The sequence below is a fragment of the Kluyvera georgiana genome (assembly GCF_050990895.1).
In the GTDB taxonomy this organism is placed as follows: domain Bacteria; phylum Pseudomonadota; class Gammaproteobacteria; order Enterobacterales; family Enterobacteriaceae; genus Kluyvera; species Kluyvera georgiana.
In genome coordinates this window covers 4,594,613-4,709,955 of record NZ_CP158865.1, presented here as the reverse complement: position 1 = coordinate 4,709,955, position 115,343 = coordinate 4,594,613, and the positions used below count along the sequence as shown (strand labels likewise).

Below are 115,343 nucleotides of genomic sequence, written 5' to 3'. Positions count from 1 at the left end.
CGAGCTGGCCATATTTCCCGACAATAAATGATAACCCACCCCGGAAGATTTCACGCCGTGGGCGTTGCGCCGACCGCGTGAATGAGGATGGGGGAAAAGACCCGACAGAGGGAGCGCATGACAACCTTAAGCTGTAAAGTGACCTCGGTGGATGCCATTACCGATACGGTATATCGCGTTCGTTTAGTACCCGAAGCTGCCTTCTCATTTCGTGCCGGACAGTATCTGATGGTGGTGATGGACGAGCGCGATAAGCGTCCGTTCTCCATGGCCTCAACGCCGGATGAAAAGGCGTTTATCGAGCTACACATCGGTGCTTCCGAGCTGAATCTGTACGCAATGGCCGTGATGGACCGCATCCTGAAAGACCGTGAAGTGGTGGTAGATATCCCGCACGGCGAGGCCTGGTTACGTGAAGAAGACGATCGCCCGCTGGTGCTGATTGCCGGCGGTACAGGGTTCTCCTATGTGCGTTCCATTCTGCTGACCGCGCTGGCGCGTAACCCGAATCGCGACGTGGCGATCTACTGGGGCGGCCGTGAAGAGAAACACCTTTACGATCTCTCCGAACTGGAAGCGCTGTCGGTGAATCACCCGAACCTGCGTGTGGTACCGGTAGTGGAACAGCCGGAAGAAGAGTGGCGCGGGCGTTCGGGTACCGTGCTGACGGCGGTGCTGCAGGATTATGGTACGCTGGCGGAGCACGATATCTATATCGCGGGACGTTTTGAAATGGCGAAAATTGCTCGCGACCTGTTCTGCAATGAACGTCAGGCGCGTGAAGACCGCCTGTTCGGCGATGCGTTTGCCTTTATCTGATAGGCAATAAAAAACCCGCCCCTGACAGGCGGGAAGAACGGCAACTAAACTTTGTTGTGTTGTAGGCCGGATAAGACGTTTTGCGTCGCCATCCGGCGTTATTTGCCGGGGGCGCTGCGCTTGCCCGGCCTACAATAGCGATATACTGCGCGCCCCGGTCTCCGGGGCGCGTTTTTTATACGCGCTCGATAACCGTCGCAATACCCTGACCTAAGCCAATGCACATGGTCGCCAGACCGAACTGAGCGTCTTTGCGTTCCATCAGGTTAAGCAGGGTGGTGGTGATACGCGTACCGGAACAGCCTAACGGGTGGCCCAGGGCGATCGCGCCACCGTTGAGGTTGATCTTCTCGTCGATCTGCTCCATCAGCCCCAGATCCTTAATGCACGGCAGGATCTGCGCGGCAAAGGCTTCGTTCATCTCAAACAGATCGATATCACTTGTGCTCAGACCCGCTTTTTTCAGCGCCAGCTTCGAAGCCGGAACCGGACCGTAGCCCATGATCGACGGATCGCAGCCGACCACCGCCATTGAGCGGATGCGCGCGCGCGGGGTTAATCCCAGCTCGCGGGCGCGGCTTTCGCTCATCACCAGCATGGCAGAGGCGCCATCTGAGAGAGCGGAAGAGGTCCCTGCGGTCACCGTACCGGTAACTGGGTCAAATGCGGGACGAAGAGTGGATAACGCTTCAACGGTGGTTTCCGGACGGATCACTTCGTCGTAGTTAAACTGCTTGAGCACGCCATCCGCGTCGTGGCCACCGGTAGGAATGATTTCATTCTTAAAAGCCCCAGACTGCGTGGCGGCCCAGGCACGTGCGTGGGAACGCGCGGCGAAGGCATCCTGCATTTCACGGCTGATGCCATGCATACGGGAAAGCATTTCCGCCGTCAGGCCCATCATCCCCGCGGCTTTCGCCACGTTGCGGCTCATACCCGGGTGGAAATCAACGCCATGGCTCATCGGCACGTGGCCCATGTGTTCTACGCCGCCGACCATACAGACCTGCGCATCACCGGTCATGATCATCCGCGCCGCATCGTGCAGGGCCTGCATCGAGGAACCACACAGACGGTTAACGGTGACTGCCGGTACAGAATGCGGGATTTCCGCCAGCAGCGACGCGTTACGGGCGATGTTAAAACCCTGCTCCAGCGTCTGCTGTACGCAGCCCCAGTAGATGTCGTCGATGGCTGCCGCTTCCAACGCCGGGTTACGCGCCAGCAGGCTACGCATCAGGTGCGCGGAGAGATCTTCGGCGCGCACGTTGCGGAATGCGCCCCCTTTCGAGCGGCCCATTGGGGTACGAATTGCATCAACAATAACAACCTGTTCCATCGTGACTCCTTAAGCCGTTTTCAGCTCACCAGCCGGGCGGGCTGGCTCAACCGGGGGATAATACGCTTCGTTATGGCGCGCTTTGTCGCGCAGACCGGCCGGTACTTCGTACAGCGGGCCAAGGTGCTGATACTGCTGCGCCATATCGAGATACTTCGCGCTGCCGAGCGTATCCAGCCAGCGGAAAGCGCCGCCGTGGAACGGAGGGAAGCCCAGGCCGTAAACCAGCGCCATATCGGCTTCCGCCGGGCTGGCGATGATGCCTTCTTCCAGGCAACGCACCACTTCGTTGACCATCGGGATCATCATACGAGCAATAATCTCGTCGTCGCTGAAGTCGCGCTTCGGCTGGCTAACGTCGGCCAGCAGGCTGTCCACCGTGGCATCTTCTTCTTTCTTCGGCTTACCTTTGCTGTCCTCTTTATAGCGCCAGAAGCCCAGACCGTTTTTCTGACCGTAGCGGCTTGCTTCAAACAGCGCATCGATAGCGTCGCGATAATCTTTCTGCATACGCTGCGGGAAACCGGTCGCCATCACCGCCTGCGCATGGTGGGCGGTATCAATACCCACCACGTCGAGGAGGTAAGCCGGGCCCATCGGCCAACCGAACTGTTTCTCCATCACCTTATCAACCTTGCGGAAGTCCGCGCCGTCGCGCAGCAGCTGGCTAAAACCAGCAAAGTACGGGAACAGGACGCGGTTGACGAAGAAACCGGGGCAGTCGTTGACCACGATCGGCGTTTTGCCCATCTTGCTCGCCCAGGCGACGACTTTCGCGATGGTGCTTTCTGAAGTTTTCGGTCCACGGATGATCTCAACCAGCGGCATACGGTGCACCGGGTTAAAGAAGTGCATACCGCAGAAGTTTTCCGGGCGTTCCAGCGCATCGGCCAGCTCGCCGATGGGAATAGTCGAGGTATTAGAAGCCAGCACGGTATCCGGGCGCACTTTCTGCTCGGTTTCTGCCAGTACCGCCTTCTTGACCTTCGGGTTTTCCACGACGGCTTCAACAACCACGTCAACGCGATCAAAACCAGCGTAATTCAGCGTCGGCTGAATAGTGGAGATCACCCCAGCCAGCTTCAGACCGTCGATTTTGCCGCGCTCCAGCTGTTTGTTGAGCAGCTTGCTGGCTTCCGTCATTCCGAGAGTCAGCGATTTTTCATTGATATCCTTCATGATCACCGGCACGCCCTTCCAGGCGGACTGGTAAGCGATCCCGCCACCCATGATGCCCGCGCCAAGCACGGCAGCATGTTTCGGCGGTTCGGTGTTTTTGGTCAGTTTCTTTGCCTGACCTTTTACGTATTGGTCGTTGAGGAAAATGCCGACCAGCGCACGGGCTTCATTAGAATGGGCCAGTGGAACAAAACTTTTGTTTTCCAGGTTCAGCGCTTCTTCACGGCCAAAGCGGGCCGCCGCTTCGATGGTTTTCACCGCCGTGATAGGTGCCGGATAGTGTTTACCCGCGGTCTGCATCACCATGCCTTTTGCAATGGTGAAGCTCATGGTGGCTTCAATTTTGCTGAGCTTGAGCGGTTCCAGTTTCGGCTGGCGTTTGGCTTTCCAGTCGAGGTCGCCGTTAATTGCCTGGCGCAGGACCGCCAGCGCGCCGTCAAACAGTTTTTCCTGTTTGACGATGCCGTCGACCAGACCGATTTTCAGCGCTTGTTCGGCACCGACGTCTTTACCGGCGGCGATGATTTCCAGCGCGCTGTCGGCGCCCAACAGACGCGGCAGACGTACGGAGCCGCCAAAGCCCGGCATGATGCCCAGCTTGGTTTCCGGCAGGCCGATGCGCAGGTCCGGCGTGGCCAGACGATAGTCGGTCGCCAGTACGCATTCGCATCCGCCGCCCAGCGCATAGCCGTTCACCGCGGAAATCGTCGGGACCGGCAGATCTTCCAGACGGTTAAACACGCTGTTGGCGAAATGCAGCCACTGGCTGAACTGTTCTTCTGGCACCAGGAACAGCGAAAGGAATTCGGTGATATCCGCGCCGACAATAAAGGCCGCCTTTTCAGAGCGCAGCAGCAGCCCCTTCAGCTCTTTTTGTTTTTCGAGGACGTCGAGCGCCTGGCCGAGGCTGGCTACGGTTGCGGTATCTAACTTGTTAACTGAGCCAGGGGCATCGAACACCAGTTCGGCAATGCCATCTTCCAGCCAGTTGAGGTACAGGGTGTCGCCTTTGTAGAGCATGTCAGTCTCCTGAATCCAGCAATATGATCTGGTCATACCAGATAAACTCGAGTGTGTATTTTGTGTTAAATAAATGCAAATAAGTCTTTAAATATTTGCTGGTCGGATCACGTCCGGGGGAAATCACGCAGGATCAGTGAGGTGTGCTACTATGCGGGGACTAAAGGGCAATAAATTCAGAAGGGTAAATAATGGAATCACTGGCCGCACTTTATAAAAATCATATTGTTACCTTACAAGAGCGGGCGCGTAACGCACTCGAGCGTTTTAAGCTTGATGCGCTGCTTATCCACTCTGGCGAGCTGATGAATGTTTTTCTGGATGACCACGCGTACCCGTTCAAGGTTAACCCGCAGTTTAAAGCCTGGGTGCCGGTGACTCAGGTACCTAACTGTTGGCTGCTGGTGGATGGCGTCAATAAACCTAAGCTGTGGTTCTACCTGCCGGTAGATTACTGGCACAACGTTGAACCCCTGCCGACCTCATTCTGGACGGAGGATGTTGACGTTATCGCACTGCCGAAAGCAGACGGTATCGGCAGCCAGCTGCCCGCTGCCCGCGGCAATATCGGCTATATCGGTCCGGTTCCGGAGCGTGCGCTGGGTCTTGGCATTGCGGCGAACAACATCAACCCGAAAGGGGTTATTGATTACCTGCACTACTATCGCTCATATAAAACGGATTACGAACTGGCGTGCATGCGCGAAGCGCAGAAGATGGCGGTGAATGGCCACCGTGCCGCGGAGGAAGCGTTCCGTTCCGGCATGAGCGAGTTTGATATCAACCTGGCGTATCTGACCGCCACCGGACACCGCGATACCGATGTCCCGTACGGCAATATCGTGGCGCTGAACGAACACGCGGCCGTGCTGCATTACACCAAGCTGGATCACCGCGCACCTTCGGAAATGCGCAGTTTCCTGCTGGACGCCGGGGCGGAGTATAACGGCTACGCGGCTGACCTGACCCGTACCTGGGCTGCGCACAGCGATAACGACTACGCGCACCTGGTAAAAGACGTTAACGCCGAGCAACTGGCGCTGATCGCCACCATAAAAGCGGGGACGAGCTATGTGGATTACCACATTCAGTTCCATCAGCGCATTGCCAAACTGCTGCGTAAACATCAGATCGTTACCGACATGAGCGAAGAAGCCATGGTCGACAACGATCTGACCGGGCCGTTTATGCCACACGGCATTGGTCACCCGCTAGGCCTGCAGGTACATGATGTTGCGGGCTTTATGCAGGATGATAGCGGTACGCACCTGGCAGCGCCGTCCAAATATCCGTATCTGCGCTGCACCCGAGTGCTGGAGCCGCGTATGGTGCTGACCATTGAGCCGGGTATCTACTTCATTGAATCTCTGCTTGCGCCGTGGCGCGAAGGCCAGTTCAGCAAGCACTTCAATTGGCAGAAAATCGAAGCGCTGAAGCCGTTTGGCGGCATTCGTATTGAAGATAACGTGGTGATCCACGAGAACAATATCGAAAATATGACGCGTGACCTGAAGCTGGCGTAATGGAAAGCTGGCGAATACCGGCGGAGCCGGTCACCTTCGTTGAAGAGATCAAGAAGAGCCGTTTTATCACCCTGTTGGCGCATACCGACGGGGTGGAAGCGGCCAAAGCGTTCGTCGAGTCGGTTCGCGCTGAACACCCGGATGCCCGTCACCATTGCGTGGCGTGGGTAGCGGGTAGGCCGGACGACTCGCAGCAACTGGGTTTCTCTGATGACGGTGAACCGGCGGGTACGGCCGGTAAACCGATGCTCGCTCAGCTGATGGGCAGCGGCATTGGTGAAATTACCGCCGTAGTGGTGCGCTACTACGGCGGTATCTTATTGGGTACCGGTGGGTTGGTGAAAGCCTATGGCGGCGGGGTGCAGCAGGCGCTGAATCTGCTGGCGACAGAGATCAAGGTGCCGTTAACCGAATATACTCTGTTATGCGAATACGGACAGTTGGCGGGCGTTGAGGGGCTGGTGGAGCAATATGCGGGACAGATAGTCGACAGCGACTATCAGGCCTCGGTACAGCTTCGTGTGGCGCTTCCGCAGGCGAAAGTGGCGGATTTTTCCGCAAGACTGGCCGATTTTAGCCGTGGTTCATTGCATTTGTTAGCGATTGACGAATAATCCCCCTCCTGACTTTATTGATTATCAAAGGACGCGCCGGACATGCAGTTTCGTGCCATTACTCGAATTGTTGGACTTCTGGTCATCTTATTCTCGGGAACAATGATCCTGCCGGGATTAGTGGCTTTGATTTACCGCGATGGCGCCGGGCGCGCATTTACCCAGACCTTTTTCGTCGCGCTGGTGATTGGTTCCCTGCTGTGGTGGCCAAATCGTCGTGAAAAACGCGAGCTGAAATCACGCGAAGGCTTTCTGATTGTCGTTCTGTTCTGGACGGTGCTGGGCAGCGTGGGTGCGCTGCCGTTTATCTTCTCCGAGCAGCCGAACCTGACGGTCACCGACGCGTTCTTTGAATCGTTCTCGGGTTTAACCACGACCGGGGCGACCACGCTGGTGGGGCTGGATTCATTACCTCACGCGATACTCTTCTATCGGCAAATGCTGCAATGGTTCGGCGGGATGGGGATCATTGTGCTGGCGGTTGCGATTCTGCCTATCCTTGGCGTCGGGGGGATGCAGCTCTACAGAGCAGAAATGCCAGGGCCGCTAAAAGACAACAAGATGCGACCGCGTATCGCTGAAACGGCGAAAACCCTGTGGCTTATCTATGTTCTGTTGACCGTAGCCTGCGCGCTGGCGCTGTGGTTTGCCGGGATGCCGGCGTTTGATGCGATCGGCCACAGTTTTGCCACTATCGCGATCGGCGGCTTCTCGACGCATGATGCCAGCGTGGGTTTCTTTGATAGTCCAACTATCAACACCATTATTGCTATCTTCCTGCTGATCTCTGGCTGTAACTACGGCCTGCACTTCTCTTTATTAAGCGGGCGTAGCCTGAAGGTGTACTGGCGCGACCCGGAATTCCGTATGTTTATCGGCGTGCAGCTGACGTTGGTGGTGATCTGTACGCTGGTGCTGTGGTTCCATAATATCTATGCCTCGGCGGTGACAACGCTCAACCAGGCCTTCTTCCAGGTGGTCTCGATGGCGACCACCGCCGGCTTTACGACCGACAGTATCGCGCGCTGGCCGCTGTTCCTACCGGTTCTTCTTTTATGCTCTGCATTTATTGGCGGTTGTGCCGGTTCAACCGGTGGTGGTCTGAAGGTGATTCGTATTCTGCTGCTGTTCAAGCAGGGAAACCGAGAACTCAAGCGCCTTGTTCACCCGAACGCGGTCTACAGTATTAAACTGGGCAACCGTGCGCTGCCGGAACGTATTCTTGAGGCGGTATGGGGATTCTTCTCCGCCTATGCGTTGGTCTTCATTATTAGCATGCTGGCGATCATCGCCACCGGCGTCGACGACTTCTCGGCGTTTGCTTCCGTCGTGGCGACGCTGAACAACCTGGGGCCAGGGCTGGGCGTGGTAGCGGATAACTTTGCCAGCATGAACCCGGTGGCGAAGTGGATACTGATCGCGAACATGCTGTTTGGTCGTCTGGAAGTCTTTACGCTGCTGGTGCTGTTTACCCCAACATTCTGGCGCGAATAACAGGAGTCGGCGTTGAAAACATTAATGCTCTTTTCTACCCGTGATGGGCAGACGCGTGAAATCGCTGCTTATCTCTGTTCGCAGCTCAGCGAGCTGGACGTCGAGACGGCAATGGTGGATCTGAATCGGACGGAGGATGTGGATTGGACGCAGTACGATCGCGTGATTATCGGTGCGTCTATTCGCTATGGGCATTTCCATCCGGCTCTTGATCGTTTCGTGAAAAAACATGCGGCGGCGCTGCAGGCGATACCGAGCGCGTTCTTTGCGGTAAACCTGGTGGCGCGCAAGCCGGAGAAGCGTTCACCGCAGACGAACAGCTATACGCGCAAGTTCCTGCTGCGCTCGCCATGGCAACCGGATGCCTGTGCGGTCTTTGCCGGCGCGCTGCGTTATCCACGCTACGGCTGGTTCGATCGCTTCATGATTCGTTTAATTATGAAGATGACCGGTGGCGAGACGGATACCAGTAAAGAAGTGGTTTATACCGATTGGGGGCAGGTAGCCGATTTTGCCAAAGAAATCGCGCAACTTTCGCACAAATAGGGCGTGAATTCGGCATGTTGCCTGGAAAGTGAGCGAACGAAAGTTTTTTTTATATTTCTGCTTGCGGGTTCTCAATTTCTCCCTATAATGCGGCCCCACTGACACGGAACAACGGCAAACAAGCCGCCGGGTCAGCGAGGTTCCCCTGAGAATCTCGACGGAGAAAAGCGAAATTAAATGCTTGACTCTGAAAGAGGAAAGCGTAATATACGCCACCTCGCAACGGTGAGCGAAAGCCGCGTTGCACTGCTCTTTAACAATTTATCAGACAATCTGTGTGGGCACTCGAAGATACGGATTCTTAAACGTCGCAAGACGAAAAATGAATACCAAGTCTCTGAGTGAACACGTAATTCATTACGAAGTTTAATTCACGAGCATCAAACTTAAATTGAAGAGTTTGATCATGGCTCAGATTGAACGCTGGCGGCAGGCCTAACACATGCAAGTCGAACGGTAGCACAGAGAGCTTGCTCTCGGGTGACGAGTGGCGGACGGGTGAGTAATGTCTGGGAAACTGCCCGATGGAGGGGGATAACTACTGGAAACGGTAGCTAATACCGCATAACGTCGCAAGACCAAAGTGGGGGACCTTCGGGCCTCACACCATCGGATGTGCCCAGATGGGATTAGCTAGTAGGTGGGGTAACGGCTCACCTAGGCGACGATCCCTAGCTGGTCTGAGAGGATGACCAGCCACACTGGAACTGAGACACGGTCCAGACTCCTACGGGAGGCAGCAGTGGGGAATATTGCACAATGGGCGCAAGCCTGATGCAGCCATGCCGCGTGTATGAAGAAGGCCTTCGGGTTGTAAAGTACTTTCAGCGAGGAGGAAGGCGTTGTGGTTAATAACCACAGCGATTGACGTTACTCGCAGAAGAAGCACCGGCTAACTCCGTGCCAGCAGCCGCGGTAATACGGAGGGTGCAAGCGTTAATCGGAATTACTGGGCGTAAAGCGCACGCAGGCGGTTTGTTAAGTCAGATGTGAAATCCCCGGGCTCAACCTGGGAACTGCATTTGAAACTGGCAAGCTTGAGTCTCGTAGAGGGGGGTAGAATTCCAGGTGTAGCGGTGAAATGCGTAGAGATCTGGAGGAATACCGGTGGCGAAGGCGGCCCCCTGGACGAAGACTGACGCTCAGGTGCGAAAGCGTGGGGAGCAAACAGGATTAGATACCCTGGTAGTCCACGCCGTAAACGATGTCTATTTGGAGGTTGTTCCCTTGAGGAGTGGCTTCCGGAGCTAACGCGTTAAATAGACCGCCTGGGGAGTACGGCCGCAAGGTTAAAACTCAAATGAATTGACGGGGGCCCGCACAAGCGGTGGAGCATGTGGTTTAATTCGATGCAACGCGAAGAACCTTACCTACTCTTGACATCCAGAGAACTTAGCAGAGATGCTTTGGTGCCTTCGGGAACTCTGAGACAGGTGCTGCATGGCTGTCGTCAGCTCGTGTTGTGAAATGTTGGGTTAAGTCCCGCAACGAGCGCAACCCTTATCCTTTGTTGCCAGCGGTTCGGCCGGGAACTCAAAGGAGACTGCCAGTGATAAACTGGAGGAAGGTGGGGATGACGTCAAGTCATCATGGCCCTTACGAGTAGGGCTACACACGTGCTACAATGGCATATACAAAGAGAAGCGACCTCGCGAGAGCAAGCGGACCTCATAAAGTATGTCGTAGTCCGGATTGGAGTCTGCAACTCGACTCCATGAAGTCGGAATCGCTAGTAATCGTAGATCAGAATGCTACGGTGAATACGTTCCCGGGCCTTGTACACACCGCCCGTCACACCATGGGAGTGGGTTGCAAAAGAAGTAGGTAGCTTAACCTTCGGGAGGGCGCTTACCACTTTGTGATTCATGACTGGGGTGAAGTCGTAACAAGGTAACCGTAGGGGAACCTGCGGTTGGATCACCTCCTTACCTTAAAGAAACGTTCTTTGAAGTGCTCACACAGATTGTCTGATGAAAAGTAAATAGCAAGGCGTCTTGCGATTGAGACTTCAGTGTCCCCTTCGTCTAGAGGCCCAGGACACCGCCCTTTCACGGCGGTAACAGGGGTTCGAATCCCCTAGGGGACGCCACTTGCTGGTTTGTGTGAGTGAAAGTCGCCGACCTCAATATCTCAAAACTCATCTTCGGGTGACGTTTGAAATATTTGCTCTTTAAAAATCTGGATCAAGCTGAAAATTGAAACGACACACTGTGTCTGTTCTCCGTAATAAGAACAGATAAATGGTGTGTTCGAGTCTCTCAAATTTTCGCAATCAGAAGTGAAACATCTTCGGGTTGTGAGGTTAAGCGACTAAGCGTACACGGTGGATGCCCTGGCAGTCAGAGGCGATGAAGGACGTGCTAATCTGCGATAAGCGTCGGTAAGGTGATATGAACCGTTATAACCGGCGATTTCCGAATGGGGAAACCCAGTGTGTTTCGACACACTATCGTTAACTGAATACATAGGTTAACGAAGCGAACCGGGGGAACTGAAACATCTAAGTACCCCGAGGAAAAGAAATCAACCGAGATTCCCCCAGTAGCGGCGAGCGAACGGGGAGCAGCCCAGAGTCTGAATCAGCTTGTGTGTTAGTGGAACGGTCTGGAAAGTCCGACGGTACAGGGTGATAGTCCCGTACACCAAAATGCACAGGTTGTGAACTCGATGAGTAGGGCGGGACACGTGGTATCCTGTCTGAATATGGGGGGACCATCCTCCAAGGCTAAATACTCCTGACTGACCGATAGTGAACCAGTACCGTGAGGGAAAGGCGAAAAGAACCCCGGCGAGGGGAGTGAAAAAGAACCTGAAACCGTGTACGTACAAGCAGTGGGAGCACCCTTTGGGGTGTGACTGCGTACCTTTTGTATAATGGGTCAGCGACTTATATTCTGTAGCAAGGTTAACCGTATAGGGGAGCCGAAGGGAAACCGAGTCTTAACTGGGCGTTAAGTTGCAGGGTATAGACCCGAAACCCGGTGATCTAGCCATGGGCAGGTTGAAGGTTGGGTAACACTAACTGGAGGACCGAACCGACTAATGTTGAAAAATTAGCGGATGACTTGTGGCTGGGGGTGAAAGGCCAATCAAACCGGGAGATAGCTGGTTCTCCCCGAAAGCTATTTAGGTAGCGCCTCGTGAACTCATCTTCGGGGGTAGAGCACTGTTTCGGCTAGGGGGTCATCCCGACTTACCAACCCGATGCAAACTGCGAATACCGAAGAATGTTATCACGGGAGACACACGGCGGGTGCTAACGTCCGTCGTGAAGAGGGAAACAACCCAGACCGCCAGCTAAGGTCCCAAAGTCACAGTTAAGTGGGAAACGATGTGGGAAGGCTCAGACAGCCAGGATGTTGGCTTAGAAGCAGCCATCATTTAAAGAAAGCGTAATAGCTCACTGGTCGAGTCGGCCTGCGCGGAAGATGTAACGGGGCTAAACTGTGCACCGAAGCTGCGGCAGCGACACTATGTGTTGTTGGGTAGGGGAGCGTTCTGTAAGCCTGCGAAGGTGTCTCGTGAGGGATGCTGGAGGTATCAGAAGTGCGAATGCTGACATAAGTAACGATAATGCGGGTGAAAAACCCGCACGCCGGAAGACCAAGGGTTCCTGTCCAACGTTAATCGGGGCAGGGTGAGTCGACCCCTAAGGCGAGGCCGAAAGGCGTAGTCGATGGGAAACAGGTTAATATTCCTGTACTTGGTGTTACTGCGAAGGGGGGACGGAGAAGGCTATGTTAGCCGGGCGACGGTTGTCCCGGTTTAAGCATGTAGGCGGAGCGTTTAGGTAAATCCGGACGCTTACTAACGCTGAGGTGTGATGACGAGGCACTACGGTGCTGAAGTAACAAATGCCCTGCTTCCAGGAAAAGCCTCTAAGCATCAGGTAACATCAAATCGTACCCCAAACCGACACAGGTGGTCAGGTAGAGAATACCAAGGCGCTTGAGAGAACTCGGGTGAAGGAACTAGGCAAAATGGTGCCGTAACTTCGGGAGAAGGCACGCTGATATGTAGGTGAAGTGGTTTACCCATGGAGCTGAAATCAGTCGAAGATACCAGCTGGCTGCAACTGTTTATTAAAAACACAGCACTGTGCAAACACGAAAGTGGACGTATACGGTGTGACGCCTGCCCGGTGCCGGAAGGTTAATTGATGGGGTTAGCTGTAAGGCGAAGCTCTTGATCGAAGCCCCGGTAAACGGCGGCCGTAACTATAACGGTCCTAAGGTAGCGAAATTCCTTGTCGGGTAAGTTCCGACCTGCACGAATGGCGTAATGATGGCCAGGCTGTCTCCACCCGAGACTCAGTGAAATTGAACTCGCTGTGAAGATGCAGTGTACCCGCGGCAAGACGGAAAGACCCCGTGAACCTTTACTATAGCTTGACACTGAACACTGGTCCTTGATGTGTAGGATAGGTGGGAGGCTTTGAAGCGTGGACGCCAGTCTGCGTGGAGCCAACCTTGAAATACCACCCTTTAATGGCTGGTGTTCTAACGTAGACCCGTAATCCGGGTTGCGGACAGTGTCTGGTGGGTAGTTTGACTGGGGCGGTCTCCTCCTAAAGAGTAACGGAGGAGCACGAAGGTTAGCTAATCCTGGTCGGACATCAGGAGGTTAGTGCAAAGGCATAAGCTAGCTTGACTGCGAGAGTGACGGCTCGAGCAGGTGCGAAAGCAGGTCTTAGTGATCCGGTGGTTCTGAATGGAAGGGCCATCGCTCAACGGATAAAAGGTACTCCGGGGATAACAGGCTGATACCGCCCAAGAGTTCATATCGACGGCGGTGTTTGGCACCTCGATGTCGGCTCATCACATCCTGGGGCTGAAGTAGGTCCCAAGGGTATGGCTGTTCGCCATTTAAAGTGGTACGCGAGCTGGGTTTAGAACGTCGTGAGACAGTTCGGTCCCTATCTGCCGTGGGCGCTGGAGAATTGAGGGGGGCTGCTCCTAGTACGAGAGGACCGGAGTGGACGCATCACTGGTGTTCGGGTTGTCATGCCAATGGCATTGCCCGGTAGCTAAATGCGGAAAAGATAAGTGCTGAAAGCATCTAAGCACGAAACTTGCCCCGAGATGAGTTCTCCCTGACCCTTTAAGGGTCCTGAAGGAACGTTGAAGACGACGACGTTGATAGGCTGGGTGTGTAAGCGTAGCGATACGTTGAGCTAACCAGTACTAATGAACCGTGAGGCTTAACCTTACAACGCCGAAGATGTTTTGGCGAAGAGACGATATTCAGCTTGATTACAGATGACATTAACCGGCGAAAAGCGGGTTAATAAACAGAATTTGCCTGGCGGCTGTAGCGCGGTGGTCCCACCTGACCCCATGCCGAACTCAGAAGTGAAACGCCGTAGCGCCGATGGTAGTGTGGGGTCTCCCCATGCGAGAGTAGGGAACTGCCAGGCATCAATTTAGTGAAGAAGCCCATCCTGACGGATGGGCTTTTTTACGTCTGTGCGAAATGAAAATACGGTGAAATCTCAGGCGATTAATGTCCTCCGCAGGGCGGATAAGCGCAGCGTCATCAGGTTACCCCGGGGCACATTGCCGGATGGCGGCGTGAACGCCTTATCCGGCCTACAATACCTACGTTTCGCTTCTCAACCACGCCACAGTTACGTGCAAGTGATGCACAATACTCCACTTTTTTCCTCTCTATTCCTTCTGCGCCTAATTTACCTGAACCTGTTCCTACATATAACCGCAAGCCTTCCCCACGCAGATACGGTAAACTATCGCCGATTTAGCATCAGGAAAGCAGCTATGACTCACTCCCTAAAACCCTGGAATACCTTCGGCATTGACCACTGTGCAAAGCACATCGTATGCGCTGAAAATGAACAACAACTATTGAGCGCCTGGCAGAAAGCAACCCGTGAAGGGCAGCCGGTCATGATCCTGGGTGAAGGAAGCAATGTTCTGTTTCTGGAAGACTATTCCGGCACCGTGATCCTTAACCGCCTCAAAGGCATTGAGGTGAATGAAACCGCTGACGCCTGGCATCTACACGTCGGTGCAGGCGAAAACTGGCATCAGCTGGTGCGTTATGCGCTGGATAACAACATGCCCGGTCTGGAAAATCTCGCGCTGATCCCTGGCTGCGCGGGCTCATCCCCTATTCAGAATATCGGCGCCTACGGCGTCGAATTACAGCACGTCTGCGAATATGTCGACTGCATTGAGCTGGCAACCGGAGAGCGTAAACGTCTTACCGCAGCAGAGTGTCAATTTGGCTATCGTGATAGCATTTTTAAGCATGCCTACCAGGATCGCTTTGCGATTGTTGCCGTCGGTTTCCGCCTGACCAAAGCTTGGCAGCCGGTACTGACTTACGGTGACCTCACACGTCTGGATCCGCAAACCGTCACTCCACGTGATGTTTTCGATTCAGTCTGCCATATGCGCATGACTAAGCTGCCGGACCCGAAGATCAACGGCAACGCGGGCAGCTTCTTTAAAAACCCGGTAGTCAGTGCAGAATACGCACAGGCGCTGCTGGCAAACTTCCCGAAAGCACCGCATTACCCGCAGGCGGACGGTAGCGTTAAGTTAGCTGCTGGCTGGCTTATCGATCAGTGTCAGTTGAAAGGCCACGTTGAGGGCGGCGCAGCGGTACACCAACAGCAGGCGCTGGTACTGGTGAACGTCAATAACGCCCAGAGTGGCGATGTGGTGAAGCTGGCTCATTATGTGCGACAGCAGGTGGGCGACAAATTTAACGTTTGGCTGGAACCTGAAGTGCGCTTTATCGGTAACGTCGGCGAAGTGAACGCGGTAGAGGTGATTCAATGAAAGACAATACGGTGCCATTAACGCTTATCTCACTGCTTGCCGATGGCGATTTTCACTCCGGCGAGCACTTAGGTGAAACGTTGGGGATGAGTCGCGCGGCGATTAACAAGCATATCCAGACGCTGCGTGACTGGGGAGTGGATGTCTTTACCGTACCAGGTAAAGGCTATAGCTTACCGGAACCTATACAACTGTTGGATGCTGAACGTATTCGCAGCGCAGTTGATTATGGTGATGTCGCCGTTCTCCCGGTTATCGATTCGACAAATCAGTATCTGCTTGACCGTATCGGTGAGCTCAAGTCCGGTGATGCTTGCGTCGCCGAATACCAGCAGGCGGGCCGTGGTCGTCGCGGCCGTAAATGGTTCTCACCGTTTGGCGCTAACCTGTATCTTTCTATGTACTGGCGTTTAGAGCAGGGGCCCGCCGCCGCGATTGGCCTGAGCCTGGTGATCGGTATTGTGATGGCAGAAGTTCTTCAGGAGCTCGGTGCGGATAAAGTGCGGGTGAAATGGCCAAATGACCTGTATCTGAATGACCGTAAACTATCGGGTATTCTCGTGGAGCTGACCGGTAAGACCGGCGATGCCGCGCAAATCGTCATTGGCGCCGGTATTAACCTGGTGATGCGTCGTGTTGAAAACGATGTGATTAATCAGGGTTGGATCAACCTCCAGGAAGCAGGGATCACCATCGATCGTAACGTTCTGGCCGCACGCTTGATTAATGAGTTACATGAAGCATTGCATCTCTTCGAGCAGGAGGGCTTGGCGCCATATCTCTCACGCTGGGATAAATTGGATAACTTTATTAATCGGCCGGTAAAACTCATTATCGGTGATAAAGAAATCTTCGGTATTTCCCGCGGCATTGATACTCAAGGAGCATTATTACTTGAGCAAGATGGGGTAATTAAACCGTGGATGGGCGGTGAGATTTCGCTGCGCAGCGCCGAATAAAAAAGGGAGCTTCGGCTCCCTTTTCTTTTATCTCATTTATTTCCGCAAACGCACTTGTTCAACGGAGTGGTTAGCGCTTTTCGTCAGAATTAAACTTGCACGCTCACGCGTTGGCAGAATATTTTCGTTTAAATTCCGTAGGTTAATTTCATTCCAAAGTGATGTTGCGACGTTAATGGCTTCCTCTTTGGAAAGCTGCGCATAGTTATGGAAATAAGAATCCGGGTCAGTAAAAGCCCCTTCACGGAATTTCAGAAAACGATTGATATACCACGACTGTAATAATTTTTCTGGCGCATCAACATAAATAGAGAAATCAACGAAGTCAGACACAAATACATGATGCGGATCGTGCGGATAATCCATCCCGCTCTGCAGAACGTTTAATCCCTCAAGAATGAGAATGTCCGGATGAGTGACCGTTTTATCGCCGTCAGGAATAACGTCATAAATCAGATGAGAATAGACCGGCGCGGTAACGTTCGGTACGCCAGATTTCAGGTCAGAAACGAACTTCACCAGTCGGTGCATATCATACGACTGCGGGAAGCCTTTCTTCTTCATCAGACCGCGCTCTTTAAGCACCTCGTTAGGATGCAGGAAACCGTCGGTAGTGATTAGCTCGACGCGGCGGTGTTCCGGCCAACGACTAAGCAGCGCCTGTAACACGCGCGCGGTTGTACTTTTACCGACCGCCACGCTCCCCGCGATACTGATGATATAAGGAATGCGTTGGCCGTTAGTGCCGAGGAACTGCTCCAGCACCGCCTGGCGGCGCAGGTTAGAACTAATATAGAAGTTCAATAAACGTGACAAAGGCAAATAGATCTCCGCCACTTCCTCCAGCGACAGATCTTCGTTGATACCTTTTAAGCGCGTAATTTCGCCTTCAGTCAGGGTCATTGGCACGGAATCGCGCAGCGCTGCCCACTGGCTACGATTGAACTGTAGATAAGGTGTCATTAACGTTTGCTCTTGTTTTCTCATAAGCATGTTCTGGCTACCACGCTGACTGCACGCGACGCTTCACATTCAGTTAATCAGGACAATGGGCAGGAGGTTAACACCAGGTAGAAGAGAAAAAGAAGAAAAAATCCAAATTAGTGGTGCTTTCGTGAGAAAACGCCACAGTTTGTTCTCAACCAGGCGATTTGCCATTAATGAAGAAAGAGTACTAATAGAAGACAATGTGAAAATCTACGCTATCCAGCCTGAACTTTTGCTCTGGATATCGTTAAAGACGAGTAAAGCATCGCGAGACTATCGATTCACGGCGAGATTTTTGGACGTAAAAAAGACGTTTTGCTGAGTTTTTACGCGCAAATGCACAAAACGTGAGCGATAGAACATTTTATGCAATTTTTTAGTTGCATGTCACCGCATGTCTCCATAGAATGCGCGCTACTTGATGCCGACTTAGCTCAGTAGGTAGAGCAACTGACTTGTAATCAGTAGGTCACCAGTTCGATTCCGGTAGTCGGCACCATCAGGTGGGGTTCCCGAGCGGCCAAAGGGAGCAGACTGTAAATCTGCCGTCACAGACTTCGAAGGTTCGAATCCTTCCCCCACCACCACTTTCAGGCTAAGCATTGCGAAGCCAGAGTTGGTTGGTAAAATAACTAGCTCAAACAAAGGAAAGGGAGAAATCTCTTTCCTTTGGCACAGAAAGAACTGGGTAGCCGAGTTTTAGGATGCGGGCATCGTATAATGGCTATTACCTCAGCCTTCCAAGCTGATGATGCGGGTTCGATTCCCGCTGCCCGCTCCAGACGTGCTGATATGGCTCAGTTGGTAGAGCGCACCCTTGGTAAGGGTGAGGTCCCCAGTTCGACTCTGGGTATCAGCACCACTTCTCTTCTCCCTCCCATTTCTCTCTGTTCAAATTCAAGCATTCAACAATTCAGGCGTTTTGTCTGGTTGATGTGGTGATATCACCGATTTATCCGTGTATTAGAGGGACTATCGATGTCTAAAGAAAAATTTGAACGTACCAAACCGCACGTCAACGTCGGTACTATCGGCCACGTTGACCATGGTAAAACTACCCTGACCGCTGCAATCACTACCGTTCTGGCTAAAACCTACGGCGGTGCTGCTCGTGCTTTCGACCAGATCGATAACGCACCGGAAGAAAAAGCTCGTGGTATCACCATCAACACCTCCCACGTTGAATACGACACCCCGACTCGCCACTACGCGCACGTAGACTGCCCGGGGCACGCCGACTATGTTAAAAACATGATCACCGGTGCTGCGCAGATGGACGGCGCGATCCTGGTTGTTGCTGCGACTGACGGCCCGATGCCGCAGACTCGTGAGCACATCCTGCTGGGTCGTCAGGTTGGCGTTCCGTACATCATCGTGTTCCTGAATAAATGCGACATGGTTGATGACGAAGAGCTGCTGGAACTGGTTGAAATGGAAGTTCGTGAACTTCTGTCTCAGTACGACTTCCCGGGCGACGACACGCCGATCGTTCGTGGTTCTGCTCTGAAAGCGCTGGAAGGCGACGCTGAGTGGGAAGCGAAAATCATCGAACTGGCGGGCTTCCTGGATTCTTACATCCCGGAACCAGAGCGTGCGATTGACAAGCCGTTCCTGCTGCCGATCGAAGACGTATTCTCCATCTCCGGTCGTGGTACCGTTGTTACCGGTCGTGTAGAACGCGGTATTATCAAAGTTGGCGAAGAAGTTGAAATCGTTGGTATCAAAGACACCGCTAAGTCTACCTGTACCGGCGTTGAAATGTTCCGCAAACTGCTGGACGAAGGCCGTGCTGGTGAGAACGTTGGTGTTCTGCTGCGTGGTATCAAACGTGAAGAAATCGAACGTGGTCAGGTACTGGCTAAGCCGGGTTCTATCAAGCCGCACACCAAGTTCGAATCTGAAGTGTACATTCTGTCCAAAGACGAAGGCGGCCGTCATACTCCGTTCTTCAAAGGCTACCGTCCGCAGTTCTACTTCCGTACTACTGACGTGACTGGCACCATCGAACTGCCGGAAGGCGTTGAGATGGTAATGCCGGGCGACAACATCAAAATGGTTGTTACCCTGATCCACCCGATCGCGATGGACGATGGTCTGCGTTTCGCAATCCGTGAAGGCGGTCGTACCGTTGGCGCGGGCGTTGTTGCCAAAGTAATGAGCTAATTGCTGATAACATTTGACGCAATGCGCAATAAAAGGGCATCATTTGATGCCCTTTTTGTACGCTGTCGAACCAGAACCTGGCTCATCAGTGATTATTTTTGCCATAATCATTGCTGAGACAGGCTCTGTAGAGGGCGTTTAGTCCGAAACTTATTTCGGTTTGGATCGCCTCGCAATCGCGGGGTGGAAATGTTTGTAGAATACTTCTGACAGGTTGGTTTATGAGTGCGAATACCGAAGCTCAAGGGAGCGGGCGCGGCCTGGAAGCGATGAAGTGGGTCGTTGTTGCCGTATTGCTGATTGTCGCAATTGTGGGTAACTACCTTTATCGCGACATGATGCTGCCGCTGCGTGCGCTGGCCGTAGTAATTATTATTGCTGCAGCGGGTGGTGTCGCGCTGTTGACGACGAAAGGCAAAGCGACCGTTGCGTTTGCTCGTGAAGCGAGAACGGAAGTTCGTAAGGTGATTTGGCCGACTCGCCAGGAAACGCTGCACACTACGCTGATCGTTGCTGCGGTCACTGCGGTAATGTCACTGATCCTGTGGGGACTGGATGGTATTCTGGTTCGCCTGGTATCCTTTATCACTGGCCTGAGGTTCTAAGATGTCTGAAGCACCTAAAAAGCGTTGGTACGTCGTTCAGGCGTTTTCCGGTTTTGAAGGCCGTGTAGCGACTTCGCTGCGCGAGCATATCAAATTACACAACATGGAAGAGCTGTTCGGCGAAGTCATGGTTCCGACCGAAGAAGTGGTTGAAATCCGTGGCGGCCAGCGTCGTAAGAGCGAGCGCAAATTCTTCCCTGGCTACGTATTAGTTCAGATGGTGATGAACGATGCGAGCTGGCACCTGGTGCGCAGCGTTCCGCGCGTAATGGGCTTTATCGGCGGTACCTCTGACCGTCCGGCGCCAATCAGCGACAAAGAAGTTGATGCGATTATGAACCGCCTGCAGCAGGTTGGTGATAAGCCGCGTCCGAAAACGCTGTTTGAACCGGGTGAAATGGTTCGCGTTAGTGACGGTCCGTTCGCTGACTTCAACGGCGTGGTTGAAGAAGTGGATTACGAGAAGTCTCGCCTGAAAGTATCTGTATCTATCTTCGGTCGTGCGACCCCGGTAGAGCTGGACTTCGCCCAGGTTGAGAAAGCGTAAGGCTGCGATCAAAAAAGCATCGATCTAATCGTTGCATAGGGCGCGAAATTGACATACAATTTCGCGCCTTTTGTTTTTATGGGCCACGGCCTGTAAAACGATTTTTATTCACGGGGAGCCTCCTTGAGGCGCTATTACCCAATTAGAGGATTTTAGAATGGCTAAGAAAGTCCAAGCCTACGTTAAGCTGCAGGTTGCAGCTGGTATGGCAAACCCGAGTCCGCCGGTTGGTCCTGCTCTGGGTCAACAGGGTGTTAACATCATGGAATTCTGCAAAGCGTTCAACGCGAAGACTGATTCCATCGAAAAAGGTCTGCCGATTCCGGTTGTTATCACAGTTTACGCTGACCGTTCTTTCACCTTCATTACCAAAACGCCTCCGGCAGCAGTTCTGCTGAAGAAAGCGGCTGGTATTAAGTCTGGTTCCGGTAAGCCGAACAAAGACAAAGTAGGTAAAATTTCCCGCGCTCAGCTGCAGGAAATCGCGCAGACCAAAGCTGCCGACATGACCGGTGCCGACATTGAAGCGATGACTCGCTCCATCGAAGGTACTGCACGTTCCATGGGCCTGGTAGTGGAGGACTAAGAAATGGCTAAACTGACCAAGCGTATGCGCGTGATCCGTGAAAAAGTTGATGCAACTAAACAGTACGACATCAACGAAGCTATCTCTCTGCTGAAAGAGCTGGCCACTGCTAAATTCAACGAAAGCGTTGACGTTGCCGTTAACCTCGGCATCGACGCTCGTAAATCTGACCAGAACGTACGTGGTGCAACTGTACTGCCGCACGGTACTGGCCGTTCTGTTCGCGTTGCCGTATTTACCCAGGGCCCGAACGCTGAAGCAGCTAAAGCTGCTGGCGCTGAGCTGGTAGGTATGGAAGATCTGGCTGAACAGATCAAGAAAGGCGAAATGAACTTCGACGTTGTTATTGCTTCCCCGGATGCAATGCGCGTTGTTGGCCAGCTGGGTCAGGTTCTGGGCCCGCGCGGCCTGATGCCAAACCCGAAAGTTGGTACCGTAACTCCGAACGTTGCTGAAGCGGTTAAGAACGCTAAAGCGGGTCAGGTTCGTTACCGTAACGACAAAAACGGCATCATCCACACCACCATCGGTAAAGTGGACTTTGACGCTGACAAACTGAAAGAAAACCTGGAAGCTCTGCTGGTTGCGCTGAAAAAAGCAAAACCAACTCAGGCGAAAGGCGTGTACATCAAGAAAGTTAGCATCTCCACCACCATGGGTGCGGGTGTTGCAGTTGACCAGGCTGGCCTGAGCGCTGCTGCAAACTAATGCCTTTACGTGGGCGGTGATTTTGTCTACAATCTTACCCCCACGTTTGCTAACAAAAGTTAGCGGCTAAAAAGATTTGTTCGTTGGAGCCTGGCCTATCCAGGCCTCCGTCGAAGACCGCAGGTGTTTCGCAAGAAACTTAATCCCCTGCGTAGACGGTGACAGAACGCTAAGATTATTTTTTAAAGTACTCTTTGGCTTGTTTCTGCTCACCGTATTAAGACGCTCTTCTCGTTGAGATGAGTGAAGTGAGTTCCAGAGCATAAGCTCTGGCAAACATCCAGGAGCAAAGCTAATGGCTTTAAATCTTCAAGACAAACAAGCGATTGTTGCTGAAGTCAGCGAAGTAGCCAAAGGCGCGCTGTCTGCAGTAGTTGCGGATTCCCGTGGCGTAACTGTAGATAAAATGACTGAACTGCGTAAAGCAGGTCGTGAAGCTGGCGTATACATGCGTGTTGTTCGTAACACCCTGCTGCGTCGCGTCGTTGAAGGTACTCAGTTCGAGTGCCTGAAAGACACGTTTGTTGGTCCGACCCTGATTGCATACTCTATGGAACACCCGGGCGCTGCTGCTCGTCTGTTCAAAGAGTTCGCGAAAGCGAATGCAAAATTTGAGGTCAAAGCTGCAGCCTTTGAAGGTGAGCTGATCCCGGCGTCTCAGATCGACCGCCTGGCAACTCTGCCGACCTACGAAGAAGCAATTGCACGCCTGATGGCAACCATGAAAGAAGCTTCGGCTGGCAAACTGGTTCGCACTCTGGCTGCTGTACGCGATGCGAAAGAAGCTGCTTAATCGCAGTTATCTTTGTAAAGCATCTGCTTACGTATAAACTTATTCTGATATTCAGGAACAATTTAAATGTCTATCACTAAAGATCAAATCATTGAAGCAGTATCCGCTATGTCCGTAATGGACGTTGTTGAGCTGATCTCTGCAATGGAAGAAAAATTCGGTGTTTCCGCTGCTGCTGCTGTAGCTGTAGCTGCTGGCCCGGCTGAAGCTGCTGAAGAAAAAACTGAATTCGACGTAATTCTGAAAGCTGCTGGCGCTAACAAAGTTGCTGTAATCAAAGCAGTACGTGGCGCAACTGGCCTGGGTCTGAAAGAAGCTAAAGACCTGGTAGAATCTGCTCCGGCCGCTCTGAAAGAAGGCGTGAGCAAAGATGACGCTGAAGCACTGAAAAAATCTCTGGAAGAAGCTGGCGCTGAAGTTGAAGTTAAATAAGCCAACTTTTCTGGTTGAAGCCTGAGTAATCAGGCCGATGGCTGGTGACTTTTTAGTCACCAGCCATTTTGCGCTGTATGGCGCCAGTAGCATTTCACACTGTTTGACTACTGGTTGTCCTGACAATGCATGTTTCTATCGACGACTTAATATATTGCGACAGGGTGCTCGCTCTGTGTAAATCGCAATGAAATGGTTTAAGCGTGATAGCAACAGGTATTGCGGAAAGTGTTCCATTTTCCGGTCAACAAAATAGTGTTGCACAAACTGTCTGCCCATGGACAGATGCGTCGACTTGTCAGCGAGCTGAGGAACCCTATGGTTTACTCCTATACCGAGAAAAAACGTATTCGTAAGGATTTTGGTAAACGTCCACAAGTACTGGATGTCCCATATCTCCTTTCTATCCAGCTTGACTCGTTCCAGAAGTTTATCGAGCAAGATCCTGAAGGTCAGTATGGTCTGGAAGCGGCTTTCCGTTCCGTATTCCCGATTAAAAGCTACAGCGGTAACTCCGAGCTGCAATACGTCAGCTACCGTCTTGGCGAACCTGTCTTTGACGTTCAGGAATGTCAGATCCGTGGCGTGACCTATTCCGCACCGCTGCGCGTAAAACTGCGTCTGGTGATCTACGAGCGCGAAGCGCCGGAAGGCACCGTAAAAGACATTAAAGAACAAGAAGTCTACATGGGCGAAATTCCGCTCATGACCGACAACGGTACCTTTGTTATCAACGGTACTGAGCGTGTTATCGTTTCTCAGCTGCATCGTAGCCCAGGCGTCTTCTTTGACTCCGATAAAGGCAAAACCCACTCTTCGGGTAAAGTGCTGTATAACGCGCGCATCATTCCTTACCGTGGTTCCTGGCTGGACTTCGAATTCGATCCGAAGGACAACCTGTTCGTACGTATCGACCGTCGCCGTAAACTGCCTGCGACCATCATCCTGCGTGCGCTGAACTACACCACTGAGCAGATCCTTGACCTGTTCTTTGAGAAAGTTGTCTTCGAAATTCGCGACAACAAGCTGCAGATGGAGCTGATTCCAGAACGTCTGCGTGGCGAAACCGCCTCCTTCGACATCGAAGCGAACGGTAAAGTGTACGTTGAAAAAGGCCGCCGTATTACTGCGCGCCACATTCGCCAGCTGGAAAAAGACGATATCAAACATATCGAAGTTCCGGTTGAGTACATCGCTGGCAAAGTTGCTTCTAAAGACTACGTTGACGAATCTACCGGCGAGCTGATCTGCCCGGCCAACATGGAGCTGAGCCTGGATCTGCTGGCTAAGCTGAGCCAGTCTGGCCACAAGCGTATCGAAACGCTGTTCACTAACGATCTGGACCACGGCGCCTACATTTCTGAAACTGTACGCGTCGACCCAACCAACGATCGTCTGAGCGCGCTGGTAGAAATCTACCGCATGATGCGCCCTGGTGAGCCGCCGACTCGTGAAGCTGCTGAAAGCCTGTTCGAGAACCTGTTCTTCTCCGAAGACCGCTATGACCTGTCTGCGGTTGGTCGTATGAAGTTCAACCGTTCTCTGCTGCGCGACGAAATCGAAGGTTCCGGTATCCTGAGCAAAGACGACATCATTGAAGTGATGAAGAAGCTCATCGATATCCGTAACGGTAAAGGCGAAGTCGATGACATCGACCACCTCGGCAACCGTCGTATCCGTTCCGTAGGCGAAATGGCGGAAAACCAGTTCCGCGTTGGCCTGGTACGTGTAGAGCGTGCGGTGAAAGAGCGTCTGTCTCTGGGCGATCTGGATACCCTGATGCCTCAGGATATGATCAACGCCAAGCCGATTTCCGCAGCAGTGAAAGAGTTCTTTGGTTCCAGCCAGCTGTCTCAGTTTATGGACCAGAACAACCCGCTGTCTGAGATTACGCACAAACGTCGTATCTCCGCACTCGGCCCAGGCGGTTTGACCCGTGAACGCGCAGGCTTCGAAGTTCGAGACGTACACCCGACTCACTACGGTCGCGTATGTCCAATCGAAACGCCTGAAGGTCCGAACATCGGTCTGATCAACTCCCTGTCCGTGTATGCACAGACTAACGAATACGGCTTCCTTGAGACTCCGTACCGTAAAGTGACCGACGGTGTTGTAACCGACGAAATTCATTACCTGTCTGCTATCGAAGAAGGCAACTACGTTATCGCTCAGGCGAACTCCAACCTGGATGACGAAGGCCACTTTGTAGAAGATCTGGTTACCTGCCGTAGCAAAGGCGAATCCAGCTTGTTCAGCCGCGACCAGGTTGACTACATGGACGTATCCACCCAGCAGGTGGTATCCGTCGGTGCGTCCCTGATCCCGTTCCTGGAACACGATGACGCCAACCGTGCATTGATGGGTGCGAACATGCAACGTCAGGCGGTTCCGACTCTGCGCGCTGATAAGCCGCTGGTTGGTACCGGTATGGAACGTGCTGTAGCCGTCGACTCCGGTGTTACTGCAGTTGCTAAGCGTGGCGGTACCGTTCAGTACGTCGATGCTTCCCGTATCGTTATCAAAGTTAACGAAGACGAGATGTATCCGGGCGAAGCGGGTATCGACATCTACAACTTGACCAAATACACCCGTTCTAACCAGAACACCTGTATTAACCAGATGCCTTGCGTGTCTCTGGGTGAGCCAATCGAGCGCGGCGACGTGCTGGCAGATGGCCCGTCCACCGACCTGGGTGAACTGGCGCTGGGTCAGAACATGCGCGTGGCATTCATGCCATGGAACGGTTACAACTTCGAAGACTCCATCCTCGTATCCGAGCGTGTGGTTCAGGAAGACCGTTTCACCACCATCCACATTCAGGAACTGGCCTGTGTGTCCCGTGACACCAAGCTGGGGCCGGAAGAGATCACCGCTGACATCCCGAACGTGGGTGAAGCTGCTCTCTCCAAACTGGATGAATCCGGTATCGTTTACATTGGTGCAGAAGTGACCGGTGGCGACATTCTGGTTGGTAAGGTAACGCCGAAAGGTGAAACCCAGCTGACCCCAGAAGAGAAGCTGCTGCGTGCGATCTTCGGTGAGAAAGCGTCTGACGTTAAAGACTCTTCTCTGCGCGTACCAAACAGCGTTTCCGGTACCGTTATCGACGTTCAGGTCTTTACTCGCGATGGCGTAGAAAAAGACAAACGTGCGCTGGAAATTGAAGAGATGCAGCTGAAGCAGGCTAAGAAAGACCTGTCTGAAGAACTGCAGATCCTCGAAGCTGGCCTGTTCAGCCGTATCTACGCTGTGCTGGTTGCCGGTGGTGTTGAAGCTGAGAAGCTCGACAAACTGCCGCGTGACCGCTGGTTAGAACTCGGCCTGACCGACGAAGAGAAACAGAATCAGCTGGAACAGCTGGCTGAACAGTACGACGAACTGAAGCACGAGTTTGAGAAGAAACTCGAAGCGAAACGCCGCAAAATCACCCAAGGCGACGATCTGGCACCGGGCGTGCTGAAGATTGTTAAGGTATACCTGGCCGTTAAACGCCGTATCCAGCCTGGTGACAAAATGGCAGGTCGTCACGGTAACAAGGGTGTTATCTCCAAGATCAACCCGATCGAAGATATGCCGCACGATGCTAACGGTACGCCGGTAGATATCGTTCTGAACCCGCTGGGCGTACCATCGCGTATGAACATCGGTCAGATCCTTGAAACCCACCTGGGTATGGCTGCGAAAGGTATCGGCGATAAGATCAACGCCATGCTGAAACAGCAGCAGGAAGTCGCCAAACTGCGCGAGTTCATCCAGCGTGCTTACGATCTGGGCGCAGACGTTCGTCAGAAAGTCGACCTGAGCACCTTCAGCGATGATGAAGTTCTGCGTCTGGCTGAAAACCTGCGTAAAGGTATGCCGATCGCAACGCCGGTATTCGACGGTGCGAAAGAAGCGGAAATTAAAGAACTGCTGCAGCTGGGCGACCTGCCGACTTCCGGTCAGATCACCCTGTTCGACGGCCGTACCGGTGAACAGTTCGAGCGTCCGGTAACCGTAGGTTACATGTACATGCTGAAACTGAACCACCTGGTCGACGACAAGATGCACGCGCGTTCCACCGGTTCTTACAGCCTGGTTACTCAGCAGCCGCTGGGTGGTAAGGCGCAGTTCGGTGGTCAGCGCTTCGGGGAGATGGAAGTGTGGGCGCTGGAAGCTTACGGCGCCGCCTACACCCTGCAAGAAATGCTCACCGTTAAGTCTGATGACGTGAACGGCCGTACTAAGATGTATAAGAACATCGTAGATGGCAACCATCAGATGGAACCGGGCATGCCGGAATCCTTCAACGTACTGTTGAAAGAAATCCGCTCGCTGGGCATCAACATCGAACTGGAAGACGAGTAATCCTCGCTCAAACAGGTCACTGCTGCCGGGGTCATTCCCGGCAGTGGATTGTGCTAACTCCGACGGGAGCAAATCCGTGAAAGATTTATTAAAGTTTCTGAAAGCGCAGACTAAAACCGAAGAGTTTGATGCGATCAAAATTGCTCTGGCTTCGCCAGACATGATCCGTTCATGGTCTTTCGGTGAAGTTAAAAAGCCGGAAACCATCAACTACCGTACGTTCAAACCTGAGCGTGACGGCCTTTTCTGCGCCCGTATCTTCGGGCCGGTAAAAGACTACGAGTGCCTGTGCGGTAAGTACAAGCGCCTGAAACACCGCGGTGTGATCTGTGAGAAGTGCGGCGTTGAAGTGACCCAGACCAAAGTGCGTCGTGAGCGCATGGGCCACATCGAGCTGGCATGTCCGACTGCGCACATCTGGTTCCTGAAATCGCTGCCGTCCCGTATCGGTCTGCTGCTCGATATGCCGCTGCGCGATATCGAACGCGTACTGTACTTCGAATCTTATGTGGTTATCGAAGGCGGTATGACCAACCTGGAACGTCAACAGATCCTGACTGAAGAGCAGTATCTGGACGCGCTGGAAGAGTTCGGTGACGAATTCGACGCGAAGATGGGTGCGGAAGCTATCCAGGCCCTGCTGAAGAGCATGGATCTGGAGCAAGAGTGTGAAACTCTGCGCGAAGAGCTGAACGAAACCAACTCCGAAACCAAGCGTAAGAAGCTGACCAAGCGTATCAAGCTGCTGGAAGCGTTCGTACAGTCTGGCAACAAGCCAGAGTGGATGATCCTGACCGTTCTGCCGGTTCTGCCGCCAGATCTGCGTCCGCTGGTTCCGCTGGATGGTGGTCGTTTCGCGACTTCTGACCTGAACGATCTGTATCGTCGCGTCATTAACCGTAACAACCGTCTGAAACGTCTGCTGGATCTGGCTGCGCCGGACATCATCGTACGCAACGAAAAACGTATGCTGCAGGAAGCGGTCGACGCCCTGCTGGATAACGGTCGTCGCGGTCGTGCGATCACCGGTTCTAACAAGCGTCCTCTGAAATCTTTGGCCGACATGATCAAAGGTAAACAGGGTCGTTTCCGTCAGAACCTGCTCGGTAAGCGTGTTGACTACTCCGGTCGTTCTGTAATCACCGTAGGTCCATACCTGCGTCTGCATCAGTGCGGTCTGCCGAAGAAAATGGCGCTGGAGCTGTTCAAACCGTTCATCTACGGCAAGCTGGAACTGCGTGGCCTCGCCACCACCATCAAAGCCGCGAAGAAAATGGTTGAGCGCGAAGAAGCTGTCGTTTGGGATATCCTGGACGAAGTGATCCGCGAACACCCGGTTATGCTGAACCGTGCACCAACCCTGCACCGTCTGGGTATCCAGGCATTTGAGCCGGTACTGATCGAAGGTAAAGCTATCCAGCTGCACCCGCTGGTTTGTGCGGCGTACAACGCCGACTTTGATGGTGACCAGATGGCTGTTCACGTACCGCTGACGCTGGAAGCCCAGCTGGAAGCGCGTGCGCTGATGATGTCTACCAACAACATCCTGTCACCGGCGAACGGCGAGCCTATCATCGTTCCGTCTCAGGACGTGGTATTGGGTCTGTACTACATGACCCGTGACAAAATCAACGCCAAAGGCGAAGGCATGGTGCTGACTGGCCCGAAAGAAGCGGAACGTCTGTACCGCTCTGGCCAGGCTGAACTGCACGCTCGCGTTAAAGTTCGTATCACTGAATACGAAAAAGACGAGAACGGCGAGTTCGTAGCAAAAACTTCACTGAAAGACACTACCGTTGGTCGTGCCATTCTGTGGATGATCGTTCCTAAAGGTCTGCCGTTCACTATCGTGAACCAGCCGCTGGGTAAAAAAGCGATCTCCAAAATGCTGAACACCTGTTACCGCATTCTGGGCCTGAAACCGACCGTTATCTTTGCTGACCAGACCATGTACACCGGCTTTGCATACGCAGCCCGTTCAGGTGCGTCTGTTGGTATCGACGACATGGTGATTCCGGAGAAGAAATACGAAATCATCAGCGAAGCGGAAGCAGAAGTTGCTGAGATTCAGGAACAGTTCCAGTCTGGTCTGGTAACCGCCGGCGAACGCTATAACAAAGTTATCGATATCTGGGCTGCGGCGAACGATCGTGTATCCAAAGCGATGATGGACAACCTGCAAACTGAAACCGTTATTAACCGTAACGGCGAAGAAGAGCAGCAGGTTTCCTTCAACAGCATCTACATGATGGCCGACTCCGGTGCGCGTGGTTCTGCGGCACAGATTCGTCAGCTGGCAGGTATGCGTGGTCTGATGGCGAAGCCAGATGGCTCCATCATCGAAACGCCAATCACCGCGAACTTCCGTGAAGGTCTGAACGTACTCCAGTACTTCATCTCTACTCACGGTGCGCGTAAAGGTCTGGCGGATACCGCACTGAAAACAGCGAACTCCGGTTATCTGACGCGTCGTCTGGTTGACGTTGCACAGGATCTGGTTGTTACTGAAGACGACTGTGGCACCCTGGAAGGCATCACCATGACCCCGGTTATCGAGGGTGGTGACGTTAAAGAGCCGCTGCGCGATCGCGTACTGGGTCGTGTGACTGCTGAAGACGTTCTGAAGCCGGGTACCGCAGACATTCTGGTTCCGCGTAACACGCTGCTGAACGAACAGTGGTGTGACCTGCTGGAAGTTAACTCCGTTGACTCCGTCAAGGTTCGCTCCGTTGTATCCTGTGACACCGACTTTGGTGTCTGTGCGCACTGCTACGGTCGTGACCTGGCGCGTGGCCACATCATCAACAAAGGTGAGGCTATCGGCGTTATCGCTGCACAGTCCATCGGTGAGCCGGGTACACAGCTGACGATGCGTACGTTCCACATCGGTGGTGCGGCATCTCGTGCGGCTGCTGAATCCAGCATCCAGGTTAAGAACAAAGGTAGCATCAAGCTCAGCAACGCGAAGTCGGTTGTGAACTCCAGCGGTAAACTGGTTATCACTTCCCGTAACACCGAGCTGAAGCTGATCGACGAATTCGGCCGTACCAAAGAAAGCTATAAAGTGCCTTACGGCTCCGTTATGGCGAAAGGTGATGGCGAGCAGGTTGCCGGCGGTGAAACCGTTGCAAACTGGGATCCGCACACCATGCCGGTTATCACCGAAGTAAGCGGTTTTGTTCGCTTCACTGACATGATCGACGGCCAGACCATTACTCGTCAGACCGACGAGCTGACCGGTCTGTCTTCTCTGGTGGTTCTGGATTCTGCAGAGCGTACTGCGGGTGGTAAAGACCTGCGTCCGGCACTGAAAATTGTTGACGCTCAGGGCAACGACGTTCTGATCCCAGGCACCGATATGCCTGCTCAGTACTTCCTGCCGGGTAAAGCGATTGTTCAGCTGGATGATGGCGTTCAGATCAGTTCTGGTGACACCCTGGCCCGTGTTCCGCAGGAATCCGGCGGTACCAAGGACATCACCGGTGGTCTGCCGCGCGTTGCGGACCTGTTCGAAGCACGTCGTCCGAAAGAGCCGGCAATCCTGGCTGAAATCAGCGGCATCATTTCCTTCGGTAAAGAAACCAAAGGGAAACGTCGTCTGGTTATCACTCCGGTAGACGGTAGCGAACCTTACGAAGAGATGATTCCGAAATGGCGTCAGCTCAACGTGTTCGAAGGCGAACGTGTAGAACGTGGTGACGTGGTTTCCGACGGTCCGGAAGCGCCGCACGACATCCTGCGTCTGCGTGGCGTACATGCTGTAACTCGTTATATCGTTAACGAAGTTCAGGACGTATACCGTCTGCAGGGCGTTAAGATTAACGATAAACACATCGAAGTTATCGTTCGTCAGATGCTGCGTAAAGCCACCATCGAAAGCGCTGGTAGCTCCGACTTCCTGGAAGGCGAGCAGGTTGAATACTCCCGCGTCAAGATCGCTAACCGCGAGCTGGAAGCGAACGGCAAAGTGGGCGCAACCTTCTCCCGCGATCTGCTGGGTATCACCAAAGCGTCTCTGGCAACCGAGTCGTTCATCTCTGCAGCATCGTTCCAGGAGACCACGCGTGTCCTGACCGAAGCAGCCGTTGCGGGCAAACGCGACGAACTGCGCGGCCTGAAAGAGAACGTTATCGTGGGTCGTCTGATCCCGGCTGGTACCGGTTATGCGTATCACCAGGATCGCATCCGTCGCCGTGCGGCGGGTGAAGTTTCCGTTGCGCCGCAGGTTAGCGCAGAAGAAGCGACCGCGAGCCTGGCAGAACTGCTGAACGCAGGTCTGGGTGGTTCTGATAACGACTGATCGTTCACGCTAGTGCGATAAGTTGAAAAGGCCAGTCTTCGGACTGGCCTTTTTTATGGTTCCGGTAGGCCTGATTAGCGTAGTGCCATCAGGCAATCCATGGAGTACACATTGCCGGATGGCGGCGTAAACGCCTTATACGGCCTACAAAAGCAAAAGGCACCCCATAAGGGTGCCTTTTCTATTCCGTTGTTGTGCGCTTAGCTAACCAGTGGAATACGGCGATACAGCTCAATCATGTCGGTTGCCAGGTCCTGGATAACCATCGCGTTCATCAGGTGGTCCTGAGAGTGAACGGTAATCAGGTTAACCGGCAGTTTGCCCGTGCCTTCGTCGATGCCGATCAGCTGAGTCTGGATACCGTGAGCCAGTTTGACAAACTCGCGGGATTCTTCCATCGCTTTTTCTGCGCCTTCGAAGTCGCTTTTGCGTGCCAGCTGTAATGCGGTTAAGGCAGAACTACGTGCGGCACCGGCGTTGACCAGCAGTTCCATGATGATTGATTCTAAATCTTCCACGTCTTTCTCACTCCATTAACTTAAGGGCTTTCTCAAGCACTACGTCGCCTTTCATCATGCCGTAGTCCATCATGTCGATGACCGCGACTTTCTTGCCCAGAGGGTCCGCCAGAGCCTGTAGCTTAGCCTGCTCGTACTTCACCTGCGGACCGAGCAGAACGATATCTGCTTCGTTGATGTTCGCTTTGAATTCGGCCACTGGTACGGCTTTGATTGAGACTTCAACCCCTTTCTTCTGAGCTGCATCCTTCATACGTTGAACCAGCATGCTGGTGGACATACCTGCAGCGCAGCATAAAACGATATTCTTCATAATGCTCCCTCATGACCCGTGATGACTCATGTTTATCGCGAGCTGAAACGATCAACAACCGGTTTGCGACGATTGTGTGTAAGCCATCACAAAGATCGTCTCAAAAAACTGAAACCGGTTACATCTTCATGCGATGACGGTATAAAAAAACCCGCAAAGCGGGTTTTCTATAACAGGAGGAAAGCGTCAGGCTTCTGAGGTGCGCTCGATACGGTTTTTGCCCTGTCGTTTGGCACGATAGAGTGCTTCATCGACGCTGGAGACCAGATGATCCAGCGTTTCCATATGCCATTCGCCAAGCCCGGCGCTGAAGGTGACATGCAGGCCTTCTTCACGCCACGTACGGTTGGCGACGTTTATCCGCCACAATTCGAGTAATGCGGCAGACTCGGCGATATGCTCGGCAGTGAAAATCACCGCGAACTCCTCGCCGCCGTAGCGGTAAAGCGACAGACCATGTGCCTGTAAAATGGCAATCCCTTCACGAGCCACGCTGCGCAGCACGATATCACCGCTGAGGTGGCCCCAGGTATCGTTGATCGATTTAAAGTTATCGATATCAACCAGCGCTAGCGCAAATGACTGACGTTCGTTCATTAGCGCAGTGATGTCGGTATCAAAAGCCCAACGGTTCTTACAGCCGGTGAGTGAATCGACGGTCGCCTGGCGAACGTAGGCCTGCTCGCGTTCTTTGTTGGTTTCTATGGCTTTATGTAGCATCACTTCAAGACCCGGGGCGCGGTTGGTATCGCCCGTCTTAATCGCGTTGATGATATTCATCAGAATGCCGCGGGAAGCGTGACGTAAATACAGGCCGAAGGTGATGATAATCAGGCCTGCCAGCGCGAAGCCCCACATAATGATGATGCTCTCATGCTGGGCAAGTAGGCTGAGCGTATGGCCTGAAACCTTATAAATCACGAACCAGTCGGGGTTGGTGAACGAATAGTAGTAATACCAGGTCCGGTGAGCCTTATCGAACACTTCTCCTTCACCGGCCGTCATAGCGCTAAGCAGTTGCTCAGAAACGACCGCCTGGAAGAGCTTGCCGCTGTCCGGATGCAGCAACGCCTGGCCCTGGCGGTTGACCACGAAGAATTCGCCCTGTACCGGCGGCCTCATCTGGCGCAGGGTATGGCTCATGGCGGCTAAATCAAAGTGGAACGCCAGCGTGCCCTTCAATTTTCCGTCGGTAGAGATAACCGGTTTTGCCAGCGTCACGGTCTGCTGTTGGGTAAAGAAATCGACATAGGGCTGAGTGTAGCGACTAAAGACACCCGCATCCCCCTGGTGCACAAACCAGGGGCGGGAGGTAGCATTGAACGTGGGGGAGTCCTGGCGCGCGACCGCCTGCGGCGCTCGCAGATAGTGGCCCTCGGCATCGGCGACGGACAGCGACGAGACTGTCGGCATCATCGACAGCAGCTGCATCATGGATTGCAGCCCCTGTTCCGGGTCAATATTCACAATTCTGTTTAGCTCATCGTTGCGAGCCAAATAGGTTGCAGCACGTCCCAGAATATAATCATTTTCGTGCAGGATAGATTCGGTGTAATTGACCGCGAGGTTATGGGTGAAATTGCGGTTAATACTATGATAATCACGAATGATATCGTTACGTTGAATAATCGTAACCAGTGTGGCAATGATGACAAAGCACAGAATAATGCCGGCAAAGCTAATAAAGATTGGTGTGGTAAATGACAGCCTTCTGCTGTGAGAACTCATCATGGTTTCCATTCCTGGGGAAAATTGCAGAAAACCAGCGAAGACTGGTACGGCAATATCACACACATATTTATGACTCAATAATTATACGGTATTGAATTAAATATGAGTATTTAATCTACATCTATAGATTAAATTGCTAGTACCAGCCGGTTTTTATGAAATATTCTTTCGTCAAAATTAAGAGCAGGGCGACGTCAATTCGCGCCGCCGTGAATAAGTGTAGACGATTTTTAGCGCTGGGCGCCACGCCCCAACCAGCTATCCCAATCTTTCCATACCGGCTGAAGCCCGCGAGCGGCGAGCGCGCTGGCCACTTCCTCAGGCGTCCTGCCATCGTGCGGCGAAAACTGCTCAAGCTCAGGGTGATTATCGGCGTAGCCGCCGGGCTGCGTTTTGGAGAAGGCGCTGACGTTATTGATCGCCAGCGGAACCACGCGGTCGCGGAACCACGGCGACTCACGCGTCGACAGCGACAGCTCGGTATCCGGCGAGAACAGGCGGAAAGCACAGATGGTCTGCACCAACTGACGTTCATCCATCAACGATGCCGGTTCAATGCCGCCTGCACAGGGCCGCAGGCGAGGGAAGGAGATGGCGTAGCGGCTTTTCCAGTAACGCTGCTGGAGCCACAGCAGATGCTCAGCGACCATAAAACAGTCAACCCGCCAGCTATCGGATAAGCCAATCAGCGCGCCGAGACCGATTTTATCAATTCCGGCCTGGCCGAGCCTATCCGGGGTGTCAAGGCGCCAGAAGAAGTCCTGCTTTTTCCCCTTCAGATGATGCTGGGCATACATCCCTTCGTGATAGGTCTCCTGATAAACCATTACGCCATCCAGCCCCAGCGTTTTCAGTTCGGCATACTCCCCGGTCGCCAGCGGCTGCACTTCCATCTGTAACGAGGCGAACTGCTGGCGAATGGCCGGGAGATGGCGGCGAAAGTAGTCCATGCCCACTTTGCTCTGATGTTCGCCGGTGACGAGCAGCAGGTGTTCAAAACCCAACTCGCGGATGGCGGCGCACTCGCGGGCGATTTCTGCCTCGTCCAGCGTCTTACGTTTGATGCGGTTGCTCATAGAAAAACCGCAGTAGGTACAGTCATTAGCGCAGAGGTTTGAGAGATAAAGCGGCACGTAAAAACTGACGGTGTTGCCGAAGCGCTGGCGAGTCAGCTTTTGCGCCCGTTGCGCCAGCGGTTCAAGGTAATCGGCGGCGGCGGGGGAGAGCAGTGCCATCAGGTCGTCACGACTTAGCTGTGGAGCGTTAAGCGCGCGTTCCACGTCAGCGGCGGTTTTACCGTTGATGCGCAGGCGAATGTCGTCCCACTCCAGTTGCCGCCAGCGGTCGGTGAAGGTTTTCATGCTAACGCCTCCAGAAAGCCGGTGAGCGGGCTGGTGGCGCTGGCCTGCGAACTTTTGCTTCCTGGCACAGCCTGCCGCGCCAGTAATCCGGCTTCCACCGCCAGACGAAAGGCGGTTGCCATCATCACCGGATCGTCCGCCACGGCAATCGCCGTGTTGACCAGCACCGCATCAGCGCCCATTTCCAGCGCCTGCGCCGCGTGGCTGGGCACGCCGATCCCGGCGTCGACCACCACCGGCACGGTGGCCTGCTGGATAATGATCTCCAGCATGGCTTTGGTTTCCAGCCCCTGGTTAGAGCCGATAGGCGCGCCGAGCGGCATCACCGCCGCGCAGCCGACCTCTTCCAGCCGCTTGCACAAAACCGGATCCGCGCCGCAGTAGGGCAGCACGACAAACCCCTGCTTCACCAGCGCCTCGGCGGCTTTTAGCGTTTCGATTGGATCCGGCAGCAGCCAACGGGCGTCCGGGTGGATTTCTAATTTCAGCCAGTGGGTGCCCAGCGCTTCACGCGCCAGTTGGGCGGCGAAGATCGCCTCTTCGGCGGTTTTCGCCCCGGAGGTATTGGGTAGCAGCGTGACGCCCGCTTCAATTAGCGGTGCCAGAATCGCATCGTTGTGCTGGCGCAGGTCCACGCGCTTCATCGCCAGCGTCACCAACTGGCTGCCGGAAGCGCGAATCGCCTCGACCATCAGCTGCGAAGAGGCAAACTTCCCGGTACCGGTGAACAGATGTGAATCAAACGTTTTGTCGGCAATACGTAACATCTCAACCCCCTGCAATAACCTGAAAAAGCAGGATCTGGTCGCCTTCCTGCACGATTTGCTGTTCCCACTGCTCGCGCGGCAGGATCTGCTGATTGAGCGCCAACGCCGCGCCCGGTTTGAGCTGGTTGAGCTGGATAAGCAGCCCGCTGACGGTTTGCCCTGCGGCGCACTGCATCGGCTCATCATTGAATTGAATTTGCATGCTGCCCTCCGCATACCGGACAGCCGTTGGCGCGACGCAGCGCGAGGCTGCGCCACTGGCTGGTTTTGCCGTCAAACAGACGTAGCTCCCCGCCCGGCGTCTCAATACCGCTAAGTAATTTAATCGCCTCCAGCGCCTGCAAGGTACCCATCACGCCAACCACCGGGCCGAGCACGCCAGCGGTGCGGCAGTTGCGTTCCGGCTCTACATCATCCGGCCACAGGCAGCGGTAACAGCCTTGTTCCCACGGCGGCGTGAGCACCATCAACTGACCGCCAAAGCCGACAGCGCTGGCGGTGATGAGTGGGATATTGAGCGCTACGCAGGCGGCGTTGATTTCCTGGCGCGTGGCCATGTTATCGGTACAGTCGAGCACTACATCGGCCCGCGCGACCGTATGCCGGAGCGCATCGCCTTTAAGTCGCTGCTGGAGTGATACCAGTTCGATATCCGGGTTGAGCCGTGTCAGGCGCTGCCGGGCAACCTGAGATTTTGAACGTGCGATATCATCAGTGGTAAATAGAATCTGGCGCTGCAAATTGCTCAGATGAATGTCGTCGTCGTCTACCAGCGTCAGTTTGCCGATGCCTGCTCCCGCCAGATACAGCGCGGCAGGTGAACCTAACCCGCCTAAACCCACGATCAGCACATGACTCGCGAGCAGCTTTTGCTGGCCTTCAATGGCGATATCGCCGAGCAGGATTTGCCGGCTGTAGCGCATAAAATCGCGGTCATTCATCGCCAACTCCCGCAATATCCAGTAACTGCGCGGTAGCGGCGCGCCAGTCGGCGGCCTGAGTAATAGCGCTGACCACGGCAATACTGCCGACGCCAGTCGCCAGCACCGACGGGGCGCGTTCAAGGCTGATGCCGCCGATCGCGACGGTCGGGTAATCCGCCAGTCGTTCAATATGACTGGCCAACTGCGCCAGCCCCTGCGGGGCGGAAGGCATCTGCTTGGTTTGCGTCGGGAAGACGTGGCCGAGCGCGATATAAGAAGGCTTAGCGGCGAGTGCGACGTTAATCTCCATATCATCGTGAGTGGATACACCCAGGCGTAAGCCCGCCGCCTGAATGGCCTGCAGGTCGGTGGTTTCGAGGTCTTCCTGGCCCAGATGCACGCCGTAGGCGTTGTGCTTAATCGCCAGCCGCCAGTAGTCGTTAATAAACAGGCGGGCATCATAACGACGCCCCAGTGCGATGGCGGCGATAACGTCGGCTTCCACCTCTTCATCGCGTTTCTCTTTGATACGCAACTGAATGGTGCGCACGCCCGCCTCCAGCAGACGTTCAATCCATTCAACGCTGTCTACCACCGGGTAAAGACCGAGGCGGAACGGCACGGTTGGGAAATCAGGCTGATACATCAGGCTTCCTCCCGTTTGAGATAAATTTCGCCGCCTTTGGCGCGGAAGTTTTCCGACATATCCGCCATCCCCACTTCAATGGTTTGCGCGGCGGCGTAATCACGCACTTCCTGGCTGATTTTCATCGAGCAGAATTTCGGCCCGCACATGGAACAGAAGTGGGCGACCTTGCCGGATTCTTGTGGCAGGGTTTCATCGTGATAAGCGCGGGCGGTGAACGGGTCGAGCGCGAGGTTAAACTGATCTTCCCAGCGGAATTCAAAGCGCGCTTTCGACATGGCGTTATCGCGGATCTGCGCGCCCGGATGTCCTTTGGCTAAATCCGCGGCGTGGGCGGCGATTTTGTAGGTGATCAGCCCCTGCTTCACATCTTCTTTGTTCGGCAGGCCGAGGTGCTCTTTCGGCGTCACGTAACACAGCATCGCACAGCCGAACCAGCCGATCATTGCGGCGCCTATGCCGGAGGTGAAGTGGTCATAGCCCGGCGCGATATCGGTCGTCAACGGCCCTAAGGTGTAGAACGGCGCTTCGTGGCAGCTCTCCAGCTCTTCGGTCATGTTGCGCTGAATCATATGCATCGGCACGTGGCCCGGGCCTTCAATCATCACCTGCACGTCGTATTCCCAGGCGATTTTGGTCAGCTCGCCCAGCGTATGCAGCTCGGAGAACTGCGCTTCGTCGTTGGCGTCCTGGATGGAGCCGGGACGCAGGCCGTCGCCCAGCGACAGGGAAACGTCGTAGGCGGCGCAGATTTCGCAAATCTCGCGGAAATGTTCGAACAGGAAGTTCTCTTTGTGATGGGAGAGACACCATTTCGCCATAATTGAACCGCCGCGCGAGACAATACCGGTCAGGCGTTTGGCGGTCATTGGCACGTAGCGCAGCAATACGCCCGCATGGATGGTGAAGTAGTCGACGCCTTGTTCGGCTTGCTCCAGTAGCGTGTCGCGGAACGCTTCCCAGGTGAGATCTTCGGCGATCCCGTTGACCTTCTCCAGCGCCTGATAGATCGGTACGGTGCCGATCGGTACCGGGCTGTTACGCAGGATCCACTCGCGGGTTTCATGAATATAGCGGCCAGTGGAGAGGTCCATTACCGTGTCCGCGCCCCAGCGGGTCGACCAGACCAGTTTTTCCACCTCTTCTTCGATGGAGGAGGTGACCGCCGAGTTACCGATGTTGGCATTCACTTTGACCAGGAAGTTGCGGCCAATGATCATCGGCTCCGATTCCGGGTGGTTGATGTTGGCGGGGATAATCGCGCGGCCGGCAGCCACTTCATCACGCACGAATTCCGGGGTGATGTTTTCCGGCAGGCGTGCGCCGAAGCTCATCCCCGGATGCTGGTGGCGCAGCACTTCACTGCGAATGCGCTCGCGGCCCATATTTTCACGGATGGCGATAAACTCCATTTCGGGAGTGACGATCCCCTGGCGGGCGTAATGCAACTGGGTGACGCGCTTGCCTGCTTTGGCGCGTTTCGGCGTCAGCAGGCCGGTAAAACGCAGATCGTCCAGACCATCGTCGGCCAGACGTTCTTTGGTATAAGCCGAGCTACGGTCGTCTAATTCTTCGCTATCATTGCGTGCGTCAATCCACGGCTGGCGCAGTTTCGCCAGACCCTGCTGGACGTTAATCGCCACCTCAGGATCGCCATACGGGCCGGAGGTGTCGTACACCGGTACGGCTTCGTTCGCCTCAAACTGCGGGTTATCTTTACTGCCGCCAATCAGCGTTGGGCTGAGCTGAATTTCGCGCATCGGGATGCGGATATCCGGCTGCGAACCGGTGATATAGATGCGTCTGGACTCAGGAAAGGCGGTACCTTCCAGGGTATCGATAAAGTGTTGGGCCTGGGCGCGCTGTTCGCGGCGTGATGGTTTAGTAGTGGCAGACATAGCTCATTCCAAAAAAGTAAGGACGTGGCTTGTCAGACGACGGATGGAGTAATGGATGTGCGCCGCCCGTAAAGGCAGCAGCATAAAGCTGAATTACTCTTGTTCCCTTCGCAGGTCTTAACCTGATCAGGTTCCGCGGATCCCGAATTAACGGTCTCAGCCCGTGCTTGCGCACCAGGCACTCCGACAAGAAGTAACCTCTATCTTAGAGGTAATGAATGTAAACTACGCGTTAATGCGGCAAATCTCAAGCCGGACGTTTTATTTCATCCTGGCCGAGGGCCTCGAAGGTCAGCATGATGAGCTGATCCTCTAATAGAAAACGGGCTTCCAGCGCTTCACCGATATCGGACAGCGCCTGCTGAAACGCATACACGTTATCCTGGTCGATAGCGTTCTCTAGCGCAGAGTCGTAGTAGTCCATAATTTGTTGGGTATTGGCGTCCAGCAGCGGCCAGATTTTGCTGGCGTTTAAAAGCGGGCTGTTGCCTTCCATTTTATGGATAATACGTTCATAAATACTGAAATGACCGGCAGAAAGGTAGTCGACCAGCCGCTGACAAAAGTCATCAAGCGCCTTCTCGTTGAGACGCATAAACGATTCTTTGCCAGGCTTAAGGCCAACCAGATTGTAGTAAGCCACGAGCAGGTGCTTACGAATATTCAGCCAACGGTCGACCAGTCTGTGGTGTCCATGAATTCGCTCTTTTAGACTTTCTAACTGGTTTAACATAGGTTGACCCCGCATCGATAAGATTAAAATCTGCTCACGTCATTATGTAATAATAATGTTAACAACATGCCTGTGAAGCAAAGGTAGCGCAAGAGATATGGATCGTATTATTGAAAAATCGGATCGCGGCTGGTGGATCGTCAGCCACGAACAAAAATTATGGTTGCCTGCTGGCGAATTACCATATGGCGAAGCGCTAAATTTCGATCTTGTGGGGCAGCGCGCACTCCAGATAGGCGAGTGGGAAGGCTCTCCGGTGTGGCTGGTTCAGCAGCAGCGCCGTCATGACATGGGCTCAGTGCGGCAGGTTATCGACCAGGATGTGGGGTTGTTCCAACTGGCGGGGCGCGGCGTGCAGCTGGCCGAGTTTTATCGCTCGCATAAGTTCTGCGGCTACTGCGGGCACACCATGCACCCGAGCAAAACCGAATGGGCGATGCTGTGTAGCCATTGCCGTGAACGCTACTACCCGCAGATTGCACCGTGCATTATCGTGGCCATTCGCCGCGACGACTCCATTCTTCTTGCCCAACACGTTCGCCATCGCAACGGCGTGCATACCGTGTTGGCCGGTTTTGTCGAGGTGGGCGAAACCTTAGAGCAGGCGGTGGCGCGTGAAGTGATGGAAGAGAGCGGCATTAAGGTGAAGAACCTGCGCTACATTACCTCGCAGCCGTGGCCGTTCCCACAGTCGCTGATGACAGCGTTTATGGCGGAGTACGATAGCGGCGACATCGTTATCGATCCGAAAGAGCTGCTTAACGCTAACTGGTATCGCTATGACGATCTGCCGCTTCTGCCACCGCCGGGCACCGTCGCCCGTCGCCTGATCGAAGATACTGTGGCAATGTGTCGGGCTGATTACGACTGACATGTTACAATAGGCGCATCAACGCTAAAGGAATGTAAACATGAGCGAACTGAAGAACGATCGTTACCTGCGTGCTCTGCTGCGCCAGCCCGTAGACGTTACCCCGGTATGGATGATGCGCCAGGCGGGCCGTTATTTACCGGAGTACAAAGCGACCCGCGCCCAGGCGGGTGATTTTATGTCGCTGTGCAAAAACGCCGATCTGGCCTGTGAGGTGACGCTGCAGCCGCTGCGCCGCTATCCGCTCGATGCGGCGATCTTGTTCTCGGATATCCTGACTATTCCTGATGCGATGGGCCTGGGGCTGTACTTCGAAGCCGGGGAAGGCCCGCGTTTTACCTCGCCAATTAAGACCAAAGCCGACGTTGAAAAACTGCCGATTCCGGATCCGGAAGGTGAACTGGGCTACGTGATGAACGCGGTGCGCACCATCCGCCGTGAGCTGAAGGGAGAAGTGCCGCTGATCGGTTTCTCCGGCAGCCCGTGGACGCTGGCAACCTACATGGTCGAAGGGGGCAGCAGCAAAGCCTTCACCGTGATTAAAAAGATGATGTATGCCGACCCTAAAGCGCTGCATCTGCTGCTCGACAAGCTGGCACAGAGCGTCACGCTGTACCTGAACGCGCAGATTAAAGCGGGCGCGCAGTCGGTGATGATTTTCGACACCTGGGGCGGCGTGCTGACCGGGCGCGACTATCAGCAGTTCTCGTTGTACTACATGCATAAAATCGTCGATGGCCTGCTGCGTGAAAACGATGGCCGTCGCGTACCGGTAACGTTGTTCACCAAAGGCGGCGGGCAGTGGCTGGAAGCGATGGCGGAAACCGGCTGTGATGCGTTAGGTCTCGACTGGACGACAGATATCGCCGATGCGCGTCGTCGCGTTGGTCATAAGGTGGCGCTACAGGGCAATATGGATCCATCCATGCTGTATGCGCCGCCGGCACGGATCGAAGACGAGGTAGCGACTATACTTGCAGGTTTCGGCCAGGGTGAAGGCCACGTCTTCAACCTCGGTCACGGCATCCATCAGGATGTGCCGCCGGAACATGCCGGGGTATTTGTGGAGGCGGTGCATCGCCTGTCCGAACAATACCACCGCTAAGGAGTCATTATGGATCTCGCATCGCTACGCGCTCAGCAGCTTGAACTGGCCTCTTCAGTGATCCGCGAGGATCGCCTCGACAAGGATCCGCCGGATCTGATCGGGGGAGCGGACGTCGGGTTTGAGCAGGGTGGCGAAGTGACGCGGGCCGCGATGGTTCTGCTGAAGTATCCCTCTCTGGAACTGGTTGAATACACGGTGGCGCGGGTCGCCACCACCATGCCCTATATCCCGGGCTTCCTCTCCTTTCGTGAAACCCCGGCGCTGATGGCTGCCTGGCAGCAGCTTTCGCACAAGCCGGATCTGCTGTTTGTCGATGGCCATGGTATTTCCCACCCGCGCCGTCTTGGCGTCGCCAGTCATTTTGGTTTGCTTGTGGACGTCCCGACCATTGGCGTGGCGAAAAAACGGCTGTGCGGTAAGTTTGAACTGCCTTCTTCAGAGGTGGGCGCGCTGGCGCCGCTGATGGACAAAGACGAACAGCTGGCGTGGGTCTGGCGCAGTAAAGCGCGCTGTAACCCGCTGTTTATCTCCACGGGCCATCGCGTCAGTCTGGAGAGCGCTTTGAACTGGGTACAGCGCTGCACTCAGGGTTACCGTCTGCCGGAGCCGACGCGCTGGGCGGATGCGGTAGCATCCGAACGCCCGGCTTTTACGCGGCTTGCAGCAAAAATGCCCCATATCAGGTAAACTGCGGCTAATTTCCGTATTTGAGAACTCAACATGTTACAAAACCCGATTCATCTGCGTCTGGAGAAGCTCGAAAGCTGGCAGCACGTCACGTTTATGGCCTGTCTGTGCGAACGTATGTACCCAAACTACGCCATGTTCTGCAAAGAGGCGGAGTTTGGCGAGCCGCAGCTGTACCGACGCATTCTCGACCTCATCTGGGAAACGCTGACGGTCAAAGACGCGAAGGTGAACTTCGACAGCCAGCTGGAAAAGCTGGAAGAGGCGATTCCGGCGGCGGACGATTACGACATGTACGGCGTTTATCCGGCGATCGATGCCTGCGTTGCATTGAGCGAATTAATACATTCGCGTTTGAGCGGTGAAACCCTCGAACACGCGATTGAAGTCAGTAAGAGTTCTATTACCACCGTTGCGATGTTAGAAATGACCCAGGCTGATCGTGAAATGACCGACGAAGAGCTGCGTTTGAACCCCGCGGTAGAGCAAGAATGGGACATTCAGTGGGAGATTTTCCGCCTTTTAGCCGAGTGTGAAGAACGCGATATTGAACTGATTAAAGGGCTACGCGCAGACCTCCGCGAGGCCGCTGAAAGCAATATTGGTATAATTTTTCAGCAATGAGACAATAAAACGTGATTTACCGCCTGAATTGTCACGCCTGAAGGCTTCACATCTGCCCCCCGTCTGGTCTACATTTGGAGGGCGAAAAAAAGTGGCTATCGGTGCGTGTATGCAGGAGAGTGCTTTTCTGGCATTTTCGTCGCACTCGATGCTTAGCAAGCGATAAACACATTGTAAGGATAACTTATGAACAAGACTCAACTGATTGATGTAATTGCGGACAAGGCTGAACTGTCTAAAACCCAGGCTAAAGCAGCGCTGGAATCCACCCTGGCTGCTATTACTGAGTCTCTGAAAGAAGGCGATGCTGTACAGCTGGTTGGTTTCGGTACCTTCAAAGTGAACCACCGCGCTGAGCGTACTGGCCGCAACCCGCAGACCGGTAAAGAAATCAAAATCGCCGCAGCTAACGTGCCGGCATTTGTTTCTGGTAAAGCACTGAAAGACGCTGTTAAGTAAGACTGCGTGGCAGTGAACAGTTTTAAAGAAGGGGCGGTTTCGCCCCTTTCGTTCATCTGGCGTCGCTTTTCGGGGCTAGCGGGCATCTTATTGCTTACCGCCTGTAGCCATAACAGCGCGCTGCCTCCGTTTACCGCTAGCGGCTATGCTGACACCCAGGGCGCGGTGCGCATCTGGCGTAAAGATAGCGGCGGCGAGACACACCTGCTGGCCACCTTTAGCCCGTGGCATAGCGGTAGCACTTCAACCAGCGAATACCGCTGGCAGAACGATCAATTGCAGCTGATCGAACTGAATATCTACGGCAAACCCACCGAACACATCCGCGCCCGTTTCGATCGCAACGGCGAACTGAGTTTTATGCAGCGTGAGATGGATGGGCAAAAACAGCAGCTCTCCAGCGACCAGGTCGCGCTCTATCGCTATCGTGCTGAACAGATTCGTCAGACCAGCGATGCGCTGCGCCTGGGGAAAGTTGTGCTGCGACAGGGACGCTGGCACGCTGACCAGTCGGTAACGACCTGTGAAGGCGAAACGGTGAAACCGGATTTCGACGCCCGCGCGTTAGGGCATATCGCCAGCCGTCAGAGCCGTTCTTCTGCTGAAGTCAGCATTGCCTGGCTGGAAGCCCCGGAAGGCTCCCAGCTGCTGCTGGTGGCGAATGAAGACTACTGTACCTGGCAGCCGACGGAAAAAAACTTCTAAGCGTTACCAGCGGTGCATGCCGCCCATGTGTCCGTTCCCCCCCTGACAGCCGATTCCCATACCTCCGTGGCGAGGAATGCCGGCCTGTGCCAGGGCGACATCAAACTTCACCCGCTGCTGATCCAGCTTCTGCTGTAACGTCTCTATTTCCTGAGCGACCCCCTCAATTTTCGCGCTGTCTGGCTTATCGGCGGTGAGCAGCGCATTGTATTCATAGCGTTTAGAGGCGATCTGCTGGCGCAGCGCGCTGGTCTGGTTGTAGAAATCATAGTGCAGTTTCTGTGCGGTAGCCTGCTGTGCATCGGTCAACTGGCTGTAACCGCCAACGTTGCCGCTGTTATTCCCCCAATGATGCGCGCCAGCCAGCGCAGCGCCGCTGGTGAAGGCCAAAGCCGCAAAAGTCAGTAGTGCAAAAGCCAAATTGTTGTTCCGTTTCATGGTGGATTCTCCTGTAGTGTGGTCACCTTAGCTATTGCATCTTCTGTGCCAGCTTGCCGTGTCGCGAAAATTGCGGCGCTGGGCGATACGCGGCGCGAGAAGCGAGTAAAAATGACGCGCTCGTACTACCCAGGCGAGTCATTTTTACTCGTTTTGTCCGGGCATTTGTGCTCGCAGGCCGGGTTCCGGGCGGGTAAAGCTGGCATGATTTCTGCTGAAGGAATGCAAAGACCAAAAGAAGGAAACCCCCATGAGCGTCATACGATTACGAAAGGACTCGGTCGCGTCTTATTTGAGCTGGCTGCTGACTGGCGTGATTTTGCTGTTGGTGTGTTTGTTCTCTGCGCTGATCGTCCGCGACTATGGCCGCGAAAACGCCGCCGCACAGCAGGCGCTCCACGAGCAGGGGCGCGTGCTGGTTAGCGCGCTGGAGTCTGGAACGCGCGCCGGAATGGGGATGCGTATGCATCACGCTCAGCTTCAGTCGATGCTGGAGGAGATGGCCTGGCAGCCTGGCGTGTTGTGGTTTGCCGTCACCGATGAGCAGGGGAAGGTGATTGCGCATAGCGATCCGCAGCAGGTCGGGAAAACGCTGTATCAGCCGGACGAGATGCGTGCGCTTCAGGTCAGCGAGAAAGAGCGCTGGCGACGCATCGGGACGCCGGAACCCGCGCTGGAAATCTATCGCCAGTTTCGCCCTCTGGACGCCTCTCGCGGTCACCATATGCGCATGATGATGCGCCGTGACGTTGTCGATACGCCGCAGGTGATCTTTATCGCGTTTGATAGCCGGGAACTTGACGCTGAGCAGGCTCGTGCGCAGCGCAATATGGTGGTTATGCTGTGTGCCGCCGCGTTAGTAATGGTGGCTACGCTGCTTGCTCAATTCTGGTTCCGTCGCTATCAACGTTCGCGCAGACAACTGCAGGAAGCTACCCATCGTCGGGAGAAGCTGGTGGCGCTGGGCCATCTGGCGGCCGGCGTGGCGCATGAAATCCGTAATCCGCTCTCCTCGATTAAAGGCCTGGCGAAGTATTTTGCTGAGCGCACGCCGCCGGGAGGTGAAGCCTACGCGTTGGCACAGGTGATGGCGAAAGAGGCTGACCGCTTGAATCGTGTCGTCAGCGACCTGCTGGAGCTGGTACGTCCGGCGCATTTAAAATGGCAGTCGGTGGATCTCAACGAGGTTATTGCCCATTCGCTTCAGTTAGTGAGTCAGGACGCATCGGGTCGGGATATTCAGCTGCATTTTACCGCCCGGCCTGCGCTACAGCGGATTCAGGCGGACCCAGACCGCCTGAATCAGGTACTGCTGAATCTCTACCTTAACGCCATCCAGGCAATAGGACGTGATGGAGTCATTACGGTCACGATAAGCGAGGCGGCAGACGGAGGCGTGACGTTGAGCGTAACGGACAGCGGCAAGGGGATGACGCACGAACAAAAGCAGGCCATCTTCACCCCCTATTTCACCACCAAGGCTGACGGTACCGGGCTGGGGCTGGCGGTAGTGCAGAACATCGTTGAGCAGCACGGCGGGACGATTCAGGTTGAGAGCTCACCCGGCAAGGGGGCGACCTTTACCCTCTCTCTGCCGGTCAATGGGCAACAGAAGGATGAACAAGGATGATGGCGGAAAAGGTCACGATTCTGGTGGTGGATGACGATATCAGCCACTGCACTATTTTACAGGCGCTACTGCGGGGCTGGGGCTACGAGGTATCGGTGGCTTACAATGGCTTGCAGGCGCTTGAGCGGGTGCGCCAGCAGGTATTTGACCTGGTGCTTTGCGATATCCGCATGGCAGAGATGGACGGTATTGCCACGCTGAAAGAGATCAAGGCTTGTAATCCGTCGATTCCGGTACTGATTATGACCGCCTACTCCAGCGTAGGAACGGCGGTGGAGGCGCTAAAATCCGGCGCGCTGGATTACCTGGTGAAGCCGCTTGATTTTGATAGCTTACAGCAGACGTTGGCCGATGCGCTGGCGCATACCCGACAATCGGAAAGCGGTGTCACGGTGGCCCCGGCGGCGACGTTTGGCATGGTGGGTGACAGCCCGGCGATGCAGGAGTTACTCAATGATATTGCGCTGGTGGCGCCTTCGGATGCGACGGTGTTAATCCATGGTGAATCGGGTACCGGGAAAGAACTGGTTGCCCGCGCGCTACATGCCAGCAGCGCGCGCAGCGATAAGCCGTTGGTCACGCTGAACTGCGCGGCGCTCAATGAATCTCTGCTGGAGTCCGAGCTGTTCGGCCACGAAAAGGGCGCGTTTACCGGCGCGGATAAACGGCGGGAAGGGCGTTTTGTCGAGGCGGATGGCGGTACCTTATTCCTCGATGAAATTGGCGATATCTCACCGCTGATGCAGGTGCGCCTGCTGCGGGCGATTCAGGAACGTGAAGTGCAGCGTGTGGGAAGCAATCAGACTCTGGCGGTTGATGTACGGCTGATTGCCGCCACCCATCGCGATTTGGCCGAAGAAGTTAGCGCCGGACGCTTCCGTCAGGATCTCTACTATCGTCTGAACGTGGTCACTATCGAGATGCCGCCGCTGCGTCAGCGTCGTGCTGATATCCCGTCGCTAGCGCACTATTTTCTGCAGCGCTACGGCGAACGTAACCGCAAAACGGTACAGGGATTCACCCCACAGGCGATGGATCTGCTGATTCATTACGACTGGCCGGGCAATATTCGCGAGCTGGAAAATGCGGTGGAGCGGGCGGTGGTACTGTTAACGGGAGAATATATATCAGAGCGCGAGCTACCGTTGGCGATTACCGGTACGCCGGTGAATGCTTGCTCATCATCCGATGATGTGATTCAACCTCTGGTGGAAGTGGAGAAAGAAGTTATTCTGGCGGCGCTGGAAAAAACGGGCGGCAACAAAACGGAAGCCGCCCGTCAATTGGGCATTACGCGCAAAACGCTGCTGGCTAAACTCAGCCGTTAGTTTTGCTCACGCTCAATGGCGCGCCAGCCGATGTCGTTGCGGCTGAAGCTGCCGTCCCAGCGGATGTCGGTCATCAGGGCGTAAGCGCGTTTCTGCGCTTCGGCGACGGTGTGGCCCAGCGCGGTGGCGCACAGTACCCGGCCGCCGCTGGTTAGCACGCGGTCGTCGTCTGCGAGCTTAGTGCCAGCGTGGAAGACTTTGCCGTCCGTTGAGGATTCCAGCGGCAGGCCGTGGATCTCATCACCCGTGTTGTAGCTGCCCGGATAACCGCCCGCGGCGATCACCACGCCTAATGAAGCGCGTTCGTCCCACTCGGAGGTTTTCTCATCCAGCTTGCCGTCGCAGGCGGCCAGGCACAGATCCACCAGATCCGACTTCATGCGCAGCATGATCGGCTGGGTTTCCGGATCGCCAAAGCGACAGTTGAACTCGATTACCTTCGGGTTGCCCTGCTTGTCGATCATCAGGCCCGCATACAGGAAGCCGGTGTAGGTATTCCCTTCCGCCGCCATGCCTTTCACGGTTGGCCAGATGATGCGTTCCATGGTGCGCTGGTGCACTTCATCAGTGACTACCGGCGCCGGGGAGTAAGCCCCCATCCCGCCGGTGTTCGGGCCGGTATCGCCGTTGCCCACGCGTTTGTGGTCCTGGCTGGTGGCCATCGGCAGCACGTGTTCGCCGTCGACCATCACGATAAAGCTCGCTTCTTCACCGTCGAGGAACTCTTCAATCACGATGCGGTGGCCTGCATCGCCAAAGGCGTTACCCGCCAGCATGTCCTGCACGGCGGCTTCCGCTTCTTCGAGCGTCATCGCGACGATAACGCCTTTACCGGCGGCCAGACCGTCGGCTTTGATGACGATCGGAGCGCCTTTCTCGCGCAGGTAAGCCAGCGCAGGCTCAACCTCGGTAAAGTTCTGGTACTCCGCCGTCGGGATGTGATGACGGGCGAGGAAATCTTTGGTGAAGGCTTTGGAGCCTTCCAGCTGCGCGGCGCCTTCGGTTGGGCCGAAGATCTTCAGACCTGCGGCGCGAAACGCATCGACCACGCCAATCACCAGCGGTGCTTCCGGGCCAACGATGGTCAGGTCAATCTTCTCGTTCTGGGCAAAGCTCAGCAGCGCCGGGATATCGGTTACGCCGATAGCCACGTTTTGCAGCGCGGGTTCCAGCGCGGTGCCCGCGTTGCCCGGTGCGACAAAAACGGTATCAACCAGCGGCGACTGCGCCGCTTTCCACGCCAGCGCGTGCTCGCGCCCGCCGTTGCCAATCACTAATACTTTCATCGTCTGCTCCGTGGATTAATGGCGGAAGTGGCGCATGTCGGTAAAGATCATCGCGATACCGTGTTCATCGGCAGCGGCAATGACTTCATCATCACGGATAGAGCCGCCAGGCTGGATCACACAGCTCACGCCCACGGCGGCAGCGGCATCGATACCATCGCGAAACGGGAAGAAAGCGTCGGAGGCCATTGCGGAGCCTTTCACTTCCAGACCTTCATCAGCGGCTTTAATGCCCGCGATTTTGGCGGAGTAAACGCGGCTCATCTGGCCTGCGCCTATACCGATGGTCATGTTCTCTTTGGCATACACAATGGCGTTGGATTTCACGAATTTTGCCACTTTCCAGCAGAACAGCGCATCGCGCAGCTCTTGCTCGGTCGGCTGACGTTTGGAAACCACGCGCAGTTCGCCTTCGCCTACCATACCCAGGTCGCGGTCCTGAACCAGCAGGCCGCCGTTAACGCGTTTGAAGTCCAGACCCGGCACACGCTGTGCCCACTGGCCGCAGGTCAGGACGCGAACGTTCTGTTTAGCGGCAGTGATCTTCAGCGCTTCTTCGGTCGCGGATGGGGCGATAATCACTTCCACGAACTGGCGGGAGATAATCGCCTGCGCGGTTTCGGCATCCAGCTCGCGGTTGAAGGCTATGATGCCGCCGAACGCGGAGGTTGGGTCGGTTTTGTACGCACGGTCGTAAGCGTCGAGAATAGTGGAGCTCACCGCCACGCCGCACGGGTTGGCATGTTTAACGATCACGCAGGCTGGCTCGTTGAATTCTTTCACGCATTCCAGCGCCGCGTCGGTATCGGCGATGTTGTTGTAGGAGAGCGCTTTACCCTGCACCTGCTGCGCGGTGGCAACGGACGCTTCTTTGACGTTCTCTTCTATATAGAAGGCTGCCTGCTGGTGGCTGTTCTCGCCGTAGCGCATATCCTGCTTCTTAATGAAGTTCAGGTTCAGCGTACGCGGGAAGCGACCGGCGGCTTCTTTGCTTTCACCGTGGTAGGCCGGAACCATGCTGCCGAAGTAGTTGGCAATCATGCTGTCGTAGGCGGCGGTGTGTTCGAAAGCTTTAATCGCCAGATCGAAACGGGTGTCGAGGGTCAGAGAACCTTCGTTAGCATCCATCTCTTTAATAATGGCGTCGTAGTCGCTGCTCTTCACCACGATGGCCACGTCTTTATGGTTCTTGGCGGCGGAGCGAACCATCGTTGGGCCGCCGATATCGATGTTCTCTACTGCATCTTCCAGCGAGCAGCCTTCACGGGCAACGGTCTCGGCGAACGGATACAGGTTAACGACCACCATATCGATAGGGGCGATGTGATGCTGTTCCATGATCGCATCGTCCTGGCCGCGACGGCCGAGGATGCCGCCGTGTACTTTTGGATGCAGGGTCTTCACGCGTCCATCCATCATTTCCGGGAAACCGGTGTAATCGGAAACTTCGGTCACCGCCAGGCCTTTTTCTGCTAACAGGCGGGCGGTCCCCCCCGTAGACAGCAGCTCCACACCGCGTGCGGAAAGTGCCTGGGCGAATTCGATGATACCGGCCTTGTCAGAAACACTGAGCAGAGCGCGGCGGACTGGACGACGTTGTTGCATGGTAAATCCCCTGGATTTGACTATTACAGAGAGCGTTAGGTGAATTCTTGGCTAAAAACTCAGCTAACGCCCCTTACGGGGCATCCTTGTTTTGCGGGGGCATTGTAACGAAAACGTTTGCGCAACGCTCGCGAATTTTTCTCTTTCCCTTAATTCGATAATTTCAGCTTTATAGACGAGGGGTAAAACGAAGTGATGATCGCAAGAGATCCTTATTTTTGTGGATAACTCTGTGTGTAAATGGGTATAAAGCCGGGTTCTGCTGTGGAATGCAGCAGTCAGTCATTTTTCTGCAATTTAAGGGTTGCGGCCCCGGGGAAACTCCCTATAATGCGCCTCCATCGACACGGCGGATGTGAATCACTTCACACTAAGTAGCCGGGTTGGTTGAAGAGAAAAACCTGAAAATGAGGGTTGACTCTGAAAGAGGAAAGCGTAATATACGCCACCTCGCAACGGTGAGCGAAAGCCGCGTTGCACTGCTCTTTAACAATTTATCAGACAATCTGTGTGGGCACTCGAAGATACGGATTCTTAACGTCGCAAGACGAAAAATGAATACCAAGTCTCTGAGTGAACACGTAATTCATTACGAAGTTTAATTCACGAGCATCAAACTTAAATTGAAGAGTTTGATCATGGCTCAGATTGAACGCTGGCGGCAGGCCTAACACATGCAAGTCGAACGGTAGCACAGAGAGCTTGCTCTCGGGTGACGAGTGGCGGACGGGTGAGTAATGTCTGGGAAACTGCCCGATGGAGGGGGATAACTACTGGAAACGGTAGCTAATACCGCATAACGTCGCAAGACCAAAGTGGGGGACCTTCGGGCCTCACACCATCGGATGTGCCCAGATGGGATTAGCTAGTAGGTGGGGTAACGGCTCACCTAGGCGACGATCCCTAGCTGGTCTGAGAGGATGACCAGCCACACTGGAACTGAGACACGGTCCAGACTCCTACGGGAGGCAGCAGTGGGGAATATTGCACAATGGGCGCAAGCCTGATGCAGCCATGCCGCGTGTATGAAGAAGGCCTTCGGGTTGTAAAGTACTTTCAGCGAGGAGGAAGGCGTTGTGGTTAATAACCACAGCGATTGACGTTACTCGCAGAAGAAGCACCGGCTAACTCCGTGCCAGCAGCCGCGGTAATACGGAGGGTGCAAGCGTTAATCGGAATTACTGGGCGTAAAGCGCACGCAGGCGGTTTGTTAAGTCAGATGTGAAATCCCCGGGCTCAACCTGGGAACTGCATTTGAAACTGGCAAGCTTGAGTCTCGTAGAGGGGGGTAGAATTCCAGGTGTAGCGGTGAAATGCGTAGAGATCTGGAGGAATACCGGTGGCGAAGGCGGCCCCCTGGACGAAGACTGACGCTCAGGTGCGAAAGCGTGGGGAGCAAACAGGATTAGATACCCTGGTAGTCCACGCCGTAAACGATGTCTATTTGGAGGTTGTTCCCTTGAGGAGTGGCTTCCGGAGCTAACGCGTTAAATAGACCGCCTGGGGAGTACGGCCGCAAGGTTAAAACTCAAATGAATTGACGGGGGCCCGCACAAGCGGTGGAGCATGTGGTTTAATTCGATGCAACGCGAAGAACCTTACCTACTCTTGACATCCAGAGAACTTAGCAGAGATGCTTTGGTGCCTTCGGGAACTCTGAGACAGGTGCTGCATGGCTGTCGTCAGCTCGTGTTGTGAAATGTTGGGTTAAGTCCCGCAACGAGCGCAACCCTTATCCTTTGTTGCCAGCGGTTCGGCCGGGAACTCAAAGGAGACTGCCAGTGATAAACTGGAGGAAGGTGGGGATGACGTCAAGTCATCATGGCCCTTACGAGTAGGGCTACACACGTGCTACAATGGCATATACAAAGAGAAGCGACCTCGCGAGAGCAAGCGGACCTCATAAAGTATGTCGTAGTCCGGATTGGAGTCTGCAACTCGACTCCATGAAGTCGGAATCGCTAGTAATCGTAGATCAGAATGCTACGGTGAATACGTTCCCGGGCCTTGTACACACCGCCCGTCACACCATGGGAGTGGGTTGCAAAAGAAGTAGGTAGCTTAACCTTCGGGAGGGCGCTTACCACTTTGTGATTCATGACTGGGGTGAAGTCGTAACAAGGTAACCGTAGGGGAACCTGCGGTTGGATCACCTCCTTACCTTAAAGAAACGTTCTTTGAAGTGCTCACACAGATTGTCTGATGAAAAGTAAATAGCAAGGCGTCTTGCGATTGAGACTTCAGTGTCCCCTTCGTCTAGAGGCCCAGGACACCGCCCTTTCACGGCGGTAACAGGGGTTCGAATCCCCTAGGGGACGCCACTTGCTGGTTTGTGTGAGTGAAAGTCGCCGACCTCAATATCTCAAAACTCATCTTCGGGTGACGTTTGAGATATTTGCTCTTTAAAAATCTGGATCAAGCTGAAAATTGAAACGACACACTGTGTCTGTTCTCCGTAATAAGAACAGATAAGCGGTGTGTTCGAGTCTCTCAAATTTTCGCAATCAGAAGTGAAACATCTTCGGGTTGTGAGGTTAAGCGACTAAGCGTACACGGTGGATGCCCTGGCAGTCAGAGGCGATGAAGGACGTGCTAATCTGCGATAAGCGTCGGTAAGGTGATATGAACCGTTATAACCGGCGATTTCCGAATGGGGAAACCCAGTGTGTTTCGACACACTATCGTTAACTGAATACATAGGTTAACGAAGCGAACCGGGGGAACTGAAACATCTAAGTACCCCGAGGAAAAGAAATCAACCGAGATTCCCCCAGTAGCGGCGAGCGAACGGGGAGCAGCCCAGAGTCTGAATCAGCTTGTGTGTTAGTGGAACGGTCTGGAAAGTCCGACGGTACAGGGTGATAGTCCCGTACACCAAAATGCACAGGTTGTGAACTCGATGAGTAGGGCGGGACACGTGGTATCCTGTCTGAATATGGGGGGACCATCCTCCAAGGCTAAATACTCCTGACTGACCGATAGTGAACCAGTACCGTGAGGGAAAGGCGAAAAGAACCCCGGCGAGGGGAGTGAAAAAGAACCTGAAACCGTGTACGTACAAGCAGTGGGAGCACCCTTTGGGGTGTGACTGCGTACCTTTTGTATAATGGGTCAGCGACTTATATTCTGTAGCAAGGTTAACCGTATAGGGGAGCCGAAGGGAAACCGAGTCTTAACTGGGCGTTAAGTTGCAGGGTATAGACCCGAAACCCGGTGATCTAGCCATGGGCAGGTTGAAGGTTGGGTAACACTAACTGGAGGACCGAACCGACTAATGTTGAAAAATTAGCGGATGACTTGTGGCTGGGGGTGAAAGGCCAATCAAACCGGGAGATAGCTGGTTCTCCCCGAAAGCTATTTAGGTAGCGCCTCGTGAACTCATCTTCGGGGGTAGAGCACTGTTTCGGCTAGGGGGTCATCCCGACTTACCAACCCGATGCAAACTGCGAATACCGAAGAATGTTATCACGGGAGACACACGGCGGGTGCTAACGTCCGTCGTGAAGAGGGAAACAACCCAGACCGCCAGCTAAGGTCCCAAAGTCACAGTTAAGTGGGAAACGATGTGGGAAGGCTCAGACAGCCAGGATGTTGGCTTAGAAGCAGCCATCATTTAAAGAAAGCGTAATAGCTCACTGGTCGAGTCGGCCTGCGCGGAAGATGTAACGGGGCTAAACTGTGCACCGAAGCTGCGGCAGCGACACTATGTGTTGTTGGGTAGGGGAGCGTTCTGTAAGCCTGCGAAGGTGTCTCGTGAGGGATGCTGGAGGTATCAGAAGTGCGAATGCTGACATAAGTAACGATAATGCGGGTGAAAAACCCGCACGCCGGAAGACCAAGGGTTCCTGTCCAACGTTAATCGGGGCAGGGTGAGTCGACCCCTAAGGCGAGGCCGAAAGGCGTAGTCGATGGGAAACAGGTTAATATTCCTGTACTTGGTGTTACTGCGAAGGGGGGACGGAGAAGGCTATGTTAGCCGGGCGACGGTTGTCCCGGTTTAAGCATGTAGGCGGAGCGTTTAGGTAAATCCGGACGCTTACTAACGCTGAGGTGTGATGACGAGGCACTACGGTGCTGAAGTAACAAATGCCCTGCTTCCAGGAAAAGCCTCTAAGCATCAGGTAACATCAAATCGTACCCCAAACCGACACAGGTGGTCAGGTAGAGAATACCAAGGCGCTTGAGAGAACTCGGGTGAAGGAACTAGGCAAAATGGTGCCGTAACTTCGGGAGAAGGCACGCTGATATGTAGGTGAAGTGGTTTACCCATGGAGCTGAAATCAGTCGAAGATACCAGCTGGCTGCAACTGTTTATTAAAAACACAGCACTGTGCAAACACGAAAGTGGACGTATACGGTGTGACGCCTGCCCGGTGCCGGAAGGTTAATTGATGGGGTTAGCTGTAAGGCGAAGCTCTTGATCGAAGCCCCGGTAAACGGCGGCCGTAACTATAACGGTCCTAAGGTAGCGAAATTCCTTGTCGGGTAAGTTCCGACCTGCACGAATGGCGTAATGATGGCCAGGCTGTCTCCACCCGAGACTCAGTGAAATTGAACTCGCTGTGAAGATGCAGTGTACCCGCGGCAAGACGGAAAGACCCCGTGAACCTTTACTATAGCTTGACACTGAACACTGGTCCTTGATGTGTAGGATAGGTGGGAGGCTTTGAAGCGTGGACGCCAGTCTGCGTGGAGCCAACCTTGAAATACCACCCTTTAATGGCTGGTGTTCTAACGTAGACCCGTAATCCGGGTTGCGGACAGTGTCTGGTGGGTAGTTTGACTGGGGCGGTCTCCTCCTAAAGAGTAACGGAGGAGCACGAAGGTTAGCTAATCCTGGTCGGACATCAGGAGGTTAGTGCAAAGGCATAAGCTAGCTTGACTGCGAGAGTGACGGCTCGAGCAGGTGCGAAAGCAGGTCTTAGTGATCCGGTGGTTCTGAATGGAAGGGCCATCGCTCAACGGATAAAAGGTACTCCGGGGATAACAGGCTGATACCGCCCAAGAGTTCATATCGACGGCGGTGTTTGGCACCTCGATGTCGGCTCATCACATCCTGGGGCTGAAGTAGGTCCCAAGGGTATGGCTGTTCGCCATTTAAAGTGGTACGCGAGCTGGGTTTAGAACGTCGTGAGACAGTTCGGTCCCTATCTGCCGTGGGCGCTGGAGAATTGAGGGGGGCTGCTCCTAGTACGAGAGGACCGGAGTGGACGCATCACTGGTGTTCGGGTTGTCATGCCAATGGCATTGCCCGGTAGCTAAATGCGGAAAAGATAAGTGCTGAAAGCATCTAAGCACGAAACTTGCCCCGAGATGAGTTCTCCCTGACCCTTTAAGGGTCCTGAAGGAACGTTGAAGACGACGACGTTGATAGGCTGGGTGTGTAAGCGTAGCGATACGTTGAGCTAACCAGTACTAATGAACCGTGAGGCTTAACCTTACAACGCCGAAGATGTTTTGGCGAAGAGATGATATTCAGCTTGATTACAGATGACATTAACCGGCGAAAAGCGGGTTAATAAACAGAATTTGCCTGGCGGCTGTAGCGCGGTGGTCCCACCTGACCCCATGCCGAACTCAGAAGTGAAACGCCGTAGCGCCGATGGTAGTGTGGGGTCTCCCCATGCGAGAGTAGGGAACTGCCAGGCATCAATTAAGTGAAGAAGCCCATCCTGACGGATGGGCTTTTTTGCGTCTGTACGAAAGTAAAATACGGTGAAATCCCGGGCTCGCTGCGCTCACTCGGGAAGAGGCGTGTTACACCAGCTCCGCTGATGCACCACAATAACGTAAATGCAGTAGCGGATAAGGTCTCCCATGATCGTCCGTCTCCGACCGCCCGGTCACGGCAAACCCCATCTTCTGGTAGAACCCTACTGCCTGCCCATTCTGTTCGTTCACGTCGGTGGTCAGATCGGGGATCAGCGATAACGCATGTTCAACCAGCTTTCGTCCCACGCCGGTACCTCGAGCATCCGGATCGACAAACAGTGCTTCCAGATGGTGCTCTGACAGCAGCATAAATGCTAAAGGCACATTATTGTTATCTACCGCCACCCAAAGCGGCGCCTCAGGTAAAAATGTCCGTACCTGTACCTCAATTTCCGCTCTATCCTGCGCGGACAAGAAATTATGCGTCGCATCCACCGAACGACACCATATTTCCACTAACCGTTCGCCTTCATGGCGCTGTGAACGTCGAATAACCACTTCATTTACTCCCTTTCGAATCGTTTCCGCATTCTACCGCAATCGTAATTGAAACTTTCTCACCTTTAACATGCAGACTCGACATTTCACTGAATTCTGGGTATCGTTAGGTGTCTGGATGTCTAAACGTTTATACGTATGCTGTGAGGTAATAAGGTTATGCCGATTCGGGTGCAGGACGAGCTACCAGCCGTCAAGTTCTTGCGTGATGAGAACGTCTTTGTGATGACCACGTCACGTGCTACAGGTCAGGAAATTCGTCCTCTGAAGGTGCTGATCCTGAACCTTATGCCGAAGAAGATAGAGACAGAAAACCAGTTCTTGCGTTTGCTGTCAAACTCTCCGCTACAGCTGGATATCCAGCTACTGCGTATTGATGCGCGTGAATCGCGTAATACGCCAACTGAGCATTTGAATAATTTTTACTGTAATTTCGACGACATTCGCGACCAGAACTTCGATGGACTGATCGTTACCGGTGCGCCGCTTGGCCTGGTCGAATTTAATGATGTTGCCTACTGGCCGCAGATTCAGCAGGTGCTGGAGTGGGCTAAAGATCACGTCACATCGACGCTGTTTGTCTGTTGGGCGGTACAAGCCGCGCTTAATATTCTGTACGGGATTCCTAAGCAAACCCGCGACGACAAGCTTTCTGGCGTTTACGAGCACCACATTCTTCACCCTCATGCCCTGCTAACCCGTGGTTTTGACGATACTTTCCTGGCACCGCATTCCCGCTACGCCGACTTCCCTGCGAAGCTGATTCGTGACTTTACCGATCTGGAAATCCTCGCGGAAACCGCTGACGGCGACGCCTATCTGTTTGCCAGCAAAGACAAGCGCATCGCTTTCGTGACGGGTCATCCGGAATACGATGCGCACACCCTGGCGAGTGAATATTTCCGCGATGTGGATGCCGGCCTGAGTCCGGAAGTGCCCTATAACTATTTCCCTAAAGATGACCCGCAAAACAAACCGCGTGCTACCTGGCGTAGCCACGGTAACCTTCTGTTTGCGAACTGGCTCAACTACTACGTCTACCAGATCACACCGTACGATCTGCGGAATATGAATCCAACGTTGGATTGATCCGCTACTCATCACGATCCTAAAGCGTTTCAGCATACTCAATCAGGCACCTTCGGGTGCCTTTTTTGTTTCCGAAATACACCCCACTCAGTCATAAATTTTTAATTCTAATCTAATCAATATGTTGTGATTATTTTAATTTAAAAATGGAAATTGTTTTTGTTTTTTTGATTTTATTGATTAGGCTTAAAAACGTTGAGCGAAAACTACACAACGATCTTCCGCTCACCTGACGGGGAAACTATTCGGATCACGCACGAGGAGCTACACCATGACACAACAGGCCACAACAACCGATGAACTGGCTTTTCTGAAGCCTTCTGGCGAGCAGGAACAGCAGGTTTTGACTGCGGAAGCGGTGGAATTTCTGACCGAACTCGTGACCCGATTTACACCAAAACGTAATAAGCTGCTGGCTGCACGCATTCAACAACAACAGGATATCGACGACGGCAAGCTGCCAGATTTTATTTCGGAAACCGATTCCATTCGTAATGGAAATTGGCAGATACGCGGAATTCCTGCCGATCTGCAGGACCGTCGCGTTGAAATTACCGGTCCCGTTGAGCGCAAAATGGTGATTAACGCCCTGAACGCTAACGTCAAAGTGTTCATGGCCGATTTTGAAGACTCATTAGCGCCGGACTGGAACAAAGTGATCGAAGGGCAGATCAACCTGCGTGACGCGGTCAACGGCACCATCAGCTACACCAACGAAGCAGGGAAAATCTATCAGCTCAAACCGAACCCCGCGGTATTGGTTTGTCGCGTACGCGGCCTGCACCTGCCGGAAAAACACGTCACCTGGCGCGGCGAAGCCATTCCGGGCAGCCTGTTTGACTTTGCGCTGTACTTTTTCCACAACCACAAAGCGCTGTTAGCCAAAGGCAGCGGCCCCTATTTCTACCTGCCGAAAACCCAGGCGTGGCAGGAAGCGGCCTGGTGGAACGATGTGTTCTGCTATGCCGAGGATCGCTTCAATCTGCCGCGCGGTACCATCAAAGCCACGCTGCTGATTGAAACCTTGCCAGCCGTGTTCCAGATGGACGAAATTCTCCACGCCCTGCGCGACCATATTGTTGGCCTGAACTGTGGCCGTTGGGATTACATCTTCAGCTATATCAAAACGTTGAAGAACCACCCGGACCGCGTTTTGCCGGATCGTCAGGTCGTCACCATGGATAAGCCGTTCCTCAGCGCTTATTCACGGCTGTTGATTAAAACCTGTCACAAGCGCGGCGCGTTCGCGATGGGCGGCATGGCAGCGTTTATCCCGCACAAAGATGCCGAGCGCAACGCGCAGGTGCTGAACAAGGTGAAAGCGGATAAATCACTGGAAGCCAATAACGGCCATGACGGCACCTGGGTTGCCCATCCCGGTCTTGCTGATACCGCCATGGCGGTGTTTAACGAGGTGCTGGGCGATCGCCCGAACCAGCTCTCTGTTTCCCGCGCCACCGACGCGCCGATTACCGCAGAACAGCTGCTGGCACCGTGCGACGGTGAGCGTACCGAAGAGGGGATGCGCGCCAATATTCGCGTGGCGGTCCAGTACATCGAGGCGTGGATCTCCGGCAACGGCTGCGTACCGATTTATGGCCTGATGGAAGATGCGGCCACCGCCGAAATCTCCCGTACCTCTATCTGGCAGTGGATCCATCACCAGAAAACCCTCAGCAACGGCAAACCGGTGACCAAGCCGCTGTTCCGCCAGATGCTGGCGGAAGAACTGCAGGTGATTAAAGACGAGCTGGGCGAAGCCCGCTTCAACGGCGGTCGTTTTGACGATGCCGCGCGCCTGATGGAGCAAATCACCACCTCCGACGAACTGATCGACTTCCTGACCCTGCCGGGCTACCGCCTGCTGGCGTAATTCACCACATAACAATATGGAGCATCTGCACATGAAAACTCGTACTCAACAAATCGAAGCATTACAACAAGAATGGACGCAGCCACGTTGGGAAGGCATCAAGCGCCCGTACAGCGCGGAAGAAGTGGTGAAACTGCGCGGGTCGGTCAACCCAGAATGTACGCTGGCCCAGCTGGGCGCGGCCAGAATGTGGCGCCTGCTGCACGGTGAATCGAAAAAGGGCTACGTTAACAGCCTTGGCGCGCTGACCGGCGGCCAGGCGTTACAGCAGGCAAAAGCCGGTATTGAGGCCATTTATCTCTCGGGCTGGCAGGTGGCCGCGGACGCCAACCTGGCATCAAGTATGTACCCGGATCAATCGCTCTATCCTGCGAATTCAGTGCCTGCGGTGGTCGATCGGATCAACAACACTTTCCGTCGTGCGGATCAGATCCAGTGGGCGAACGGTATCGAGCCAAACGATCCGCGCTACGTTGATTATTTCTTGCCGATCGTTGCCGACGCGGAAGCGGGTTTCGGCGGCGTGCTGAATGCCTTTGAACTGATGAAATCGATGATTGCGGCCGGTGCAGCGGCGGTACACTTCGAAGATCAGCTGGCATCGGTGAAAAAATGCGGCCATATGGGCGGCAAAGTGCTGGTACCCACGCAGGAAGCGGTTCAGAAACTGGTGGCCGCACGCCTGGCGGCTGATGTCATGGGCGTACCGACCCTGCTGATTGCCCGTACCGATGCCGACGCGGCGGACCTTATCACCTCCGACTGCGACCCGTACGATAGCGACTTCATTACCGGCGAGCGCACCAGCGAAGGCTTCTACCGTACCCGTGCAGGCATTGAGCAGGCTATCAGCCGCGGCCTGGCGTACGCACCGTACGCCGACCTGGTGTGGTGTGAAACCTCCACGCCGGACCTGGAGCTGGCGAAGCGCTTTGCCGATGCGATTCACGCGAAATATCCAGGCAAACTGCTGGCCTACAACTGCTCGCCGTCGTTCAACTGGCAGAAAAAGCTGGACGACAAAACCATCGCCAGCTTCCAGCAGCAGCTGTCTGATATGGGCTACAAATACCAATTCATCACGCTGGCCGGCATCCACAGCATGTGGTTCAACATGTTCGACCTGGCGCACTCTTATGCGCAGGGTGAAGGGATGAAGCACTACGTTGAGAAGGTTCAGCAGGCAGAATTCGCGGCGGCGAAAGATGGCTACACCTTCGTTTCTCACCAGCAGGAGGTTGGCACCGGCTACTTCGATAATGTCACCACCATTATCCAGGGCGGAACCTCCTCGGTGACCGCGCTGACTGGTTCAACCGAAGAATCGCAGTTCTGATTTATGCCCGGTGGCGCTGCGCTAACCGGGCCTACAACGCAATGTAGGCCGGATAAGCGAAGGCGCCATCCGGCATGACTCGGTGCCGGATGGGGATAAATAATGACGCGAGGCCTGGAATTACTGATTGCGCAGACCATTTTGCAGGGATTTGACGCCCAGTACGGACGTTTTCTGGAAGTGACTTCCGGCGCACAGCAGCGGTTTGAACAGGCCGACTGGCATGCCGTGCAGCAGGCGATGAAAAGCCGTATCCATCTGTACGACCATCACGTGGGGTTGGTGGTCGAACAGCTGCGCTGCATTACCGACGGCAAAAGCACTGACGCCGATTTTTTGCTGCGCGTAAAGGCGCAGTACACCCGGTTGCTGCCGGATTACCCTCGCTTCGAGATTGCGGAGAGCTTTTTTAATTCCGTCTATTGTCGGTTATTTGACCACCGCTCGCTGAGTCCCGAGCGGTTATTTATTTTCAGCTCGCAGCCCGAGCGCCGCTTTCGCGCGATTCCCCGGCCACTCGCCAAGGATTTCTTCCCGGACGCTGGCTGGGAAGCGGTGATTTTCAAAATGCTCAGCGATTTACCCCTGCGTCTGCCCTGGCAGAATAAGTTTCGCGACGTGGGCTATATCATGGCGCATCTGAGCGAAACGCTGGACGTCGAGACGCTGCGCGAGTCGCACCTGCAAATTGCTAATGAGCTATTTTATCGCAACAAAGCTGCATGGCTTATTGGAAAGCTGATCACACCGAGCGGCACGCTACCGTTTCTCATTCCCATTCATCGTACCGATGAAGGCGAGTTGTTCGTCGATACCTGCCTGACCACCACGGTCGAGGCCAGCATCGTCTTCGGTTTTGCCCGCTCCTATTTTATGGTGTACGCGCCGCTGCCTGCGGCTCTGGTGGAATGGCTGCGCGAAATCCTGCCCGGCAAAACCACCGCCGAGCTCTATATGGCGATTGGTTGTCAGAAGCACGCCAAAACGGAAAGCTATCGTGAATACCTGAACTACATCGCCAACGCCAATGAACAATTTATTGAAGCGCCGGGCATTCGCGGCATGGTGATGCTGGTGTTTACCCTGCCGGGCTTCGACCGGGTGTTTAAAGTCATTAAAGACAAATTTGCCCCGCAGAAAGAGATGACCGCCGCGCACGTCCGGGCCTGCTACCAGCTGGTGAAAGAGCACGACCGCGTCGGGCGCATGGCCGATACCCAGGAGTTTGAGAATTTTGTCCTCGAAAAGCGACAAATTGACCCGGCGCTGATGGCGCTGTTATTGCAGGAAGCGCCAGAGAAAATCGTCGATATGGGCGATAAAATTGCCATTAGCCATCTGTATATTGAGCGGCGGATGGTGCCGCTCAATCTCTGGCTGGAGCAGGTGGAAGGGCAACCGCTACGCGACGCGATTGAAGAATACGGTAACGCTATCCGTCAGCTTGCAGCCGCCAATATTTTTCCCGGCGACATGCTGTTTAAAAATTTCGGCGTCACCCGGCACGGACGCGTGGTGTTCTACGATTATGACGAGATTTGCTATATGACGGAGGTGAACTTCCGCCATATTCCGCCGCCGCGCTATCCCGAGGACGAGCTGGCGAGCGAGCCCTGGTACAGCGTGTCGCCGGGCGATGTGTTCCCGGAGGAGTTTCGCCACTGGCTGTGCGCCGACCCGCGCATCGGGCCGCTGTTTGAAGAGATGCACGCCGACCTGTTCAGCGCCGACTACTGGCGCGGACTGCAAACGCGTATCAAGAATGGGCACGTGGAGGATGTTTACGCTTACCGCCGCCGTCAGCGGTTCAGCGTGCGTTATGAAACCGACCGTAAGCCGGATAAGGCGCTTGCGCCGCCATCCAGCGAGGTGCGCCGATCTGCCTGATGGCGCTACGCTTATCAGGCCTATCGAGAATGCCCCAACGGGGCATTTTGTTTATTTAATCCCGCCGTAGGCCAGCGTCACCTCTTTCGCCGCCTTAATCACCATCGCGCCAAACTCGGTCACGCGGTCATCGGTAATGCGGGAAATCGGCCCGGAAATGGAGATGGCGGCAAACGGCTCGCGGTGTTCGTCATAAATGCACGAGGCCACGCAGCGCAGCCCCAGCGCATGCTCTTCATCATCAAACGAATAGCCGCGCTTGCGCGTCTGGGCCAGGTCGTCCTTCAGATGTAACGGCGACACCAGCGTCGCATGCGTGTAAGCATGCAGACCCTTACGGTGCAGCAGGCCGGTTACCTGTTCCTCACTGAGTTGCGATAAAAAAGCTTTCCCGGCGCCAGAGGCGTGCATTGGCAGCTTGCCGCCGATCGGCGCGGACATGCGCATCAGCTGCGTACACTGCACCTGATCGATAATAATGGCCTGATGATCGCTCTTATCGAGCACCGCCAGATTGACCGTCTCACCGGAATCTTCCATCAGCTGGCGCAGAATGGGGTGCACAATCGCCAGCAGATTACGGCTTTGCAGGAAGCTGCTGCCCACGATAAACGCATGCGCGCCCACCGCCCAATGGCCGAGTTCGCCAACCTGACGCACGAAGCCCAACTGCTGCATGGTGGTGAGTAAACGGTGGGTGGTGGAGTTAGGAAGGCCAGCCTGCTGCGCCAGCTCGGTGAGCGCCACGCTGCTGTGTGATTCCGCGATCCACTCCAGCAGTTTGAGGCCGCGGGTGAGTGACTGCACCTGACCCGTTGCGGCGGCGGCAGTTGCCGGGGCGGGTTTTCTACCGCGTTTTGCAGGAACGTTGGCGACCATCGCAACTCCTTTCTGTATCGTGGAAATTATTTTCGTTTTTATTGATTATAATACAACCGTTCGTCTTACTGCTCCGATGAGTCATGTTGAACATGTCTCATGTAGACCGCTGTTCTCTTTTCCGCCACCCCGCTTTATGCCAGTATGGTCTATTGCCTATTTGGGTCTGGATTTCGTAGAGCGGTGTCGGGAGTGCCTGTGAGCAGCAAAGTGGAGCAACTGCGTGCGCAGTTAAATGAACGTATTCTGGTTCTGGATGGGGGCATGGGCACCATGATCCAGGGCTATCGTCTGAGCGAGCAGGACTTCCGCGGCGAACGCTTCGCCGACTGGCCTTGCGACCTGAAGGGGAACAACGACCTGCTGGTGCTCAGCAAGCCGGAGGTGATCGCGGCTATCCATCACGCCTATTTCGAGGCGGGTGCGGATATCATCGAAACCAACACCTTTAACTCCACGACCATCGCCATGGCCGATTACCAGATGGAATCGCTGTCGGCGGAAATCAACTTTGCGGCGGCGAAGCTGGCACGCGCGGCGGCCGACGAATGGACGGCGCGTACGCCGAACAAACCGCGCTACGTCGCGGGCGTGCTCGGCCCAACCAACCGTACGGCGTCTATCTCGCCGGATGTCAATGACCCGGCGTACCGCAACATTACTTTCGATCAGCTGGTGGCAGCCTACCGCGAATCCACCAAAGCGCTGGTGGAAGGGGGCAGCGACCTGATCCTGATTGAAACCGTCTTCGACACCCTCAACGCCAAAGCGGCGGTGTTTGCGGTGAAAGAAGAGTTTGAAGCGTTGGGCGTTGATCTGCCGATCATGATTTCCGGCACCATTACCGACGCTTCGGGCCGTACGCTCTCCGGTCAAACTACCGAAGCGTTCTATAACTCCCTGCGTCACGCCGATGCCCTGACCTTTGGTCTCAACTGCGCCCTCGGCCCGGACGAGCTGCGCCAGTACGTGCAGGAGCTGTCACGCATTGCTGAATGCTACGTCACCGCGCACCCGAACGCCGGGCTGCCGAACGCCTTCGGCGAGTACGACCTCGACGCCGACACCATGGCGACGCAAATCCGCGAATGGGCCGAAGCGGGCTTCCTCAACGTGGTTGGCGGCTGCTGTGGCACCACGCCGGAGCATATCGCTGCGATGAGCCGGGCGGTAGACGGTTTACCGCCGCGCAAGTTACCAGAAATCCCGGTCTCCTGCCGCCTGTCCGGTCTGGAGCCGCTGAACATTGGCGACGATAGCCTGTTTGTGAACGTCGGCGAACGTACCAACGTCACCGGTTCGGCGAAGTTTAAGCGCCTGATCAAAGAAGAGAAATACAGCGAAGCGCTGGATGTCGCCCGTCAGCAGGTAGAAAGTGGCGCGCAGATTATCGATATCAACATGGATGAGGGGATGCTCGACGCTGAAGCGGCGATGGTGCGTTTCCTCAACCTGATTGCCGGCGAGCCGGATATCGCCCGCGTGCCGATTATGATCGACTCCTCGAAATGGGAGGTTATCGAAAAAGGGCTTAAGTGCATTCAGGGTAAAGGCATCGTAAACTCCATCTCGATGAAAGAGGGTGTGGAGACCTTTATCCATCACGCGAAGCTGCTGCGTCGCTACGGCGCCGCGGTGGTGGTGATGGCTTTTGACGAGCAGGGACAAGCCGACACCCGCGAACGCAAAATTGAGATTTGCCGCCGAGCCTACAAAATTCTCACCGAAGAGGTGGGTTTCCCGCCGGAAGACATCATCTTCGACCCGAATATCTTCGCCGTCGCCACCGGTATTGAAGAACACAACAACTACGCGCAGGACTTTATCGGCGCCTGTGAGGACATCAAACGCGAGCTGCCGCACGCGCTGATTTCCGGCGGTGTGTCTAACGTTTCCTTCTCGTTCCGCGGCAATGACCCGGTACGTGAAGCTATCCACGCGGTCTTCCTCTATTACGCCATCCGCAACGGCATGGACATGGGCATCGTCAACGCCGGACAGCTGGCTATCTACGACGATCTCCCGGCAGAACTGCGCGACGCGGTTGAAGACGTGATCCTCAACCGCCGTGAAGATGGTACTGAACGTTTGCTGGAACTGGCCGAGAAATATCGCGGCAGTAAAACCGACGAGGCCGCCAACGCCCAGCAGGCGGAATGGCGCAGCTGGGACGTCAAAAAGCGTCTCGAATACTCGCTGGTAAAAGGCATTACCGAATTTATCGAACTCGACACCGAAGAGGCGCGCCAGCAGGCCGCACGCCCGATTGAGGTGATCGAAGGGCCGCTGATGGATGGCATGAACGTGGTCGGCGACCTGTTCGGCGAGGGCAAAATGTTCCTGCCGCAGGTGGTGAAATCCGCCCGCGTGATGAAGCAGGCTGTGGCCTACCTCGAACCGTACATTGAAGCCAGCAAAGAAAAAGGCTCCAGCAACGGCAAGATGGTCATCGCCACCGTGAAAGGCGACGTGCACGATATTGGTAAAAATATCGTCGGCGTGGTGCTGCAGTGTAATAACTACGAAATCATCGATCTCGGCGTGATGGTGCCAGCGGATAAAATCCTCAAAACGGCGAAAGAGGTGAACGCGGATCTGATCGGCCTTTCCGGCCTGATTACCCCGTCGCTGGATGAAATGGTCAACGTGGCAAAAGAGATGGAGCGCCAGGGCTTCACCATCCCACTGCTTATTGGCGGCGCGACAACGTCGAAAGCGCACACCGCGGTGAAAATTGAGCAGAACTACAGCGGCCCGACGGTTTACGTCCAGAACGCTTCGCGTACCGTAGGCGTGGTAGCGGCGCTGCTCTCCGACGCTCAGCGCGATGATTTTGTTGCTCGTACGCGCAAAGAGTACGAAACCGTACGTATTCAGCATGGCCGCAAAAAGCCGCGCACGCCGCCGGTGACGCTGGCCGCCGCGCGGGAAAACGACCTCGCATTCGACTGGGAAAGTTACACTCCGCCGGTCGCGCATCGCTTAGGCGTGCAGGAAGTCGAGGCCAGCATCGAAACGCTGCGCAATTACATCGACTGGACGCCGTTCTTTATGACCTGGTCGCTGGCCGGAAAATTCCCGCGCATCCTCGAAGATGAAGTGGTGGGGGAAGAGGCAAAGCGCCTGTTTAAAGACGCCAACGACATGCTGGACCAGCTGAGCGCCGAGAAATCCCTCAACCCACGCGGCGTCGTTGGCCTGTTCCCGGCTAACCGCGTCGGCGATGACGTGGAAATCTATCGCGATGAAACGCGTACGCACGTGCTGACCGTCAGCCGTCATCTGCGCCAGCAGACCGAGAAAGTGGGCTTTGCCAACTACTGTCTGTCGGACTTCGTCGCGCCGAAAACGTCCGGTAAAGCGGACTATATCGGTGCCTTTGCCGTCACCGGCGGGCTGGAAGAAGATGCGCTGGCCGATGCGTTTGAAGCGCAGCACGATGATTACAACAAGATCATGGTGAAGGCGATTGCCGACCGTCTGGCGGAAGCCTTTGCCGAGTACCTGCACGAGCGCGTGCGTAAGGTTTACTGGGGCTACGCGCCAAACGAAAACCTGAGCAACGACGAACTGATTCGTGAAAACTACCAGGGCATTCGCCCGGCGCCGGGCTACCCTGCGTGTCCTGAGCATACCGAAAAAGGCACTATCTGGCAGTTACTGGACGTTGAAAAACATACCGGCATGAAGCTGACCGAGTCCTTCGCCATGTGGCCTGGCGCGTCAGTCTCCGGCTGGTATTTCAGTCACCCGGACAGTAAGTACTACGCAGTCGCGCAGATTCAGCGCGATCAGGTTGAGGACTACGCGCAGCGTAAAGGGATGAGCGTAGCGGAAGTGGAGCGCTGGCTGGCGCCAAACCTGGGTTATGATGCCGACTGATTCACAGAATCGTCATCTTTCCTTACAACTAACAGGGCGCTCTATGAGCGCCCTGTCTCTTTATCGCGCGTAAACCCTTATACTGAAAGAAGGCCGTTGCCGGATGGCGTAAACGTCTTATCTGGCCTACAGAAGGATGATTTGTAGGTCTGATAAGCGCAGCGCCATCAGGCATACGAACCTCAGGAACCTATAACAATAAGGAGAAGCTGATTCCGTGTTAACTCTGCTACACCTGCTTTCCGCCGTCGCGCTGTTGGTGTGGGGTACCCATATCGTGCGCACCGGCGTGATGCGTGTATTTGGCGCGCGTCTGCGTACCGTGCTTAGCCGCAGCGTGGAGAAAAAGCCGCTCGCCTTCTGTGCGGGTATCGGCGTTACCGCGCTGGTACAAAGCAGCAATGCCACCACCATGCTGGTGACATCCTTTGTTGCCCAGGATCTCGTGGCCCTGACGCCCGCGCTGGTGATCGTGCTTGGCGCAGACGTGGGGACCGCGCTGATGGCGCGTATCCTGACCTTCGATCTCTCGTGGCTGTCGCCGCTGCTGATTTTTATCGGTGTGACCTTCTTCCTGGGCCGCAAGCAAACCCGCGAAGGGCAATTGGGCCGCGTGGGTATCGGCCTGGGGCTGATTCTGCTGGCGCTGGAGCTGATTGTGCAGGCGGTCACGCCCATCACTCAGGCCAACGGCGTGCAGGTGATTTTCGCGTCGCTGACCGGTGATATTCTGCTGGATGCGCTGATTGGCGCCGTGTTTGCCATTATCAGCTACTCGAGCCTGGCCGCCGTACTGCTGACCGCCACGCTGACCACCGCCGGGGTCATCTCCTTCCCGGTGGCGCTGTGTCTGGTGATTGGCGCTAACCTTGGTTCGGGCCTGTTGGCCATGCTCAATAACAGCGCCGCTAACGCCGCCGCCCGCCGTGTGGCGCTGGGTAGCCTGCTGTTTAAGCTGGTGGGTAGCCTGATTATTCTGCCGTTTGTCCACGTGCTGGCGACCACCATGCAGAAGCTGCCGCTGGCGGAATCCGAACTGGTTATCTACTTCCACGTCTTCTACAACCTGATCCGCTGCTTGGCGATGGTGCCGTTTGCCGAGCCGATGGCGCGCTTCTGTAAACGCCTGATCCGCGATGAGCCAGAGCTGGAAGCGCACCTGAAGCCCAAACATCTGGATGTGACTGCACTCGATACCCCCACGCTGGCCCTGGCCAACGCCGCACGTGAGACGCTGCGCATCGGTGATGCCACCGAGCAGATGCTGGACGGGCTGAAGAAGGTGATGCACGGCGAGCCGCGTGAAGAGAAAAACCTGCGCAAACAGGCGGATGATATCAACGTGCTCTACACCGCCATCAAGCTCTACCTGGCGCGAATGCCGAAAGACGAGCTGGCGGAAGAGGAGTCCCGCCGCTGGGCGGAGATTATCGAAATGTCGCTCAACCTTGAACAGGCTTCGGATATTATCGAGCGTATGGGCAGCGAGATTGCCGACAAATCGCTGGCCGCGCGCCGCGCCTTCTCGGTAGAAGGGCTGAAGGAGCTGGAGGCGCTGTATGAGCTGCTGTTAAGCAATTTGCAGTTGGCGATGTCGGTCTTCTTTGCCGGTGACGTTACCAGCGCCCGCCGCTTGCGCCGCAGCAAGCACCGGTTCCGCATTCTGAATCGCCGCTACGCGCACGCGCACGTCGATCGTCTGCATCAGCAGAACGTACAAAGTATTGAAACCAGTACCCTGCACCTGGCGCTGCTGGGGGATATGCAGCGTCTGAACTCGCTGTTCTGCTCGGTAGCCTACAGCGTGCTGGAGCAGCCAGACGAAGACGATGAGCGCGACGATTATTAGCGTAATAGCGTAAACCCGGCCTCGGCTGGGCTAGCTTGTAGGCCGGATAAGGCGTTCACGCCGCCATCCGGCAATGTCCGCCGAATGGCCTGAGGGCGCTGAGCTTATCAGGCCTACGGTTTGTAGCCCTACGCCGACCCCGGGGTTATGGCTCAGAAGCGATGCCCTTCCTCCAGCGCCACGGCTTCCTCACCCGCTTTAAATACATAGGTCGTACGCGGCCCGCCGAGCGTCGCCTCGCCGTTGGCCACCTCAATCCAGTTGCCTTCCGGCAGGCCAATCACCGTTAACTCAGGCGCAACAACCAACAGCTCGCGAATACGCTGCTCTCGGGTTTCGCCTTTATGGCCTTCCGGCAGGGCGTTAGTGAAGTGCGGGTTAATCTGCAGCGGGAACAGCCCCAGCGCATCAAAGCCCTTTGGATCGACAATCGGCATATCGTTGGTGGTACGGATGGTCTGGCAGGCGAGGTTCGCACCCGCGCTCCAGCCCACGTACAGCGCACCGCGCTTCACCACGTCGACAATCGGTGCCAGCAGCCCACGCTCGCGGCTCTCTTTCAGCAACTGGAAGGTATTGCCGCCGCCGACGATAATCAGCTCGGCATTTTCAATCGCGGAGATAGGGTCTGCCACGCTATGGATACCGGTGACCGTCACGCCCAGCGGCGCCATAACCGCGGCGGTTTTTGCCGTGTACTCGTCCCAGGTCTGCGTCACGCCAGCAAAAGGAATAAACACCGCGCGACGGCGGCCATTGAGTCGCGCCTCAATCAGCGGCAGCGCGTGTTCCAGCCAGGCTTTGCCCGGCAGCGTTGAGTTACTCAGCAGAAGTAAGTCCATCATTTCTCCTATCTATCAGAAATTATCAATCAGGGCGGCATGTTATCACCCTGCGTCAGACAGCTTACTGATATAGTTCACGATGTTGCCGCAGAGAGTCTGGTGTAGGCCGGATAAGCGAAGCGCCATCCGGCAATCTGCGCGGAGGTCTGCCGGATGGCGCTTCGCTTATCCGGCCTACCGTTGACGTTACGCTGTTTATTATCCCGCTCTGGCAAACGCCGCCGCTTCAGCAACCAGCGCATCGTCAGGCCGCACCCCGGTGTACATCACAAACTGTTCCACTGCCTGCAGGGCAATCACTTCGGCACCGCTAATGGTCTTTTTCCCCAGGCGCTGGGCGAGCTGAATGACCGGCGTTTCCGGCGGCAGGGCCACCACGTCAAACACCACGCTGGCGCGTGAGACCATCGCTTCACTAAAGGCAAGCTGCTCGTGCTCTTTGCCGCCCGCCATGCCGATAGGCGTCACGTTGACCAGAATATCGATACCGTCGGCTTGTGGCTGCGCCTGCCACTGGAATCCGTACTGTTTTGCCAGCGCGGTACCATTGGCTTCATTGCGGGCGGCGATAATCACGTTGCTAAAGCCTGCGTCGCGGAAGGCGGCAATCACCGCTTTACCCATCCCGCCGCTGCCCTGAATCATCACGTGGGCTGTGGTATCGAGCTGGTGGCTGACAATCAGGCTTTTTACCGCGATGTAGTCGGTGTTAAACCCGGTCAGATGGCCGTTGTCATTGACGATGGTGTTGACGGAATCGATGACCCTGGCCGACGGATCGATAGCATCCAGAAACGCCATGCAGCTTTCTTTAAACGGCATCGACACCGCGCAGCCGCGAATGCCCAGCGCACGAACGCCTTTCACCGCCGCCTCAATATCCTGCGTGGTAAAGGCTTTATAGATAAAATTCAGCCCCAGTTTTTCATACAGATAGTTATGAAAGCGCGTGCCAAAGTTGCCGGGGCGGCCGGCAAGCGACATGCACAGCTGGGTATCACGGTTAATCATGGTCATGTCCTCGTCAAAGTCTTACTGCACTAAATATTCTGCGGTGGCCCGGTCAGTGACCAGCGCGTTGATATGCTGCCCGCGCAGCGCGCCAAGGATGGCGGCGTGCTTCTCTTCGCCGCTCGCCAGGCCGATGACATAGCGGGCCTGCTTTAAGATGGTGAGCTCAATGGAGAGCGTTTTTTCCTGCATCGCGGTAGCAATAGGCGTGCCGTCAGCGGCAAAAAAGCGTGAACAGATATCCCCAGACACCTGAAGCGCCTCCAGTTCATCGCTCTGCGCATTGCCGTAAAACGCCTGCCAGTTGGTGGCATGACGAATGGCGGGCGAACCGATGCCCACCACGGCGATGTCCAGCCGCTGCCAGTAGTCGGCCAGCGTCTGAAAATGCTGAGATTGCATAATGCCCTGGCGAATCAGCGGGTTATCCAGCAGAGCCGGAAAATCAGCGAGATACGACTCGCCTTTGAGCCGCGTGGCGGCGCTGTAGGTCAGCGTGTTGACGTGATAGCGGCTCGGAAGCTTACCGGACGGCCCGCCAACGATAGGCACGCACACCAGCGGGCGAGGCTGGCTGGACTGCGGTAATGCCTCGACCAGCGCGCTGACCGCGCGTCCCCAGCCGAACCCAATGACGGCGTTCGGCGACAGTAGCCGTTCAAACAGCTGCGCGCCATAGGCTCCGGCCTCGCTCTCCAGCGGTGCGACAACGGCCTCTTTCAGGCCAAATTTCTGTTTTAGTCGCTCTTCCAGCCACAGGCTATCGTTGTAGTCATAGTTGATGGCGATGGTCACCACGCCCAGGTCGCGTCCGCGTTTGAGCAGGCGGCTGATGGTGGTGCGGTAAATCCCCAGTTCGTGGGCGATTTGCGCCTGCGTCATCTCCTGCTCGTAATAAAGCTGGGCAATTTTCACGATCAGGCGGATATCGTCGCTGTTTTCCATCGAAGTCGCTGGCTCCTGCACATATGTGCAAAACGTAAAAACGGGTTCTCGATCTGGTATAGCGCCGTCATGCAGGGAGTTCAAGCATATTTGCGGAAACGCTGTCAGCCGTAGGGATGCACTTATGTGCAAAATCGACGTGATGAAAAAAAGGATTTGTCGCGGACTATTTTTTCTCACCCGCAAGGTGAGGTATATTTCGCTGCCAAAGGAGAATTTATGCTGACAGACTCATCAACCCGATTAAATAAATACATCAGCGAAAGCGGCATCTGCTCGCGGCGTGAGGCGGATCGCTTTATTGAACAAGGCAACGTTTTTATCAACGGTAAGCGTGCCACGATAGGCGATCAGGTGAAGCCGGGCGACGTTGTGAAAGTCAACGGTCGGTTGATTGAGCCGCGCGAAGCGGATGATTTAGTGCTGATCGCGCTGAATAAGCCTGTCGGTATCGTCAGCACCACCGAAGACGGCGAACGTGACAACATCGTCGACTTCGTTAACCATAGTAAACGAATCTTCCCGATTGGCCGTCTGGATAAAGATTCTCAGGGGCTGATTTTCCTCACCAACCATGGCGATCTGGTCAATAAGATCCTGCGTGCGGGTAACGACCACGAAAAAGAGTATCTGGTCACGGTCGATAAGCCCGTTACCGATGAGTTTATTCGCGGCATGGGCGCGGGTGTGCCGATTCTCGGTACGGTAACCAAAAAATGTAAGGTTAAGAAAGAAGCGCCGTTTGTGTTTCGTATCACGTTGGTTCAGGGCTTGAACCGGCAGATTCGCCGCATGTGCGAACACTTTGGTTATGAAGTGACTAAGCTTGAGCGTACGCGCATTATGAACGTTAGCCTGACGGGCATCCCGCTGGGCGAGTGGCGCGACCTGACGGACGATGAGCTGATCGACCTCTTCAAGCTGATTGAAAACTCTTCTTCCGAAGCCAAACCAAAAGCGAAAGCCAAGCCGAAAACGGCGGGCATTAAGCGCCCGGTGGTGAAGATGGAGAAAACCAGCGATAAGCCAGCTCGCCCGGCGGGTAACGGTAAACGCTTCACCGCGCCGGGACGTAAAAAGAAAGGGCGTTAACGTCTGCCGCGCGTCGGCGTATTCGCCGACCAGGAAAACGAACTCTCGGAATCCGGTTTATAAGCCTGCTGTTTCTTCAACTGGCGGGCTTTTTTTGCGTCTGCTTCACGCTGTACCATCAGCTTATCAATGTACTCCTTTTTCACGCTGTTGGTCTCTGCGTTGGTCAGCGGACGGCCATGCGCAATGCGCGCGCGGTCGAGCAGCGTTTTCAGCTCGCGCTGTTCGCGCTCGGTCATCTCTTTTTGCGTAATGCGGGGGAGTGCCATAGGGGTGCCCTCAATCGGATGGTGCAACCAGTGTACGGCAAAGGTGAGAGGCTGTGTAGGCCGGATAAGGCGTTTACGCCGCCATCCGGCAATGTGCTTGCAGTGTGCCCGATGGCGCTACGCTTATCGGGCACACTGCTACAGCGGTTATTGTTGCTTTTTCTTCTCGATAGGTTTCCCGGACCAGTATCCCGCCAGCAGCGAACCTGACAGGTTATGCCACACCGAGAACAGCGCGCCCGGCAGTGCAGCCAGCGGCCCGAAGTAGATTTTACCCAGCGCCGCGGCGAGGCCAGAATTTTGCATCCCCACTTCAATCGCCAGTGTGCGGCAGGTCGATTCGTCAAAGCCAAACAGGCGTCCGCCCCAGTAGCCGCCGAGCAGACCAATGGTGTTGTGCAGAATCACCGCGATAATCACCACGAAGCCAACCGAGGCAATATGCGAGGCGGAACCGGCGACGACCGCGCTGATGATCGCCAGAATGCACAGCATTGAGAAGGCGGGGAGATAGGGCTCTACCGCTTTCACCACGCGCGGGAACAGGTGATGAATCACCAGACCGAGCGCAATCGGAATCACCACAATTTGCAGGATACTCAGCAGCATACCCATTACATCGACCTGAATATGGGCATCCACATACAACCGGGTCAGTAGCGGCGTGGCGACCACGCCAACCAGCGTGGAGACCGACGAGATGGTGACGGACAGCGCTACGTCACCTTTCGCCAGATAGATCATCACGTTAGACGCCGTTCCGCTGGCAACGCTACCCACCAGCACCATCCCGGCAGACAGCTCCGGCGGCATATGGAAAATCAGCGCCAGCAGCCATGCGGCGAGCGGCATCACCAGATAGTGCAGGAAAATCCCTGCCGCAACCGGCGCTGGTCGTGACAGTACACGCTTAAAATCGTCCACCTTAAGATGCACGCCCATGCCGAACATAATCAGCATCAGCAGTGACGGAACCAGCGGCCCGATAGGCGTAAAGGTGGTTGGCGTGAAGTAGGCAATAACGGAGAGCAGCAGCGCCCATAACGGGAACAGCCGGGTGATAGCGGTGAGCATATTGTATTCCTTGCGATTATACACTTCATCCTTCAAGTTGCCTCTGCGTTGGCTGCGCTCTCTCACCCCAGTCACGTACTTATGTACGCTCCCGGGGATTCGCTCGCTTGCCGCGTTACTCGGCTTACAGCCTCGCCCCTTCGGGGCCAGCGCAAGCGCTGTTCAACACGCTAAAGCGTGTTGTGATCCAACTCGAATGATTTTGTGTATATTGTTGTTGTGTTGTTATAAAAAAGCCGGGTTCGAGCCCGGCTATAGTTATTATTTATCGCGTGGTGGAATATTATTCAAACAGATTATGGTGAAGTTTCTGCACCACCTGCTCCGCTTCGGCGCCTGGCACCAGGAAACACAGGTTGTGGCTGGATGCGCCGTAGCAGATCATGCGAATGTTGAACGGCTCCAGCACGCCAAACACCTCTTTACCCACGCCGCAGGCTTTCGACAGGTCGTTACCAATCAGCGCGATCAGCGCCAGATTTTCTTCCACCTCGACGCGACACAGCGCCGACAGCTCCATCAGCAGTGACTGCGTCAGCAACGTATCGCCGGTTGATGTCGACCCCGTGGTATCGAGCGTCAGCGCGACGCTGACTTCTGAGGTGGTGATCAGATCCACCGAAATATTGTGGCGCGCCAGGATGCCGAATACCTCTGCGAGGAAACCGCGCGAGTGCAGCATGTTCAGGCTGTGCAGGGTCAGCAGCGTCTGCTTGCGGCGCAACGCCAGCGCGCGGAACAGCGGTGGATTAGCGGTTTCGTTGCACACCAATGTGCCGCCCGCTTTTGGATCTTTACTCGACCCCACAAATACCGGGATGTCGCTGCGTACGGCAGGCAGCAGCGTGGCCGGGTGCAGCACTTTCGCGCCGAAGGTCGCCAGCTCGGCGGCCTCTTCAAACGCGATTTCATCAATACGTTTGGCCGCCGGTACCACGCGCGGATCGGTGGTATAGATGCCAGGGACGTCGGTCCAGATATCCACGCGGGTCGCGTGCAGCGCTTCGCCGAGGAGTGCAGCGGTGTAGTCGCTGCCGCCGCGGCCAAGCGTAGTGGTGCGGCCTTTGCTCTCGCTGCCGATAAAGCCCTGGGTAATCACCAGGCCTTCGCTCAGACGCGGCGCCAGCTGCTGGGTCGCCAGCTCTGAAAGCGCGGCAACGTCCGGCTCGGCGCGGCCAAAGCGGTCGCTGGTACGCATGACTTTACGCACGTCAAACCACTGTGCGGCAACCTGACGTTCACGCAGAATTTCAACGAATAAAAGGGTCGACATCAACTCGCCGTGGCTGACCAGTTCGTCAGTTAGCGCGGTTGAGGTTTCTGCCGAGGCGGCTTCCGCCAATGCCGTGAGGTTTTCCAGCAGACGTTCGATTTCGTCGCGGATTACGGCCGGATTGGCCAGACGTTCCAGTACGGCGTTCTGAATGGCGCGGATAGCGTCCAGTTTCGCCCGACGTTCCGCGGGCTCCAGCCCTTCGGCCAGTGCAACCAGCAGATTGGTGACGCCGGCCGAAGCAGACAGCACAACGAGACGTACGTTAGCGTCGGAGAGCACCACGTCGGCGCTGCGATTCATAGCGTCAAAATCGGCTACGCTGGTTCCGCCAAATTTGGCGACTACTAATGCTGTCATAAATAACCTCGTGTCAGGGGAGGCCGGGTTTACGTAAACCGGACCAAATTATTCAGCCTTGGCACAAGGGAAGAGCGGAAGACGGGTGGGCGCAGAGCAATAAACAACTACGATATCACCCAGAAGTGCTCCACCACTTGTGAAACGCGCGACTGCGAACGTTTCTGGTGACAACCCAGGGGATTCAGCCCCTGTAGCCGATGATGAACGCAACCTGTTGTTCACACATCTCGGCGTTGCTCCCCCTCAGGTGTTTTCACAGGATGGGTTCCTCCAACACCGTTTACCTGGGCAACGCGCCTCTTCTGGCCTGCGCACGCGCAGGTAGTACATTTATAAATAAAGGGTTAGCGGGTCGCTTGTCAACGCTGGGGTTATGCGGATTTTTCATGCAGGCGAGCCCCACAGAAACGGGGCTTATAAAGGCTATACTTTTGTCTGTTTTGTGCACGATTTTGTCACCCAGAGGGGGGATAACATTAAAACCATCACAATTTTTTGTGACAGGCGCTACAATCGAGGACAGTTTCGATTCTTAAATCAGAAGGGTATTGCTAATGAAAAACATCAACCCAACGCAGACCGCTGCGTGGCAGGCACTACAGAAACACTTCGATGAAATGAAGGACGTTACCATTGCGGAACTGTTCGCCAAAGATGGCGACCGTTTTAGCAAGTTTTCCGCAACCTTCGACGATCAGATGCTGGTGGACTTCTCCAAAAACCGCATCACCGAGGAAACGCTGGCGAAGCTGCTGGATCTGGCAAAAGAGACCGATCTGAGCGGCGCGATTAAGTCCATGTTCTCCGGCGAAAAGATCAACCGCACCGAAGACCGTGCCGTGTTGCACGTAGCGCTGCGTAACCGCAGCAATACCCCGATTATCGTTGACGGCAAAGACGTGATGCCGGAAGTGAATGCGGTGCTGGAGAAAATGAAGACTTTCTCTGAAGCCATCATCTCGGGTCAGTGGAAAGGCTACACCGGTCAATCCATTACCGACGTGGTAAACATCGGTATCGGCGGCTCCGACCTTGGCCCGTTCATGGTGACCGAAGCGCTGCGCCCGTACAAAAATCACCTCAACATGCATTTCGTGTCCAACGTTGACGGTACCCACATCGCCGAAGTTTTGAAAACGCTGAACCCGGAAACCACCTTGTTCCTGGTGGCGTCCAAAACCTTCACGACTCAGGAAACCATGACCAACGCCCACAGCGCGCGCGACTGGTTCCTGGCGAGCGCGGGCGACCAGAAGCACGTGGCCAAACACTTTGCGGCGCTGTCCACCAATGGTAAAGCGGTGGGTGAGTTCGGTATCGATACCGCGAACATGTTTGAGTTCTGGGACTGGGTTGGCGGTCGTTACTCTCTGTGGTCGGCAATCGGTCTGTCGATTATCCTGTCCGTAGGCTTCGACAACTTCGTGCAGCTGCTGTCCGGCGCGCATGCGATGGACAAACACTTCTCCACCACCCCGGCGGAGAAAAACCTGCCGGTACTGCTGGCGCTGGTTGGCATCTGGTACAACAATTTCTTCGGCACCGAAACTGAAGCGATTCTGCCGTACGACCAGTACATGCACCGCTTTGCAGCCTACTTCCAGCAGGGCAACATGGAGTCCAACGGTAAGTACGTTGACCGTAACGGTAATAAAGTGGAACACCAGACTGGCCCAATCATCTGGGGCGAACCGGGCACCAACGGCCAGCACGCGTTCTACCAGCTGATTCACCAGGGCACCAAAATCGTACCGTGCGATTTCATCGCCCCGGCCATCAGCCACAACCCGCTGTCCGACCACCATCCGAAGCTGCTGTCGAACTTCTTCGCCCAGACCGAAGCGCTGGCGTTCGGTAAATCCCGCGAGGTGGTTGAGCAGGAATACCGCGATCAGGGTAAAGATCCGGCAACCCTGGACTACGTGGTGCCGTTCAAAGTGTTCGAAGGCAACCGTCCGACCAACTCCATCCTGCTGCGCGAAATTACCCCGTACAGCCTGGGGGCGCTGATCGCCATGTACGAACACAAAATCTTCACCCAGGGCGCTATCCTCAACATCTTCACCTTCGACCAGTGGGGCGTAGAGCTGGGCAAACAGCTGGCAAACCGTATCCTGCCGGAGCTGAACGATGATAGCGCAATCGACAGCCACGACAGCTCAACCAATGGCCTGATCAACCGCTATAAATCCTGGCGCGCGTAAGGTTATATATTCTCAATGCCGGCATCATGCCGGCATTTTTTTGTCAGATAATTCTGTATATCCTGAAATACCGCATTATATTTATATTGAGCATAATCCTAAATATCCCATTAACTCAGCCGCTCTTTCGGATTTTCCGTATATTGCAAATTATTTAAAGTTTCGCAATGTGTTGTTTTATATGGGTATTAATATTTATTAATTTGTATTTTCTTATTGTCTGAAAAATCTTCTCCCTATTTCCATCGTGCGAATTCCGTTCATTTGGTTGTGTATACTCGATGACGCCTGAATTATTTCAGGTATATCTCCATTCATCTAATGAAGGGAAAATGTATGAAGAAAATCCTCTATGGCCTTGTTGCCATATCGGCGTTTGCTGCGGCAAGCGTCAGCGCGGCACCGGTAGAAACCGGGGAAGCGGCTGGCGTAGCGGCAACGTCTGTGTCTGCCGGGAGTTCAACCGCCACCAGCGCCAGCACCGTCAGCTCTGCGGTCGGTATGGCGCTGGCAGCGGCTGGCGGTGATGGTTCCAATACCGGAACCACGACTACAACCAGCACGACCACCAGTACCCAGTAACACGCGGTACTTTAATGCTAACCACACTTCGGTGTGGTTATTTTGCCCCTGGAGAAGAAGCGCCGTGAAGCGACTTATGATTCCTCTTTTTTGCCTGCTGCTTCAGGCGTGTTCACCCAGCACCAAGGGGCTGGGGCAATCGTTATGGAGCAGCGTGTTTGGTGCGTCGGGCGTACAGCTGACCGATGACGACATTCAAAATATGCCCTACGCCAGTCAGTACATGCAATTGAACGGCGGCCCGCAGATTTTTGTCGTGCTGGCCTTCTCGGAAAACGGTCAGCAGAAATGGCTCACGCAGGACCAGGCGATGCTGGTGACTCAGCGTGGTCGTCTGGTGAAAACGCAGCTCGCGGGCGATAACCTGCTGACGGTGAATAACCTTGATAACGATCCGCTGGCGCATCCCAATCAAATAACCGATGGCACGCGCTGGACCCGCACGATGGGCTGGACGGAACACCAACAGGTACGCTACGCCACGGCGACCTCCACTTTCCGCTGGGACGGCAGCGATACGCTAACGATAGGCAGTGAGAGTACGGCGGTGCGCGTACTGGAAGAAGAGGTAACCACCTCCGAAGCCCATTGGCGTAACCGCTATTGGGTGGACAGCGACGGGCAGATTCGCCAGTCGGAGCAATACCTTGGCGCAGGCACTTTCCCGGTGAAAACCACGCTTATCAAGGCGGCAAAATCATGAAAAAAACGTTAATTGCCGCCGTGATGCTGAGCGTCATATCCGCTACCGCGCAGGCGGCAGGCACCATTGAAGTCCATCAGGAAGGGGTGGCGAAACCGCTGACATTGACCGACGCCGAGCGTCTGGTAGACCTTGTGGGCCAACCGCGACTGGCAGGAAGCTGGTGGCCCGGTGCGGTGATTGCCACGCCGCAGGCAACGGCCAAAGCGGAACGTGAACACCAGGCGCTGCTGGCGCAGCTTGCGGCGCTGGCGGCAGATGAAGGAGGAAGTACCGCCGGCGCGATCAACGCCCTGCGAAATCAACTCCAGGCCATGCCGGTCACAGGCCGCCTGCGGGTACCGCTCGATCCGGATACGGTGCGAGTACATGCCGAAAATAATCCCCCGCTACAGGGGAACTATACCCTGTGGTTAGGGCATGAGCCGTCGACCATTACGCTGGTCGGGCTGATTGATAAGCCCGGAACGGTGACCTTTACGCCGGGACGCGATGTTGCCAGCTACCTTGATGATATCAATCTGCTGAGCGGCGCGGACCGCAGTTACGCCTGGGTGATTTATCCGGATGGGCGTACGCAGAAAGCGCCGGTCGCGTACTGGAATAAACGTCATATTGAACCCATGCCCGGTAGCCTTCTTTTTGTCGGCTTTGCTGACTCGTTGTGGACGAATAAATATGAGGCGCTCAACGCCGACATTCTTCGCTCCCTGTCGCAGCGGAGACCTGAATAATGCCTAAAAAATGTCTATATAGCCTGCTGGCTCTGGCGGTCAGTGCGGCCTGTCATGCTGAAACCTATCCCGCGCCGATTGGCCCATCGCAGTCAGATTTCGGCGGCGTGGGCCTGTTGCAAACCCCCACCGCACGTATGGCGCGTGAAGGTGAGTTCAGCCTTAACTATCGCGATAACGACCAGTATCGCTACTACTCCGCTTCGGCACAGTTGTTCCCGTGGCTGGAGACGACCCTGCGCTACACCGACGTGCGCACCAAAAAATACAGCAGTGTTGAAGCGTTCTCCGGTTCGCAGACCTACAAAGACAAAGCCTTCGACGTGAAGCTGCGGCTGTGGGAAGAGAGCTACTGGCTGCCGCAGGTAGCGGTCGGCGCACGGGATATCGGCGGTACCGGACTGTTCGATTCGGAATATGTTGTGGCCAGTAAGGCCTGGGGACCGTTTGATTTCACCCTCGGTTTAGGCTGGGGCTACCTGGGCACCAGCGGTAACGCCACCAACCCGTTCTGCTCCTACAGCGATAAATACTGCTATCGCGACAACAGCTACCGTAAGGCTGGCTCTGTCGACGGCAGCCAGATGTTCCACGGCCCGGCGGCCTGGTTTGGCGGGATTGAATATCAGACGCCGTGGCAACCGCTGCGCTTAAAGCTGGAATATGAAGGCAACAACTACCAGCAGGATTTTGCTGGCAAGATTGAGCAAAAAAGCAAGGTTAACGTCGGCGCCATTTATCGCGTCACCGACTGGGCCGACGTCAACCTTAGCTATGAGCGCGGCAACACCGTGATGTTCGGCTTTACCCTGCGCACTAACTTCAACGATCTACGTCCCTCCTATAACGATAACGCGCGCCCGGCCTACCGACCACAGCCGCAGGATGCCATTCTTCAGCACTCGGTGGTGGCCAATCAGCTGACGCAGTTGAAGTACAACGCCGGCTTTGCCGCGCCGAATATGCAGGTGAAAGGCGATACTCTCTATGTGACCGGCGAGCAGGTGAAATATCGTGACTCCCGGGAGGGAATCGAACGCGCCAATCGGATCGTCATGAACGATCTTCCTGAAGGGATCCGTACGATCCGTATTACCGAAACGCGCCTTAACCTGCCTGAAGTGACGACGGAAACCGACGTCGCCAGCCTGAAGCGTCATCTGGAAGGTGAGCCGCTCGGGCAGGAGACGCCGCTGGCGCAAAAACGCGTGGCGCCGATCGTGCCGGAGAAAACGGAACAGGGCTGGTATATCGACAAATCACGCTTTGATTTCCATCTCGACCCGGTACTCAGCCAGTCCATCGGGGGGCCGGAAAGTTTCTACATGTATCAGGTTGGGGTAATGGGCACGGCGGACTGGTGGGTGACCGACCACCTGCTGACCAGCGGTAGCCTGTTTGCCAACATCGCCAACAACTATGACAAGTTTAACTACACCAATCCGCCGAATGATTCGACACTGCCGCGCGTGCGTACACATATTCGTGACTATGTAGAAAACGATGTCTACGTGAATAACCTGCAGGCTAACTACTTCCAGTATCTGGGCAACGATTTCTACGGCCAGGTGTACGGCGGCTATCTGGAAACCATGTACGGCGGCGCGGGGGCGGAAGTGCTGTATCGCCCGGTTGATAGCAACTGGGCATTCGGCCTGAACGCCAACTATGTGAAGCAGCGTGACTGGCGCAGCGCTCAGGATATGATGAAGTTTACTGACTATAGCGTGAAGACCGGCCACCTGACCGCCTACTGGACGCCGTCGTTCGCGCAGGATGTGCTGGTGAAAGCCAGCGTTGGGCAGTATCTGGCGGGCGACAAAGGCGGCACGTTGGATATCTCTAAACACTTCGACAGCGGCATTGTGGTTGGGGCTTATGCCACCATTACCAACGTGTCGGCGGATGAGTACGGTGAGGGAGAATTCACCAAAGGGGTCTATGTGAATATCCCGATGGATCTCTTCACCTCTGGCCCAACGCGCAGCCGCGCGTCTATCGGCTGGACGCCGCTGACCCGCGACGGCGGCCAAATGCTGGGACGTAAGTTCGAGCTGTATAACATGACTGGCGATAAGAGTCTGAACTTCCGCTAACGCTGCTGTAGCCCGGATGAGGCGTTTACGCCAACGCCGGGCTACGATTATAGCCGCCGCAGCAACCGTGCCGGGTTTCCGGCATATACCCCTTTCTCACTGATAGAGCGTGTTACCACGCTGCCTGCACCAATGACCACGCCATCGCAGATCGACACCGAGAGAATGGTTGCGCCACTGCCAATGGAGACATTGTCGCCGATAGCGATGCGTCCCCAACTTTCACGATCTGCGTTAGGCTTTCCCTCACGGAACATATCGTTGGCAAACATGACGCCGTGGCCGATAAAACAGCCGCGACCGATGGTGACGTATTCACAGATAAAGGTGTGTGACTGGATTTTAGTCTCGTCGCCGATCCAGCTGTTGCCCTGAATTTCGACAAACGGGCCAACGAACACGTTGTTACCAAGCGTGCAGTCATAAAGGTTGGCGGGTTCATAAATGACGACGTTGTCGCCGCGTACCACATTGCGGATAGCCACCTGGCGGAGTGAGTGCATAGTATCCCTCTGATAAAAAACGTTCTCCTTAAGTGTAGCGTGATGGAGCACAAGACAAACATGACGCCGATGCGTTCTTTATTTCGATGGCCGATGCCAGCGCAACGCTACGCTGGCATGCTTTCCTTTAATGTCCGGTAGAGCCATCCGGGATGCAGTTCACGCCCGGTTTACGATCCGGCGTGTAGAGCCGAAAGCACTCGGTTCTTCTGTCGACGGGAAGCGTTTTGATGTCGCTGTGTTTCGCTGTTGGAATGACTAAAGGGCTAGCCGCATTGCTGTGCTGCGCCGGAGTCACTGTCGTGTTGTTGATAGCGAAGACAGAGGCGGGCAGAAGCACGACTGATAACCACAGAGTAGAAAAATAACGTGTCATTTTTACCACCTTATCAGATGAATTTTTATCCGTTCCAGGGGAACAACGAAAGTGTTGGCGCTTTATTTCAGCGGGGATATCAACCGAAAGACTGATTTACACGAGTGGGCACAACGACGAAAAGGTGGAGATAAAAACTAGATCTGGATCACGTTTTTGCGCTATACAGAGATCTCGGCCCAGCGAAAGAGGTGCTAGCTATGACGTCACTGACTCGCCCACGTGTAGAGTTTATCTCCACCATTTTGCAGACCGTGTTGAATTTGGGTCTGCTCAGCCTTGGCCTGATTCTGATCGTTTTTCTCGGTAAAGAGACGGTGCATCTGGCCGACGTGCTGTTTGCGCCGGAACGCACCAGCAAGTACGAGCTGGTGGAGGGGCTGGTGGTTTACTTCCTCTATTTCGAATTCATCGCCCTGATTGTGAAGTACTTTCAGTCAGGCTTCCATTTCCCCCTGCGTTACTTTGTCTACATCGGCATTACCGCGATTGTGCGGTTGATTATCGTCGACCATAAGTCGCCGCTGGACGTGCTGATCTATTCTGCCGCGATTTTGCTGCTGGTGATTACGCTATGGCTGTGCAACTCCAAACGGCTGAAGCGAGAGTAGGCCGGATCGCCATCCGGCAGCGTGCGCCGGAGTTGCCTGATGGTGCTGTGCTTCTCAGGTCTGCTTCTGGCGCAAACGACAAGCAAAAAAATGGCGCTCCGTAGAGCGCCAAACAGTCACAAGTTAGGGTTCGTTCAAGTTGAGGATAATAGCAGTGGCATTGCTGATGAAACCTAGCCCTTCACGCCGCCGGCCGTGAGGCCGTTTACCAGCCAACGCTGCGCGAGCAGGAAGACCACGGTAATAGGGATGGCGGAAAGGACTGCCGCAGCGGCAAAGTCGCCCCACAGATAGTTTTGTGGGTTGAGGTATTGCTGCATACCTACGGCCAGGGTGTAGCTGTTCACATCGCGCAGCAGGAGCGATGCAACCGGTACTTCGGTAATGGCGGCGATAAACGACAGGATAAACACCACCGCCAGAATCGGTACGGAGAGCGGCAACAGCACCAGGCGGAATGCCTGCCACGGGGTCGCGCCGTCCAGCGCGGCCGCTTCTTCCAGCGAGCCATCGATCGTTTCGAAATAGCCTTTAATCGTCCACACGTGCAGCGCAATGCCGCCAAGGTAGGCAAAGATCACGCCGCCGTGGGTGTTCAAGCCGATAAACGGAATGTACTGGCCCAGACGGTCAAACAACGCGTACAGAGCAACCAGCGACAGCACCGCCGGGAACATCTGGAAAATCAGCATCCCTTTGAGCAGCGTGGCCTTGCCCGGGAAGCGCATACGGGCAAAGGCGTAGGCGCAGGTGGTGGACAGCGCCACGATGCCAATGGCGGTGATACCGGCGATTTTCACCGAGTTCCACAGCCACAGCAGCACCGGGAACGGCGGCGGGGTAACGCGGCCATCGGCGTGCTCAACGCTGAAGCCCAGCGCCAGCTTCCAGTGTTCCCAGGAGATCTGTTCCGGGATAAGGCTGCCGGTAGCGAAGTTTCCTTCACGCAGCGAGATAGCGATAACCATCAGCAGCGGGAACATGATCGCCGCGATAAAAATCAGCAGCAGCAGGTGCGTGGTAAAGAGACGCAGTTTCTGAGATTTGGGTTGTACCATAGCCATGTTCGTTGTCTCCCTTAATCAAACTTCATACGTGTGGCTTTCAGGTTCACGATGGCCAGTGCGCCTACCAGCAGGAAGATCAGCGTGGCAATCGCCGCCGCCAGACCGAAGTCCTGGCCGCCGCCGCCTTCAAAGGCGATACGGTAGGTGTAGCTCACAAGCAGGTCGGTATAACCGGCCGGCGTGGTGGTGCCGAGACGGTCCGGGCCACCGTTGGTCAACAGCTGAATCAGCACGAAGTTGTTAAAGTTAAAGGCGAAGCTGGCGATCATCAGCGGCGTCAGCGGCTTAATCAGCAGCGGGAACGTAATCTTAAAGAAGTTCTGGAACGGACCGGCGCCATCCATTGCCGAGGCTTCGTACAGGTCGTCCGGAATCGCCTTCAGCAGGCCCATGCACAGGATCATCATGTACGGGTAGCCCAGCCAGGTGTTGACGATAACAATCATCGAACGCGCGGTAGTCGGGTCGCTGAACCAGGCCGGTTTGATACCGAACAGGGCGCTCAACATCATGTTGATTTCACCGAAGCTCTGGTTAAACAGCCCTTTGAAAATCAGAATCGAGATAAATGACGGTACGGCGTACGGCAGAATCAACAGCACGCGGTAGATGGCTTTGCCCTTCAGCGCTTCCCACTGTACCAGGCAGGCCAGCACCATGCCGACGGCGACGGTCAGAATGACGGTCAGTACCGAGAAGACTACCGTCCAGACGAAGATGGCGATGAACGGCTTCTGGATACCCTCGTCGGTAAAGACGCGGGTGAAGTTATCCCAGCCGATCCCAACGGTGTAGCCTGGGCTTAACTTCTCGGTGCCCCAGCTGCCGTCGGCGTTAACGGTCTGGTAGAAGCCAATATCGTTGTTTGGACGATATTTCACACCAGTCTGGTTATTGGTCAGCAGGCCATCGTTGGCCAGCGTGTAGAGCGGCTGGGTGCCGGAGAACTGGCGCAGCGAGCTCATGGTGACTTTACTTTCATCCGGCAGAACGGCGGTCAGCTGGTTCAGCGCCTGGCGGTTCTGGGTAATCACGCGCAGCTGCGCACGTTCGCCGTCCGGCAGCGCTTCGGTTTCTTTTAACTGCAGTTTCTGCTCGCCGCCAATTTTAAAGGCGTCGGAGAGGTAGTTTTTACCGCTTTCACCGTCGGTGAGGGCCAGCTGCCATGCGTCGCCCGCCGGGAAGAGGCTGAAATTATAGGCTTTGCCCGCCTGATAGCTACGATCCATCAGGACCTGCTGGGCGCGCTCAAAGGTAAGCTGGTTAGTGCTGCTGTAGTTGGTAAAGGCAATGGCGATGGTACAAATCAGCGGGAACAGGACGAACAGCCCCATCCCGGCCATGCCAGGGTAAACGTAGCGCCAGGCGTAGGTCTTACGGTTGGCGAAAATATACAGGCCCGCTGAGCTTAAGATCAGCGTCATGATGGCAAACAGGTACTCCCCTTGTGCGTACATTAAAACTACAAGGTAACCCACCAGCAGGCCCAGCAGACCAATCACTGACCATTTCAGCGTGTCGCTTTGCCACCAATGATTCTTTTTAATGACATCCATGGGGATCTTCCTCTACAGCGTTGAAACTTCCTGGCCGGAGATGTGCCTGATGGCGCTGCGCTTATCAGGCCTACTGTATGTTGTAGGCCGAATAAGACATTTATGCCGCCATCCGGCACGGGCTCACGGCATTACTTAGTGATACGGCCCTGCGCATCTTTCAGCGCGGCATCGACGGTCTGACGACCGCTGGCGGCGTTGATCACTGCGGTACGAACGGCATACCAGAATGCGGACATCTGCGGGATGTTCGGCATGATTTCGCCTTTCTGGGCGTTATCCATGGTGGCCGCGATACGCGGGTCTTTCGCTAACTGATCCTGGAAGGATTTCAGCGCTACGGCGCCCAGCGGTTTGTCCTTGTTCACTGCATCCAGACCCTGGTCGGTCAGCAGGTAGTTTTCGAGGAACTCTTTCGCCAGCTCTTTGTTCGGGCTTGCGGCGTTGATGCCGGCGCTCAGCACGCCAACGAACGGTTTAGACGGCTTGCCTTTGAAGGTTGGCAGCAGCGTGACGCCGTAGTTCACCTTGCCCTTATCGATGTTGGACCACGCCCACGGACCGTTGATGGTCATCGCGGTATCGCCTTTGTTGAAGGCCGCTTCGGCGATGGAGTAGTCGGTATCCGCGTTCATGTGTTTGTTTTTGATCAGGTCAACCAGGAAGGTCAGGCCCGCTTTCGCGCCAGCGCTATCCACGCCCACGTCTTTCACATCGTACTTGCCGTTTTCAAACTTGAACGCGTAACCGCCGTCGGCAGCAATCAGCGGCCAGGTGAAGTACGGTTCTTGCAGGTTGAACATCAGCGCAGATTTACCTTTCGCCTTCAGCTCTTTATCCAGCGCCGGGATTTCTTCCCAGGTTTTCGGTGGGTTCGGTACGAGGTCTTTGTTGTAAATCAGAGACAGCGCTTCGACCGCGATTGGGTAAGCAATCAGCTTGCCGTTGAAGCGTACGGCATCCCAGGTGAACGGGTAGAGTTTGTCCTGGAACGCTTTATCTGGAGTCACTTCCGCCAGCAGGCCAGACTGCGCGTAGCCGCCGAAACGGTCATGCGCCCAGAAGATGATGTCCGGGCCGTCGCCAGTTGCCGCAACCTGCGGGAATTTTTCTTCCAGCTTATCCGGGTGTTCTACGGTCACTTTAATGCCCGTATCTTTTTCAAATTTCTTACCGACCTCGGCCAGGCCGTTATAGCCCTTGTCGCCGTTGATCCAGATAACCAGTTTTCCCTCTTCGATTTTTGCCAAAGCCGAGGCGGAAAACATCATCGTAGTCAATGCGGACAGCGCGAGGATGCGAGCGCCAGTTTTGATTTTCATATATCCCGTCCTTTCCAGGTGATGTACTTGTGGATACACAGAGGTGGTTTAACATCGATGAGTTTCCTTTTTTAGCAACCCCTTTCCATCCTCCTGACCTCTACGCCCTCGGGGCTATTAATGTGATCGCCATAACATAAATCCCAGTTATGCGTCCTGGCGCACAAAAAAAAGCGCCGTTTTTTGTCGGGCCCATCACGATTTTAGTCCACACGCCATCTCGCCGGGGGCAGAGCGCGCCTTCTCATCCTCCCGTCTCCTCCCCCATAAAAAACAAGGGGGGTGGAGGATTCACCCCATAGATGTGTAGGGCATAGTCGAACCCATCTTGAATGTGTCTGTTGGTGACAAGTTGTAACGAGGGAGAAGGGCATGGCGAACGTACAGCTACGCAATGTAACGAAAGCCTGGGGCGACGTGGTGGTATCAAAAGATATCAACCTTGATATCCAGGAAGGGGAGTTCGTGGTGTTTGTCGGGCCATCCGGCTGCGGTAAATCTACGCTGCTGCGTATGATCGCAGGCCTCGAGACCATCACCAGCGGCGATCTGATGATCGGCGATACCCGCATGAACGACGTACCACCCGCCGAGCGCGGTGTGGGGATGGTGTTCCAGTCCTATGCGCTGTATCCCCATCTGTCCGTTGCTGAGAATATGTCCTTCGGCCTGAAGCTGGCTGGCGCTAAAAAAGAAGTGATTAACCAGCGCGTGACTCAGGTCTCCGAAGTACTGCAGTTAGCCCATCTGCTGGAACGTAAACCGAAGGCGCTGTCCGGCGGCCAGCGTCAGCGCGTGGCGATTGGTCGTACGCTGGTTGCCGAGCCGCGCGTATTCCTGCTCGATGAACCCCTTTCTAACCTCGACGCCGCGCTGCGTGTGCAGATGCGTATCGAAATTTCCCGCCTGCACAAACGTCTGGGCCGCACGATGATCTACGTCACCCACGATCAGGTGGAAGCGATGACGCTGGCCGACAAAATCGTGGTGCTGGACGCCGGTCGCGTGGCGCAGGTCGGTAAACCTCTCGAGCTTTACCACTACCCGGCTGACCGTTTCGTCGCGGGCTTTATCGGCTCGCCGAAGATGAACTTCCTGCCGGTGAAAGTCACCGCCACCGCTATCGATCAGGTGCAGGTCGAACTGCCGAACCATCAGCAGATTTGGCTGCCGGTCGAGAGTAACAACGTGCAGGTTGGCGCCAACATGTCGCTGGGCATTCGCCCGGAGCACCTGATGCCGAGCCACATCGCCGATGTGACGCTGGAAGGCGTGGTGCATGTTGTCGAGCAACTGGGCAACGAAACACAAATTCACATCCAGATCCCTGCCATCCGTCAGAACCTGGTTTATCGCCAGAACGACGTGGTGTTGGTCGAAGAGGGAGCCACATTCGCCATCGGCTTGCCGCCAGAGCGCTGCCATCTGTTCCGTGAAGATGGCACCGCATGTCGTCGGCTGCATAAAGAGCTCGGCGTTTAAACGTCCCATAACAAAGCAAACAGGCAGCCCCCACGCCGCCAGCGATAAGGCGATACAGGGGCGAAATGTTGAAAAGAAAAGCAATGATCTCAGGAGATAGAATGATGATTACTCTGCGCAAACTCCCCGTGGCGGTTGCCGTCGCAGCAGGCATTATGTCTGCTCAGGCAATGGCCGTAGATTTTCATGGCTACGCGCGTTCCGGCATTGGCTGGACGGGTAGCGGTGGCGAACAACAGTGTTTCCAGGCAACCGGTGCTGGCAGTAAGTACCGTCTTGGTAACGAATGTGAAACCTATGCCGAATTAAAACTGGGCCAGGAAGTGTGGAAAGAAGGCGATAAGAGCTTCTACTTCGACACTAACGTGGCTTACTCCGTCGCACAGCAGAACGACTGGGAAGCAACCGACCCGGCGTTCCGTGAAGCGAACGTCCAGGGTAAAAACCTGATCGAATGGCTGCCGGGCTCCACTATCTGGGCCGGTAAGCGCTTCTATCAGCGTCATGACGTTCACATGATCGACTTCTACTACTGGGATATTTCAGGTCCTGGTGCCGGTATTGAAAACGTCGATCTGGGCTTCGGTAAACTGTCTCTGGCAGCGACCCGTTCTCAGGAAGCGGGTGGTTCTTACATCTTCACCAGCAACAACACGTACCACAACTTTAAAGACACGGCTAACGACGTATTCGACGTGCGTTTAGCGGGCCTGGAAACCAACCCGGACGGCGTGCTGGAGCTGGGTGTTGACTATGGTCGTGCAAACTACACCGATGGCTACAGCCTTGCGGATGGCGCGTCTAAAGACGGCTGGATGTTCACTGCAGAACACACTCAGAGCATGCTGAAAGGCTACAACAAGTTTGTTGTTCAGTACGCAACTGACGCAATGACCACTCAGGGTAAAGGTCTGTCCCAGGGTTCCTATACTGGTAACAAGTACGACAAAGACACCGAAATTGGTGTTGTAGACAACAAGATCAACAACAACGGCGACATGTGGCGTATCCTCGACCACGGCGCAATCTCCCTGGGCGATAAAGTTGATCTGATGTACGTCGGTATGTACCAGAATATCGACCGTGATGACGGCAACGGCACCAAGTGGTGGACCGTCGGCGTGCGTCCTATGTACAAATGGACGCCAATCATGAGCACCTTGATGGAAGTGGGCTACGACAACGTCAAGTCGCAGAAAACCGGCGACACCAACAACCAGTACAAAATCACCCTGGCGCAACAATGGCAGGCTGGCGACAGCATCTGGTCCCGTCCGGCCATCCGCGTATTCGCAACCTATGCGAAGTGGGATGAAAAATGGGGTTATGACAACGGTATCGCTTACAAAGATACCAGCGCGAAAACCTACAGCCGCGGCGACAGCGATGAGTGGTCCTTCGGTGCCCAGATGGAAATCTGGTGGTAATTCAGCATTAACCTGACGTAACAACCGACGAGGGGCGCAAGCCCCTCTGTTCCTTGAGGTTTAGCGCGCTATTGCCTGGCCACCGCTAGAACCATGCTTTCTGAGGTCATCATAATGAAAATGAAAAAAAGTCTCGTTGCTCTCTGCTTATCCGCTGGATTAATGGCGAGCGTCCCGGGCATTAGCCTCGCTGACGTCAACTACGTGCCGCAAAATACCAGCGCCGCGCCGACCATCCCGACCGCAGCCCTCCAGCAGCTCACCTGGACGCCGGTCGATCAATCTAAAGTTCAATCCACCCAAATTTCTACCGGTGGTCAAAGCCTGAACGTTCCGGGAATCACCGGTAACGTCGTGGCCTACAGCGTTCCCGCCAACATTGGCGAGCTGACGCTGACGCTGACCAGCGAAGTGAGCAAACAAACCAGCGTCTTTGCACCGAATGTGCTGATTCTTGATCAGAATATGACGCCTTCTGCGTACTTCCCAAGCAGCTACTTTACCTATCAGGCGCCTGGCGTGATAAGCGCCGACCGCCTGGAAGGGGTGATGCGCCTGACGCCAGCGCTGGGCCAGCAAAAACTCTATGTTCTGGTGTTTACCACCGAGAAAGATCTCCAGCAAACCACCACGCTGCTGGACCCGGCCAAAGCTTACGCCAAAGGCACCGGTAACGCGGTGCCGGATATTCCCGATCCAGTTGCTAAACACACCACCGACGGTCTGGTGAAGCTGAAGGTGAAAACTAACACCAGCTCCAGCGTCCTGGTCGGCCCGCTGTTTGGCTCCTCCGGCCCGGCGCCGGTCACCGTCGGCAACACAGCGGCACCGGTTGCCAGCGCGCCAGCGGCGGCCCCGGTTGTGGCGCCCGTTGCGGCTCCGGCAGCAAAAACAGAACCGATGCTCGACGATACGGAAAGCTACTTCAACAACGGGATTAAACAGGCCGTAGCGAAAGGGGATATCGACAAGGCCCTGAAACTGATGAATGAAGCTGAACGCCTGGGATCTAAATCTGCTCGTTCCACCTTTATCGGCGCTGTAAAAGGCAAGGGGTAAGTTCTCCCCGCAGCGCTGATGTTTAGGCGAAGCCTTTCGGTGTGCCCTGTCGGGCACACCTTTTTTATACACCTCATCCTTCACGCTGCGATGACGATCGGGATATAGCGCAAAGCAAACTGTTGCACTGCTGTTGCGCTAATGATCGTATTTGACCATTCCTGCACCCCCTCCTGCGGTTTTCTGCGATACAATGGCGAAACGCTTTGTATTGGAGAGACAGGCATGTCGCACCCTGCACTGACGCAACTGCGCGCGCTGCGCTATTTTGACGTCATTCCCCCGCTTGAATCCGCTCAGCGCGACTGGCTGATGCTGGAAGATTCGATGACCAAACGGTTTGAGCAGTTTGGGAAACCGGTTAGCGTAACGCTGTTAAACGAAGCGTTTGTCAGCCGCGATGCGCTGGTGGAAGAACAACACCTGTTGCCAGAAGAGTCTCGCTATTGGTTGCGAGAAATATTATTGTGCGTCGGCGGTGATCCGTGGCTTGCCGGGCGCACCGTGGTACCAGAGTCGACCCTCTGTGGGCCCGAGCTGGCGCTACAAAACCTGGGGCAGACGCCGCTGGGTCGTTATCTGTTTACGTCGTCGACGCTGACGCGAGACTTTATTGAGATAGGCCGTCATGATGCGCTGTGGGGGCGTCGTTCCCGTCTCCGCCTGAGCGGTAAACCGCTGCTGTTAACCGAGCTGTTTTTACCGGCATCGCCGCTGTACTAAGAGGAAGAAGAAGAATGGAGTGGAGTCTGAAGCAGAACAAGCTGCTGGCTTACCATCGACTGATGCGTACGGATAAACCGATCGGCGCGCTGCTGCTGCTGTGGCCGACGCTGTGGGCGCTGTGGGTTGCCTCACCGGGCGTGCCGCCGCTGTGGATCCTGGCGGTGTTTGTGGCGGGCGTCTGGCTGATGCGCGCCGCAGGCTGTGTGGTCAACGATTATGCGGATCGCAAATTTGACGGCCACGTGAAACGCACGGCCAACCGTCCGCTGCCGAGCGGCGCGGTCACGGAGAAAGAGGCCCGTACGCTGTTCATCGTGCTGGTGGCGCTCTCTTTCCTGCTGGTGCTGACGCTCAACACGATGACCATTCTGTTGTCGGTGGCGGCGCTGGCGCTGGCCTGGGTTTACCCGTTTATGAAGCGTTATACCCATCTGCCGCAGGTGGTGCTGGGGGCGGCGTTTGGCTGGTCAATTCCGATGGCCTTCGCGGCGGTCAGCGAGTCACTGCCGCTGAGCTGCTGGCTGATGCTGCTGGCCAACATTCTGTGGGCGGTGGCTTACGATACCCAATATGCGATGGTTGACCGTGATGATGACGTGAAGATTGGCATCAAATCCACGGCGATTCTGTTCGGTGATAACGACCGCCTGATCATCGGTATCCTGCAGGCATGCGTGCTGGGGCTGATGGCGCTCATCGGCTGGTTGAACGGTTTGAACTGGGAGTTTTATTGGTCAATCCTGATCGCCGGCGCGCTGTTTGTCTACCAGCAGAAGCTGATCCGCCACCGTGAACGCGGGCCATGCTTCCAGGCGTTTCTGAATAACAACTACGTGGGGCTGGTGCTGTTTATTGGGCTGGCGATGAGTTACTGGCACGGCTGATAGCGTTATCTCGCCCGCTCTCGTGCATTGAATACAAAAGTCCTCGCCTTTGGTTGGGGACTTTTTTTATTTATCGCGTTATTATTTAAGCTGTGCCATTATTTTTTTTTGCATCAGGAAATGATGTAATCACTCTATTTGTTATATGTCGAAATGGAATTATTCACGGAATTTATTCTTATGGAACAGAAAACAGAGCTTGAATATCTTTATTCTGAATATGTCGATAAATTAGAACTCCCCCCACTGGAAAGTATAAGAAGCACAATCTCTACTTTTTATACTCAAACGACCACCTCAAAATATTTTTCCTTCGTATATCTTGCACGAATAATGAATCGTCGGTTTGTGAAGAAAATGGTGCATGATAGTGATTTTACTTTCCCAATCTATGCCGGTATGGCGTTCATCGTTCTGGGCATTTATACCCTGATAAACAGGGGGAAAGTAGATACTTTTTACGGTGATGGTTTTAGATTTGATACTTTCTTTCTTATTATGCTCGGCATCGCGCTGTTTGTCAGCGCCTATCCCTTTTTTGTCGCAAGCTTTAACCGTAATGCACAAGAAAAAACGCGAGAGGTTTACTATCTGGTCGACCTTGTGAAAGTGGTATTGGCCTTTTTCTTGCTGCTGTCGCTGATGGTTTTTCCCCTGTCATGGTTTGGGTTTGTTGAATTTAGTATTCGGGGAATATATAACCCGTAAATATAAATAGACTTATATGCAAAAAAAGGGCGAATATAAATATTCGCCCTTAATCTTTTACGCCTCTTCCTGCGTCACGCTTTCTATCGTCAAACGCACGTCCGAGGTAATCAGGCCCGCCATCATCTGGTAAACCTTCATCGTCTCTTCCGGCTCGGCGTCGCCGCTGTCGCTGATATAGCCTTCATCGCGCAGGGTTAACACCAGCGACGAGAACACCGCTTTATCGAAGAACTCCGGCGAGTTGATGCCGTGCAGCACCGACAGGCGCTGCGCCAGCGTACGGCTCTCTTTCTCCAGCGTACTGCGGTTCATCGACGGGTTGCCGCTCAGCAGCCAGAAGGTGATTGCGTAGCGTTGCAGCGTTTCACGTGCGCCTGCAGCCAGCAGTTGCAGCGTGCGGGAGTGCGATGCGTTGATGCGCAGCTCGCCGTTTTGCTCGCTAATCAGCGCCTGACGCGACATTTCGGCGATCAGCGTATCGATGACTGCCGGTAGCTCTTCAGGCGTCCAGCGCAGGAACAGCTCGGCTTTCAGCATCGGATACAGCGTCTCGATCATACTCAACACCTGGTCGCGGGAGATCTGGCGATGTTGAGTCATGATGGTGGCCAGCAGCGACGGCATAATCAGCATGTGCGCGATGTTGTTGCGGTAGTACGTCATCAACACCGCCTGCTCGCGCGGCAGAATGATGATGTCGCCGATAGTGTCTTTCTCAACTTCGAACTTATTCATCTGCAGCGCGTGGTCGATAAGCTCGCTGGCGGAGGCTTTTGGCGCGGTAGCATCCGGCGCGTACGGCGCGTTACGCATTAACGCCAGGTAGCACTCCAACTGCTGCGTCAGCTGTTCGCGGGTCAGCGAACGCTGGCGAGAGGCCAGCAGCGCGGTGCAGCACAGGTTCATGGCGTTGGCGGCACCGGCGTTGTTAATGCGCACCATCAGCTCACCCGCCAGTTTATTGACGGTCGGCGTCAGCCACGCCGGGCGTACGGCTTCGATCGGGTCGATCGACTCGCGCCACTCCGGCACGTGGTGATTCAGGTAGTTCATTAACGGCATCGGTTCGCCGAAGTTGACGTAGCCCTGGCCGAGATTACGCAGCTTGCTCAGCCCGCGCAGCATCTGCGGCAGGCTCTCTTTCTCTTTCGTTGCGCCGCGCAGCTCTTTGGCGTAGGTACCCACTTCCATCACGTGCTCGTAGCCGATGTAAATCGGCACTAACGTAATCGGGCGAGTACCGCCGCGCAGCATCGCCTGAATGGTCATCGACAGGGTGCCGGTTTTCGGATCCAACAGACGACCGGTACGGGAACGCCCGCCTTCCACGAAGTATTCAACGGAGTAGCCGCGGCTAAACAGTTCGCCGAGGTATTCGCGGAACACCGTGGAGTAAAGCTTGTTGCCCTTGAAGGTACGGCGAATGAAGAACGCGCCCAGACGGCGGAAAATCGGGCCGGCAGGCCAGAAGTTCAGGTTGATACCCGCGGCAATGTGCGGCGGCACCAGCCCCTGGTGATAGAGCACGTAAGAGAGCAGCAGGTAGTCCATATGGCTACGGTGGCAGGGCACGTAGACGATTTCATGGCCGTCGTGCGCCAGCTGGCGTACGCGCTCGGCGTTATGGACATTAATCCCCTGATACAGACGGTTCCAGGTAAAGCTGAGGATACGGTCGGTCAGGCGAATCATCTCATAGGAGAAGTTAGCCGCAATCTCTTCCATCAGCGCAATAGCGTTCTGCTGCGCTTTCTCGTGCGAGATTTTCTTACTGCGCGCTTCGTCTTCTACCGCCTTCGCGATGGCTTTCGATGCCAGCAGCTTTTTGAACAGGTCATGACGTGCCGGCAGACGCGGGCCAACCGCCGCCAGACGCTGACGTGCAAAGTGCATACGCGCGACGCGCGCCAGCTTCTGCGCAATGATTTTGTCGGTGCCGTGTTCGTCGGCCATGCGGCGCAGCGAAACGGACGGCGAGAAGCGTACGAAGCTATCGCGGCCCAGCCAGGAGACGGCGAAGAATTTCTGGAAGCCGTTGAGCATTCGCAGCGGTGGATTCTCTTCGCCTTTCTCTCGGCCCGGTGAACGCCCGAACATCACGGAGACCGGCACCATTTGCACATCCAGGTCTGGATTGCTGCGGTGCAGATCGAGGTAGTCGTGGAACAGCTTGATCGACTCTTCTTTCGGCGTGTAGTAGGTGAACACGCGCGGGCCGCCGTGGATAAACACGTAGCGCGGCAGCAGGGTGCCGTCGATTTCCAGCGGTTCAAGCGGATCGGGTAAATCATGCGCCAGACATTGGGCGCGCAGCGTCAGTAGGTCGGCCTTAGAGTTATAAGGCAGGACGTACATAATAGGACGCGAGGTATCAAGCCCCAATTCCTGTGCAGGTTCTGCGGGAATAGACTTGCTTTTTACCAGTACGCTTAATGGTAAATTCAGTAATTTGTAGTAAATTCGTGGCCAGCCGGACATAAACGATGTAAAGCCTCTGGTTAATCATGCAAATGCGCGGCAAGAATATCAGAAAGTCAGCAGAATTTCTGTTCTACCGCTTCATAACACGCATTGTCATTGACGTAATAACAAAAAAGGTTCTTGAGATGGCCAATAATACCACCGGGCTCACCCGAATCATCAAAGCAGCAGGCTATTCCTGGAAAGGATTTCGCGCGGCGTGGATTAACGAAGCCGCATTCCGCCAGGAGGGTGTCGCGTCGGTGCTGGCGATTATTATCGCCTGCTGGCTGGATGTCGACGCCATCACGCGCGTGCTGCTCATCGGCTCCGTCCTGTTGGTGATGATAGTGGAAATTCTCAATAGTGCACTGGAAGCGGTGGTGGACCGCATCGGCTCCGAATACCACGAGCTGTCCGGGCGGGCAAAAGACATGGGGTCGGCGGCGGTGCTGCTGGCGATTTTCGTCGCGCTCATCACCTGGGGCACGCTGCTGTGGGCGCATTTCCACTAAAGCTGTGAAAACTGCCTGATTTCGTGCGTTTTATGGTTTCAAAATAAACACTAGCTGTATATACTCACAGCATAACTGTATATACACCCAGGGGGCGGAATGAAAGCGTTAACGACCAGGCAGCAAGAGGTGTTTGATCTCATCCGGGATCACATCAGCCAGACGGGCATGCCGCCGACGCGTGCGGAAATTGCTCAGCGCTTGGGGTTCCGTTCCCCAAACGCGGCTGAAGAGCACCTGAAAGCGCTGGCGCGTAAAGGTGTCATTGAGATTGTCTCCGGCGCTTCTCGCGGTATCCGCCTGCTAGTGGAAGAAGAAGAAGGTCTGCCGCTGGTAGGTCGCGTCGCGGCGGGCGAACCGCTGCTGGCCCAGCAGCATATCGAAGGCCATTACCAGGTTGATCCGTCGCTGTTCAAACCGAGCGCCGACTTCCTGCTGCGCGTTAGCGGCATGTCGATGAAAGATATTGGTATTATGGACGGCGATCTGCTCGCGGTGCATAAGACTCAGGACGTACGCAACGGCCAGGTCGTGGTCGCACGTATCGACGAAGAAGTGACGGTAAAACGCCTGAAAAAACAGGGTAACGTCGTCGAACTGCTGCCGGAAAATAGCGAATTTAAGCCGATCGTGGTCGATCTGCGTCAGCAGAATTTCTCCATTGAAGGGCTGGCCGTTGGCGTTATCCGCAACGGCGAATGGCTGTAAAAACGCTCCCTCTCTAATGGCTGCGATACATCCGCTATCGCAGCCTTTTTTCGTTCTGGTTGATACCCATGTCGCTACTCACTTCCGCTGATAAAGCGCTGTGGCGCCTTGCGCTACCGATGATCTTCTCCAACATTACCGTACCTCTTCTGGGTCTGGTCGATACCGCCGTGATCGGTCACCTGGACAGCCCCGTCTATCTGGGCGGCGTCGCCATCGGGGCGACGGCGACCAGCTTCCTGTTTATGCTGCTGCTGTTTTTACGCATGAGCACAACCGGCCTGACGGCGCAGGCCTTTGGCGCGAAGAACCCGCAGGCGCTGGCCCGCGCGCTGGTGCAACCGTTGATGCTGGCGCTGGGCGCCGGGCTGCTGATCATTGTGTTTAAAACCCCGCTGATTAATCTGGCGCTGTCTATCGTCGGCGGCAGCGGTGAGGTGTTAGAACAGGCGCGCCGCTTCCTCGCCATTCGCTGGCTCAGCGCGCCTGCTTCCCTGGCAAACCTGGTCCTGCTGGGCTGGCTGCTCGGCGTGCAGTACGCCCGCGCACCGGTAGTGCTGCTGGTGGTGGGGAATGTGCTGAACATTGTGCTCGACCTGTGGTTGGTGATGGGTCTGCACATGAACGTGCAGGGTGCGGCGCTCGCCACGGCGATTGCCGAATATGCGACCCTGCTGGTCGGGTTGGGGATGGTGCGCAAGGTGATGGCGATGCGCGGCATCTCCTGGGCGATGCTGAAAACCGCCTGGCGCGGCAACATCCGCCGCCTGCTGGCGCTCAACCGCGACATTATGCTGCGTTCCCTGCTGTTACAGCTGTGCTTCGGCGCGGTCACCGTCTTTGGCGCGCGGCTCGGTGGTGAAGTGGTGGCGGTGAACGCGGTTCTGATGACGATGCTCACTTTCACCGCTTATGCGCTGGACGGCTTCGCTTATGCGGTAGAGGCGCACTCCGGCCAGGCGTATGGCGCGCGCGATGGCAGTAAACTGCTTGAGGTCTGGCGCGCCGCGTGCCGTCAGGCGGGTGTCGTGGCGCTGGCTTTTGCGCTGGTATACGCCGTGTTTGGCGAAAATATCGTCGCGTTACTTACCTCGCTGCCCGAACTGCAGCAACTGGCCGATCGTTACGTGCTGTGGCAGGTGGTGCTGCCGGTGATTGGCGTCTGGTGTTATCTGCTGGACGGCATGTTTATCGGCGCCACGCGAGGCGCCGAGATGCGCAACAGCATGGCGGTTGCCGCCGCCGGTTTTGCGCTGACGCTGCTGGCACTGCCGGTACTCGGCAACCATGGGCTGTGGCTGGCGCTGGCCGTTTTCCTCGCGCTGCGCGGCCTGTCGTTGGCATATATCTGGCGACGCCACTGGCGAAATAACAGCTGGTTTTCCTGATGTGATGGTTAAAGATTCCGAATAGTGAATCATGCTCAGAATGACTGACTACAATTAACCTCACGCTTAGCGAAAAAGAGTTCACACTCTCTCGCTATTCATTCACTGACGATCGAGGATTCAATGATGAATAAAGACGAAGTCGGCGGTAACTGGAAGCAGCTTAAAGGTAAAGTGAAAGAGCAATGGGGCAAACTGACCGATGATGACATCACGGTGATCGAAGGTAAACGCGATCAGCTGGTCGGTAAAATCCAGGAACGTTATGGATACGCAAAAGATCAGGCGGAAAAAGAGGTGGATAGCTGGGATAAACGGCACAACCACCGCTGGTAACGCACTCCTCCTGCCCATGCGTACAGGGAGGTACGCTCCCCATTAATCCCGCGTTAGCGGGATTTCTTTTTAGTATGAATCGTATGGTCGTGATGGCAGTGCTCATGCGCGCGACAGGCTTCAACTTCCACGCAGGCGGAACACAGCCCGTGCGCTTCAATGACGTTGTGGCGCAGCGCAAAGCCCATCTTCGCGGCCAGCGTATGCATGATGTCCTCTACCCCTTCCGCACACTCTTCTTTCACCACGCCGCAGCGATCGCAGATGAACATCGCGGAGGTATGAGTCGGCTGATCGAAAAGGTGGCACAGTACGTAGCTGTTGGCAGACTCGACCTTGTGCACAAAGCCCTGCTCGAGCAGAAACTCTAGTGCGCGGTAGACGGTTGGCGGCTTGGCCTGCGGCTCTTTCTCGCGCAGTAGATCCAGCAGGTCATAGGCGCTAATGGCCCCTTCCTGCAGACTCATCAGGCGCAACACTTCCAGACGTTGCGGAGTCAGGCGCACGCCGCGTTGCGCGCACAGCTTTTCAGCTTGCGCTAACAGTTCTTGCGTGGTGGTCTTATCCATTGGCGTCCTCAGGTCACGGGGAAATGAGCCTCTACTTTACCATGTTATGCCGGAAACGCCGAGTTTCCACAGGTGTGCTATAGCTGTGTTATAGCAGGTGTACTTCACACTCAGGATGAAAAATGATGAAAAGACCCGACTGTATTCGCCATTGGCACGACGTTGAAGGACCCGATGACTCAACCTATCCCGACAGCGATGAACGCTTCTCTATCGGCGCGCCGCTAGCCCGCGCGCTGGGGCTGAGACATCTTGGTATTCACCACGAACGCTTGCCGCCAGGCCGCCGCACGTCCTACCCGCACGCTGAAAGCGACGAAGAGGAGTTTATCTACGTGCTGGAAGGCTACCCACAGGCGTGGATCAACGGCTATTTATGGAAGCTGGAACCGGGCGATAGCGTAGGCTTTCCGGCCGGAACGGGCGTCTGCCATACCTTTATCAACAACACGTCAGAAGAGGTTCGTCTGCTGGTGGTGGGGGAGGCTAATAAGAAACATAACCGGATTTACTATCCGCTGAATGCGTCGTACGCCGTTACGCGCGACGATCGCTGGGTTGACCATCCGCCGCAGTTTTTTGGCCCGCACGATGGAAAACCTGGGCGAAATTAGTCTCTTCTTCTATAAAGATTAGAGTGCTTATTAAAAATAACGATAACCGAAGAAAATTTCAGTTAGGGGAACAAGACGCTTTTTCCCTCCCTATTCACAGCAACGGTTCGTCTCCATCCAGGCGATAACGGGTGGAGGGTTGTTTCATTACAGACAATAAGACGAGCAAACTGTGAATAAAAAAGACAAATTTTCGCTGATGGGGGTGGCTGTCTCCTTTTTTGTGGCGGGACAGGCAGGGGCTGCAAATGGTTGGTCGGAAGCACGTAACGACGCGATGGGCGGCACGGGCGTGGCTTCGGCGAACTACGGCAGCGGCGTGTTAATTAACCCGGCGCTGCTGGCAAAGGCAAAACCGGACGACGATATCACGCTGATTGTGCCGTCAATTGGCGCGCAGATCTCCGATAAGGACGATCTGCGCAACAAAATCGACGACATCAGCGATGATGTCCAGCGCTATAGACGAGTGCTGAGCACCATTAATCTTGCCGATCTCGCCAATCCGAACAGCGCGGCATCCCGACAGGTGTCTGCTGCGGCGGGCGATCTTGCCAATCAGCTCTCCGCCCTGAAAGGGAAGACCGCTAATGCCAAAGCCGGAGCAGGGCTGGCGGTCAGCATTCCAAACGACGTGCTGGCGGTCGCTTTTGTGGCAAAAGCGAATGCCCGGGCGAGGGTTAGCTCGTATATCGATCAGGGGGATATCGATCTCCTGCGCGGCGTACAGTCGGTTCCGGCGACGGCGTTGGCGGTTAATCCACAAGATCTTAAGTCCAAAGGTTATGGTCGTGCGGCGATTGTCTCCGACTACGGCGTGGCGATTGCTCGCCAGTTTGATGTCGGCGGCGTACCGGTTTCGCTGGGCATTACGCCAAAACTGCAACAAACCTGGCTCTATAACTACACCGTCTCGATTTACAACTTCAGCAGCGACGACATCAACAGCAGCCGCTATCGCAACGATGATACCGGCTTTAACGTTGATGCCGGGATGGCCGCAGATTTTGGCGATAACTGGACGGTGGGATTGAGCGGGCAAAACCTCTTCTCGCGCGATATCGACACCAAAGAGGTGGCTGGCGTACGCGATACGTATCAGATTCGCCCGCTGGTGACCGCTGGCGTGGCCTGGCATACCGATTTCCTGACGTTAAGTGCTGATGGCGATTTGACGGAGACCAAGGGCTTTAAAAGTGAAGACACGTCGCAGTATGTGGGTGTTGGCGCAGAAGTGCGCCCGCTGGACTGGCTGGCGGTGCGCGCCGGTTACCGCGCTGACGTGAAAAACAACGACAGCAACGTCTTTACCGGCGGCGTTGGCTTTGCGCCGTTTAACCGGGTGCACGTCGACCTGATGGGCCTTTATGGTGAGGATCAAACCTGGGGCGCAGGCGCCCAGTTGAGCGTCACGTTCTAACCACCGACCTTGTAGGCCGGATAAGGCGTTTACGCCGCCATCAGGCAATCTGCTCTGGATTGCCTGATGGCGCTGCGCTTATCTGGCCTACACCGGCTAACCGTGGGCCGCTCTGGAAAGCGTATCGTTAATCCACTGATTGACGCTCTTGCCAGAAACTTCTGCGGCGATATTGATGGCCGAATGCACTTCGGGAGAGATGCGCAGGCTGATTTTGCCACTGGCCGGACGAAGGGGTTCACGCCCTTGCTCTTTGCAGTAAGCAATATAATCATCCACCGCCTCTTCGAAGGCTTTACGCAGGTCTGTTACGTTATCGGCGTGGAAACCAATAACATCTCTGATCCCCGCAACGCGACCGATAAAGCACATGTCTTCGTCACTGTAATCGATTTTTGCGGCATAGCCTTTATACGTCATGGTATTCATCATGGAGTCACTCCTACTGCGATAAGAAATGCCATTGCATCGCGAACCTGATAAACCTTGGCTTCCTTGTCAGGATGAGGGCGATGGAATGAGGCCACCACCTGATTGATTTCGAATCGTACCCGGGATCCCTGTCCTTCTGAAACTTTTGCACCTAAAGCAATAAATAATGCTTCAATTTTTCGCCATTCCAGCGTGGCTGGCGTGGGCATTGAGAAGATCAACCGTAACGTTTTTTGGTGCCTGGCGTTGAGTGATTTCATGCCAATTAATCCTTTGTCATGTTGGCCACCGGACAAGATGATGATATCACTTTTTGATATCACAGCAAGGTGGATCGTATCCCCTCTTTGTCTGTGCTATAGTGGCCGCCCTTTTTTCGGATGCTTAAATAATCGCCATGCTGTCAGAATCTTCGACTCCCGCTTTTGCTGCTCACCGTTTCTCCATCGCGCCGATGCTCGACTGGACAGACAGACACTGCCGCTATTTCCTGCGACTGCTGTCTCAGCACACGCTGCTGTACACCGAAATGGTCACAACCGGGGCGATTATTCACGGCAAGGGCGACTATCTGGCGTATAGCGAAGAAGAGCATCCGGTGGCATTGCAGCTGGGTGGCAGCGACCCGACGGCGCTGGCACATTGTGCGAAGCTGGCACAGGAACGCGGCTATGACGAAATCAACCTGAACGTGGGTTGCCCGTCCGATCGCGTGCAGAACGGCATGTTTGGCGCATGCCTGATGGGCAATGCCCAACTGGTCGCTGACTGCGTGAAGGCGATGCGCGACGTCGTCTCTATCCCGGTCACGGTCAAAACCCGTATCGGCATTGACGACCAGGACAGCTACGAATTCCTTTGCGATTTCATCAACACGGTTTCCGGCCGCGGCGAGTGCGATATGTTTATTATCCACGCGCGCAAGGCCTGGCTTTCCGGCCTGAGCCCGAAAGAGAACCGCGAAATTCCACCGCTGGACTACCCGCGCGTTTATCAGCTTAAAAAAGACTTTCCGCATCTGACGATGTCCATCAACGGCGGTATTAAATCGCTGGAAGAGGCGAAGGGGCATCTGGAACACATGGATGGCGTTATGGTCGGCCGCGAAGCCTACCAGAACCCGGGCATTCTGGCCTCCGTTGACCGCGAGATTTTCGGCGCCACCGATGTTGATGCCGACCCGGTGGCAGTGGTGCGGGCAATGTACCCGTACATTGAGCGTGAGCTGAGCAACGGCACCTATCTGGGCCATATCACCCGTCATATGCTGGGGCTGTTCCAGGGTATTCCGGGCGCGCGCCAGTGGCGCCGCTATCTGAGCGAAAATGCCCATAAAGCGGGGGCCGATATCAACGTGCTGGAACACGCGCTCAAGCTGGTGGCCGATAAGCGCTAATTATTTCGCTAAAACCTGGTCAAATTCACCACGCCTCGCCTGTTTATGCGGGGCGTTTTTGTTGATAATCAATAAGTTATTTTTGGCACGTTTCTTGTAATAGTCAGCCCAGAGAAAACGATATTTTCGGGAGAGAGCGACCATGCTGGAACTGCTATTTGTGATTGGATTTTTCGTGATGCTGCTGGTGACAGGGATATCCCTGCTCGGCATTATCGCCGCGCTGGTGGTGGCGACGGTGCTGATGTTTGTCGGCGGCCTGTTTGCCATTATGCTTAAACTACTGCCATGGTTAATCCTGGCGGTCGCGGCGGTGTGGATTATCCGGGCGATCAATACGCCAAAAAATCCGTCGTACCGCGGCAATTACCGGAGGTATTGAGGGGTATGTCACAACCTCAATAATTTTGCATAAATCTCCGTAGGATTCGCGTAATAAATCTGTCACTATTGCCGCCGATAACGAATTCATCGAGCTGTACCCTACATACAGCCGAACTAAAAAAAGAAAGGGCTTCCTACGGGAAGCCCTAGTCTTTTGTGCGACCGCAACGTTATGGAATCAGCAGGCTTGAACCCTGCGTGGCCCGGCTCTCCAGAATCTCATGCGCGCGACGCGCCTCCTTCAGCGGATATTTCTGACTCTCCGCGACGTCCACCTTAATAATGCCGCTGGCGATCAGCGAGAACAGCTCGTGGCTGGCCTCCTTCAGCTCGTCGTAGGTGGTGATGTAGCCGTAGAGGGAAGGGCGCGTGACGAACAACGAGCCTTTCTGGTTGAGGATGCCCAAATTCACGCCGGTCACCGGGCCAGACGAGTTACCGAAGCTGACCATTAGCCCGCGGCGTTGCAGGCAGTCCAGCGACGCTTCCCAGGTATCTTTGCCGACCGAGTCGTACACCACCGGCAGCTTTTTCCCGCCGGTAATCTCTTTCACCCGTTCGGCGATGTTCTCTTCGCGATAGTTAATCACCTGCCATGCGCCTGCCTGTAGGGCACGCTGCGCTTTTTCCGCGCTGCCGACGGTACCAATGAGCTTCGCACCCAGCGCCTTGGCCCACTGGCAGGCAATCAGCCCTACGCCGCCCGCTGCCGCGTGGAACAGAAACGGTTCGCCGGGTTTGATTTCGTAGGTTTTGCGCAGCAGGTAGTAGACGGTTAGCCCTTTGAGGAAGGAGGCGGCTGCCTGCTCAAAGGAGATAGCCGCCGGGAGCAGGGCTACTTTATCCGCCGCGACGTTGTGCACCGAGCTGTAAGCACCCAAGCCGGACTGCGCATACACCACGCGATCGCCGGCTTTAACGTGTTTAACGTTGCCGCCTACCTGGCTGACCACGCCCGCGGCTTCGGTGCCCAGGCCGCTTGGCAGCGACGGCGGTGGATAGAGTCCGCTGCGGATGTAGGTATCGATGTAGTTGATGCCAATCGCTTTGTTTTCCACCTGCACTTCGTTCTCGGCAGGGGCATTGGGGGTGAATTCGACGGCGTTCAGCACTTCCGGGCCGCCATGTTTGCTAAACTCAATACGGGTTGCCATGCTTCCTCCTGAACAATTATGTGGTAATCTTTCGACCCACTCTTTATCTCGGTAATACCATTCACTATGGCAGCAAATAAACCCTTCAACAAACCGCAAGCCGAACCTCGCGTCCGCGATTTTCAGGTAGACGGGCTGAAAGTACCGCCGCACTCGATTGAAGCGGAACAATCGGTGTTGGGCGGTTTGATGCTGGATAACGAGCGCTGGGACGATGTCGCCGAGCGTGTTGTCGCAGAAGATTTTTATACTCGTCCGCACCGCCATATCTTCACGGAGATGGGGCGTTTGCAGGAGGGCGGCAGCCCGATTGACCTGATCACGCTCGCGGAATCGCTGGAGCGGCAGGGGCAACTGGACAGCGTTGGCGGCTTCGCCTATCTGGCAGAACTGTCAAAAAATACGCCAAGTGCGGCGAACATCAGCGCTTATGCCGATATCGTGCGCGAACGTGCCGTTGTCCGCGAAATGATCGCCGTGGCCAACGAAATCGCCGAGGCCGGTTTCGACCCGCAGGGGCGTACCAGTGAAGACCTGCTGGATCTCGCGGAGTCCCGCGTCTTTAAAATCGCTGAAAGCCGCGCGAATAAAGACGAAGGCCCGAAAAACATTACTGAAGTGCTCGACGCCACCGTAGCGCGTATCGAGCAGCTGTTCCAGCAGCCGCACGACGGTGTGACCGGCGTGAACACCGGCTATGACGATCTCAACAAGAAAACCGCCGGTCTCCAGCCGTCGGACCTGATCATCGTCGCCGCGCGTCCATCAATGGGTAAAACGACATTTGCGATGAACCTCGTCGAAAATGCGGCGATGTTGCAGGATAAACCGGTCCTCATTTTCAGCCTCGAGATGCCCTCAGAGCAGATTATGATGCGTTCCCTGGCGTCGCTGTCGCGCGTTGACCAGACCCGCATCCGTACCGGCCAGCTCGACGACGAGGACTGGGCGCGCATCTCCGGTACCATGGGGATTCTGCTGGAAAAACGAAACATCTACATTGATGACTCCTCCGGCCTGACGCCGACGGAAGTGCGCTCCCGTGCGCGCCGTATTGCCCGTGAACACGGCGGTATTGGCCTTATCATGATCGACTACCTCCAGTTGATGCGTGTGCCGTCGCTCTCTGACAACCGTACGCTGGAAATTGCCGAAATCTCCCGTTCTCTCAAAGCGTTAGCAAAAGAACTGCACGTGCCGGTGGTGGCGCTGTCGCAGCTTAACCGTTCTCTGGAACAGCGTGCGGATAAACGCCCGGTCAACTCCGACCTGCGTGAATCCGGCTCCATCGAGCAGGATGCCGACTTAATCATGTTCATCTACCGTGATGAGGTTTATCACGAAAACAGTGACTTAAAAGGCATCGCCGAAATCATTATCGGTAAACAGCGTAACGGCCCAATCGGCACGGTGCGCCTGACGTTTAACGGTCAATGGTCGCGCTTCGATAATTACGCGGGCCCGCAGTACGACGACGAATAACAACGCTGAATCAGGTTACTCAAGCAAACACATATCAAGGAACACAAATGCAAGCGGCAACTGTAGTCATTAACCGCCGCGCTCTGCGACACAACCTGCAACGTCTGCGTGAACTGGCGCCTGCCAGCAAGCTGGTTGCGGTGGTGAAAGCGAACGCTTACGGACACGGCCTCCTCGAGACCGCGCGAACGCTCCCCGACGCCGATGCTTTTGGCGTTGCCCGTCTTGAAGAGGCCCTGCGCCTGCGTGAGGGCGGCATTACTCAGCCGATCCTGCTGCTGGAAGGCTTCTTCAACGCGACCGATCTGCCGACGATTGCCGAGCAGCACCTGCATACCGCCGTGCATAACATCGAACAGCTTGAAGCGCTGGAAACCACCGCGTTGAGCGAGCCGGTGACGGTCTGGATGAAGCTCGATACCGGTATGCACCGCCTGGGCGTGCGCCCGGAAGAGGCGGAAGTCTTCTATCAGCGCCTGAGCGCCTGTAAAAACGTCCGCCAGCCGGTGAACATTGTCAGCCACTTTGCTCGCGCCGATGAGCCGGATTGTGGCGCAACCGAGCGGCAGCTGGATATTTTCACCACCTTTACCGAAGGCAAACCGGGTCTGCGCTCTATCGCGGCATCGGGTGGCATTCTGCTGTGGCCGCAGTCGCATTTCGACTGGGCGCGTCCCGGCATTATCCTCTACGGCGTATCGCCGCTGGAGCAGAAGCCGTGGGGGCCGGATTTTGGCATGCAGCCGGTGATGTCGCTCACCTCCAGCCTGATTGCCGTGCGCGAACATAAAGCGGGCGAGCCGGTTGGCTATGGCGGCACCTGGGTCAGTGAACGCGATACCCGTCTGGGCGTGGTGGCGATGGGCTACGGTGACGGCTACCCGCGTGCCGCGCCGTCCGGTACGCCGGTGCTGGTGAATGGCCGCGAAGTGCCGATTGTTGGCCGCGTGGCGATGGACATGATCTGCGTCGATTTAGGCCCGCAGGCACAGGACAAAACCGGTGATACGGTCATTCTGTGGGGCGAAGGTCTGCCGGTTGAACGCATCGCGGAAATGACGAAAGTGAGTGCTTACGAACTTATTACGCGCCTGACCTCGCGGGTGGCGATGAAGTATATCGATTAAGCCTGTAGCGTGCCGGATGGCGCTTGCGCTTATCCGGCCTACATCGCGCATTGTCCGTGTGCAGGATGGCGCTTACGCTTATCCGGCCTACATCGCGCATTGTCCGTGTGCAGGATGGCGCTTACGCTTATCCTGTCTATATCGCGCATTGTCCGTGTGCAGGATGGCGCTTACGCTTATCCTGTCTATATCGCGCATTGTCCGTGTGCCGGATGGCGCTTGCGTTTATCCTGTCTATATCGCGCATTGTCCGTGTGCCGGATGGCGCTTGCGCTTATCCGGCCTACATCACTATATCGCGCATTGTCCGTAGGCCGGATAAGGCGTTTACGCCGCCATCCGGCAATCTTTTCACCAACCTCAACAACCGCTCGACCTTCCTTCCCATCCGGTTTATTGTGTTATTTCCTGCCTTCTGTAAACCCGGAGAACCATCGCGTGTTTCAAAAAGTTGACGCCTATGCGGGCGACCCCATTCTTTCATTAATGGAACGTTTCAAAGAAGATCCGCGCAGCGACAAAGTAAACCTCAGCATCGGTCTGTTTTATGACGAAAATGGTATTGTTCCACAGCTGAAATCGGTCGCTGAAGCGGAAGCGCGCTTTAACGCGCAGCCGCACGGCGCGTCGTTGTACCTGCCGATGGAAGGGCTGAACAGCTACCGTCATACCGTGGCGCCGCTGCTGTTTGGCGCGGATCACCCGGTTCTCCAGCAGCAGCGCGTGGCCACCATTCAAACGCTTGGCGGCTCCGGCGCGTTGAAAGTGGGCGCGGATTTCCTGAAGCGCTACTTCCCGGATTCCGGCGTCTGGGTCAGCGACCCGACCTGGGAAAACCATATCGCGATCTTTGAAGGCGCCGGCTTCACCGTCGACACCTATCCATGGTTCGATAGCGAAACCAACGGCGTGCGTTACGCAGCGCTGCTGGAGAAACTGAACACGCTGCCGGCGCGTAGCATCGTGCTGTTGCATCCGTGCTGTCATAACCCAACGGGTGCCGATCTGACGAACGACCAGTGGGACGGCGTGGTTGAGGTGCTGAAAGCGCGCGACCTGATTCCGTTCCTCGATATCGCCTACCAGGGCTTTGGCGCGGGTATGGAAGAAGACGCCTATGCGATCCGCGCGATTGCCGACGCTGGCCTGCCCGCGCTGGTCAGCAACTCATTCTCTAAAATCTTCTCGCTGTACGGCGAACGCGTCGGCGGACTGTCGATTATCTGTGAAGATAATGAAACCGCGCTGCGCGTGCTGGGCCAACTGAAGGCGACGGTACGCCGTAACTACTCCAGCCCGCCAAACTTTGGCGCGCAGATTGTGGCGGCCGTCCTCGGCGATGCGGAGCTGAAGGCGATGTGGCTGGCGGAAGTGGAAGGGATGCGTACGCGAATTCTGGAGATGCGTCATGCGCTGGTGAATGTGCTGAAAGAAGAGATGCCAGACGGTAATTTCGATTATCTGCTCAAGCAGCGCGGGATGTTTAGCTACACCGGCCTGAGTGCAGCCCAGGTTGATCGCCTGCGCGACGAGTTTGGCGTTTACCTGATTGCCAGCGGTCGTATGTGTGCGGCAGGGCTGAACAGTCGCAATGTTCAGCGTGTGGCAAAAGCCTTTGCTGCTGTAATGTAAGCAAGTACTCACTCTGGTCTGGAGGTCGATTCCGGGCCAGAGTCACTCCTTGAAAGCAAAATGTGATCCCCCAGGTTTTTTCAGGATTAATCTTAGAAATCCCTTTCATTCGTACCCCTCAGACGGTAAGGTCGCCAGTGGCTTTCTTTGAAGTACCGCCCACTTTATTACAATAACGATTCGACGAATTAAGGGAAAATATGCGCAAGATCACGCAAGCTCTCAGTGCCGTCTGCTTGTTATTTGCACTGAATTCTACGGTGACGGCCCATGCGTCGTCGCCATCTCCGCTTTACCCCGGAACCGATGTTGCGAAGCTGGCCGAACAGGCGCCGATTCACTGGGTTTCCGTGGCGCAGATTGAAAACAGCCTGATGGGCCATCCGCCGATGGCGGTAGGTTTTGATATCGATGACACCGTGCTGTTCTCAAGCCCTGGCTTCTGGCGCGGGCAAAGAACCTACTCCCCGGACAGCCAGGATTACCTGAAAAACCCAGAGTTCTGGGAAAAAATGAACAACGGCTGGGACGCATTCAGCATCCCGAAAGAGGTCGCCCGTTCGCTGATTGCCATGCACGTCAAGCGCGGCGATAGCATTTACTTCGTGACCGGCCGCAGCCAGACTAAAACCGAGACCGTGTCGAAAACGCTGCAGGATGATTTCCTGATCCCGGGCGTTAACATGAATCCGGTGATTTTTGCTGGCGATCAGCCGGGCCAGAACACCAAGACCCAGTGGCTAAAAGAGAAGAACATCAGGGTGTTCTACGGTGATTCCGATAACGATATCACCGCCGCGCGTGAAGTGGGTGCCCGTGGTATCCGCGTCCTGCGCGCCTCCAACTCGACTTATCGCCCGCTACCGCAGGCCGGGGCATTTAATGAAGAAGTGATCGTTAACTCCGAGTACTAACCCCAAACCACTGTAGGCCGGATAAGGCGTTTACGCCGCCCTCCGGCAATCTGCTCTGTGCTGCCGGATGGCGCTTCGCTTATCCGGCCTACAGTGTGCGACGTACACCCTACCAATAAATGATGCTTTTTTAGTCAAAATCAGGCGCTGAAAGGTTTATCCTTTCGGCGTCTTGTTGCACACTGAGATGATGCTTTTATGCACAAGGTGGCTCGCGAGACTAAGGGGTATAACAATGACCAGTTCGGATCTTCTGCTGTACTGCATGGCTAAACGTGGCGCGGAACAGAGCGTGCACAGTGACTGGAAAGCGACGCAGATTAAAGTCGCTGATGTGCTTTTTGCAATGGTAAAGGATGTGGAAGACCGCCCGGCTGTGGCGCTGAAAACCAGCCCCGAACTGGCAGAACTGCTGCGTCAGCAGCATAAAGACGTGCGCCCAAGTCGTCATCTCAACAAAGCGCACTGGAGCACCGTGTATCTCGACGGCTCGTTGCCGAATTCGCAAATTTACTATCTGGTGGACGCGTCGTATCAGCTGGCGGTGGATCTGCTGCCGGAAGCCGTCCGGCAGCAGATGTACTCGTAATTACTGCAACAGCGGTTTCAGGAAGCGTGCGGTATGCGAGGCTTCGTAGTTCGCCACCGTTTCCGGCGTGCCTGACACGAGGATTTCACCGCCGCCGCTGCCGCCTTCCGGACCCAGATCGACAATCCAGTCCGCGGTCTTAATGACGTCCAGGTTGTGTTCAATCACCACGATGGTGTTGCCCTGGTCGCGTAGCTGATGCAGCACTTCCAGCAGCTGCTGGATGTCGGCAAAGTGCAGGCCGGTGGTCGGCTCGTCGAGAATATAGAGCGTCTGACCGGTACCACGTTTTGATAGCTCGCGCGCCAGCTTCACGCGCTGGGCCTCACCGCCGGAGAGGGTGGTCGCCGACTGGCCGAGACGAATGTAGGTCAGGCCCACGTCCATCAGGGTTTGCAGCTTACGCGCCAGCGCCGGCACGGCATCGAAGAACTCACGTGCCTCTTCAATGGTCATATCCAGCACTTCGTGGATGGTCTTGCCCTTGTACTTAATCTCCAGCGTTTCGCGGTTATAGCGTTTGCCTTTGCACTGGTCGCACGGCACGTAGATATCCGGCAGGAAGTGCATTTCCACTTTGATCACGCCATCGCCCTGACAGGCTTCGCAGCGCCCGCCACGGACGTTAAAGCTGAAACGGCCCGGCGTATAGCCGCGCGAACGGGATTCCGGCACGCCGGCAAACAGTTCACGCACCGGTGTAAACACGCCGGTGTAGGTGGCCGGGTTGGAACGCGGCGTGCGGCCAATCGGGCTCTGGTCGATATCAATGACCTTATCGAAATGCTCCAGCCCCTGGACATCGCGGTACGGCGCGGGTTCAGCGATAGTCGCGCCATTTAGCTGCGTCTGGGCAATCGGGAACAGCGTATCGTTAATCAGCGTTGATTTACCGGAACCGGACACGCCGGTGATACAGGTAAACAGACCCACCGGTAGCGTCAGGGTGACGTCTTTCAGGTTGTTGCCCGTCGCGCCCGTCAGCTTGAGCACTTTTTCCGGATCGGCCTGTACGCGTTGCTTCGGCACTTCAATTTTGCGTTTCCCGCTCATGAATTGCCCGGTCAACGACTCTGGCACCGCCATAATGTCGTCCAGCGTCCCTTCTGCCACCACCTGACCGCCGTGCACGCCCGCGCCGGGGCCGATGTCGATAACGTGGTCGGCGGCGCGAATGGCGTCTTCATCGTGCTCTACCACGATCACCGTGTTACCGAGGTTGCGCAGGTGAATCAAGGTACCGAGCAGGCGTTCGTTATCGCGCTGGTGCAGGCCGATGGACGGCTCATCGAGCACGTACATCACGCCAACCAGCCCTGCGCCAATCTGGCTCGCCAGACGGATACGCTGGGCTTCACCGCCGGAGAGAGTCTCTGCGGAGCGGGAGAGCGTCAGGTAGTTGAGGCCAACGTTAACCAGGAACTTCAGGCGATCGCCAATCTCTTTCAGCACTTTTTCGGCGATTTTCGCCCGCTGGCCGGAGAGCTTCAGGTTATTGAAGAAGTCCATCGCGTGGCCGATGCTCATGTCGGAGATGGTCGGCAGCGGCGTATTTTCCACGTAGACGTGGCGCGCTTCGCGACGCAGACGGGTACCGTTGCAGCTGGCGCACGGACGGTTGCTGATAAATTTAGCCAACTCTTCACGCACCGCGCTGGATTCCGTCTCTTTATAGCGGCGCTCCATGTTGTGCAGCACCCCTTCAAACGGATGGCGGCGCACGGAAGTATCGCCGCGATCGTTGATGTATTTGAACTCAATCGACTCTTTGCCGGAACCGTAGAGGATCGCTTTCTGCGCGGTGGCGCTCAGGCTTTGCCACGGCGCTTCCACGTCGAATTCGTAGTGATCGGCCAGCGACTTCAGCATCTGGAAGTAGTAGAAATTACGACGATCCCATCCGCGAATCGCGCCACCGGCCAGCGACAGCTCCGGGTTCTGGATGACGCGGTCAGGATCGAAATATTGCTGTACACCCAGACCATCACAGGTCGGGCAGGCGCCCGCCGGGTTGTTGAAGGAGAACAGGCGTGGTTCCAGCTCGCGCATGCTGTAGCCGCAAATCGGGCAGGCGAAGTTGGCGGAGAACAGCAGCTCTTCCGCTTTCGGGTCGTCCATATCGGCGACCACCGCCGTACCGCCGGAAAGCTCCAGCGCGGTTTCAAAAGACTCCGCCAGGCGCTGGGCGAGATCGTCGCGTACCTTGAAGCGGTCAATCACCACTTCAATGGTGTGTTTCTTTTGCAGCTCGAGCTTCGGCGGATCGGAGAGGTCGCAGACCTCGCCGTCGATACGCGCGCGGATATAGCCCTGGCTTGCCAGGTTCTCCAGCGTTTTGGTGTGCTCGCCCTTACGTTCTTTAATGATTGGGGCCAGCAGCATCAGGCGTTTGCCTTCAGGCTGCGACAGCACGTTATCCACCATCTGGCTGACGGTTTGCGCCGCCAGCGGCACGTCGTGATCCGGGCAGCGCGGCTCGCCAACGCGCGCATACAGCAGGCGCAGGTAGTCGTGAATTTCGGTGATGGTGCCTACCGTTGAACGCGGGTTGTGCGAGGTCGACTTCTGCTCAATAGAAATCGCTGGCGACAGCCCTTCAATATGATCGACGTCCGGCTTTTCCATCAACGACAGGAACTGGCGCGCGTAGGCAGAAAGTGATTCTACGTAGCGACGCTGTCCCTCGGCGTAGAGGGTGTCGAATGCCAGTGAGGATTTGCCAGACCCGGACAGCCCGGTCACGACAATCAGTTTGTCGCGAGGGATGACGAGGTTGATGTTTTTGAGATTATGGGTGCGGGCGCCCCGAACTTCGATCTTATCCATTCACCTTTCCCGGTAGAAGATACACGGCTTGCCTGGTTTGTTTGAAGGACAAACGGCAGAAACGGCTAATTATGACACAACT

At 55.3% G+C, this 115,343-nt stretch carries 92 protein-coding genes, 6 tRNA genes, 6 rRNA genes and 2 riboswitches (1 of these 106 cut by a window edge); of the genes, 69 read left to right on the top strand and 35 right to left on the bottom strand.

All coding sequences use genetic code 11. The annotated features are described in order from the left end of the window. Positions 1-31: the 3' portion of a 4-hydroxy-3-polyprenylbenzoate decarboxylase gene (gene ubiD / locus ABTW00_RS22275; RefSeq protein WP_064546496.1), read on the top strand. 1,448 nt of this gene lie to the left of the window's left edge; 31 of the gene's 1,479 nt are visible here — the last part of the coding sequence; its start codon lies off the left edge, out of view; its stop codon occupies positions 29-31. 86 nt (positions 32-117) lie between these two features. After that, positions 118-819 (top strand): NAD(P)H-flavin reductase, encoded by a 702-nt coding sequence (fre, locus tag ABTW00_RS22270; RefSeq protein ID WP_065357457.1) that lies wholly within the window; start codon positions 118-120, stop codon positions 817-819. 175 nt (positions 820-994) lie between these two features. Here the strand turns inward: fre and fadA are convergent, their stop codons facing one another. After that, a complete protein-coding gene (gene fadA / locus ABTW00_RS22265; RefSeq protein WP_064546509.1) occupies positions 995-2,158 on the bottom strand; it encodes an acetyl-CoA C-acyltransferase FadA in 1,164 nt (387 codons plus the stop codon). 9 nt (positions 2,159-2,167) lie between these two features. Further along, complete coding sequence (fadB, locus tag ABTW00_RS22260; protein WP_433637681.1) at positions 2,168-4,357, bottom strand: fatty acid oxidation complex subunit alpha FadB; 2,190 nt, start codon at positions 4,355-4,357, stop codon at positions 2,168-2,170. Between the two features lie 191 nt (positions 4,358-4,548). Here fadB and pepQ point away from each other — a divergent pair, with 191 nt between their 5' ends. The 10 genes from pepQ to birA all read left to right on the top strand — a co-directional run bounded on the left by pepQ (position 4,549) and on the right by birA (position 16,296). Then, the gene (gene pepQ / locus ABTW00_RS22255; RefSeq protein ID WP_433637678.1) at positions 4,549-5,880 is read left to right on the top strand and encodes a Xaa-Pro dipeptidase; all 1,332 of its coding nucleotides are present in this window, start codon (positions 4,549-4,551) and stop codon (positions 5,878-5,880) included. Next, positions 5,880-6,494, top strand: a complete 615-nt coding sequence (locus ABTW00_RS22250; RefSeq protein WP_064546513.1) for an IMPACT family protein — start codon at positions 5,880-5,882, stop codon at positions 6,492-6,494. Before pepQ ends, ABTW00_RS22250 begins: the two co-directional genes overlap by 1 nt. Positions 6,495-6,536: 42 nt before the next feature. Then, positions 6,537-7,988 (top strand): Trk system potassium transporter TrkH, encoded by a 1,452-nt coding sequence (gene trkH / locus ABTW00_RS22245; protein ID WP_064546515.1) that lies wholly within the window; start codon positions 6,537-6,539, stop codon positions 7,986-7,988. Between the two features lie 12 nt (positions 7,989-8,000). Beyond that, positions 8,001-8,534 carry a menaquinone-dependent protoporphyrinogen IX dehydrogenase gene (gene hemG / locus ABTW00_RS22240; protein WP_065357454.1) on the top strand — a complete coding sequence of 178 codons (534 nt, stop codon included), beginning with the start codon at positions 8,001-8,003 and terminating at the stop codon, positions 8,532-8,534. Between the two features lie 388 nt (positions 8,535-8,922). Next, positions 8,923-10,462, top strand: a 16S ribosomal RNA gene (locus ABTW00_RS22235). Between the two features lie 85 nt (positions 10,463-10,547). Further along, positions 10,548-10,623: transfer RNA gene (locus ABTW00_RS22230), tRNA-Glu, on the top strand. 211 nt (positions 10,624-10,834) lie between these two features. After that, positions 10,835-13,742, top strand: a 23S ribosomal RNA gene (locus tag ABTW00_RS22225). Between the two features lie 92 nt (positions 13,743-13,834). Continuing rightward, a 5S ribosomal RNA gene (gene rrf, locus ABTW00_RS22220) occupies positions 13,835-13,950 on the top strand. Together the 16S, 23S and 5S rRNA genes with 1 tRNA gene alongside form the textbook arrangement of a ribosomal RNA operon. Positions 13,951-14,308: 358 nt before the next feature. Next, positions 14,309-15,337, top strand: a complete 1,029-nt coding sequence (gene murB, locus ABTW00_RS22215) for a UDP-N-acetylmuramate dehydrogenase (protein WP_065358483.1) — start codon at positions 14,309-14,311, stop codon at positions 15,335-15,337. Continuing rightward, positions 15,334-16,296 carry a bifunctional biotin--[acetyl-CoA-carboxylase] ligase/biotin operon repressor BirA gene (birA, locus tag ABTW00_RS22210; protein WP_065358484.1) on the top strand — a complete coding sequence of 321 codons (963 nt, stop codon included), beginning with the start codon at positions 15,334-15,336 and terminating at the stop codon, positions 16,294-16,296. The genes murB and birA overlap by 4 nt, the downstream gene beginning before the upstream one ends. Positions 16,297-16,332: 36 nt before the next feature. Here birA and coaA read toward each other — a convergent pair whose 3' ends face one another. Continuing rightward, positions 16,333-17,283 (bottom strand): type I pantothenate kinase, encoded by a 951-nt coding sequence (gene coaA, locus ABTW00_RS22205; RefSeq protein ID WP_065358485.1) that lies wholly within the window; start codon positions 17,281-17,283, stop codon positions 16,333-16,335. 423 nt (positions 17,284-17,706) lie between these two features. Between coaA and ABTW00_RS22200 the strand changes: the two genes are divergently transcribed. The 13 genes from ABTW00_RS22200 (at position 17,707) to rpoC (ending at position 31,764) form a co-directional block, all read left to right on the top strand. After that, a tRNA-Thr gene (locus ABTW00_RS22200) sits at positions 17,707-17,782 on the top strand. 3 nt (positions 17,783-17,785) lie between these two features. Continuing rightward, positions 17,786-17,870, top strand: a tRNA-Tyr gene (locus ABTW00_RS22195). A 119-nt stretch (positions 17,871-17,989) separates the two neighbouring features. Beyond that, a tRNA-Gly gene (locus tag ABTW00_RS22190) sits at positions 17,990-18,064 on the top strand. A gap of 5 nt (positions 18,065-18,069) precedes the next feature. Beyond that, positions 18,070-18,145: transfer RNA gene (locus ABTW00_RS22185), tRNA-Thr, on the top strand. 116 nt (positions 18,146-18,261) lie between these two features. Then, entirely contained in the window at positions 18,262-19,446 is a 1,185-nt protein-coding gene (gene tuf / locus ABTW00_RS22180; RefSeq protein WP_047407352.1) for an elongation factor Tu, read from the top strand. Between the two features lie 221 nt (positions 19,447-19,667). Beyond that, positions 19,668-20,051: a preprotein translocase subunit SecE gene (gene secE, locus ABTW00_RS22175; RefSeq protein ID WP_064546531.1), complete on the top strand. Its 384-nt coding sequence runs from the start codon at positions 19,668-19,670 to the stop codon at positions 20,049-20,051. A 1-nt stretch (position 20,052) separates the two neighbouring features. Then, entirely contained in the window at positions 20,053-20,598 is a 546-nt protein-coding gene (nusG, locus tag ABTW00_RS22170; protein ID WP_002438628.1) for a transcription termination/antitermination protein NusG, read from the top strand. Positions 20,599-20,755: 157 nt separating this feature from the next. Continuing rightward, a complete protein-coding gene (rplK, locus tag ABTW00_RS22165) occupies positions 20,756-21,184 on the top strand; it encodes a 50S ribosomal protein L11 (RefSeq protein WP_012133815.1) in 429 nt (142 codons plus the stop codon). Between the two features lie 3 nt (positions 21,185-21,187). Then, positions 21,188-21,892: a 50S ribosomal protein L1 gene (rplA, locus tag ABTW00_RS22160; RefSeq protein ID WP_064546534.1), complete on the top strand. Its 705-nt coding sequence runs from the start codon at positions 21,188-21,190 to the stop codon at positions 21,890-21,892. 295 nt (positions 21,893-22,187) lie between these two features. Continuing rightward, positions 22,188-22,685 (top strand): 50S ribosomal protein L10, encoded by a 498-nt coding sequence (rplJ, locus tag ABTW00_RS22155; RefSeq protein ID WP_001207203.1) that lies wholly within the window; start codon positions 22,188-22,190, stop codon positions 22,683-22,685. 66 nt (positions 22,686-22,751) lie between these two features. Next, positions 22,752-23,117, top strand: coding sequence for a 50S ribosomal protein L7/L12 (rplL, locus tag ABTW00_RS22150; RefSeq protein ID WP_000028882.1), 366 nt, complete (start codon positions 22,752-22,754; stop codon positions 23,115-23,117). Between the two features lie 318 nt (positions 23,118-23,435). Next, a complete protein-coding gene (gene rpoB, locus ABTW00_RS22145; RefSeq protein WP_064546536.1) occupies positions 23,436-27,464 on the top strand; it encodes a DNA-directed RNA polymerase subunit beta in 4,029 nt (1,342 codons plus the stop codon). Between the two features lie 76 nt (positions 27,465-27,540). Then, a complete protein-coding gene (gene rpoC, locus ABTW00_RS22140; protein ID WP_064546538.1) occupies positions 27,541-31,764 on the top strand; it encodes a DNA-directed RNA polymerase subunit beta' in 4,224 nt (1,407 codons plus the stop codon). A 200-nt stretch (positions 31,765-31,964) separates the two neighbouring features. On the opposite strand, the gene ABTW00_RS22135 is transcribed toward rpoC, so the two are convergent. From ABTW00_RS22135 to ABTW00_RS22090, 10 genes are all read right to left on the bottom strand, one after another. Continuing rightward, on the bottom strand, positions 31,965-32,282 hold the full coding sequence (locus tag ABTW00_RS22135) for a PTS lactose/cellobiose transporter subunit IIA (protein WP_064546540.1): 318 nt from the start codon (positions 32,280-32,282) through the stop codon (positions 31,965-31,967). A gap of 7 nt (positions 32,283-32,289) precedes the next feature. Continuing rightward, positions 32,290-32,595: a PTS sugar transporter subunit IIB gene (locus ABTW00_RS22130; RefSeq protein WP_064546542.1), complete on the bottom strand. Its 306-nt coding sequence runs from the start codon at positions 32,593-32,595 to the stop codon at positions 32,290-32,292. Between the two features lie 186 nt (positions 32,596-32,781). Then, on the bottom strand, positions 32,782-34,323 hold the full coding sequence (locus tag ABTW00_RS22125) for a sensor domain-containing diguanylate cyclase (protein ID WP_433641112.1): 1,542 nt from the start codon (positions 34,321-34,323) through the stop codon (positions 32,782-32,784). A 233-nt stretch (positions 34,324-34,556) separates the two neighbouring features. Continuing rightward, on the bottom strand, positions 34,557-35,687 hold the full coding sequence (gene thiH, locus ABTW00_RS22120) for a 2-iminoacetate synthase ThiH (RefSeq protein ID WP_433637661.1): 1,131 nt from the start codon (positions 35,685-35,687) through the stop codon (positions 34,557-34,559). Next, a complete protein-coding gene (gene thiG, locus ABTW00_RS22115) occupies positions 35,684-36,454 on the bottom strand; it encodes a thiazole synthase (RefSeq protein WP_045344040.1) in 771 nt (256 codons plus the stop codon). The genes thiH and thiG overlap by 4 nt, the downstream gene beginning before the upstream one ends. Before the next feature lies 1 nt (position 36,455). Further along, entirely contained in the window at positions 36,456-36,656 is a 201-nt protein-coding gene (gene thiS / locus ABTW00_RS22110) for a sulfur carrier protein ThiS (protein WP_001166833.1), read from the bottom strand. After that, entirely contained in the window at positions 36,637-37,395 is a 759-nt protein-coding gene (locus ABTW00_RS22105; RefSeq protein WP_087856985.1) for a HesA/MoeB/ThiF family protein, read from the bottom strand. The genes thiS and ABTW00_RS22105 overlap by 20 nt, the downstream gene beginning before the upstream one ends. Beyond that, positions 37,388-38,023, bottom strand: coding sequence for a thiamine phosphate synthase (thiE, locus tag ABTW00_RS22100; RefSeq protein WP_085049791.1), 636 nt, complete (start codon positions 38,021-38,023; stop codon positions 37,388-37,390). Before thiE ends, ABTW00_RS22105 begins: the two co-directional genes overlap by 8 nt. Further along, positions 38,023-39,921, bottom strand: a complete 1,899-nt coding sequence (gene thiC, locus ABTW00_RS22095; RefSeq protein ID WP_038636137.1) for a phosphomethylpyrimidine synthase ThiC — start codon at positions 39,919-39,921, stop codon at positions 38,023-38,025. The genes thiE and thiC overlap by 1 nt, the downstream gene beginning before the upstream one ends. An 86-nt stretch (positions 39,922-40,007) precedes the next feature. Then, a riboswitch (TPP riboswitch) is annotated at positions 40,008-40,117 on the bottom strand. 51 nt (positions 40,118-40,168) lie between these two features. Next, positions 40,169-40,654: an Rsd/AlgQ family anti-sigma factor gene (locus ABTW00_RS22090; RefSeq protein ID WP_064546558.1), complete on the bottom strand. Its 486-nt coding sequence runs from the start codon at positions 40,652-40,654 to the stop codon at positions 40,169-40,171. A gap of 97 nt (positions 40,655-40,751) precedes the next feature. Here ABTW00_RS22090 and nudC point away from each other — a divergent pair, with 97 nt between their 5' ends. The 6 genes from nudC to ABTW00_RS22060 all read left to right on the top strand — a co-directional run bounded on the left by nudC (position 40,752) and on the right by ABTW00_RS22060 (position 45,108). Beyond that, a complete protein-coding gene (gene nudC, locus ABTW00_RS22085; protein WP_064546560.1) occupies positions 40,752-41,525 on the top strand; it encodes an NAD(+) diphosphatase in 774 nt (257 codons plus the stop codon). Between the two features lie 40 nt (positions 41,526-41,565). Continuing rightward, a complete protein-coding gene (gene hemE / locus ABTW00_RS22080) occupies positions 41,566-42,630 on the top strand; it encodes a uroporphyrinogen decarboxylase (protein WP_433637656.1) in 1,065 nt (354 codons plus the stop codon). Positions 42,631-42,639: 9 nt separating this feature from the next. Then, the gene (gene nfi / locus ABTW00_RS22075) at positions 42,640-43,320 is read left to right on the top strand and encodes a deoxyribonuclease V (protein ID WP_433637654.1); all 681 of its coding nucleotides are present in this window, start codon (positions 42,640-42,642) and stop codon (positions 43,318-43,320) included. Positions 43,321-43,353: 33 nt separating this feature from the next. Continuing rightward, positions 43,354-43,944: a YjaG family protein gene (locus ABTW00_RS22070; protein WP_433637652.1), complete on the top strand. Its 591-nt coding sequence runs from the start codon at positions 43,354-43,356 to the stop codon at positions 43,942-43,944. A 186-nt stretch (positions 43,945-44,130) separates the two neighbouring features. Beyond that, entirely contained in the window at positions 44,131-44,403 is a 273-nt protein-coding gene (gene hupA / locus ABTW00_RS22065; protein WP_001044509.1) for a nucleoid-associated protein HU-alpha, read from the top strand. 12 nt (positions 44,404-44,415) lie between these two features. Continuing rightward, entirely contained in the window at positions 44,416-45,108 is a 693-nt protein-coding gene (locus tag ABTW00_RS22060; RefSeq protein ID WP_064546568.1) for a DUF1481 domain-containing protein, read from the top strand. Positions 45,109-45,111: 3 nt separating this feature from the next. On the opposite strand, the gene zraP is transcribed toward ABTW00_RS22060, so the two are convergent. After that, positions 45,112-45,546: a zinc resistance sensor/chaperone ZraP gene (zraP, locus tag ABTW00_RS22055; RefSeq protein WP_433637645.1), complete on the bottom strand. Its 435-nt coding sequence runs from the start codon at positions 45,544-45,546 to the stop codon at positions 45,112-45,114. A 250-nt stretch (positions 45,547-45,796) separates the two neighbouring features. On the opposite strand from zraP, the gene zraS reads away from it, so the two are divergent. Beyond that, complete coding sequence (gene zraS, locus ABTW00_RS22050) at positions 45,797-47,176, top strand: two-component system sensor histidine kinase ZraS (protein WP_271448214.1); 1,380 nt, start codon at positions 45,797-45,799, stop codon at positions 47,174-47,176. Continuing rightward, positions 47,173-48,504 (top strand): sigma-54-dependent response regulator transcription factor ZraR, encoded by a 1,332-nt coding sequence (zraR, locus tag ABTW00_RS22045; protein ID WP_433637643.1) that lies wholly within the window; start codon positions 47,173-47,175, stop codon positions 48,502-48,504. The genes zraS and zraR overlap by 4 nt, the downstream gene beginning before the upstream one ends. Here zraR and purD read toward each other — a convergent pair. Both purD and purH read right to left on the bottom strand, forming a co-directional pair. Continuing rightward, positions 48,501-49,790: a phosphoribosylamine--glycine ligase gene (gene purD, locus ABTW00_RS22040; RefSeq protein WP_271448215.1), complete on the bottom strand. Its 1,290-nt coding sequence runs from the start codon at positions 49,788-49,790 to the stop codon at positions 48,501-48,503. The two genes, zraR and purD, sit on opposite strands and share 4 nt — an antisense overlap. Before the next feature lie 15 nt (positions 49,791-49,805). Next, positions 49,806-51,395, bottom strand: coding sequence for a bifunctional phosphoribosylaminoimidazolecarboxamide formyltransferase/IMP cyclohydrolase (gene purH / locus ABTW00_RS22035; protein ID WP_110496265.1), 1,590 nt, complete (start codon positions 51,393-51,395; stop codon positions 49,806-49,808). Positions 51,396-52,015: 620 nt separating this feature from the next. Here purH and ABTW00_RS22030 point away from each other — a divergent pair. From ABTW00_RS22030 to rrf (ABTW00_RS22015), 4 genes are all read left to right on the top strand, one after another. Then, positions 52,016-53,555: ribosomal RNA gene (locus tag ABTW00_RS22030) — 16S ribosomal RNA — on the top strand. A gap of 85 nt (positions 53,556-53,640) precedes the next feature. After that, positions 53,641-53,716: transfer RNA gene (locus ABTW00_RS22025), tRNA-Glu, on the top strand. Positions 53,717-53,927: 211 nt separating this feature from the next. Continuing rightward, positions 53,928-56,835: ribosomal RNA gene (locus ABTW00_RS22020) — 23S ribosomal RNA — on the top strand. 92 nt (positions 56,836-56,927) lie between these two features. Next, positions 56,928-57,043, top strand: a 5S ribosomal RNA gene (gene rrf, locus ABTW00_RS22015). A gap of 109 nt (positions 57,044-57,152) precedes the next feature. Here the strand turns inward: rrf (ABTW00_RS22015) and ABTW00_RS22010 are convergent. Further along, positions 57,153-57,605: an acetyltransferase gene (locus tag ABTW00_RS22010; protein ID WP_433637639.1), complete on the bottom strand. Its 453-nt coding sequence runs from the start codon at positions 57,603-57,605 to the stop codon at positions 57,153-57,155. 159 nt (positions 57,606-57,764) lie between these two features. Here ABTW00_RS22010 and metA point away from each other — a divergent pair, with 159 nt between their 5' ends. From metA to aceK, 4 genes are all read left to right on the top strand, one after another. Continuing rightward, positions 57,765-58,694, top strand: a complete 930-nt coding sequence (metA, locus tag ABTW00_RS22005; RefSeq protein ID WP_064546585.1) for a homoserine O-acetyltransferase MetA — start codon at positions 57,765-57,767, stop codon at positions 58,692-58,694. 271 nt (positions 58,695-58,965) lie between these two features. Beyond that, positions 58,966-60,567: a malate synthase A gene (gene aceB / locus ABTW00_RS22000; protein ID WP_271447138.1), complete on the top strand. Its 1,602-nt coding sequence runs from the start codon at positions 58,966-58,968 to the stop codon at positions 60,565-60,567. A 31-nt stretch (positions 60,568-60,598) separates the two neighbouring features. Next, a complete protein-coding gene (gene aceA / locus ABTW00_RS21995) occupies positions 60,599-61,903 on the top strand; it encodes an isocitrate lyase (RefSeq protein WP_065357769.1) in 1,305 nt (434 codons plus the stop codon). 102 nt (positions 61,904-62,005) lie between these two features. Then, on the top strand, positions 62,006-63,790 hold the full coding sequence (aceK, locus tag ABTW00_RS21990) for a bifunctional isocitrate dehydrogenase kinase/phosphatase (protein WP_433637635.1): 1,785 nt from the start codon (positions 62,006-62,008) through the stop codon (positions 63,788-63,790). 51 nt (positions 63,791-63,841) lie between these two features. On the opposite strand, the gene iclR is transcribed toward aceK, so the two are convergent. Further along, positions 63,842-64,669, bottom strand: a complete 828-nt coding sequence (gene iclR, locus ABTW00_RS21985) for a glyoxylate bypass operon transcriptional repressor IclR (protein WP_065357771.1) — start codon at positions 64,667-64,669, stop codon at positions 63,842-63,844. A gap of 198 nt (positions 64,670-64,867) precedes the next feature. Between iclR and metH the strand changes: the two genes are divergently transcribed. Together metH and ABTW00_RS21975 are read left to right on the top strand one after the other, a co-directional pair. After that, positions 64,868-68,551 (top strand): methionine synthase, encoded by a 3,684-nt coding sequence (gene metH, locus ABTW00_RS21980; RefSeq protein ID WP_065357772.1) that lies wholly within the window; start codon positions 64,868-64,870, stop codon positions 68,549-68,551. Between the two features lie 217 nt (positions 68,552-68,768). Continuing rightward, on the top strand, positions 68,769-70,400 hold the full coding sequence (locus ABTW00_RS21975; RefSeq protein WP_065357773.1) for a Na/Pi cotransporter family protein: 1,632 nt from the start codon (positions 68,769-68,771) through the stop codon (positions 70,398-70,400). 152 nt (positions 70,401-70,552) lie between these two features. Here the strand turns inward: ABTW00_RS21975 and pepE are convergent, their stop codons facing one another. The 3 genes from pepE to ABTW00_RS21960 all read right to left on the bottom strand — a co-directional run bounded on the left by pepE (position 70,553) and on the right by ABTW00_RS21960 (position 73,201). Continuing rightward, positions 70,553-71,242, bottom strand: a complete 690-nt coding sequence (pepE, locus tag ABTW00_RS21970) for a dipeptidase PepE (RefSeq protein WP_064546597.1) — start codon at positions 71,240-71,242, stop codon at positions 70,553-70,555. A gap of 201 nt (positions 71,243-71,443) precedes the next feature. After that, positions 71,444-72,256 carry a shikimate 5-dehydrogenase gene (locus ABTW00_RS21965; RefSeq protein WP_064546599.1) on the bottom strand — a complete coding sequence of 271 codons (813 nt, stop codon included), beginning with the start codon at positions 72,254-72,256 and terminating at the stop codon, positions 71,444-71,446. A gap of 21 nt (positions 72,257-72,277) precedes the next feature. After that, positions 72,278-73,201 (bottom strand): sugar-binding transcriptional regulator, encoded by a 924-nt coding sequence (locus ABTW00_RS21960; protein WP_064546601.1) that lies wholly within the window; start codon positions 73,199-73,201, stop codon positions 72,278-72,280. A 219-nt stretch (positions 73,202-73,420) separates the two neighbouring features. On the opposite strand from ABTW00_RS21960, the gene rluF reads away from it, so the two are divergent. Next, the gene (gene rluF / locus ABTW00_RS21955; protein WP_064546603.1) at positions 73,421-74,293 is read left to right on the top strand and encodes a 23S rRNA pseudouridine(2604) synthase RluF; all 873 of its coding nucleotides are present in this window, start codon (positions 73,421-73,423) and stop codon (positions 74,291-74,293) included. Here the strand turns inward: rluF and ABTW00_RS21950 are convergent. The 3 genes from ABTW00_RS21950 to lysC form a co-directional block, all read right to left on the bottom strand. After that, positions 74,290-74,562, bottom strand: a complete 273-nt coding sequence (locus tag ABTW00_RS21950; RefSeq protein WP_064546605.1) for a DUF3811 domain-containing protein — start codon at positions 74,560-74,562, stop codon at positions 74,290-74,292. The genes rluF and ABTW00_RS21950 overlap by 4 nt on opposite strands. A gap of 147 nt (positions 74,563-74,709) precedes the next feature. Continuing rightward, positions 74,710-75,636: a ketopantoate/pantoate/pantothenate transporter PanS gene (gene panS / locus ABTW00_RS21945; protein WP_433637629.1), complete on the bottom strand. Its 927-nt coding sequence runs from the start codon at positions 75,634-75,636 to the stop codon at positions 74,710-74,712. 283 nt (positions 75,637-75,919) lie between these two features. Continuing rightward, positions 75,920-77,269, bottom strand: coding sequence for a lysine-sensitive aspartokinase 3 (lysC, locus tag ABTW00_RS21940; RefSeq protein ID WP_433637627.1), 1,350 nt, complete (start codon positions 77,267-77,269; stop codon positions 75,920-75,922). A 115-nt stretch (positions 77,270-77,384) separates the two neighbouring features. Then, positions 77,385-77,582, bottom strand: a riboswitch (Lysine riboswitch). Positions 77,583-77,826: 244 nt separating this feature from the next. On the opposite strand from lysC, the gene pgi reads away from it, so the two are divergent. The 5 genes from pgi to ABTW00_RS21915 all read left to right on the top strand — a co-directional run bounded on the left by pgi (position 77,827) and on the right by ABTW00_RS21915 (position 83,591). Further along, a complete protein-coding gene (gene pgi / locus ABTW00_RS21935) occupies positions 77,827-79,476 on the top strand; it encodes a glucose-6-phosphate isomerase (protein WP_065357776.1) in 1,650 nt (549 codons plus the stop codon). A 336-nt stretch (positions 79,477-79,812) separates the two neighbouring features. Next, complete coding sequence (yjbE, locus tag ABTW00_RS21930; RefSeq protein ID WP_065357777.1) at positions 79,813-80,058, top strand: exopolysaccharide production protein YjbE; 246 nt, start codon at positions 79,813-79,815, stop codon at positions 80,056-80,058. 76 nt (positions 80,059-80,134) lie between these two features. Next, on the top strand, positions 80,135-80,761 hold the full coding sequence (locus tag ABTW00_RS21925; protein ID WP_416374487.1) for a YjbF family lipoprotein: 627 nt from the start codon (positions 80,135-80,137) through the stop codon (positions 80,759-80,761). Beyond that, positions 80,758-81,495 (top strand): capsule biosynthesis GfcC D2 domain-containing protein, encoded by a 738-nt coding sequence (locus ABTW00_RS21920; protein WP_433637623.1) that lies wholly within the window; start codon positions 80,758-80,760, stop codon positions 81,493-81,495. Before ABTW00_RS21925 ends, ABTW00_RS21920 begins: the two co-directional genes overlap by 4 nt. Beyond that, positions 81,495-83,591, top strand: a complete 2,097-nt coding sequence (locus ABTW00_RS21915) for a YjbH domain-containing protein (RefSeq protein ID WP_065357779.1) — start codon at positions 81,495-81,497, stop codon at positions 83,589-83,591. The genes ABTW00_RS21920 and ABTW00_RS21915 overlap by 1 nt, the downstream gene beginning before the upstream one ends. Before the next feature lie 47 nt (positions 83,592-83,638). On the opposite strand, the gene ABTW00_RS21910 is transcribed toward ABTW00_RS21915, so the two are convergent. After that, positions 83,639-84,094 carry an acyltransferase gene (locus ABTW00_RS21910; protein ID WP_065357780.1) on the bottom strand — a complete coding sequence of 152 codons (456 nt, stop codon included), beginning with the start codon at positions 84,092-84,094 and terminating at the stop codon, positions 83,639-83,641. Between the two features lie 127 nt (positions 84,095-84,221). Continuing rightward, positions 84,222-84,470, bottom strand: a complete 249-nt coding sequence (locus ABTW00_RS21905; protein WP_074398805.1) for a hypothetical protein — start codon at positions 84,468-84,470, stop codon at positions 84,222-84,224. 200 nt (positions 84,471-84,670) lie between these two features. Here ABTW00_RS21905 and psiE point away from each other — a divergent pair, with 200 nt between their 5' ends. After that, positions 84,671-85,081, top strand: a complete 411-nt coding sequence (gene psiE, locus ABTW00_RS21900; RefSeq protein WP_064546622.1) for a phosphate-starvation-inducible protein PsiE — start codon at positions 84,671-84,673, stop codon at positions 85,079-85,081. Between the two features lie 173 nt (positions 85,082-85,254). Here the strand turns inward: psiE and malG are convergent, their stop codons facing one another. The 3 genes from malG to malE all read right to left on the bottom strand — a co-directional run bounded on the left by malG (position 85,255) and on the right by malE (position 89,026). Then, the gene (malG, locus tag ABTW00_RS21895) at positions 85,255-86,145 is read right to left on the bottom strand and encodes a maltose ABC transporter permease MalG (protein ID WP_064546624.1); all 891 of its coding nucleotides are present in this window, start codon (positions 86,143-86,145) and stop codon (positions 85,255-85,257) included. Between the two features lie 14 nt (positions 86,146-86,159). Continuing rightward, the gene (gene malF, locus ABTW00_RS21890) at positions 86,160-87,704 is read right to left on the bottom strand and encodes a maltose ABC transporter permease MalF (RefSeq protein WP_271447146.1); all 1,545 of its coding nucleotides are present in this window, start codon (positions 87,702-87,704) and stop codon (positions 86,160-86,162) included. A 131-nt stretch (positions 87,705-87,835) separates the two neighbouring features. Further along, positions 87,836-89,026, bottom strand: coding sequence for a maltose/maltodextrin ABC transporter substrate-binding protein MalE (gene malE, locus ABTW00_RS21885; protein ID WP_065357781.1), 1,191 nt, complete (start codon positions 89,024-89,026; stop codon positions 87,836-87,838). A 372-nt stretch (positions 89,027-89,398) separates the two neighbouring features. On the opposite strand from malE, the gene malK reads away from it, so the two are divergent. The 6 genes from malK (at position 89,399) to ABTW00_RS21855 (ending at position 95,312) form a co-directional block, all read left to right on the top strand. Continuing rightward, on the top strand, positions 89,399-90,508 hold the full coding sequence (gene malK, locus ABTW00_RS21880) for a maltose/maltodextrin ABC transporter ATP-binding protein MalK (RefSeq protein WP_065357782.1): 1,110 nt from the start codon (positions 89,399-89,401) through the stop codon (positions 90,506-90,508). A 101-nt stretch (positions 90,509-90,609) separates the two neighbouring features. Further along, a complete protein-coding gene (locus tag ABTW00_RS21875) occupies positions 90,610-91,935 on the top strand; it encodes a maltoporin (RefSeq protein ID WP_065357783.1) in 1,326 nt (441 codons plus the stop codon). A 114-nt stretch (positions 91,936-92,049) separates the two neighbouring features. Then, positions 92,050-92,994 carry a maltose operon protein MalM gene (malM, locus tag ABTW00_RS21870; RefSeq protein WP_271447149.1) on the top strand — a complete coding sequence of 315 codons (945 nt, stop codon included), beginning with the start codon at positions 92,050-92,052 and terminating at the stop codon, positions 92,992-92,994. A 225-nt stretch (positions 92,995-93,219) separates the two neighbouring features. Next, positions 93,220-93,717 (top strand): chorismate lyase, encoded by a 498-nt coding sequence (gene ubiC, locus ABTW00_RS21865; protein ID WP_433637613.1) that lies wholly within the window; start codon positions 93,220-93,222, stop codon positions 93,715-93,717. A 14-nt stretch (positions 93,718-93,731) separates the two neighbouring features. Beyond that, positions 93,732-94,604: a 4-hydroxybenzoate octaprenyltransferase gene (ubiA, locus tag ABTW00_RS21860; protein ID WP_064546636.1), complete on the top strand. Its 873-nt coding sequence runs from the start codon at positions 93,732-93,734 to the stop codon at positions 94,602-94,604. A 180-nt stretch (positions 94,605-94,784) separates the two neighbouring features. Next, positions 94,785-95,312, top strand: coding sequence for a hypothetical protein (locus tag ABTW00_RS21855; RefSeq protein WP_433637610.1), 528 nt, complete (start codon positions 94,785-94,787; stop codon positions 95,310-95,312). Positions 95,313-95,369: 57 nt separating this feature from the next. Here the strand turns inward: ABTW00_RS21855 and plsB are convergent, their stop codons facing one another. Beyond that, the gene (gene plsB, locus ABTW00_RS21850) at positions 95,370-97,793 is read right to left on the bottom strand and encodes a glycerol-3-phosphate 1-O-acyltransferase PlsB (RefSeq protein WP_064546642.1); all 2,424 of its coding nucleotides are present in this window, start codon (positions 97,791-97,793) and stop codon (positions 95,370-95,372) included. A gap of 128 nt (positions 97,794-97,921) precedes the next feature. On the opposite strand from plsB, the gene ABTW00_RS21845 reads away from it, so the two are divergent. From ABTW00_RS21845 to ABTW00_RS21830, 4 genes are all read left to right on the top strand, one after another. Further along, complete coding sequence (locus tag ABTW00_RS21845) at positions 97,922-98,290, top strand: diacylglycerol kinase (RefSeq protein WP_064546644.1); 369 nt, start codon at positions 97,922-97,924, stop codon at positions 98,288-98,290. Positions 98,291-98,389: 99 nt separating this feature from the next. After that, a complete protein-coding gene (lexA, locus tag ABTW00_RS21840) occupies positions 98,390-98,998 on the top strand; it encodes a transcriptional repressor LexA (RefSeq protein ID WP_064546646.1) in 609 nt (202 codons plus the stop codon). Positions 98,999-99,066: 68 nt separating this feature from the next. Next, on the top strand, positions 99,067-100,386 hold the full coding sequence (gene dinF, locus ABTW00_RS21835; protein WP_064546648.1) for an MATE family efflux transporter DinF: 1,320 nt from the start codon (positions 99,067-99,069) through the stop codon (positions 100,384-100,386). A gap of 126 nt (positions 100,387-100,512) precedes the next feature. Then, the gene (locus tag ABTW00_RS21830) at positions 100,513-100,722 is read left to right on the top strand and encodes a CsbD family protein (RefSeq protein WP_064546650.1); all 210 of its coding nucleotides are present in this window, start codon (positions 100,513-100,515) and stop codon (positions 100,720-100,722) included. Positions 100,723-100,775: 53 nt separating this feature from the next. Here ABTW00_RS21830 and zur read toward each other — a convergent pair whose 3' ends face one another. Further along, positions 100,776-101,291, bottom strand: coding sequence for a zinc uptake transcriptional repressor Zur (zur, locus tag ABTW00_RS21825; protein WP_064546652.1), 516 nt, complete (start codon positions 101,289-101,291; stop codon positions 100,776-100,778). 125 nt (positions 101,292-101,416) lie between these two features. Between zur and ABTW00_RS21820 the strand changes: the two genes are divergently transcribed. After that, positions 101,417-101,905, top strand: a complete 489-nt coding sequence (locus ABTW00_RS21820) for a cupin domain-containing protein (RefSeq protein WP_064546654.1) — start codon at positions 101,417-101,419, stop codon at positions 101,903-101,905. A gap of 172 nt (positions 101,906-102,077) precedes the next feature. Continuing rightward, the gene (locus ABTW00_RS21815) at positions 102,078-103,325 is read left to right on the top strand and encodes a conjugal transfer protein TraF (protein WP_065357788.1); all 1,248 of its coding nucleotides are present in this window, start codon (positions 102,078-102,080) and stop codon (positions 103,323-103,325) included. A 96-nt stretch (positions 103,326-103,421) separates the two neighbouring features. Here ABTW00_RS21815 and ABTW00_RS21810 read toward each other — a convergent pair whose 3' ends face one another. Both ABTW00_RS21810 and ABTW00_RS21805 read right to left on the bottom strand, forming a co-directional pair. Further along, complete coding sequence (locus ABTW00_RS21810) at positions 103,422-103,757, bottom strand: type II toxin-antitoxin system HicB family antitoxin (RefSeq protein WP_240492969.1); 336 nt, start codon at positions 103,755-103,757, stop codon at positions 103,422-103,424. Further along, a complete protein-coding gene (locus tag ABTW00_RS21805; RefSeq protein WP_064546658.1) occupies positions 103,754-104,017 on the bottom strand; it encodes a type II toxin-antitoxin system HicA family toxin in 264 nt (87 codons plus the stop codon). The genes ABTW00_RS21810 and ABTW00_RS21805 overlap by 4 nt, the downstream gene beginning before the upstream one ends. 137 nt (positions 104,018-104,154) lie before the next feature. Between ABTW00_RS21805 and dusA the strand changes: the two genes are divergently transcribed. Together dusA and pspG are read left to right on the top strand one after the other, a co-directional pair. Next, positions 104,155-105,153 (top strand): tRNA dihydrouridine(20/20a) synthase DusA, encoded by a 999-nt coding sequence (gene dusA, locus ABTW00_RS21800; RefSeq protein ID WP_271447153.1) that lies wholly within the window; start codon positions 104,155-104,157, stop codon positions 105,151-105,153. Positions 105,154-105,295: 142 nt separating this feature from the next. After that, the gene (pspG, locus tag ABTW00_RS21795; RefSeq protein WP_433637602.1) at positions 105,296-105,535 is read left to right on the top strand and encodes an envelope stress response protein PspG; all 240 of its coding nucleotides are present in this window, start codon (positions 105,296-105,298) and stop codon (positions 105,533-105,535) included. Between the two features lie 172 nt (positions 105,536-105,707). On the opposite strand, the gene ABTW00_RS21790 is transcribed toward pspG, so the two are convergent. Continuing rightward, positions 105,708-106,691: a quinone oxidoreductase gene (locus ABTW00_RS21790; RefSeq protein ID WP_271447154.1), complete on the bottom strand. Its 984-nt coding sequence runs from the start codon at positions 106,689-106,691 to the stop codon at positions 105,708-105,710. A gap of 66 nt (positions 106,692-106,757) precedes the next feature. Between ABTW00_RS21790 and dnaB the strand changes: the two genes are divergently transcribed. The 5 genes from dnaB to ABTW00_RS21765 all read left to right on the top strand — a co-directional run bounded on the left by dnaB (position 106,758) and on the right by ABTW00_RS21765 (position 112,435). Beyond that, entirely contained in the window at positions 106,758-108,173 is a 1,416-nt protein-coding gene (dnaB, locus tag ABTW00_RS21785) for a replicative DNA helicase (protein WP_064546665.1), read from the top strand. A 47-nt stretch (positions 108,174-108,220) separates the two neighbouring features. Then, entirely contained in the window at positions 108,221-109,300 is a 1,080-nt protein-coding gene (gene alr, locus ABTW00_RS21780; protein WP_065357792.1) for an alanine racemase, read from the top strand. Positions 109,301-109,738: 438 nt separating this feature from the next. Beyond that, complete coding sequence (gene tyrB / locus ABTW00_RS21775; protein WP_433637599.1) at positions 109,739-110,932, top strand: aromatic amino acid transaminase; 1,194 nt, start codon at positions 109,739-109,741, stop codon at positions 110,930-110,932. A 200-nt stretch (positions 110,933-111,132) separates the two neighbouring features. Continuing rightward, a complete protein-coding gene (gene aphA / locus ABTW00_RS21770; protein WP_064546671.1) occupies positions 111,133-111,846 on the top strand; it encodes an acid phosphatase AphA in 714 nt (237 codons plus the stop codon). 235 nt (positions 111,847-112,081) lie between these two features. Continuing rightward, positions 112,082-112,435 (top strand): MmcQ/YjbR family DNA-binding protein, encoded by a 354-nt coding sequence (locus ABTW00_RS21765; RefSeq protein WP_065357794.1) that lies wholly within the window; start codon positions 112,082-112,084, stop codon positions 112,433-112,435. Here ABTW00_RS21765 and uvrA read toward each other — a convergent pair whose 3' ends face one another. After that, positions 112,436-115,261, bottom strand: a complete 2,826-nt coding sequence (uvrA, locus tag ABTW00_RS21760; protein WP_433637595.1) for an excinuclease ABC subunit UvrA — start codon at positions 115,259-115,261, stop codon at positions 112,436-112,438. It lies immediately after the preceding gene. Between the last annotated feature and the right edge of the window lie 82 nt (positions 115,262-115,343).

Coding starts and splice junctions, on each gene's coding strand:
- ABTW00_RS21915 (WP_065357779.1), top strand. CDS start 81,495: ATGCCTAAAAAATGTCTATATAGCCTGCTGGCTCTGGCGGTCAGTGCG.
- ABTW00_RS21905 (WP_074398805.1), bottom strand. CDS start 84,470: ATGACACGTTATTTTTCTACTCTGTGGTTATCAGTCGTGCTTCTGCCC.
- ABTW00_RS21765 (WP_065357794.1), top strand. CDS start 112,082: ATGACCAGTTCGGATCTTCTGCTGTACTGCATGGCTAAACGTGGCGCG.
- lexA (WP_064546646.1), top strand. CDS start 98,390: ATGAAAGCGTTAACGACCAGGCAGCAAGAGGTGTTTGATCTCATCCGG.
- ubiC (WP_433637613.1), top strand. CDS start 93,220: ATGTCGCACCCTGCACTGACGCAACTGCGCGCGCTGCGCTATTTTGAC.
- ubiA (WP_064546636.1), top strand. CDS start 93,732: ATGGAGTGGAGTCTGAAGCAGAACAAGCTGCTGGCTTACCATCGACTG.
- secE (WP_064546531.1), top strand. CDS start 19,668: ATGAGTGCGAATACCGAAGCTCAAGGGAGCGGGCGCGGCCTGGAAGCG.
- ABTW00_RS21925 (WP_416374487.1), top strand. CDS start 80,135: ATGATTCCTCTTTTTTGCCTGCTGCTTCAGGCGTGTTCACCCAGCACC.
- ABTW00_RS21910 (WP_065357780.1), bottom strand. CDS start 84,094: ATGCACTCACTCCGCCAGGTGGCTATCCGCAATGTGGTACGCGGCGAC.
- malE (WP_065357781.1), bottom strand. CDS start 89,026: ATGAAAATCAAAACTGGCGCTCGCATCCTCGCGCTGTCCGCATTGACT.
- ABTW00_RS21875 (WP_065357783.1), top strand. CDS start 90,610: ATGATGATTACTCTGCGCAAACTCCCCGTGGCGGTTGCCGTCGCAGCA.
- thiE (WP_085049791.1), bottom strand. CDS start 38,023: ATGTATCAGCCTGATTTCCCAACCGTGCCGTTCCGCCTCGGTCTTTAC.
- uvrA (WP_433637595.1), bottom strand. CDS start 115,261: ATGGATAAGATCGAAGTTCGGGGCGCCCGCACCCATAATCTCAAAAAC.
- ABTW00_RS22070 (WP_433637652.1), top strand. CDS start 43,354: ATGTTACAAAACCCGATTCATCTGCGTCTGGAGAAGCTCGAAAGCTGG.
- thiC (WP_038636137.1), bottom strand. CDS start 39,921: ATGTCTGCCACTACTAAACCATCACGCCGCGAACAGCGCGCCCAGGCC.
- zraS (WP_271448214.1), top strand. CDS start 45,797: ATGAGCGTCATACGATTACGAAAGGACTCGGTCGCGTCTTATTTGAGC.
- aceB (WP_271447138.1), top strand. CDS start 58,966: ATGACACAACAGGCCACAACAACCGATGAACTGGCTTTTCTGAAGCCT.
- aceK (WP_433637635.1), top strand. CDS start 62,006: ATGACGCGAGGCCTGGAATTACTGATTGCGCAGACCATTTTGCAGGGA.
- murB (WP_065358483.1), top strand. CDS start 14,309: ATGACTCACTCCCTAAAACCCTGGAATACCTTCGGCATTGACCACTGT.
- rplJ (WP_001207203.1), top strand. CDS start 22,188: ATGGCTTTAAATCTTCAAGACAAACAAGCGATTGTTGCTGAAGTCAGC.
- rplA (WP_064546534.1), top strand. CDS start 21,188: ATGGCTAAACTGACCAAGCGTATGCGCGTGATCCGTGAAAAAGTTGAT.
- ABTW00_RS21960 (WP_064546601.1), bottom strand. CDS start 73,201: ATGGAAAACAGCGACGATATCCGCCTGATCGTGAAAATTGCCCAGCTT.
- dinF (WP_064546648.1), top strand. CDS start 99,067: ATGTCGCTACTCACTTCCGCTGATAAAGCGCTGTGGCGCCTTGCGCTA.
- ABTW00_RS21820 (WP_064546654.1), top strand. CDS start 101,417: ATGAAAAGACCCGACTGTATTCGCCATTGGCACGACGTTGAAGGACCC.
- fre (WP_065357457.1), top strand. CDS start 118: ATGACAACCTTAAGCTGTAAAGTGACCTCGGTGGATGCCATTACCGAT.
- rplL (WP_000028882.1), top strand. CDS start 22,752: ATGTCTATCACTAAAGATCAAATCATTGAAGCAGTATCCGCTATGTCC.
- ABTW00_RS22090 (WP_064546558.1), bottom strand. CDS start 40,654: ATGTTAAACCAGTTAGAAAGTCTAAAAGAGCGAATTCATGGACACCAC.
- nusG (WP_002438628.1), top strand. CDS start 20,053: ATGTCTGAAGCACCTAAAAAGCGTTGGTACGTCGTTCAGGCGTTTTCC.
- thiS (WP_001166833.1), bottom strand. CDS start 36,656: ATGCAAATTCAATTCAATGATGAGCCGATGCAGTGCGCCGCAGGGCAA.
- fadB (WP_433637681.1), bottom strand. CDS start 4,357: ATGCTCTACAAAGGCGACACCCTGTACCTCAACTGGCTGGAAGATGGC.
- ABTW00_RS21805 (WP_064546658.1), bottom strand. CDS start 104,017: ATGAAATCACTCAACGCCAGGCACCAAAAAACGTTACGGTTGATCTTC.
- ABTW00_RS22130 (WP_064546542.1), bottom strand. CDS start 32,595: ATGAAGAATATCGTTTTATGCTGCGCTGCAGGTATGTCCACCAGCATG.
- malG (WP_064546624.1), bottom strand. CDS start 86,145: ATGGCTATGGTACAACCCAAATCTCAGAAACTGCGTCTCTTTACCACG.
- hemE (WP_433637656.1), top strand. CDS start 41,566: ATGAGCGAACTGAAGAACGATCGTTACCTGCGTGCTCTGCTGCGCCAG.
- purD (WP_271448215.1), bottom strand. CDS start 49,790: ATGAAAGTATTAGTGATTGGCAACGGCGGGCGCGAGCACGCGCTGGCG.
- pspG (WP_433637602.1), top strand. CDS start 105,296: ATGCTGGAACTGCTATTTGTGATTGGATTTTTCGTGATGCTGCTGGTG.
- ABTW00_RS21965 (WP_064546599.1), bottom strand. CDS start 72,256: ATGATTAACCGTGATACCCAGCTGTGCATGTCGCTTGCCGGCCGCCCC.
- pgi (WP_065357776.1), top strand. CDS start 77,827: ATGAAAAACATCAACCCAACGCAGACCGCTGCGTGGCAGGCACTACAG.
- malM (WP_271447149.1), top strand. CDS start 92,050: ATGAAAATGAAAAAAAGTCTCGTTGCTCTCTGCTTATCCGCTGGATTA.
- ABTW00_RS21855 (WP_433637610.1), top strand. CDS start 94,785: ATGGAACAGAAAACAGAGCTTGAATATCTTTATTCTGAATATGTCGAT.
- ABTW00_RS21845 (WP_064546644.1), top strand. CDS start 97,922: ATGGCCAATAATACCACCGGGCTCACCCGAATCATCAAAGCAGCAGGC.
- nudC (WP_064546560.1), top strand. CDS start 40,752: ATGGATCGTATTATTGAAAAATCGGATCGCGGCTGGTGGATCGTCAGC.
- malF (WP_271447146.1), bottom strand. CDS start 87,704: ATGGATGTCATTAAAAAGAATCATTGGTGGCAAAGCGACACGCTGAAA.
- ABTW00_RS22105 (WP_087856985.1), bottom strand. CDS start 37,395: ATGAATGACCGCGATTTTATGCGCTACAGCCGGCAAATCCTGCTCGGC.
- zraR (WP_433637643.1), top strand. CDS start 47,173: ATGATGGCGGAAAAGGTCACGATTCTGGTGGTGGATGACGATATCAGC.
- yjbE (WP_065357777.1), top strand. CDS start 79,813: ATGAAGAAAATCCTCTATGGCCTTGTTGCCATATCGGCGTTTGCTGCG.
- thiH (WP_433637661.1), bottom strand. CDS start 35,687: ATGAAAACCTTCACCGACCGCTGGCGGCAACTGGAGTGGGACGACATT.
- lysC (WP_433637627.1), bottom strand. CDS start 77,269: ATGACAGCATTAGTAGTCGCCAAATTTGGCGGAACCAGCGTAGCCGAT.
- ABTW00_RS22250 (WP_064546513.1), top strand. CDS start 5,880: ATGGAAAGCTGGCGAATACCGGCGGAGCCGGTCACCTTCGTTGAAGAG.
- tuf (WP_047407352.1), top strand. CDS start 18,262: ATGTCTAAAGAAAAATTTGAACGTACCAAACCGCACGTCAACGTCGGT.
- ABTW00_RS21830 (WP_064546650.1), top strand. CDS start 100,513: ATGAATAAAGACGAAGTCGGCGGTAACTGGAAGCAGCTTAAAGGTAAA.
- metA (WP_064546585.1), top strand. CDS start 57,765: ATGCCGATTCGGGTGCAGGACGAGCTACCAGCCGTCAAGTTCTTGCGT.
- ABTW00_RS21790 (WP_271447154.1), bottom strand. CDS start 106,691: ATGGCAACCCGTATTGAGTTTAGCAAACATGGCGGCCCGGAAGTGCTG.
- zraP (WP_433637645.1), bottom strand. CDS start 45,546: ATGAAACGGAACAACAATTTGGCTTTTGCACTACTGACTTTTGCGGCT.
- rluF (WP_064546603.1), top strand. CDS start 73,421: ATGCTGACAGACTCATCAACCCGATTAAATAAATACATCAGCGAAAGC.
- ABTW00_RS21810 (WP_240492969.1), bottom strand. CDS start 103,757: ATGATGAATACCATGACGTATAAAGGCTATGCCGCAAAAATCGATTAC.
- aphA (WP_064546671.1), top strand. CDS start 111,133: ATGCGCAAGATCACGCAAGCTCTCAGTGCCGTCTGCTTGTTATTTGCA.
- malK (WP_065357782.1), top strand. CDS start 89,399: ATGGCGAACGTACAGCTACGCAATGTAACGAAAGCCTGGGGCGACGTG.
- ABTW00_RS22125 (WP_433641112.1), bottom strand. CDS start 34,323: ATGAGTTCTCACAGCAGAAGGCTGTCATTTACCACACCAATCTTTATT.
- thiG (WP_045344040.1), bottom strand. CDS start 36,454: ATGTTACGTATTGCCGACAAAACGTTTGATTCACATCTGTTCACCGGT.
- fadA (WP_064546509.1), bottom strand. CDS start 2,158: ATGGAACAGGTTGTTATTGTTGATGCAATTCGTACCCCAATGGGCCGC.
- dusA (WP_271447153.1), top strand. CDS start 104,155: ATGCTGTCAGAATCTTCGACTCCCGCTTTTGCTGCTCACCGTTTCTCC.
- plsB (WP_064546642.1), bottom strand. CDS start 97,793: ATGTCCGGCTGGCCACGAATTTACTACAAATTACTGAATTTACCATTA.
- iclR (WP_065357771.1), bottom strand. CDS start 64,669: ATGGTCGCCAACGTTCCTGCAAAACGCGGTAGAAAACCCGCCCCGGCA.
- ABTW00_RS21950 (WP_064546605.1), bottom strand. CDS start 74,562: ATGGCACTCCCCCGCATTACGCAAAAAGAGATGACCGAGCGCGAACAG.
- alr (WP_065357792.1), top strand. CDS start 108,221: ATGCAAGCGGCAACTGTAGTCATTAACCGCCGCGCTCTGCGACACAAC.
- rplK (WP_012133815.1), top strand. CDS start 20,756: ATGGCTAAGAAAGTCCAAGCCTACGTTAAGCTGCAGGTTGCAGCTGGT.
- aceA (WP_065357769.1), top strand. CDS start 60,599: ATGAAAACTCGTACTCAACAAATCGAAGCATTACAACAAGAATGGACG.
- dnaB (WP_064546665.1), top strand. CDS start 106,758: ATGGCAGCAAATAAACCCTTCAACAAACCGCAAGCCGAACCTCGCGTC.
- nfi (WP_433637654.1), top strand. CDS start 42,640: ATGGATCTCGCATCGCTACGCGCTCAGCAGCTTGAACTGGCCTCTTCA.
- ABTW00_RS21920 (WP_433637623.1), top strand. CDS start 80,758: ATGAAAAAAACGTTAATTGCCGCCGTGATGCTGAGCGTCATATCCGCT.
- coaA (WP_065358485.1), bottom strand. CDS start 17,283: ATGAGAAAACAAGAGCAAACGTTAATGACACCTTATCTACAGTTCAAT.
- pepQ (WP_433637678.1), top strand. CDS start 4,549: ATGGAATCACTGGCCGCACTTTATAAAAATCATATTGTTACCTTACAA.
- birA (WP_065358484.1), top strand. CDS start 15,334: ATGAAAGACAATACGGTGCCATTAACGCTTATCTCACTGCTTGCCGAT.
- pepE (WP_064546597.1), bottom strand. CDS start 71,242: ATGGACTTACTTCTGCTGAGTAACTCAACGCTGCCGGGCAAAGCCTGG.
- panS (WP_433637629.1), bottom strand. CDS start 75,636: ATGCTCACCGCTATCACCCGGCTGTTCCCGTTATGGGCGCTGCTGCTC.
- psiE (WP_064546622.1), top strand. CDS start 84,671: ATGACGTCACTGACTCGCCCACGTGTAGAGTTTATCTCCACCATTTTG.
- zur (WP_064546652.1), bottom strand. CDS start 101,291: ATGGATAAGACCACCACGCAAGAACTGTTAGCGCAAGCTGAAAAGCTG.
- trkH (WP_064546515.1), top strand. CDS start 6,537: ATGCAGTTTCGTGCCATTACTCGAATTGTTGGACTTCTGGTCATCTTA.
- purH (WP_110496265.1), bottom strand. CDS start 51,395: ATGCAACAACGTCGTCCAGTCCGCCGCGCTCTGCTCAGTGTTTCTGAC.
- hupA (WP_001044509.1), top strand. CDS start 44,131: ATGAACAAGACTCAACTGATTGATGTAATTGCGGACAAGGCTGAACTG.
- rpoB (WP_064546536.1), top strand. CDS start 23,436: ATGGTTTACTCCTATACCGAGAAAAAACGTATTCGTAAGGATTTTGGT.